The 109,604-nt window shown below is 71.2% G+C and carries 111 protein-coding genes and 2 pseudogenes (2 of these 113 running past the window's edge); 66 read left to right on the top strand and 47 right to left on the bottom strand.

Annotation, left to right across the window (positions count from 1 at the left end; translation table 11 throughout):
* Both ACQP2Y_RS42360 and ACQP2Y_RS42365 read left to right on the top strand, forming a co-directional pair.
* Positions 1-649, top strand: the end of a protein-coding gene (locus ACQP2Y_RS42360; protein WP_433721974.1) for a fumarate reductase/succinate dehydrogenase flavoprotein subunit. It extends 1,241 nt beyond the left edge of the window; only the last 649 of its 1,890 coding nucleotides appear in the window; the start codon falls outside the window, past its left edge; its stop codon occupies positions 647-649.
* Positions 649-1,683 carry a succinate dehydrogenase/fumarate reductase iron-sulfur subunit gene (locus ACQP2Y_RS42365; RefSeq protein WP_433721976.1) on the top strand — a complete coding sequence of 345 codons (1,035 nt, stop codon included), beginning with the start codon at positions 649-651 and terminating at the stop codon, positions 1,681-1,683. Before ACQP2Y_RS42360 ends, ACQP2Y_RS42365 begins: the two co-directional genes overlap by 1 nt.
* A gap of 6 nt (positions 1,684-1,689) precedes the next feature.
* Here the strand turns inward: ACQP2Y_RS42365 and ACQP2Y_RS42370 are convergent, their stop codons facing one another.
* Entirely contained in the window at positions 1,690-2,340 is a 651-nt protein-coding gene (locus ACQP2Y_RS42370; RefSeq protein WP_433721978.1) for a TetR/AcrR family transcriptional regulator, read from the bottom strand.
* A gap of 52 nt (positions 2,341-2,392) precedes the next feature.
* Between ACQP2Y_RS42370 and ACQP2Y_RS42375 the strand changes: the two genes are divergently transcribed.
* Positions 2,393-2,749 carry a cytoplasmic protein gene (locus tag ACQP2Y_RS42375; RefSeq protein WP_433721980.1) on the top strand — a complete coding sequence of 119 codons (357 nt, stop codon included), beginning with the start codon at positions 2,393-2,395 and terminating at the stop codon, positions 2,747-2,749.
* Here the strand turns inward: ACQP2Y_RS42375 and ACQP2Y_RS42380 are convergent.
* Positions 2,744-3,589, bottom strand: coding sequence for an alpha/beta fold hydrolase (locus tag ACQP2Y_RS42380; protein ID WP_433721982.1), 846 nt, complete (start codon positions 3,587-3,589; stop codon positions 2,744-2,746). The genes ACQP2Y_RS42375 and ACQP2Y_RS42380 overlap by 6 nt on opposite strands.
* 99 nt (positions 3,590-3,688) lie before the next feature.
* On the opposite strand from ACQP2Y_RS42380, the gene ACQP2Y_RS42385 reads away from it, so the two are divergent.
* The 12 genes from ACQP2Y_RS42385 (at position 3,689) to ACQP2Y_RS42440 (ending at position 15,038) form a co-directional block, all read left to right on the top strand.
* Positions 3,689-4,303 carry an alpha-ketoglutarate-dependent dioxygenase AlkB gene (locus tag ACQP2Y_RS42385; RefSeq protein WP_433732310.1) on the top strand — a complete coding sequence of 205 codons (615 nt, stop codon included), beginning with the start codon at positions 3,689-3,691 and terminating at the stop codon, positions 4,301-4,303.
* Between the two features lie 160 nt (positions 4,304-4,463).
* Positions 4,464-5,189 carry an ABC transporter ATP-binding protein gene (locus ACQP2Y_RS42390; protein ID WP_433721984.1) on the top strand — a complete coding sequence of 242 codons (726 nt, stop codon included), beginning with the start codon at positions 4,464-4,466 and terminating at the stop codon, positions 5,187-5,189.
* A gap of 55 nt (positions 5,190-5,244) precedes the next feature.
* Positions 5,245-5,961 (top strand): ABC transporter ATP-binding protein, encoded by a 717-nt coding sequence (locus ACQP2Y_RS42395; protein ID WP_433721986.1) that lies wholly within the window; start codon positions 5,245-5,247, stop codon positions 5,959-5,961.
* A 16-nt stretch (positions 5,962-5,977) separates the two neighbouring features.
* Positions 5,978-6,856: a branched-chain amino acid ABC transporter permease gene (locus ACQP2Y_RS42400; protein ID WP_360545201.1), complete on the top strand. Its 879-nt coding sequence runs from the start codon at positions 5,978-5,980 to the stop codon at positions 6,854-6,856.
* A complete protein-coding gene (locus ACQP2Y_RS42405) occupies positions 6,853-7,899 on the top strand; it encodes a branched-chain amino acid ABC transporter permease (protein WP_433721989.1) in 1,047 nt (348 codons plus the stop codon). The genes ACQP2Y_RS42400 and ACQP2Y_RS42405 overlap by 4 nt, the downstream gene beginning before the upstream one ends.
* Complete coding sequence (locus ACQP2Y_RS42410) at positions 7,896-9,170, top strand: ABC transporter substrate-binding protein (RefSeq protein WP_433721991.1); 1,275 nt, start codon at positions 7,896-7,898, stop codon at positions 9,168-9,170. The genes ACQP2Y_RS42405 and ACQP2Y_RS42410 overlap by 4 nt, the downstream gene beginning before the upstream one ends.
* Positions 9,171-9,260: 90 nt before the next feature.
* Entirely contained in the window at positions 9,261-10,016 is a 756-nt protein-coding gene (locus ACQP2Y_RS42415) for an SDR family oxidoreductase (protein ID WP_433721993.1), read from the top strand.
* Positions 10,013-10,789 carry an SDR family oxidoreductase gene (locus tag ACQP2Y_RS42420; protein WP_433721995.1) on the top strand — a complete coding sequence of 259 codons (777 nt, stop codon included), beginning with the start codon at positions 10,013-10,015 and terminating at the stop codon, positions 10,787-10,789. The genes ACQP2Y_RS42415 and ACQP2Y_RS42420 overlap by 4 nt, the downstream gene beginning before the upstream one ends.
* Complete coding sequence (locus ACQP2Y_RS42425; protein ID WP_433721997.1) at positions 10,786-11,784, top strand: phosphotransferase family protein; 999 nt, start codon at positions 10,786-10,788, stop codon at positions 11,782-11,784. The genes ACQP2Y_RS42420 and ACQP2Y_RS42425 overlap by 4 nt, the downstream gene beginning before the upstream one ends.
* Positions 11,784-12,989, top strand: coding sequence for an acyl-CoA dehydrogenase family protein (locus tag ACQP2Y_RS42430; protein ID WP_433721999.1), 1,206 nt, complete (start codon positions 11,784-11,786; stop codon positions 12,987-12,989). The genes ACQP2Y_RS42425 and ACQP2Y_RS42430 overlap by 1 nt, the downstream gene beginning before the upstream one ends.
* Positions 12,989-13,588, top strand: a complete 600-nt coding sequence (locus ACQP2Y_RS42435) for a TetR/AcrR family transcriptional regulator (protein ID WP_433722001.1) — start codon at positions 12,989-12,991, stop codon at positions 13,586-13,588. Before ACQP2Y_RS42430 ends, ACQP2Y_RS42435 begins: the two co-directional genes overlap by 1 nt.
* Positions 13,589-14,717: 1,129 nt before the next feature.
* Positions 14,718-15,038 carry a MerR family transcriptional regulator gene (locus ACQP2Y_RS42440; RefSeq protein WP_433722003.1) on the top strand — a complete coding sequence of 107 codons (321 nt, stop codon included), beginning with the start codon at positions 14,718-14,720 and terminating at the stop codon, positions 15,036-15,038.
* A gap of 765 nt (positions 15,039-15,803) precedes the next feature.
* Here ACQP2Y_RS42440 and ACQP2Y_RS42445 read toward each other — a convergent pair.
* Positions 15,804-16,004 (bottom strand): DUF397 domain-containing protein, encoded by a 201-nt coding sequence (locus ACQP2Y_RS42445; protein WP_360827176.1) that lies wholly within the window; start codon positions 16,002-16,004, stop codon positions 15,804-15,806.
* 198 nt (positions 16,005-16,202) lie between these two features.
* On the opposite strand from ACQP2Y_RS42445, the gene ACQP2Y_RS42450 reads away from it, so the two are divergent.
* Positions 16,203-17,075: a helix-turn-helix domain-containing protein gene (locus tag ACQP2Y_RS42450; protein ID WP_433722006.1), complete on the top strand. Its 873-nt coding sequence runs from the start codon at positions 16,203-16,205 to the stop codon at positions 17,073-17,075.
* 5 nt (positions 17,076-17,080) lie between these two features.
* On the opposite strand, the gene ACQP2Y_RS42455 is transcribed toward ACQP2Y_RS42450, so the two are convergent.
* Positions 17,081-17,383, bottom strand: coding sequence for a DUF6232 family protein (locus ACQP2Y_RS42455; RefSeq protein ID WP_360545222.1), 303 nt, complete (start codon positions 17,381-17,383; stop codon positions 17,081-17,083).
* 305 nt (positions 17,384-17,688) lie between these two features.
* Here ACQP2Y_RS42455 and ACQP2Y_RS42460 point away from each other — a divergent pair, with 305 nt between their 5' ends.
* Entirely contained in the window at positions 17,689-18,417 is a 729-nt protein-coding gene (locus tag ACQP2Y_RS42460) for a DUF5753 domain-containing protein (RefSeq protein ID WP_433722008.1), read from the top strand.
* Here the strand turns inward: ACQP2Y_RS42460 and ACQP2Y_RS42465 are convergent.
* From ACQP2Y_RS42465 to ACQP2Y_RS42475, 3 genes are read right to left on the bottom strand one after another with little or no spacing between them, the layout of a single operon-like run.
* Positions 18,414-19,499, bottom strand: coding sequence for an alcohol dehydrogenase catalytic domain-containing protein (locus ACQP2Y_RS42465; protein WP_433722010.1), 1,086 nt, complete (start codon positions 19,497-19,499; stop codon positions 18,414-18,416). The genes ACQP2Y_RS42460 and ACQP2Y_RS42465 overlap by 4 nt on opposite strands.
* Positions 19,496-20,896, bottom strand: coding sequence for an aldehyde dehydrogenase family protein (locus ACQP2Y_RS42470; protein ID WP_433722012.1), 1,401 nt, complete (start codon positions 20,894-20,896; stop codon positions 19,496-19,498). Before ACQP2Y_RS42470 ends, ACQP2Y_RS42465 begins: the two co-directional genes overlap by 4 nt.
* Complete coding sequence (locus ACQP2Y_RS42475; RefSeq protein WP_433722014.1) at positions 20,893-21,540, bottom strand: TetR/AcrR family transcriptional regulator; 648 nt, start codon at positions 21,538-21,540, stop codon at positions 20,893-20,895. The genes ACQP2Y_RS42470 and ACQP2Y_RS42475 overlap by 4 nt, the downstream gene beginning before the upstream one ends.
* A 54-nt stretch (positions 21,541-21,594) precedes the next feature.
* Here ACQP2Y_RS42475 and ACQP2Y_RS42480 point away from each other — a divergent pair, with 54 nt between their 5' ends.
* Together ACQP2Y_RS42480 and ACQP2Y_RS42485 are read left to right on the top strand one after the other, a co-directional pair.
* Positions 21,595-22,767 (top strand): acyl-CoA dehydrogenase family protein, encoded by a 1,173-nt coding sequence (locus ACQP2Y_RS42480; RefSeq protein WP_433722016.1) that lies wholly within the window; start codon positions 21,595-21,597, stop codon positions 22,765-22,767.
* Positions 22,764-24,299: a long-chain-fatty-acid--CoA ligase gene (locus ACQP2Y_RS42485; protein WP_433722018.1), complete on the top strand. Its 1,536-nt coding sequence runs from the start codon at positions 22,764-22,766 to the stop codon at positions 24,297-24,299. The genes ACQP2Y_RS42480 and ACQP2Y_RS42485 overlap by 4 nt, the downstream gene beginning before the upstream one ends.
* On the opposite strand, the gene ACQP2Y_RS42490 is transcribed toward ACQP2Y_RS42485, so the two are convergent.
* Positions 24,276-24,710 (bottom strand): (deoxy)nucleoside triphosphate pyrophosphohydrolase, encoded by a 435-nt coding sequence (locus ACQP2Y_RS42490; protein WP_433722020.1) that lies wholly within the window; start codon positions 24,708-24,710, stop codon positions 24,276-24,278. The genes ACQP2Y_RS42485 and ACQP2Y_RS42490 overlap by 24 nt on opposite strands.
* A 182-nt stretch (positions 24,711-24,892) precedes the next feature.
* Here ACQP2Y_RS42490 and ACQP2Y_RS42495 point away from each other — a divergent pair, with 182 nt between their 5' ends.
* The 4 genes from ACQP2Y_RS42495 to ACQP2Y_RS42510 all read left to right on the top strand — a co-directional run bounded on the left by ACQP2Y_RS42495 (position 24,893) and on the right by ACQP2Y_RS42510 (position 30,326).
* On the top strand, positions 24,893-25,204 hold the full coding sequence (locus tag ACQP2Y_RS42495) for a pterin dehydratase (protein ID WP_360545238.1): 312 nt from the start codon (positions 24,893-24,895) through the stop codon (positions 25,202-25,204).
* 10 nt (positions 25,205-25,214) lie between these two features.
* Positions 25,215-25,577, top strand: a complete 363-nt coding sequence (locus ACQP2Y_RS42500) for a PH domain-containing protein (protein WP_125812592.1) — start codon at positions 25,215-25,217, stop codon at positions 25,575-25,577.
* A 250-nt stretch (positions 25,578-25,827) separates the two neighbouring features.
* Complete coding sequence (locus tag ACQP2Y_RS42505) at positions 25,828-28,629, top strand: PQQ-dependent sugar dehydrogenase (protein ID WP_433722023.1); 2,802 nt, start codon at positions 25,828-25,830, stop codon at positions 28,627-28,629.
* On the top strand, positions 28,626-30,326 hold the full coding sequence (locus ACQP2Y_RS42510) for a ThuA domain-containing protein (RefSeq protein ID WP_433722025.1): 1,701 nt from the start codon (positions 28,626-28,628) through the stop codon (positions 30,324-30,326). The genes ACQP2Y_RS42505 and ACQP2Y_RS42510 overlap by 4 nt, the downstream gene beginning before the upstream one ends.
* Position 30,327: 1 nt before the next feature.
* Here the strand turns inward: ACQP2Y_RS42510 and ACQP2Y_RS42515 are convergent, their stop codons facing one another.
* Genes ACQP2Y_RS42515 through ACQP2Y_RS42530 form a run of 4 tightly spaced genes read right to left on the bottom strand, consistent with a single transcriptional unit; the run spans position 30,328 to position 33,648 of the window.
* Complete coding sequence (locus ACQP2Y_RS42515; RefSeq protein WP_433722027.1) at positions 30,328-31,065, bottom strand: Type 1 glutamine amidotransferase-like domain-containing protein; 738 nt, start codon at positions 31,063-31,065, stop codon at positions 30,328-30,330.
* Complete coding sequence (locus ACQP2Y_RS42520; protein WP_433722029.1) at positions 31,062-31,904, bottom strand: nucleotidyltransferase domain-containing protein; 843 nt, start codon at positions 31,902-31,904, stop codon at positions 31,062-31,064. The genes ACQP2Y_RS42515 and ACQP2Y_RS42520 overlap by 4 nt, the downstream gene beginning before the upstream one ends.
* A gap of 11 nt (positions 31,905-31,915) precedes the next feature.
* The gene (locus ACQP2Y_RS42525) at positions 31,916-32,671 is read right to left on the bottom strand and encodes a class I SAM-dependent methyltransferase (protein WP_433722031.1); all 756 of its coding nucleotides are present in this window, start codon (positions 32,669-32,671) and stop codon (positions 31,916-31,918) included.
* Between the two features lie 41 nt (positions 32,672-32,712).
* Complete coding sequence (locus tag ACQP2Y_RS42530) at positions 32,713-33,648, bottom strand: G5 domain-containing protein (protein WP_433722033.1); 936 nt, start codon at positions 33,646-33,648, stop codon at positions 32,713-32,715.
* Positions 33,649-33,891: 243 nt separating this feature from the next.
* Here ACQP2Y_RS42530 and ACQP2Y_RS42535 point away from each other — a divergent pair, with 243 nt between their 5' ends.
* Positions 33,892-34,350: a lamin tail domain-containing protein gene (locus tag ACQP2Y_RS42535; RefSeq protein WP_433722035.1), complete on the top strand. Its 459-nt coding sequence runs from the start codon at positions 33,892-33,894 to the stop codon at positions 34,348-34,350.
* A gap of 80 nt (positions 34,351-34,430) precedes the next feature.
* Here the strand turns inward: ACQP2Y_RS42535 and ACQP2Y_RS42540 are convergent, their stop codons facing one another.
* Complete coding sequence (locus ACQP2Y_RS42540; RefSeq protein WP_433722037.1) at positions 34,431-35,003, bottom strand: NADPH-dependent FMN reductase; 573 nt, start codon at positions 35,001-35,003, stop codon at positions 34,431-34,433.
* An 88-nt stretch (positions 35,004-35,091) separates the two neighbouring features.
* Between ACQP2Y_RS42540 and ACQP2Y_RS42545 the strand changes: the two genes are divergently transcribed.
* From ACQP2Y_RS42545 to ACQP2Y_RS42560, 4 genes are read left to right on the top strand one after another with little or no spacing between them, the layout of a single operon-like run.
* Positions 35,092-35,598, top strand: a complete 507-nt coding sequence (locus tag ACQP2Y_RS42545) for a MarR family winged helix-turn-helix transcriptional regulator (RefSeq protein ID WP_360545256.1) — start codon at positions 35,092-35,094, stop codon at positions 35,596-35,598.
* Positions 35,599-35,613: 15 nt separating this feature from the next.
* Positions 35,614-36,225 (top strand): DUF402 domain-containing protein, encoded by a 612-nt coding sequence (locus ACQP2Y_RS42550; RefSeq protein ID WP_433722039.1) that lies wholly within the window; start codon positions 35,614-35,616, stop codon positions 36,223-36,225.
* Positions 36,226-36,255: 30 nt separating this feature from the next.
* Entirely contained in the window at positions 36,256-36,555 is a 300-nt protein-coding gene (locus ACQP2Y_RS42555) for an ArsR/SmtB family transcription factor (protein ID WP_360821015.1), read from the top strand.
* A 3-nt stretch (positions 36,556-36,558) separates the two neighbouring features.
* A complete protein-coding gene (locus tag ACQP2Y_RS42560; protein ID WP_433722042.1) occupies positions 36,559-37,149 on the top strand; it encodes a phosphoesterase PA-phosphatase in 591 nt (196 codons plus the stop codon).
* Between the two features lie 75 nt (positions 37,150-37,224).
* Here ACQP2Y_RS42560 and ACQP2Y_RS42565 read toward each other — a convergent pair whose 3' ends face one another.
* The 3 genes from ACQP2Y_RS42565 to ACQP2Y_RS42575 form a co-directional block, all read right to left on the bottom strand.
* Positions 37,225-38,574, bottom strand: coding sequence for an MFS transporter (locus ACQP2Y_RS42565; protein ID WP_433722044.1), 1,350 nt, complete (start codon positions 38,572-38,574; stop codon positions 37,225-37,227).
* Between the two features lie 59 nt (positions 38,575-38,633).
* Entirely contained in the window at positions 38,634-40,748 is a 2,115-nt protein-coding gene (locus ACQP2Y_RS42570) for a hypothetical protein (RefSeq protein WP_433722046.1), read from the bottom strand.
* 65 nt (positions 40,749-40,813) lie between these two features.
* Positions 40,814-41,374, bottom strand: a complete 561-nt coding sequence (locus tag ACQP2Y_RS42575; RefSeq protein WP_433722048.1) for an NYN domain-containing protein — start codon at positions 41,372-41,374, stop codon at positions 40,814-40,816.
* A gap of 133 nt (positions 41,375-41,507) precedes the next feature.
* On the opposite strand from ACQP2Y_RS42575, the gene ACQP2Y_RS42580 reads away from it, so the two are divergent.
* Positions 41,508-42,089 (top strand): Uma2 family endonuclease, encoded by a 582-nt coding sequence (locus tag ACQP2Y_RS42580; protein ID WP_433722050.1) that lies wholly within the window; start codon positions 41,508-41,510, stop codon positions 42,087-42,089.
* A 35-nt stretch (positions 42,090-42,124) separates the two neighbouring features.
* On the opposite strand, the gene ychF is transcribed toward ACQP2Y_RS42580, so the two are convergent.
* The 3 genes from ychF to ACQP2Y_RS42595 form a co-directional block, all read right to left on the bottom strand.
* Positions 42,125-43,210 carry a redox-regulated ATPase YchF gene (gene ychF, locus ACQP2Y_RS42585; protein ID WP_433722052.1) on the bottom strand — a complete coding sequence of 362 codons (1,086 nt, stop codon included), beginning with the start codon at positions 43,208-43,210 and terminating at the stop codon, positions 42,125-42,127.
* Positions 43,211-43,221: 11 nt separating this feature from the next.
* Positions 43,222-44,265, bottom strand: coding sequence for a helix-turn-helix domain-containing protein (locus tag ACQP2Y_RS42590; RefSeq protein WP_433722054.1), 1,044 nt, complete (start codon positions 44,263-44,265; stop codon positions 43,222-43,224).
* A 117-nt stretch (positions 44,266-44,382) separates the two neighbouring features.
* Entirely contained in the window at positions 44,383-45,075 is a 693-nt protein-coding gene (locus ACQP2Y_RS42595) for a hypothetical protein (RefSeq protein WP_433722056.1), read from the bottom strand.
* A gap of 79 nt (positions 45,076-45,154) precedes the next feature.
* On the opposite strand from ACQP2Y_RS42595, the gene ACQP2Y_RS42600 reads away from it, so the two are divergent.
* The 12 genes from ACQP2Y_RS42600 to ACQP2Y_RS42655 all read left to right on the top strand — a co-directional run bounded on the left by ACQP2Y_RS42600 (position 45,155) and on the right by ACQP2Y_RS42655 (position 56,979).
* A complete protein-coding gene (locus ACQP2Y_RS42600) occupies positions 45,155-46,570 on the top strand; it encodes a DNA-3-methyladenine glycosylase 2 family protein (protein WP_433722058.1) in 1,416 nt (471 codons plus the stop codon).
* Positions 46,567-47,064, top strand: coding sequence for a methylated-DNA--[protein]-cysteine S-methyltransferase (locus ACQP2Y_RS42605; protein WP_433722060.1), 498 nt, complete (start codon positions 46,567-46,569; stop codon positions 47,062-47,064). The genes ACQP2Y_RS42600 and ACQP2Y_RS42605 overlap by 4 nt, the downstream gene beginning before the upstream one ends.
* A gap of 126 nt (positions 47,065-47,190) precedes the next feature.
* A complete protein-coding gene (locus ACQP2Y_RS42610; RefSeq protein WP_433722062.1) occupies positions 47,191-48,726 on the top strand; it encodes a peptide MFS transporter in 1,536 nt (511 codons plus the stop codon).
* A 48-nt stretch (positions 48,727-48,774) separates the two neighbouring features.
* Positions 48,775-49,194, top strand: coding sequence for a cupin domain-containing protein (locus ACQP2Y_RS42615; RefSeq protein WP_433722064.1), 420 nt, complete (start codon positions 48,775-48,777; stop codon positions 49,192-49,194).
* Complete coding sequence (locus ACQP2Y_RS42620) at positions 49,191-50,477, top strand: beta-ketoacyl-[acyl-carrier-protein] synthase family protein (protein ID WP_433722066.1); 1,287 nt, start codon at positions 49,191-49,193, stop codon at positions 50,475-50,477. Before ACQP2Y_RS42615 ends, ACQP2Y_RS42620 begins: the two co-directional genes overlap by 4 nt.
* Entirely contained in the window at positions 50,471-51,721 is a 1,251-nt protein-coding gene (locus tag ACQP2Y_RS42625; protein WP_433722068.1) for a ketosynthase chain-length factor, read from the top strand. Before ACQP2Y_RS42620 ends, ACQP2Y_RS42625 begins: the two co-directional genes overlap by 7 nt.
* Positions 51,722-51,746: 25 nt before the next feature.
* On the top strand, positions 51,747-52,019 hold the full coding sequence (locus tag ACQP2Y_RS42630; protein WP_433722070.1) for an acyl carrier protein: 273 nt from the start codon (positions 51,747-51,749) through the stop codon (positions 52,017-52,019).
* Entirely contained in the window at positions 52,003-53,211 is a 1,209-nt protein-coding gene (locus ACQP2Y_RS42635) for an SDR family oxidoreductase (protein ID WP_433722072.1), read from the top strand. The genes ACQP2Y_RS42630 and ACQP2Y_RS42635 overlap by 17 nt, the downstream gene beginning before the upstream one ends.
* A gap of 1 nt (position 53,212) precedes the next feature.
* The gene (locus ACQP2Y_RS42640) at positions 53,213-53,476 is read left to right on the top strand and encodes a hypothetical protein (protein WP_360825612.1); all 264 of its coding nucleotides are present in this window, start codon (positions 53,213-53,215) and stop codon (positions 53,474-53,476) included.
* The gene (locus ACQP2Y_RS42645; RefSeq protein WP_433722074.1) at positions 53,469-55,145 is read left to right on the top strand and encodes an acetyl-CoA carboxylase carboxyltransferase subunit alpha; all 1,677 of its coding nucleotides are present in this window, start codon (positions 53,469-53,471) and stop codon (positions 55,143-55,145) included. Before ACQP2Y_RS42640 ends, ACQP2Y_RS42645 begins: the two co-directional genes overlap by 8 nt.
* Positions 55,142-55,600, top strand: coding sequence for an acetyl-CoA carboxylase biotin carboxyl carrier protein (accB, locus tag ACQP2Y_RS42650; RefSeq protein WP_433722076.1), 459 nt, complete (start codon positions 55,142-55,144; stop codon positions 55,598-55,600). The genes ACQP2Y_RS42645 and accB overlap by 4 nt, the downstream gene beginning before the upstream one ends.
* Positions 55,601-55,611: 11 nt before the next feature.
* The gene (locus ACQP2Y_RS42655) at positions 55,612-56,979 is read left to right on the top strand and encodes an acetyl-CoA carboxylase biotin carboxylase subunit (RefSeq protein ID WP_433722078.1); all 1,368 of its coding nucleotides are present in this window, start codon (positions 55,612-55,614) and stop codon (positions 56,977-56,979) included.
* Positions 56,980-57,048: 69 nt separating this feature from the next.
* Here ACQP2Y_RS42655 and ACQP2Y_RS42660 read toward each other — a convergent pair whose 3' ends face one another.
* The 6 genes from ACQP2Y_RS42660 to ACQP2Y_RS42685 form a co-directional block, all read right to left on the bottom strand.
* Positions 57,049-57,735, bottom strand: coding sequence for an AfsR/SARP family transcriptional regulator (locus ACQP2Y_RS42660; RefSeq protein WP_360816205.1), 687 nt, complete (start codon positions 57,733-57,735; stop codon positions 57,049-57,051).
* A gap of 265 nt (positions 57,736-58,000) precedes the next feature.
* Entirely contained in the window at positions 58,001-58,489 is a 489-nt protein-coding gene (locus ACQP2Y_RS42665; RefSeq protein WP_433722081.1) for a hypothetical protein, read from the bottom strand.
* A 62-nt stretch (positions 58,490-58,551) separates the two neighbouring features.
* Positions 58,552-58,866 carry an antibiotic biosynthesis monooxygenase family protein gene (locus ACQP2Y_RS42670; RefSeq protein WP_433722083.1) on the bottom strand — a complete coding sequence of 105 codons (315 nt, stop codon included), beginning with the start codon at positions 58,864-58,866 and terminating at the stop codon, positions 58,552-58,554.
* Positions 58,863-59,201, bottom strand: coding sequence for an antibiotic biosynthesis monooxygenase family protein (locus ACQP2Y_RS42675; RefSeq protein WP_433722085.1), 339 nt, complete (start codon positions 59,199-59,201; stop codon positions 58,863-58,865). The genes ACQP2Y_RS42670 and ACQP2Y_RS42675 overlap by 4 nt, the downstream gene beginning before the upstream one ends.
* Entirely contained in the window at positions 59,198-59,653 is a 456-nt protein-coding gene (locus ACQP2Y_RS42680) for an anthrone oxygenase family protein (protein ID WP_433722087.1), read from the bottom strand. Before ACQP2Y_RS42680 ends, ACQP2Y_RS42675 begins: the two co-directional genes overlap by 4 nt.
* Before the next feature lies 1 nt (position 59,654).
* Positions 59,655-59,978 (bottom strand): TcmI family type II polyketide cyclase, encoded by a 324-nt coding sequence (locus ACQP2Y_RS42685; RefSeq protein WP_433722089.1) that lies wholly within the window; start codon positions 59,976-59,978, stop codon positions 59,655-59,657.
* A gap of 240 nt (positions 59,979-60,218) precedes the next feature.
* Here ACQP2Y_RS42685 and ACQP2Y_RS42690 point away from each other — a divergent pair, with 240 nt between their 5' ends.
* From ACQP2Y_RS42690 to ACQP2Y_RS42700, 3 genes are all read left to right on the top strand, one after another.
* Positions 60,219-62,405, top strand: coding sequence for an MMPL family transporter (locus tag ACQP2Y_RS42690; RefSeq protein ID WP_433722091.1), 2,187 nt, complete (start codon positions 60,219-60,221; stop codon positions 62,403-62,405).
* A gap of 40 nt (positions 62,406-62,445) precedes the next feature.
* On the top strand, positions 62,446-63,228 hold the full coding sequence (locus ACQP2Y_RS42695) for an AfsR/SARP family transcriptional regulator (RefSeq protein WP_433722093.1): 783 nt from the start codon (positions 62,446-62,448) through the stop codon (positions 63,226-63,228).
* A 69-nt stretch (positions 63,229-63,297) separates the two neighbouring features.
* Positions 63,298-64,332: a methyltransferase gene (locus ACQP2Y_RS42700; protein WP_433722095.1), complete on the top strand. Its 1,035-nt coding sequence runs from the start codon at positions 63,298-63,300 to the stop codon at positions 64,330-64,332.
* 51 nt (positions 64,333-64,383) lie between these two features.
* Here ACQP2Y_RS42700 and ACQP2Y_RS42705 read toward each other — a convergent pair whose 3' ends face one another.
* Entirely contained in the window at positions 64,384-65,574 is a 1,191-nt protein-coding gene (locus tag ACQP2Y_RS42705) for a cytochrome P450 (RefSeq protein ID WP_433722097.1), read from the bottom strand.
* Between the two features lie 195 nt (positions 65,575-65,769).
* Here ACQP2Y_RS42705 and asnB point away from each other — a divergent pair, with 195 nt between their 5' ends.
* The 4 genes from asnB to ACQP2Y_RS42725 all read left to right on the top strand — a co-directional run bounded on the left by asnB (position 65,770) and on the right by ACQP2Y_RS42725 (position 70,126).
* Positions 65,770-67,620: an asparagine synthase (glutamine-hydrolyzing) gene (gene asnB, locus ACQP2Y_RS42710; RefSeq protein ID WP_433722099.1), complete on the top strand. Its 1,851-nt coding sequence runs from the start codon at positions 65,770-65,772 to the stop codon at positions 67,618-67,620.
* Between the two features lie 142 nt (positions 67,621-67,762).
* Complete coding sequence (locus ACQP2Y_RS42715) at positions 67,763-68,143, top strand: ArsR/SmtB family transcription factor (RefSeq protein ID WP_360816173.1); 381 nt, start codon at positions 67,763-67,765, stop codon at positions 68,141-68,143.
* Positions 68,140-68,391 (top strand): hypothetical protein, encoded by a 252-nt coding sequence (locus tag ACQP2Y_RS42720; RefSeq protein ID WP_360816170.1) that lies wholly within the window; start codon positions 68,140-68,142, stop codon positions 68,389-68,391. The genes ACQP2Y_RS42715 and ACQP2Y_RS42720 overlap by 4 nt, the downstream gene beginning before the upstream one ends.
* Before the next feature lie 124 nt (positions 68,392-68,515).
* Positions 68,516-70,126 carry a glycoside hydrolase domain-containing protein gene (locus ACQP2Y_RS42725; protein ID WP_433722102.1) on the top strand — a complete coding sequence of 537 codons (1,611 nt, stop codon included), beginning with the start codon at positions 68,516-68,518 and terminating at the stop codon, positions 70,124-70,126.
* A 32-nt stretch (positions 70,127-70,158) separates the two neighbouring features.
* Here ACQP2Y_RS42725 and ACQP2Y_RS42730 read toward each other — a convergent pair whose 3' ends face one another.
* Complete coding sequence (locus ACQP2Y_RS42730) at positions 70,159-70,608, bottom strand: hypothetical protein (protein WP_433722104.1); 450 nt, start codon at positions 70,606-70,608, stop codon at positions 70,159-70,161.
* A 4-nt stretch (positions 70,609-70,612) separates the two neighbouring features.
* Positions 70,613-71,122 (bottom strand): hypothetical protein, encoded by a 510-nt coding sequence (locus ACQP2Y_RS42735; RefSeq protein ID WP_433722106.1) that lies wholly within the window; start codon positions 71,120-71,122, stop codon positions 70,613-70,615.
* 155 nt (positions 71,123-71,277) lie between these two features.
* Between ACQP2Y_RS42735 and valS the strand changes: the two genes are divergently transcribed.
* Together valS and ACQP2Y_RS42745 are read left to right on the top strand one after the other, a co-directional pair.
* A complete protein-coding gene (valS, locus tag ACQP2Y_RS42740) occupies positions 71,278-73,803 on the top strand; it encodes a valine--tRNA ligase (RefSeq protein ID WP_433722108.1) in 2,526 nt (841 codons plus the stop codon).
* A gap of 42 nt (positions 73,804-73,845) precedes the next feature.
* The gene (locus ACQP2Y_RS42745; protein WP_360545290.1) at positions 73,846-74,394 is read left to right on the top strand and encodes a hypothetical protein; all 549 of its coding nucleotides are present in this window, start codon (positions 73,846-73,848) and stop codon (positions 74,392-74,394) included.
* A 51-nt stretch (positions 74,395-74,445) separates the two neighbouring features.
* On the opposite strand, the gene ACQP2Y_RS42750 is transcribed toward ACQP2Y_RS42745, so the two are convergent.
* Positions 74,446-75,237, bottom strand: a complete 792-nt coding sequence (locus ACQP2Y_RS42750) for a hypothetical protein (RefSeq protein WP_433722110.1) — start codon at positions 75,235-75,237, stop codon at positions 74,446-74,448.
* A gap of 53 nt (positions 75,238-75,290) precedes the next feature.
* Between ACQP2Y_RS42750 and ACQP2Y_RS42755 the strand changes: the two genes are divergently transcribed.
* On the top strand, positions 75,291-76,445 hold the full coding sequence (locus ACQP2Y_RS42755) for a DNA recombination protein RmuC (RefSeq protein WP_433722112.1): 1,155 nt from the start codon (positions 75,291-75,293) through the stop codon (positions 76,443-76,445).
* On the opposite strand, the gene ACQP2Y_RS42760 is transcribed toward ACQP2Y_RS42755, so the two are convergent.
* Complete coding sequence (locus ACQP2Y_RS42760; protein ID WP_433732313.1) at positions 76,416-77,450, bottom strand: 4-hydroxy-3-methylbut-2-enyl diphosphate reductase; 1,035 nt, start codon at positions 77,448-77,450, stop codon at positions 76,416-76,418. The genes ACQP2Y_RS42755 and ACQP2Y_RS42760 overlap by 30 nt on opposite strands.
* A 102-nt stretch (positions 77,451-77,552) precedes the next feature.
* Here ACQP2Y_RS42760 and ACQP2Y_RS42765 point away from each other — a divergent pair, with 102 nt between their 5' ends.
* The 4 genes from ACQP2Y_RS42765 to ACQP2Y_RS42780 are packed head-to-tail and all read left to right on the top strand — an operon-like array spanning position 77,553 to position 80,091.
* On the top strand, positions 77,553-78,074 hold the full coding sequence (locus ACQP2Y_RS42765) for a hypothetical protein (RefSeq protein ID WP_433722114.1): 522 nt from the start codon (positions 77,553-77,555) through the stop codon (positions 78,072-78,074).
* A 51-nt stretch (positions 78,075-78,125) separates the two neighbouring features.
* Entirely contained in the window at positions 78,126-78,647 is a 522-nt protein-coding gene (locus ACQP2Y_RS42770; protein WP_433722116.1) for a hypothetical protein, read from the top strand.
* Positions 78,648-78,667: 20 nt separating this feature from the next.
* Positions 78,668-79,891 carry an exodeoxyribonuclease VII large subunit gene (gene xseA / locus ACQP2Y_RS42775; RefSeq protein WP_433722118.1) on the top strand — a complete coding sequence of 408 codons (1,224 nt, stop codon included), beginning with the start codon at positions 78,668-78,670 and terminating at the stop codon, positions 79,889-79,891.
* On the top strand, positions 79,888-80,091 hold the full coding sequence (locus tag ACQP2Y_RS42780) for an exodeoxyribonuclease VII small subunit (protein WP_433722120.1): 204 nt from the start codon (positions 79,888-79,890) through the stop codon (positions 80,089-80,091). The genes xseA and ACQP2Y_RS42780 overlap by 4 nt, the downstream gene beginning before the upstream one ends.
* Positions 80,092-80,094: 3 nt before the next feature.
* Here ACQP2Y_RS42780 and ACQP2Y_RS42785 read toward each other — a convergent pair whose 3' ends face one another.
* Positions 80,095-80,667, bottom strand: a complete 573-nt coding sequence (locus ACQP2Y_RS42785; RefSeq protein WP_433722122.1) for a DUF4245 domain-containing protein — start codon at positions 80,665-80,667, stop codon at positions 80,095-80,097.
* A 96-nt stretch (positions 80,668-80,763) separates the two neighbouring features.
* Here ACQP2Y_RS42785 and glpX point away from each other — a divergent pair, with 96 nt between their 5' ends.
* Together glpX and ACQP2Y_RS42795 are read left to right on the top strand one after the other, a co-directional pair.
* Positions 80,764-81,789, top strand: coding sequence for a class II fructose-bisphosphatase (gene glpX / locus ACQP2Y_RS42790; protein WP_360817348.1), 1,026 nt, complete (start codon positions 80,764-80,766; stop codon positions 81,787-81,789).
* 65 nt (positions 81,790-81,854) lie between these two features.
* Entirely contained in the window at positions 81,855-82,757 is a 903-nt protein-coding gene (locus tag ACQP2Y_RS42795; protein WP_433732315.1) for a DMT family transporter, read from the top strand.
* Positions 82,758-82,763: 6 nt separating this feature from the next.
* Here ACQP2Y_RS42795 and ACQP2Y_RS42800 read toward each other — a convergent pair whose 3' ends face one another.
* From ACQP2Y_RS42800 to ACQP2Y_RS42815, 4 genes are all read right to left on the bottom strand, one after another.
* Complete coding sequence (locus ACQP2Y_RS42800) at positions 82,764-83,429, bottom strand: rhomboid family intramembrane serine protease (protein ID WP_360817345.1); 666 nt, start codon at positions 83,427-83,429, stop codon at positions 82,764-82,766.
* 60 nt (positions 83,430-83,489) lie between these two features.
* Positions 83,490-84,281: a S1 family serine peptidase gene (locus tag ACQP2Y_RS42805; protein WP_433722125.1), complete on the bottom strand. Its 792-nt coding sequence runs from the start codon at positions 84,279-84,281 to the stop codon at positions 83,490-83,492.
* Between the two features lie 75 nt (positions 84,282-84,356).
* Positions 84,357-85,076 (bottom strand): lytic transglycosylase domain-containing protein, encoded by a 720-nt coding sequence (locus ACQP2Y_RS42810; protein ID WP_433722127.1) that lies wholly within the window; start codon positions 85,074-85,076, stop codon positions 84,357-84,359.
* 385 nt (positions 85,077-85,461) lie between these two features.
* A complete protein-coding gene (locus ACQP2Y_RS42815) occupies positions 85,462-86,874 on the bottom strand; it encodes a PhoH family protein (RefSeq protein WP_433722129.1) in 1,413 nt (470 codons plus the stop codon).
* A gap of 259 nt (positions 86,875-87,133) precedes the next feature.
* Between ACQP2Y_RS42815 and otsB the strand changes: the two genes are divergently transcribed.
* Complete coding sequence (gene otsB, locus ACQP2Y_RS42820) at positions 87,134-87,976, top strand: trehalose-phosphatase (RefSeq protein ID WP_433722131.1); 843 nt, start codon at positions 87,134-87,136, stop codon at positions 87,974-87,976.
* Here otsB and ACQP2Y_RS42825 read toward each other — a convergent pair.
* Positions 87,920-88,873 (bottom strand): LysR family transcriptional regulator, encoded by a 954-nt coding sequence (locus tag ACQP2Y_RS42825; RefSeq protein WP_433722133.1) that lies wholly within the window; start codon positions 88,871-88,873, stop codon positions 87,920-87,922. The genes otsB and ACQP2Y_RS42825 overlap by 57 nt on opposite strands.
* 303 nt (positions 88,874-89,176) lie before the next feature.
* Here ACQP2Y_RS42825 and ACQP2Y_RS42830 point away from each other — a divergent pair.
* Positions 89,177-89,695: pseudogene (locus ACQP2Y_RS42830) on the top strand (EamA family transporter); the annotation flags it as partial.
* Positions 89,696-89,759: 64 nt separating this feature from the next.
* Here the strand turns inward: ACQP2Y_RS42830 and ACQP2Y_RS42835 are convergent.
* From ACQP2Y_RS42835 to ACQP2Y_RS42850, 4 genes are read right to left on the bottom strand one after another with little or no spacing between them, the layout of a single operon-like run.
* Positions 89,760-90,530, bottom strand: a complete 771-nt coding sequence (locus ACQP2Y_RS42835) for an isoprenyl transferase (RefSeq protein ID WP_360545320.1) — start codon at positions 90,528-90,530, stop codon at positions 89,760-89,762.
* A gap of 31 nt (positions 90,531-90,561) precedes the next feature.
* A complete protein-coding gene (locus tag ACQP2Y_RS42840; RefSeq protein WP_433722135.1) occupies positions 90,562-91,689 on the bottom strand; it encodes an NAD(P)/FAD-dependent oxidoreductase in 1,128 nt (375 codons plus the stop codon).
* 22 nt (positions 91,690-91,711) lie between these two features.
* Positions 91,712-92,608 carry a hypothetical protein gene (locus tag ACQP2Y_RS42845; RefSeq protein WP_433722137.1) on the bottom strand — a complete coding sequence of 299 codons (897 nt, stop codon included), beginning with the start codon at positions 92,606-92,608 and terminating at the stop codon, positions 91,712-91,714.
* A 21-nt stretch (positions 92,609-92,629) separates the two neighbouring features.
* Positions 92,630-94,435, bottom strand: coding sequence for a phosphoenolpyruvate carboxykinase (GTP) (locus ACQP2Y_RS42850; protein ID WP_433722139.1), 1,806 nt, complete (start codon positions 94,433-94,435; stop codon positions 92,630-92,632).
* A gap of 308 nt (positions 94,436-94,743) precedes the next feature.
* On the opposite strand from ACQP2Y_RS42850, the gene ACQP2Y_RS42855 reads away from it, so the two are divergent.
* From ACQP2Y_RS42855 to ACQP2Y_RS42865, 3 genes are all read left to right on the top strand, one after another.
* Positions 94,744-95,538 (top strand): sigma-70 family RNA polymerase sigma factor, encoded by a 795-nt coding sequence (locus ACQP2Y_RS42855; RefSeq protein ID WP_433722141.1) that lies wholly within the window; start codon positions 94,744-94,746, stop codon positions 95,536-95,538.
* A gap of 23 nt (positions 95,539-95,561) precedes the next feature.
* Entirely contained in the window at positions 95,562-96,122 is a 561-nt protein-coding gene (locus tag ACQP2Y_RS42860; protein ID WP_433722143.1) for a GtrA family protein, read from the top strand.
* A gap of 61 nt (positions 96,123-96,183) precedes the next feature.
* Entirely contained in the window at positions 96,184-96,747 is a 564-nt protein-coding gene (locus tag ACQP2Y_RS42865) for a GtrA family protein (RefSeq protein WP_433722145.1), read from the top strand.
* A 3-nt stretch (positions 96,748-96,750) separates the two neighbouring features.
* On the opposite strand, the gene ACQP2Y_RS42870 is transcribed toward ACQP2Y_RS42865, so the two are convergent.
* Genes ACQP2Y_RS42870 through ACQP2Y_RS42880 form a run of 3 tightly spaced genes read right to left on the bottom strand, consistent with a single transcriptional unit; the run spans position 96,751 to position 100,336 of the window.
* Positions 96,751-97,308, bottom strand: coding sequence for a PH domain-containing protein (locus ACQP2Y_RS42870; RefSeq protein WP_433722147.1), 558 nt, complete (start codon positions 97,306-97,308; stop codon positions 96,751-96,753).
* 4 nt (positions 97,309-97,312) lie between these two features.
* Positions 97,313-98,176, bottom strand: a complete 864-nt coding sequence (locus ACQP2Y_RS42875) for a biotin--[acetyl-CoA-carboxylase] ligase (protein WP_433722149.1) — start codon at positions 98,174-98,176, stop codon at positions 97,313-97,315.
* Positions 98,177-98,200: 24 nt separating this feature from the next.
* Positions 98,201-100,336 carry a hypothetical protein gene (locus ACQP2Y_RS42880; protein WP_433722151.1) on the bottom strand — a complete coding sequence of 712 codons (2,136 nt, stop codon included), beginning with the start codon at positions 100,334-100,336 and terminating at the stop codon, positions 98,201-98,203.
* 802 nt (positions 100,337-101,138) lie between these two features.
* On the opposite strand from ACQP2Y_RS42880, the gene ACQP2Y_RS42885 reads away from it, so the two are divergent.
* Complete coding sequence (locus tag ACQP2Y_RS42885; RefSeq protein WP_433732317.1) at positions 101,139-102,710, top strand: acyl-CoA carboxylase subunit beta; 1,572 nt, start codon at positions 101,139-101,141, stop codon at positions 102,708-102,710.
* A gap of 4 nt (positions 102,711-102,714) precedes the next feature.
* Here the strand turns inward: ACQP2Y_RS42885 and ACQP2Y_RS42890 are convergent, their stop codons facing one another.
* The 4 genes and pseudogenes from ACQP2Y_RS42890 to ACQP2Y_RS42905 all read right to left on the bottom strand — a co-directional run.
* Positions 102,715-103,374 (bottom strand): M50 family metallopeptidase, encoded by a 660-nt coding sequence (locus ACQP2Y_RS42890; RefSeq protein ID WP_433722153.1) that lies wholly within the window; start codon positions 103,372-103,374, stop codon positions 102,715-102,717.
* A 78-nt stretch (positions 103,375-103,452) separates the two neighbouring features.
* Positions 103,453-104,193: a M50 family metallopeptidase gene (locus ACQP2Y_RS42895; RefSeq protein ID WP_360545343.1), complete on the bottom strand. Its 741-nt coding sequence runs from the start codon at positions 104,191-104,193 to the stop codon at positions 103,453-103,455.
* Positions 104,194-104,223: 30 nt separating this feature from the next.
* Positions 104,224-104,394: a hypothetical protein gene (locus tag ACQP2Y_RS42900; protein WP_433722155.1), complete on the bottom strand. Its 171-nt coding sequence runs from the start codon at positions 104,392-104,394 to the stop codon at positions 104,224-104,226.
* 3,239 nt (positions 104,395-107,633) lie between these two features.
* A pseudogene (locus ACQP2Y_RS42905) lies at positions 107,634-108,674 on the bottom strand (serine/threonine-protein kinase); the annotation flags it as partial.
* Between the two features lie 101 nt (positions 108,675-108,775).
* Between ACQP2Y_RS42905 and ACQP2Y_RS42910 the strand changes: the two are divergent.
* The 3 genes from ACQP2Y_RS42910 to ACQP2Y_RS42920 all read left to right on the top strand — a co-directional run.
* A complete protein-coding gene (locus tag ACQP2Y_RS42910) occupies positions 108,776-108,973 on the top strand; it encodes an acyl-CoA carboxylase subunit epsilon (RefSeq protein WP_433722157.1) in 198 nt (65 codons plus the stop codon).
* 119 nt (positions 108,974-109,092) lie between these two features.
* Positions 109,093-109,509, top strand: coding sequence for a hypothetical protein (locus ACQP2Y_RS42915; RefSeq protein WP_433722159.1), 417 nt, complete (start codon positions 109,093-109,095; stop codon positions 109,507-109,509).
* Positions 109,509-109,604: the 5' end (the start) of a hypothetical protein gene (locus tag ACQP2Y_RS42920; protein ID WP_433722161.1), read on the top strand. Its footprint extends 1,326 nt past the window's final position; the window shows 96 of its 1,422 coding nt (coding positions 1-96); its start codon is at positions 109,509-109,511; the stop codon falls past the right edge of the window. The genes ACQP2Y_RS42915 and ACQP2Y_RS42920 overlap by 1 nt, the downstream gene beginning before the upstream one ends.

A 109,604-nucleotide genomic window follows, 5' to 3' on the forward strand; every position in this document is an offset into this window, starting at 1 on the left:
GGGTGAGGTCTCCGGCGGCATGCACGGCTCCAACCGGCTCGGCGGCAACTCTCTCTCCGACCTGCTGGTGTTCGGCAAGCGCGCCGGTGAGCACGCAGCCGCGTACGCCGACGCGCTGGCCAAGCGGCCCAAGGTCGCCACCGGTGACGTGGAGCAGGCCTTGGACGCCGCGCTGGCCCCGCTGAGCCGGGAGAACGGCGAGAACCCGTACACGTTGCAGCAGGACCTGCAGGCCGTGATGGGCGACCTGGTCGGCATCATCCGCCGCGAGGGTGAGCTGACCGACGCGCTCAAGCGGCTCCAGGAGCTGAAGCTGCGGGTGGCCAACGTCGGCGCGGCCGGCGGGCGCAAGTACAACCCGGGCTGGCACCTGGCGCTGGATCTGCGCAACATGCTCATCGTCTCCGAGTGCACCGCGAAGGCGGCGCTGGAGCGGGAGGAGTCCCGCGGCGGGCACACCCGGGAGGACTTCCCGAAGATGAGCCCGCAGTGGCGCCTGGTCAACCTGGTCTGCTCGCTGGACGAGGCGGGCGACGTGCACCTGGAACGCAAACCGGTGCCGGCGATGCGCACGGAGCTGATCCAGCTCTTCGAACGCAGCGAGCTGAGCAAGTACATGACCGACGAAGAGCTCACGGAGGTGGAGTGATGAAGCGTCACTTTCGGGTGTGGCGGGGCGACGCGTCGGGTGGTGACCTCCAGGAGTTCGACGTCGAGGTGAACGAGGGCGAGGTCGTCCTCGACGTCATCCACCGGCTGCAGGCCACCGAGACACCGGACCTGGCCTGCCGCTGGAACTGCAAGGCCGGCAAGTGCGGGTCCTGCTCGATGGAGGTCAACGGCAAGCCCCGGCTCGGGTGCATGACGCGGATGTCCACTTTCGAAGAGGACGAGACCGTCACGATCACGCCGCTGCGGGCGTTCCCGATCATCCGGGACCTGGTCACCGACGTCTCTTTCAACTACGAGAAGGCCCGCGAGACGCCGGCGTTCGCGCCGCCGCCCGGGGTCAAGCCGGGCGACTACCGGATGCAGCAGATCGACGTGGAACGCTCGCAGGAGTTCCGCAAGTGCATCGAGTGCTTCCTGTGCCAGAACACCTGCCACGTGGTCCGCGACCACGAGGAGAACAAGCCGGCGTTCTCCGGTCCGCGCTACTTCATCCGCGCCGCCGAGCTGGACATGCACCCGCTCGACGACCGGACGGACCGGAAGAACTACTCCCAGGAGCACCAGGGCCTGGGCTACTGCAACATCACCAAGTGCTGCACCGAGGTCTGCCCGGAACACATCAAGATCACCGACAACGCGATCATCCCGATGAAGGAACGGGTCGTGGACAACCGCTACGACCCGCTCGTCTGGCTGGGCCGCAAGATTTTCCGCCGGGACCAGCTCGAGAGCACCCCGGCCCACGCCGGCGGCGGCCGCAGTAACGGCGGCTCCGGCGGCGACTCGATGGCACCGAGCAACACCGAGGGTGTCACCGGGGTGGCGTCCGGGCTCGGCCCTTCCGCCGCACGCCTGCCGGAAGGGCCGGCGGTGAACGCCGACGGCCGGCTGGACGTGGCCGAGCTGTTGTCGCACCAGGCCGGCGGACCGTCGCCGTTCGGCGACGACCAGGAATTCCCGCTGCGCGAGGACGGCATCACCTACCGGCATCCGGAGCAGGGCAAGAGCTGAGCAGCGTCACGAACGGCCCGCCTCCCCGGCGGGCCGTTCTGCTTGTCCGCCCTCGTCCGCTGCGTCGGCCAGCGCGGCCGACAACAATGCCCGCGCGGTCCAGCTCATCCGTCCGGGAATCTCCGACCGGGGCACCCCGGCGACGTCGGTGAGCCAGACGAGCGACTCGATCCCGGTGGCCGCCCTGATGGCGACGGCCAGCCGGGAGACGTCCAGGCCCGGGTGGGTGTCGCGCAGCGGGACCAGCGCGTCCTCGATCCAGCCGATGGCCCGGCCCTGGCGGAGCGCGGGCCCTTCGCCCTCGGTCGGGGCGGTCAGCGACAGCCGCAGGGCCGCGCGGAGCTGCGGCTCCCATTCGAGGACGATGCGAGCGAACTCGGCCATCGTCAGGTCGAGCCGGGCGACGGGATCTTGCGGGGCGTCCGCGGGCAGCAGTGAGTCCTGCATGGTTTCCGGATGGGCGGCCAGCACCAGGCTCCGCTGATTGGGGAAATAGCGGTACGCCGTCGTCCGCGAGATGCCGGCGGCCTCGGCGACCTCCTCCACGGTCGGCTCCGGAGCACCGCCCCGCAGCAGCTCACGGGCGGCATTCATCAGCGCTTCCCGGGTCCGGAGCTTCTGCCGTGATCGTCCGGTCGACTCATATGGTACTGGCATGCCTTGATGGTACCGTCGTCCCACGAAGCTGGACCTACTCGCGAGGTGTGCCATGAGCCACGACCCAGTCGTCACCGATCCCGACCTCTACCGCGTGGTGATGGAGAACGATCGCGTTCGCGTCCTCGCCTACGCCGACCGGCCCGGTGACCGCACCACCCCGCACCGGCACCCGGACAGCGTCATGGTGACGTTGAGCGGCTTCCGGCGTGCGCTGTCCTCCGGCGGACGCGAGGTGCAGGTCGAGCTGGAGGCGGGCGAGGTGCGCTGGCTCGCCGCTCAGGAGCATTCCGGGGCGAACATCGGCGACACCGAGTGCCGGACCATCTTCATCGAGCTCAAGGAGCCTGCGCCGGGTGACGGACAGCCACTGACCGGCGAGCAGCCGCTTGGGCCGACCTCCTCATGAGGGTGGCCCTAGAAACGCCGTGACGAGCTCCACGAACCGCTCGGGGTCGTCGAGCCACGGCTGGTGGCCCGCTCCCGGCTGCACGGCCAGGGTGGCGTCCGGGAAGAGCGCGGCGTGGTCGGCGACCGCGGGCGGCGGGCTGTTCAGGTCGACCTCGCCGGCCAGCAGCAGCACCGGTGCCGCGAAGGTCGCCAGGGCGGCCCGGGTCGCCTCCGGCGTGAACGCCCCGTCCGCCGCGAAAGCCTCGACGACAGCCAGGTTCATCCGCTTGCTCGACTCCGCGTAGTGCTGCTGCGCCGCCGCGTCCCAGCGGCCGTACCGCAGCGGGGTGAGGGCTTCCCAGTCGGCGTCCGTGGCCTGGCCCGACCCGATCGCGGCCAGGGCCACGGCGGCGGCCGGGTACCACGGTTCGTCCTTGCGGAGCTGGGCGGTCGCGCGGCGCAGCTCGGCGGACACCGGGATGCCGACGCCGATGAGGCTCGGAGTGATCAGGACCAGCTTGCTGACCGCGTCCGGGTGGCGGGCCGCGTACTGCACTGCCAGATTGGTGCCGCCGGAGTGGCCGAGCAGGTCCATCCTGCTCAGGCCGAGGTGGTCGCGCAGGGCTTCGACGTCGCCGACCTGACGGTCGCAGCGGTACGACCCGGCGTCCGCCGGGGTCGCGGACTCGCCGGTGCCCCGCAGATCGAGCAGCACCAGCCGGCGGTGCCGGTCCAGGCCACCGAGATCACCGAGGTACGCGGCGTCCGCCATCGGTCCCGGCAGGCAGACGAGCAGATCACCCTCCCCGGCCGTGCGGTACGCGAGCCTGATGCCGTCCGGCGCTGTGAAGGTGGGCATGGCGCGCAGCCTGGCAGCGCCACCCACCCTCCGGAAGCGATTTAGTACGCACGTACGAACTCGCTGTAGAGTGGCGGCGTGAGCGCTTACCAGCCGTCGATGCTCGACCTCATGGCCGGCCCGTCCGCCTCCCTGGGCCCCCTGCCCGGCCGCCTGGTCCGGCACGAGCTGACCGCCGGCGCCTGGGTCGACGTGTTCCCCGGCTGGGTGCAGGCCTCCGACGCCGTCTTCGAGACTCTGCTGGCCGAGGTCGACTGGCGCGCCGAGCGCCGCCCGATGTACGACGGCGTGGTCGACGTCCCCCGCCTCCTGCGCTGGTACGGCCGCGGCGAGACTCTCCCGCACCCACTGCTGACCCAGGCCCGCGACCAGCTCTCCGCGCACTACGAGCCGGAGCTGGGCGAGGGTTTCGTGACAGCGGGCATGTGCCTCTACCGCGACGGCCGCGACAGCGTCGCCTGGCATGGCGACACTTTGGGCCGCTCCTCGCGCGAGGACACGATGGTCGCGATCGTGTCATTCGGCTCCCCGCGCAACCTGATGCTGCGTCCCCGCGCGGGTGGCGCGGAGTCGCTGCGTTTCCCGCTGGGCCACGGCGACCTGATCGTGATGGGCGGCTCGTGCCAGCGCACCTGGGAGCACGCCATCCCGAAGACGGCGAAGCCGGTGGGTCCCCGGGTCAGCGTCCAGTTCCGCCCGATCAACGTGGCTTAGTCACAGACCGGCCACGGATCGTCGCCGACCCATCGACTTTCGGTAATGTTTCCAGGGCATTGACATGGCGTCTCAAGAACTTACACTCCAAGTGTAATAACTGCCGACCGCATGATCCTCCATCCAGGACGGTGCGGCGAACCTCAGTGCCGAGGTGACGATGACCCGACCCGCGCCCGCCACCGATCCCGATTCCCAAGGCCTCTCCCTGCACCGGATCGGCGTCCGGTTCGGCGGCCTGGTCGCTCTCGATGACGTCTCCCTGCGGGTGCCACCCGGCCGTACGGTCGGCGTCATCGGCCCCAACGGCGCGGGCAAGACCACCCTCTTCAACGTGGTCTGCGGTTTTGTCGCCCCGACCGCCGGCACCATCTCGCTCGACGGCCGCCCGCTGCGGCCCCGCCCGCACCGGCTGGCGCGGCTCGGCATCGCCCGCACGCTGCAGGGTGTCGGCCTCTTCGCCGGCCTGACGGTCCTCGAGAACGTCATGGTCGGCGCCGAACACGCGGGCCAGAGACCCGAAAGCGCGTGGGAAGCGCTCGAGCGCTGCGGTGTCGCCCCGCAGGCGCACGCACTCCCCGGCGGCCTGCCGTACGCGGTCCGCAAGCGTGTCGCTCTGGCCCGCGCCCTCGTCGCCCAGCCCCGCCTGCTGCTGCTGGACGAGCCGGCCGGCGGACTCGGCGCCGACGAGATCGCCGAGCTGGGTGAGCTGATCACCGGCCTGTCCTGCGCGGTGCTGCTGGTCGAGCACCACATGGACCTGGTGATGGCGGTCTGCGACGAGATCCTGGTGCTGGACTTCGGCAAGCCGGTCGCGCACGGGACCCCGGCCGAGATCCGCACCGACGAGGCCGTCGTGGACGCCTACCTCGGGGCTGCGGCATGACCGACTGCACCGCAGCGAAGCAAGGGCCACGAGGGCATGCCGCAGGAGGCACAGCGTGACCGCGCTGCTGGAGGCGGAGCAGCTCACCGTCGGGTACGGCGCCGCGCCGGTTCTGCACAATGTGGACCTGACGGTGGCCGCGGGTTCCATCACCGCCGTCCTCGGGGCCAACGGTGCCGGCAAGACGACGCTGCTGCGTACCCTCTCGGGTCTGCTCCGGCCGGCCACCGGCCGGGTCGTGCTCGACGGGCAGGACCTGCGCGGGGTGAAGGTCGAGCAGATGGTGCGCCGGGGCGTGGCCCACGTGCCCGAGGGCCGCGGCGTGGTCACCGAGCTGACCGTGGACGAAAACCTGCGGCTCGGCGGCCTGTGGCGCCGCGACCGGGCGGACGCCAAGCGCGCCCTGGACGAGGTGTACGAGCTGTTCGAGCCGCTCGCCCGGCGCCGCCGCTTCCCCGGCCACCAGCTCTCCGGCGGGGAGCGGCAGATGCTCGCGCTCGGCCGGGCCCTGGTCGGCCGGCCGCGCCTGCTGTTGCTGGACGAGCCGTCGCTGGGGCTGGCGCCCAAGGTGACCGCCCAGATCATGGTCCTGCTGCGCACCCTGCGGGACCGCACCGGGCTGACCGTGCTGCTCGTCGAGCAGAACGTGCGCAGTGCCCTGTCGGTCGCCGACACGGGAATCGTGATGTCGCTGGGCCGGGTCGTCGCCAACGCGGACGCCGCCACCCTGCGCGACGACGAGGACATGCGGCACGCATACCTCGGTTTCTGATCAAGACAGGAGGGCGATGGACCGGTTCGTGTTCCTCACGTTCGACGGCCTGAGCCGGGGTGCGGTGTACGCCGCGTTCGCCCTGGCCCTGGTCCTGATCTGGCGAGCCACCCGGATCGTCAACTTCGCCCAGGGCGCGATGGCGGTCGCGACGGCGTACGTCGGCTATTCGGTGTCGGCGGCGACCGGCTCGTACTGGCTCGGGTTCGTCGTGGCGGTGCTCGGCGGGCTGCTGCTGGGGGCCGCGACCGAGCGGGTGGTGATGCGCTTCGTCGACCACTCCTCGCACCTCAACGGGGTGGTCGTGGCGCTCGGCCTGGTGCTGGTCATCCAGGGTGTGCTCGGCATGATCTACGGCAACGAGTTCCGGCCCGCCGAGGCGCCGTTCAGCCGCGAGGCCTTCACCGTGGGCGGGATCGCGCTGCTGTCACGCTTCGACCTGTTCGTCTTCGGCGCCGTCCTCGTCGTGGTGGCCCTGCTGGCATTGCTGTTCACCCGTACGTCCGTGGGCCTGCGGATGCGCGCCTCGGCGTTCGCACCCGACGTGTCCCGGCTGCTCGGGGTGAACGTCGGCGGGATGCTGACGCTGGGCTGGGCGCTGGCCGCCGCGGTCGGTTCGCTGGCCGGCATGCTGGTGCTGCCGACCGAGCTGGGCCTGCACCCGAACGCCATGGACATCGTCTTCGTGTCGTCCTTCACCGCGGCGGTGGTCGGCGGCCTCGACAGCACGATCGGCGCGGTGGCCGGAGGGCTGATCGTCGGGCTGCTGCTCTCCTACGTCAGCGGCTACCTGGGCGCCACCGTGGCCCCGATCGCCGTGCTGATTCTGCTGGTCGTGGTGCTGCTGGGCCGGCCCGGCGGGCTGTTCTCCCGATCGGCGGCGAGAGCCGTATGAGCGTCACGCTGGCTCCGAAGGTGGACGCGACCACCCGCATCCGCACCGTGCCCCGCAAGCATCGCCATCTGTTGTGGACGGTGGCCGCGGCCGTGCTGATCCTGGCGCTGAGCTATGTGCTGCCGCCGTTCCGCAACTATCAGCTCGCGACCGTCGGCGCTTACCTGTGCGTCACGGCCGGGCTGACCGTCCTCACCGGGCTCAACGGGCAGCTCTCGCTCGGGCACGGCGCGCTGATGGCCACCGGTGCCTACACGGTGGCGATGGTCCAGGAGAAGCTGGCCGGCCGGGGTCAGTGGACGCTGCTGATCGCCGTACTGGCCGGGATCGCCGTGGCCACGGTGGCCGGCGGCATCGTCGGGCTGGCCGCGGCCCGGTTGCGCGGGCCCTACCTGGCCGGGCTCACGCTCGCGGTGGCCGTGGTGGTGCCGGCGATCGCCAGCACCTTCGACAAGACCTTCAACAGCGACCAGGGCCTGTCCGTGTACGTCGATCCGCCGCCGCTGGCGCTGGGCGCGACGTTCCCGTACGAGCGCTGGCAGGCGTGGCTGGCCTGGGCCGGCGCGCTGCTCACCGTGTTCCTGCTCGCGACACTGGTCCGAGGGCGGTTCGGCCGGGCGCTGCGGGCCGTACGCGATGACGAGGCCGCCGCCCGCATCGCCGGAGTGAACGTCGCCCGTACCCAGGTCCTGGCTTTTGTGGTCAGCGCGGCCTGCGCCGGCCTCGGCGGCGCGCTGTTCGCGGTGCTCGCCCAGAGCGTCTCCCCCGGCGCCTTCCCGATCTCGCTGTCGCTGTTCCTGGTGATGGCCATCGTGATCGGCGGCCTGGGCAGCCTGGCCGGCGCGGTCTGGGGCGCGGTCCTGCTGGTGGCCCTGCCCGCCCTCACCCACTCGCTCACCGAACTGATCGACGTGTCGCCCGCGGTCGCCCAGCGGCTGGAGGGAAACCTGCCGCTGGCGCTGTTCGGCGTCACGTTGATCGTCGTCATGCTCGCCGCACCCGGCGGTATCGCCTCACTACGATTCAGAAGGAGAAAGGCATGAGACGTATATGGTCCGCGCTCGCCGTGACGGCCCTGGTCGCCGCCGCCGCCGGTTGCAGCAGTGACGACGGGGGCGGAGGCAGCAGCGGGGGCGGCAGCGTTCCCGGCGTGACCGCCACCGAGATCCTGGTCGGCACGCACATGCCGCTGACCGGCCCGGCCGCGGCCGGCTATTCCAAGATCGCTCCGGCCACCAAGGCCTACTTCGACTACGTGAACGCGAGCGGCGGCGTGCACGGCCGCAAGATCACTTACAAGATCATGGACGACACCTACAACCCGGCGACGACCCAGCAGGTGGTCCGCGAGCTGGTGCTGCAGGACAAGGTCTTCGCGATCCTGAACGGGCTGGGCACCCCCACGCACACCGGCGTGCTGGACTTCCTCAAGACCAACCGGGTCCCCGACCTGTTCGTGGCCTCCGGCAGCCGCAGCTGGGACCAGCCCGACAAGTATCCGGGCACCTTCGGCTTCAACGTCGACTACACCGTCGAGGGCAAGATCCTGGCCACCCACGTCAAGGCGACCCAGGCCGGCAAGAAGGTCTGCTTCCTGGGCCAGGACGACGACTTCGGCCGGGACGCGCTGGCCGGCATCGAGAAGATCCTCGGCCCGGTGGCCGCCAAGCAGTCGTACGTGACCAGCAACCCGAACGTCGGCCCGCAGATGGGCGCGCTCAAGCAGGCCGGCTGCCAGGTCGTCATGCTGGCCACCGTGCCCGGCTTCACCGCCCTCAGCCTCGGCACCGCGGCCAAGATCGCCTTCAAGCCGCAGTTCGTGGTCTCCCAGGTCGGCGCCGACCTCGGCACCCTGAGCAAGCAGCTGGGCGCGGCGGCACCGCTGACCGAGGGCCTGATCTCGGACAACTACCTGCCGCTGAGCAACGACGAAGCCAACCCGTGGATCCAGCTCTACAAGAAGGTCAACGCGGCCCACAACGGCAACGCCGAGTTCGACAACAACATCGTCTACGGCATGTCCGTCGGCTACCTCTTCGTGCAGAGCCTGCAGGCCGCGGGCAAGGACCTGACCCGCGAGGGGCTGATCTCGGCGATCGAGAAGAACGGCTTCCAGGGACCGGGCCTCGCGCCGCTGCGCTTCTCGGCCGACGACCATTCCGGGTACGGCGGCATGCGGCTCTCGAAGGTCGAGGGCGGCAAGCAGACCTACTTCGGCGAGCCGTTGGAGACGGACGATGCGGAGGGCCCAGTGGCGCCGTACACGACACCGCCGGCCGCCCCGCCCGCGAACGGCATCCCGGCGGCCTCATAGCCTGCCTGTGGCGAAGCGGTTGCGACTCGCCGCCGACCCGTGCAGGGTTGGCGGCGAGAAAGTTACTCATTAGTAGGAGGTTCTGACCGGATGACGAAGCTCAACGGCGCCGTGGCCGTCGTGACCGGGGCCAGCCGTGGAATCGGGTTCGCCATCGCCCAGCGCTTCGTCGCCGAGGGCGCCAAGGTGTGCATCACCGGCCGCGACGCCGGCGCCCTGGAGAACGCGGCCAAGGACCTCGGCGGGCCGGACGTCGCGATCGGCGTCGCCGGCAAGGGCGACGACGCCGACCACCGGGCCGCTGTCATCGACACCGTGCTGGGCGCGTTCGGGCCGGTCACCGTGCTGGTCAACAACATCGGCATCAACCCGGCGTACGGGCCGCTGAGCTCGCTCGACCTGGGGGCGGCCCGCAAGATGATCGACGTCAACGTGCTCGGCACGCTCGGCTGGGTGCAGGAGGCGCTGCGGGGCGGGCTCGCCGAGCAGGGCGGCTCGATCGTCAACATCTCGTCCGTCTCCGGCGTACGCCCGGCCCCGGGCATCGCCTTCTACGGTGTGACCAAGGCCGCGCTGATCCACCTCACCGAGGAGCTGGCCGTGGAGCTGGCCCCGAAGATCCGGGTCAACGCGGTCGCCCCGGCCGTCATCAAGACCCGCTTCGCCACCGCCCTGTACGAGGGTCGCGAGGAGCAGGTCGCGGCCACGTACCCGCTGGGCCGGCTCGGCGTGCCCGAGGACGTGGCCGGCACGGTCGCGTTCCTCTGCTCGGCCGACGCCGCCTGGATCACCGGCCAGACCGTGGTCATCGACGGCGGCGTCACGCTGACGGGCGCGGTCCAGTGAGCCTGCGACGCGTGGTGGTCACCGGCGCCGGCAGCGGCATCGGTGCGGCTCTGGCCCGCCGGTTCGCGGCCGACGGCGCCCGGGTGATCGTGAACGACCTGGACCCGGCCGCCGCCGAGGCCGTGGCGGCCGAGATCGGTGGCGTGGCCGTCCCGGGCGACGCGGGCAGCGAGGACGACGTGCGCCGGCTCGTCGACACGGCGTGGGCCGAGCTCGGTGGCGTGGACCTGTTCTGCGCCAACGCCGGCATCCTGACCGCCGGGTCGGCCGAGGCGCCCGACGACGCCTGGCAGAAAGCCTGGCAGATCAACGTCATGTCCCACGTGTACGTGGCCCGCGCGGTGCTACCCCGCTGGCTGGAGAACGGTGGCGGGCGGCTGCTCTTCACCGTCTCCGCGGCAGGGCTGCTGACTCTGCTCGGCAGTGCGCCGTACTCGGTCACCAAGCACGCCGCGCTGGGCTTCGCCGAGTGGCTGCGCGCCACGTACGCCCACCGCGGCATCACCGTCCAGGCGCTCTGCCCGCAGGGCGTCCGCACCGACATGCTCGGCAGCGGCTCGGACAGTGCCAGCCGGGCCCAGCTTGCCGCGACCGCCATGGACCCGGCCGAGGTGGCTGCCGTGGTGGCCAAGGCTCTCGAAGGCGACAGCTTCCTGGTGCTGCCCCACCCTGAGGTCGCCGAGTACTACCAGCGCCGGGCCACCGACACCGACCGCTGGCTGGGCGGGATGAACAAGATCCAGCGCAGCTTCGACACGGCGGCCACCGCATGACCGGCCCCCGCGGACTCGACCTGGACCGGCTCCGGGCCCACCTCGGCTCCGGCCCGCTGACCGCCACGATGTTCGCCGGCGGGCGGTCCAACCTCACGTACGCGGTCACCGACGGGACCGAACGCTGGGTGCTGCGCCGTCCGCCGCTGGGGCACGTACTGCCGACCGCGCACGACATGGTCCGCGAGCACCGCGTGCTGAAGGCGTTGTCGGCGGCCGGTTTCCCGGCGCCCCGCCCCGTGCTGCTCTGCGCCGACGTGGACGTCATCGGCGCGCCGTTCTACCTGATGGAGCACGTCGACGGCACGATCTACCGCGACGTCGACGCGCTCGAGGCGATGGGCCCGGCCGCGATGCACACGCTGGTGCTCTCGCTGGTGGACACGCTCGCCGACCTGCACGCCCTGGACCCGGCCGGGATCGGGCTGGCCGACTTCGGCCGCCCCGAGGGCTTCAACGAGCGCCAGGTCCGCCGGTGGAAGAAGCAGCTCGACGCGTCCCGCAGCCGCGACGTGCCGGGCATCGAGGAGCTGCACGCCCGGCTGGCCGCGGACATCCCGGACGGCGCCGGCGCGGTGGTGCACGGCGACTACCGGCTCGACAACGTGCTGATCGGCCCGCGAATGGAGATCAACGCGGTGCTGGACTGGGAGATGTCCACGCTCGGTGATCCACTCAGCGACGTGGCTCTGATGCTGGTCTACGCGGGCCGTCCACTGCTTCTCGGTGGCCGCTCGTCGATCTCCGTACCCGGGCATCCGAGCCTCGCCGAGATGGCCGACCACTATGCCAAACGCTCCGGCCGGGACGTTTCCGACCTGCACTGGTATGTGGGCTTTGCCGCGTTCAAGCTCGCCGTCATCCTCGAGGGCGTGCACTACCGCTACGTTCAGGGCCAGACGGTGGGCGAGGGTTTCGACACGGTCGGCGCGCTCGTGGCGCCACTGGTCGCCCAAGGTCATGAGTCGCTCGACGGAACGCTGGAGGAAAACTGATGGACTTCGCGTTCGATGCCCGCACCGAGGACTACCGCAAGCGCCTGCTCGCCTTCCTCGACGAGTACGTCTACCCCGCCGAGGCCACCTTCGACGAGGAGTACGCCGGCGACTGGTCCCCGCCGCCGGTCATCGCCCGGCTGCAGGCCAAGGCCCGCGAGGCCGGCCTGTGGAACCTCTTCCTGCCCGGCGAGCACGGCGCCGGCCTGACCAACCTGCAGTACGCGCCGCTGGCCGAGCTCACCGGCCGCAGCCCGGCGATCGCCCCGCCCGCGCTCAACTGCGCCGCCCCGGACACCGGCAACATGGAGGTGCTGGCCCAGTTCGGCAGCCCGGCCCAGCAGGAACGCTGGCTGCGCCCGTTGCTCGAAGGAGCCATCCGGTCGGCCTTCGCGATGACCGAGCCCCAGGTCGCATCCTCGGACGCGACGAACATCGGCACCCGGATCACCCGCGACGGCGACGACTACGTGATCAACGGCCGCAAGTTCTACATCTCCGGCGCGATGAACCCGAACTGCCAGATCTTCATCGTGATGGGCAAGACCGACCCCGAGGCCGCCCGGCACGTGCAGCAGAGCATGATCCTGGTCCCCCGGGACACACCGGGCCTGACCGTGCAGCGCGGCATGACGGTCTTCGGCTACGACGACGGCGACCACGGCGGCCACGCCGAGATGGTTCTCGAGGATGTCCGAGTGCCGGCCGAGAACCTGATCGGCGAGGAAGGCTCCGGATTCGCCATCTCCCAGGCCCGGCTGGGCCCCGGCCGGATCCACCACTGCATGCGCCTGATCGGCATGGCCGAACGCGCCCTGGAGCTGATGTGCCGGCGCGCGCTGACCCGCACCCCGTTCGGCAAGCCCCTGGCCGAGCAGGGGGTCGTACAGGAATGGATCGCGGAATCCCGGGTCCGCATCGAGCAGGCCCGGCTGCTGGTCCTCAAAGCGGCCTGGCTGATGGACACGGTCGGCAACAAGGGCGCGCACACCGAGATCCAGGCCATCAAAATCATCGTGCCCGGCACCACCGAATGGATCATCGACAAGGCCATCCAGGCCCACGGCGCCGCGGGCGTCGGCCAGGACACCCCGCTGGCCCGCCTGTGGGCGCAGTCCCGCACCCTGCGACTCGCGGACGGCCCCGACGAGGTGCACAAGCGCTCGCTGGCGCGCCGCGAACTCAACCGCTATCGGAGCGCCTGATGCCGGCCGCCTCACCCCGCCCACCCCAGCGCATCGACGGCCGCACGGCCCGCTCGGAACGCACCCGCAACGCCATCGTGGAGGCCCACGTGGCGCTGATCCTCGAGGGAGACCTGCGCCCGACCGCGGACCGCATCGCCAAGCAGGCCGGAGTTTCGCTGCGTGCACTGTGGAGCCACTTCGCGGACATGGAGGCTCTGTTCGCGGCCAGCGGCGAGAGAATTCTGGAGCAGCGAGACGAGGCGCACCAGGCGGTGCCGACCGATCTGCCGCTGGCGGCGCGCATCGAGGCGTACTGCCAGCAGCGGGCCCGGCTCCTGGAACACATCGCCCCGGCGGCGAAGGCATCGGCGCTGAAGGAACCGTTCTCGCCGGCGCTGCAGAGCTACCGGCGCAGCCATACGGATCGGGTCCGGACCGAGCTGAAGATTCTGTTCGCCCGAGAAATCGACGGCGACGAGACGCTACTGGCAGCCCTGACGGCGACGAGCATGTGGCCGACTTGGGGCACGCTGCGGGACGCAATGGGCCTGGAGCCGGACGCGGCCCGACTCGTCCTGACCCGAGCAGTGACGGCGCTGCTCACCTCTGCTGCCTGAGCTTGGTCTATCGACGCCACCCACGACCGCCGGCCTACTGACACCCTGACGGTCGGCCCTCGGTCGCTCGCGCTGGCTGCCATCCCTGAGCGTCATCCCATGACCGGCGCTCGTGACTGCCCTCCGGCTTCCCGCAGGCTTCCCCGCTGACCTCTTGCCCTCCCCGGGCCACCCCTGCTGCCCGGACGTCCCGTTCGTCGAACCCCGCCTACTCCCGCTCCTTCGTCGACTTCCAGTGGGCCTTCCCGTGGCGTTGCCGCCAGCTCTCCCTGGCGCCTCCCGCACCTCCAGCGACCTCCCCTGCGCCTCCGGCACCTGGCACCTCCCGTCCCGCGCGCCTCCCGCACCTTCGGCGCCTGCCGCCGCTTGCCGCGCCTCTCGGGCCTCCGCTGCCCCACCTCCCGGGCCGCCACCGCCTCCCGCGCCACCCGCGCCACCCGCGCCACCCGCGCCACCCGCGCCACCCGCGCCACCCGCGCCACCCGCAGCCTCCCTGCGGTTTCCGCAGCCTGGCGCGCACCTCCTGCGGTCTCCCGGCGGCTCCTCACCCGTCGTCCCGTTCCCCGTCCCTGCCTACCGCGGCCTCCCGCCACCGGAGGGCCGGGCGACACGCGAGAAAATCTGTCCGTGAACAACTAGATTTCCTGAGCGATGGGGGCTAACGTATTGGTTGTCGAAACGAGAACGTCAAGACGCGGACGTACCCGCCCGGCCGTGAGGTCACGACGGGCGTAGCACCAGGAAGTAAGCAGTACCCACGCCTAAGCGGCGGGGTCTGCGGATCCGCCGCACGTGGCAGGGCCAAGAAGTTTGCGTGGGGCTCCACCACCGGCGGGGAAGTGCGCAGTACGCATCACGTCAGAGCAAGTGGAACGCAGAGGAAAGGGAGGGTTCACGCACCGTTGGATCGCCCGCTCCGACCGCTCTACCGGGTCGAGTGGACACCGCAGTTTCCATCGAACGAGAGGTGGTCTCCGGTCACGCTTACGCGATCCTCGCACCCGAAACCGTTACACACGGCTGGTGCGGATTAGACAAACCGACGCGACTGTCGGCAGATGGTGTTCTAAAACCCGATAACCCTGGGCCCCGGCGCGATCAGCGCCGGGGCCCTCGACATGGAGGTGACATGGCCCAACCCGACGACATGTTCGGTGACGAGGACTACCCGGCCTACACGATGGGCCGAGCCGCGGAAATCGTCGGCGTATCCCAGGACTTCCTGCGGAGGCTCGGCGACGCGAAGCTGATCGACCCGTTCCGCTCCCCTGGCGGACACCGGCGCTACTCCCGCTACCAGCTGAGGCTGGCGGCCCGCGCCAAAGAGATGGTGGACGAAGGCACGGCCCTGGAGGCGGCGTGCCGGATCATCATCCTGCAGGACCAGCTCGAAGAAGCGCTCCGGGTCAACGAGTCCCTGCGCAGAAACGAGAACAGCAACGCGGAATGACCACCCGCCGCCCCCGGCACGCGGTCCCGCCCATCACCGGGTTGGGGCCGTTCGTCATTCCCGACCCCGATTCGGCCCCACGCTCGGCACATCCCGATGGATTCCCGCTCGGCGCATCCCTGGGACAGCACCCAGGCCCGACGCAACCCCGCCCGACGACACCAGGCCAGCGGCCCCACGGCCAGCGGTCCCAGCGGCACCCAGGCTCGACGGCACCCAGACTCAGCGGAATCTGGCCGACCATCCGACATCCGAGTGGTAATCACACTCAGCGACGCCTCGGCCGGCAATCCTTACAACGACCCGGCATCCCAACGCCGCTTCGCGGCATACCCACACCGACCGGCGCCCGGTCGCCATCCTCGGGAGCCGGTCGTGGTGGGCTAGCAGCTTCCCCGGCACAGCTGGCAGGGGAAAGGTCAAGCGGCGACACGATGCTGCACGGCCTCGACCATCGCGAGCAGGCCCCTGTCGGCCGGCGAACGCGCTCGAGGACTTCGCGCGGCGTCGCCGGCAGGAGCCGCAAGCCGGCGATGGTCGCGGTGGCGGCTGCGCCCAGGGCGGGCCTCGGCCAGATGCTCGACCTCCAGCAGCGCGGCCACAGCACGTTCCGGCCAAACGCCCGAGCCGGGCCCCCGCTCGGACCGGCCGACACCGGCCCGTTGATCGCGGCGATGGTCGGCACCGGCAGGGCGAGCAGCCTGCTGGCCGCTTGCTGTCACGTCCCGCGCCGCCAGAACTCATCGGCGCGGGCCCCCGCTCACCTCAGCTCAGGTCGAACTCCTCGCCCCGCACCCCACGCAAAAAGTCCTGAAAAGTCTCCCGGCTGAACGAGAGCACAGCCCCCTGCGGATTCTTCGAATCCCGGAGCAGAATCGCCTGCGGCCCGGCACTCACCTCGACACAGTTACCGCTCGAGCTGCGCTTGCTCTTGCGCCACTGATGGACCTCGTCGGGCGTGTTCATCCGGCCTCCAGCTGTATAAGAGCGCCCGGCGGTCGAAGCACCCCAGGCTGATAAGTCTGATTTTACGTTTTTGTCCGCGTCTGACCCGGAACTAACGCGAGCAAAACTGGATGCTAGACCATGCCGGTGCAAACATCCAGTTGCAAATTGCACTAAGGTAAAGGAGATCCACGATTGCCGACGTCACCGGAGTTGATCATGACCGAGCCGGTCGGCCCAGCCATCGCGCGCCTGCGGTTGCACACCTATCTGCGTGAGCGGCGGGAGGCACAGGGGCACACCGCTTCCGCTGTCGCCCGGAAGATGCGGTGGTCGCAGAGCAAGCTCAACCGCATCGAGAACGGCGTCGTCACGATCCAGCCGATCGAGGTCAAGGCCCTCCTGGAGTTCTACGACGTCCAGGATGCGGCCGAGGTCGAGCGGCTGATGGACCTCTCCGAGATCTCCCGGGAGCGCCGGTGGTGGCGTGAGGAGAAGCTGTCGCAGGAGTTCAAGGACTTCGTCGCCTTCGAGAGTGAGGCCTCCGGCCTGTACGGCTACTTCGCCCTGTTCATCCCCGGCCTCCTGCAGACCCCCGAGTACGCCAAGGCACTCAGTTCGCCGGTGATCAAGGAGGCCGTCGCCGACTCGACGGGGATGAACCTGACCGAGGTTCGCCGCAAGCGTCAGGAGACCCTGTTCGACCGGCTCGACAGCAGCCGTCCCCCGGTGCTCAACATGGCCGTGGATGAGGCCGTGCTGCTGCGCCCGGTCGGTGGGGCCGAGGTGATGGCCGCTCAGCTCGATCATCTGCTGGCCGTCTCCAAGCGTCCGACGGTGCATCTCACTGTGGTTCCGCTTGACCTCGGCGCCCATGGTGGCCTGGGTGGCACCTTCGAGTTGCTGGAGTTCGCCGGCCGCCAGGATGACGACGTGGTCTTCATCGAGACGCCGGCGGACGATTTCCTGCTGACCGACAAGACCAAGACGGAGACCTTCCGCAAGATCATGGACGACCTGCTCTCGTCGGGGCTGTCCGGCAAGCACGCCACCGACGAGATCGGCCGGGCCCGCCGGCGCCTGAAGGTCTGAGCGGGTCACGGGAACGGGGAGCGGTTGATCTCGAGGGCCCGGATCAGCGCGCGGCGGACCCGTTCGAACTGGGCCCGGTCGCCGGTGCCGTAGAGGACCACCTCCGTGCCGTGGTGCAGGGCGCGGATCTCCCGCCAGCGCAAGCCGCGCCGGGGGTCGAGCACGACGGCGACGTCCTCCAGGTCGGGAATGCGGTAACGCTGGTGCTGCGTCTCGACGTACCAGCTGGTGACGACGATGCGGCGGTCGGCGTAGTAGACGGCCCAGCCGCATCGAGGGGCGCTCGGGGAAGTGCGGTCGATCGACATCTCGGTCCCCTTACCTCGATCCTGCCTCCGATTGTCCGCAGAAATTTCCGGTCAGCAACGGTCTGATCACAAATTTCTAACAGCTAAGCGCTATCTGCAAAATGCACCCGGGCCGGGCCGCGCCGGATCATCGCCCGGTTAGAGTCTGGGTCGAACGATGAGGGCGCCGATTCGGTCCCGTCGTTTATCGTGGGGACACACCGAGAGACCGGTCGGTGACGCACCGAGAGATCGAGGAGGAAGCGACTCCCCAATCAGCTCAGGACGACGGCGTAGTCGGACCTCACCAGTGGAAGAGGCTCGTCATGTCACAACCCACCGGACCGGCACTCGCCCGCGATCGGCTTCTGGCCCCGCTGAGCGAGCTGCGAGATTCACTGCGGCTGTCGTCTGATCACCGGGATCGGGACAGCGACTGGTGGGCGCTCCACCAGTTCACCATCGAATACCCGCGCTTCCTCGACCACGAGGCCCGGGCCGCGCAGCTCGGCGTGTGCCAGCCGCTGGTCGTGCCGGGCATCCTGCAGACCCCGGCGTACGCGCTGGCCGCGACCACTGCGATCACCGGGCGGGCGCCTGAGGATCCTGCCGCTCTGGCCCGCGTCGAGGTGCGCCTGGGACGGCAGCACGACCTGCTCGACCGGATGTGCGGGGCAGAGCCGCCGAGGCTGACCGTGGTGCTGGACGAGTTCGTCCTGCGCCGGCCGGTCGGCGGCGTCGACGTCCTGCGGACGCAGCTGGACGACCTGCTCCACCTGGGCGAGCTCGAGACGATCACGCTGGTGGTCAAGCCGGCCGACGACGGCGCGCACGCCGGTCTCGGCGGATACTTCGAGCTCCTGCGGTTCGCCGACGACAGCGCCGAGGTGCTCTTCCTGGAGTCGACCGCGACCGACTCGCTGCTCACCGGCGCGACGGCGACCAGGCCGTACAGCGACTGCCTGGACCGGCTGCTGGCCGGCACCGACGGCAACGCCGCGGCCCTGGCCACCATCAGCCGGATCCGCGACTCGCTGCCCTACAACCCGTCCTAGAAGACCACGACCGAACGGGCCCCCTCGCCACGGGCCATCCGCTCGAAGGCCGCCGGGACGCCGGAGAGCGGGATGCGGTCGGTGATCAGGTGGTCGAGCTTCAGCGCACCCGAGAGCACGTCCTGCGCCAGCGCCGGCACCTCGACGTCCGGGTCCGACGAGCCGTAGACCGAGGCCCGCAGCGTGCGGGCGCTGGAGAAGATGTCCAGCGCGCTCAGCTCCACCATGTCGTCCGCGCGGCCCATGCCCACCACTGTCACCTGGCCGCCGCGGCGGGTCGCCCGCCACGCCGCCCGGATGGTCGCCGCCCGGCCCACGCATTCGAAGGCGTGGTCCGCGCCCAGCCGATCCGTGCGCGACCGGATGTCCTTGGACAGATTCTCCGACGAGACCACGAAGTCGGTCGCCCCCGCGGCTTCCGCGAGCGCCTTCTTGGCCTCCGACACGTCCACCGCGATGACCGTCGCGGCGCCGGCGGCCCGGGCCGCCGCGACCACCGACAGACCCACCCCGCCGAGGCCGATCACCACGACCGAGTCACCCTCGGCGACCCGCGCGGTGTTGCGCACCGCTCCGGTGCCGGTCAGCACCGCGCAGCCCAGCAGGGCCGCGCTTTCCCAGGCCAGTTCATCCGGTACGGGGATGACGGCCCGCTCCGGCACCACGACCTGCTCGGCGAAGGCGCCCAGCCCCAGCGTCACGTGCACCGGCGCGCCGTCCAGCGTGCTGCCGTTCTCCAGCGCCGCCACGTTCGCCGTCGAGCACAGCCACGGCTCGCCGTGTGTGCAGAACCAGCATTCGCGGCAGGGCGGTGACCAGTTCAGCGCCACGTGACTTCCCGCGCGTACCCGGGTCACGCCGGCGCCGGCCTCCACCACCTCGCCCGCCGCTTCGTGCCCGAGGACCAGCGGATGCGGCGGGCTCAGCGTGCCGTTGACCATGGACAGGTCGGAGTGGCAGACGCCGGCCGCGCGGATGCGGATGCGGACCTGGCCGGGGCCGATCTCGGGCAGGCGCAGCTCCTCGACCGCGGGGGCCGTGCCGGCCTCCCGGACGACCAGGGCCTTGATGTAAGAGGTCACCGCTGAATCGCTTTCGTCTGCTGGAACTCGCTGAGGCCGTACGCGCCGAGCTCGCGGCCGAGGCCGGACTGCTTGTAGCCGCCGAACGGGGCCACCGGGTTGAACGAGCCGCCGTTCACGTCGACCGCGCCCGTCCGCATCCGGCGGGCCACGGCCAGCGCCCGGTCCGGTGAGCCCCACACGCCACCGGCCAGACCGTACTTCGAGTTGTTGGCGATCTCCACCGCGTGGTCGTCGTCGTCGAAACCGATGATCGACAGCACCGGGCCGAAGACCTCCTCCTGGGCCAGCTCGCTCGCCGGGTCGACGTCCGCGAAGACGGTCGGCGCGACGAAGTAGCCCTTCTCCGGGACCGGGGCGTCACCGGCCACCTGTCGCGCGTCGGCGCGGGCGATGAAGCCCCGGACCCGCTCGCGCTGCGCCGCGGACACCAGCGGCCCGAGCCGGGTGCCCTCGTCGAACGGGTCACCGGTGGTGTACGCCGAGGCGGCGGCCGCGGCGAGCTCGACCGCGGTGTCGTAGTGGCTGCGGTGCACCAGCATCCGGGTCCACGCCGTGCAGGTCTGTCCGGAGTTGAGGAAGGCGTTGCCCACGCCCACCTTGACCGCCTTGGCGAGGTCGGCGTCCTCGAGGATCACGTTGGCCGACTTGCCGCCGAGTTCCAGCGCCACCCGGGCGATCCGGTCGGCGGCGGCGTGGGTGATCGCCCGCCCGGTCGCGGTCGAGCCGGTGAACGACACCATGTCCACGTCCGGGTGCCCGGCGATCGCCGCGCCCACCACCGGCCCGGTGCCGGGCACCAGGTTGAGCACCCCCGGCGGCAGCCCGGCCTCGTCCGCGGCATCGATCAGCAGGTACGCCACCAGCGGCGTCAGCTCACTGGGCTTGAGCACCACTGTGCAGCCGGCGGCCAGCGCGGCGGCCACCTTGGCGACGACCTGGTGCAACGGGTAGTTCCACGGGGTGATCGCCCCGACCACGCCGACCGGCTCGTGCACGATCAGGGAGTTGCCGATGGTCTCCTCCGGCACCGGCTGGGCGGCCAGGTCGGCGTACCCCCGGAGGACCGTGAGCGGCAGTCCCGCCTGGACCGCCTTCGCGACCTTGAGCGGCGTGCCGAGCTCGAGCCCGACGGTGCGGGCGATGTCGCCCGCGCGGGCGGCGAGCGCCTCGTGCAGCTTGCCCAGCACCGCCCCGCGTTCGGCCATCGGCGTCCCGGCCCAGCCGGGGAAGGCGGCCCGGGCGGCCGCGACGGCCCGGTCGACGTCCTCGGCGGTGCCGGCGGGCACGTGGCCGAGGATCTCCTCGGTCGCCGGGTTCTCCACCGGGATGGTCTCGGTGCCCGCGGAAGCCGTCCAGGCCCCGTCGAGGTAGATCCTGTCGCGGGAGAGGGTCATGTCAGGCTCCCTTTCAGCGTGTCGAGCCGCGCCTTGAGCGCGTCCAGGCCGGTGAGGACGGTTTCCAGGCCGAGGGCGAACGCGCCTTCGTCGACGCTGCGCCGGTGTTCGGCCAGCAGGTGGGCGTCGCGCAGGTGCGGGTAGCGCTCGGCGTACAGCTGGGGGTCCTCGTCGAAGCCTAGGGCGAACGAGCCGAGGGCCGCACCGGTGACCAGATAACGCATCACGGCGCCGATGTGGGTGGCCCGGGCCGGCGGCCAGCCGGCCGCGATGAGCCCGCCGTAGACGGTGTCGGCCATGGCCAGCGCGGCCGGCCGGCGGCCGGGGCCGTGGGCCAGGACGGGCACGATGTTGGGGTGGGCGGAGAGCTCCGCGTGATACGAGTACGCCCAGAGCCGCAACGCCTCGCGCCAGTCGTGGTCGGCGAAGAACGAGACGTCCACCCGGGCCACCACCGCGTCGGCGACCGCGTCCAGGATCTCGGCCTTGGTCGGGAAGTGGTTGTAGAGCGAGGGCCCGGCGACGCCCAGCTCGGTGGCGAGCCGGCGCACGGAGACGGCCTCGAGTCCTTCGGCGTCGACCAGCTGGCCCGCCACCTCGACGATCCGCTCTCGGCTGAGCAGGGTGTGCCGGGGCCGGGCCATTTAACGCTCCTGAAACTCTGGACGGCACAAAACTTACACCGCTAGTTTTATCACGTGGACTTTCAACTCAGCGACGAGGAGCGGGCCGTTCGCGACACCGCCCGTCAATTCATCACCCGCGATGTCATGCCGCTGGAGCAGGAAGCTCTGCGGCGCGAGCGCAACCACCAGCCCGGACTGGAGCGCAGCGAGCTGCGCGAGTTGCAGCTCAAGGCCAAGAAGTTCGGCTTCTGGGGCCTGTCGACCCCGGAGGAGTACGGCGGCATGGACCTCCCCGCGGTCCTGCAGTCGCTGATCTGGACCGAGGTCGGCCGCACGTTCGTGCAGTTCAAGTTCGGTGGCGAGGCCGACAACATCCTGTATTACGCCAACGACGCGCAAAAAGCCGAGTATCTGGTGCCGACCATCGAGGGCGACCGGATCTCCTGCTTCGCGATCACCGAGCCGGGCGCCGGCTCGGACGCGGCCAACATCAAGCTCAGCGCCCGCCAGGACGGTGACGACTGGATTCTCAACGGCGAGAAGACGTTCATCACCAACGGCAACGACGCGGACTTCGTCATCGTCGTGGCGGTCACCGACAAGGAGAAGGGCGTGCGCGGCGGTGGCACGACCGCCTTCCTGGTCGACCGGGACATGGGCTGGCGCTCGGAGTTCATCCAGACCATGGGCGAGGGCGGCCCGGCCGCGCTGATCTTCGACAACGTCCGGGTGCCGTCGCGCAACATCCTCGGCGAGATCGGCCAGGGCTTCGAGCTGGGCATGAAGTGGATCGGCAAGGGCCGCTACCTGATCCCGTCGAACGCGGTGGGCATCGCCGAGCGGGCCCTGGGCATGGCGATCGAGTACGCCAACACCCGCGAGACCTTCGGCCGCACGATCGGCGCCAACCAGGCCATCCAGTGGATGATCGCCGACTCCGAGGTGGAGCTGGAGGCGGCCCGCTGGCTGATCCTCAAGGCCGCCTGGACCGTGGACCAGGGCTGGGACCCGCGGCACGCGTCCTCGATGGCCAAGCTGTACGGCGCCAACATGGTCAACAACGTGGTCGACCGGGTCATGCAGATCCACGGCGGCATGGGCTACACCCGCGAGCTGCCGATCGAGCGCTGGTACCGCCAGGTCCGGCTGATGCGCATCTACGAGGGCACCGACGAGATGCAGCGCCTCATCATCTCCCGTGACCTGCTGCGCGGTTACACCAAGATCGGAGGCCATCTCTCATGACCATGTTGTCGCTGGCCGCTGTGCTGGCGGAGGCCGCCCGGCGGTATCCGGAGAAGGTCGCGATCGTGGACCACGCCGAGCGGATCAGCTACCGCGACCTCTGGCAGCAGTCCCTGGCGTACGCGGCCGGGCTGCGGGAGCTGGGCATCGGGCCGGGTGACACCGTCGCCGTGCTGGTCCTCAACGTGGCCGACTTCCCCCGGGCGTACTACGGCGCGCTGGCGGTGGGGGCCCGGATCGTCCCGGTCCATCTGCTGCTCACCGCGGACGAGATGGCGTACGTCCTGCGCGACAGCCGGGCGGACCTGCTCGTGGCCCACTCGAGCCAGCTGAAGACGGCAATGGGCGCCGCGAGCATCTCCGGCACGCGGGTGGCCAGCGTCGGCCCGATGCCGCCCGGGGTGCCCGACGCCCCGCCGCGGCTGGAGGAGGTGTCGGCCGCGGTCCCGCCGCTGCCGACCTACGTGAGCCGCGAGGCCGAGGACATCGCGGTGGTGTTCTACACCAGCGGCACCACCGGGGAGCCCAAGGGCGCCCTGCTCACCCACCTCAACCTGGTCATGAACGCGACCGTCAACGTCTTCGACGCCAACGAGGTACGCGCCGACGACGTGGTCATGGGCTGCCTGCCGCTGTTCCACACCTTCGGCCAGACCGTCGGCATGAACGGCACCTTCCGGCTCGGCGGGACGCTGGTGCTGCTGGCCCGCTTCACCGGCGAGGCCGCGATCGACCTGATGGTGCGCGAGCGCGTGACCGTCTTCCACGGCGTGCCGACGATGTACATCGGCCTGCTGGAGGCGGCAGCGAAGGCCGACAAGCTGCCGGAGCTGCGGATCTGCGTCTCGGGCGGGGCATCCTTGCCGGTGGCGGTGCTGGAGCGTTTCAGCGAGATCTTCCACTCGACGGTGTTCGAGGGCTACGGGCTGTCCGAGACCTCACCCACCGCGACCACCAACCAGCCGGCGTTCGGCACCCGGGCCGGCACCATCGGCCACCCGATCTGGGGCGTCGAGGTGGAGATCGCCCGCGCGGAGGTCGACGAGCGCATCGAGCTGCTGCCCACCGGCGAGCTCGGCGAGATCGTGATCCGCGGGCACAACGTCTTCGCCGGCTACCTGAACCGGCCCGAGGCCACCGCCGAGGCGATCGTCGACGGCTGGTTCCGCAGCGGTGACCTGGGCACCAAGGACGCCGACGGGTTCATCACGATCGTCGACCGCAAGAAGGACCTGGTGATCCGGGGCGGTTTCAACGTCTACCCCCGCGAGGTGGAGGAGGCGCTGGCCCGGCACCCGGCCGTCGTGCAGGTCGCGGTCATCGGCGTGCCCGACCCGGTGCACGGCGAGGAGATCTGCGCCGTCGTGGTGCCCGATCCGGGCGGCATCACCGAGCAGGAGCTGATCGACTGGTCCCGGGAGAAGCTCGGCAAGCACAAGTACCCGCGGCAGATCCGCTTCGTGGAGGCGCTGCCGATGGGACCCAGTTTCAAGGTGCTCAAGCGCGAGCTACGCCGGACCTTCGGCGAGTAGCACCGGCAGTTCCGCGACGATCGGCCTGTCCGCCGGCAGCCAGGGCACACTGTCCAGCTCGTCGGCGGACAGCCAGCGCATCGCCGTGTGTTCGAGGGCGCGCGGCTCGTCGCCGTTCAGCAGCGTCACCGTGAAGACGCGCAGGACGGCGCGGCCGTGCGCCAGCGGCACGTCCGGCCCCACCCGGGCCCCGACGGCCACCCGTACGCCCAGCTCCTCCGCGCACTCGCGGGCCAGCGCCTGAGCGTCGGTCTCCCCGGGCTCGACCTTGCCGCCCGGGAACTCCCAGCGCCCGGCGACCTCCGGCGGCGCGGAGCGCTCACAGGCGAGCACCCGGCCGTCCTGCACGATCACTGCCGCGACAATCACCCTCGGTGACGGACGGCCGTTGACGTGGCGTTCATGGGACATGAGCCAAGAGCGTGCCACAAAACTTGACCGATCAGGTTGAACGATGCGTCCCGATCGTCACGAGAACACGGATATGTGGGCGTGGACATAGTTGACGGGGAAGACAAGACTGTGGGCACCGACCATGACGACACGGCGACAGTTTGGCCACAAGCCGGCAACGACGCCAGGGAGGTGCGGCCATGCGGGGCAGGAAACTACGGGGTACCCGCTCCGACTACTTGAGTGACGCGCTCGCGGTGCTGGGCGGGTGGACCCAGGACGGGGTCCAGCTCAAGCGCATCCTCGCCTGTGACGACAGCCAGCATGCCGCTCTGACGGAGCGGATCAAGGTCGCCGCCGACACGTTGCGCCTTCGGCCCAGCATCCGGCGCATGGACGGTCACACCCAGATCCTGCTCGGCGCGTCCGACGGCGAGACCATCACCGACGGTGAGGTCACTCTCGCGGCCCGGATCGAGGACGCGTACCGCACAGTGGTCGGGCCTCAGTAACCTCGGAATCATGACGGCGCCGATTTACGACAGCAAGGGCCAGCTCCAGCAGATCGAGAGCGGCCTGCTCGAGGGTGAACAGATCATCGCGGTGTACGACGCCGTCGGCGCCGGCACCGGCTTCATCGGGCTCACCACCCGTCGCGTGATCATCCAGGACAAGTCCTTCGTCGGGAAGCGCTTCGCGATCACCAGCATCCCGTACTCCAAGGTGAGCAGCGTGAGCGTGGTGAGCAACAAGAGCTGGGCCGGGCAGTTCTTCTCGACCGGCACCATCGCGATCAGCGTGGGCACGCACACCTACGAGGTCGAGTTCCGCGGCTCGGAGAAGACCCAGCACGTGCACAACGTGATCCTGCACTACGCGTCCTGACGCGTTCTTTCGTCATCGTGATGCGTCGCCCACGTCGGGCGGCGCATCTTTTTGTTGTAATCGACGAAAGTCCATGCCGCTGCGTCAAAAGTATGGACAGTCGAGCGAGAAGTTACTAACGTTTGCTTACTGTTACATGCTGGTAACACGCGACGTGGTCATTCCCCGGGCCGCGCCGCCGTTGCCCACACCTGGCAATTCCCCTACGTCAGGAAAGGGACGGTCACCCATGTCCCCAAGATATCGACGCATGCCCAGACTTCGATACGCGGCCGGAGCGGCCCTGCTCGTCGCCGCCAGTCTGGTCGCCACCGCCGCGCCGGCCGCGGCCCATGACATCAACCCCGCCGACTTCCAGCAGGTCACGCTGGCCAAGGGCGTCGCCGAGGTGGGCGAGCCGATGGCCATCGCGGTGCTGCCCGACTCCTCGGTGCTGCACACCGCCCGCAACGGCACCTTGCGGCGTACCGACAAGAACGGCACCACCACTGTGGTCGGCACCCTCGCGGTGTACGGCCACGACGAGGAAGGGCTGCAGGGTGTCGGGGTCGACCCGGGCTTCGCCACCAACCGGCAGATCTACCTGTACTACGCGCCCCCGCTGAGCACCCCCACCGGGGACGCCCCGGCCAGCGGCTCGGACTTCTCCGCTTGGAACGGCGTCAACCGGCTCTCCCGCTACACGCTCAACGCCGACTTCGCGCTCAACACCGCCAGCAAAGTCGACGTGCTCGACGTGCCGGCGAGCCGGGGCCTGTGCTGCCACGTCGGCGGGGACATCGACTTCGACGCGGCCGGCAACCTCTATCTGTCCACCGGGGACGACTCCAACCCGTTCGAGTCCGCCGGCTACTCGCCGCTGGACGAGCGCACCGACCGCAACCCCGGATACGACGCGCAGCGCAGCGCCGGCAACACCAACGACCTGCGCGGCAAGGTGCTGCGGATCAAGGTGAACGCGAACGGGACGTACAGCGTCCCGGCGGGCAACCTGTTCGCACCGGGCACGGCGAACACGCGTCCCGAGATCTACGCGATGGGCTTCCGCAACCCGTTCCGGATGAGTGTGGACAAGGCCACCGGCGTCGTCTACCTGGGTGACTACGGCCCGGACGCCGGCTCCTCCGACCCCAACCGCGGGCCCAGCGGCCAGGTCGAGTTCAACCGGATCACCAGCCCGGGCAACTACGGCTGGCCGTACTGCACCGGCAGCAACACCAGCGCCGAGACCTACAACGAGTGGAACTTCGCCAACGGCACCACCGGCGCCAAGTACGACTGCGCCGGCGGGCCGACGAACAACTCGTTCCGCAACACCGGCCAGAGCAAGCTGCCGCCGGCCCGGGCGGCCTGGATCCGGTACGCGGGCGACGCCGGCACCCCGCCCGAGTTCGGCGGCGGCTCCGAGTCCCCGATGGCCGGCCCGGTCTACCGCTACAACGCGAACCTCAACTCCCCCACCAAGTTCCCCGCCGCGCTGGACGGCCACTTCTTCGCCGGTGAGCTCGGCCGCGGCTGGATCAAGCCGATCCATGTGGGCACCGACGGCTCGGTGGGCGAGATCTCGACCTTCCCCTGGGTCGGCAAGCAGGTGATGGACATGGCATTCGGCCCCGAGGGCTCGCTGTACGTCCTGGACTACGGCACCGGCTACTTCAACGGTGACGTCAACTCGGCGCTGTACCGCTTCGACTACCTGGCCGGCTCGAACCGGGCGCCGACCGCGGTGGCCGCCGCGAACCGGACCTCCGGGCAGGCGCCGCTGGCCGTGACGTTCTCCTCGGCCGGGTCGTCCGATCCGGAGGGTGGCGCGCTGACGTACTCGTGGAACTTCGGTGACGGCACCACGTCCACCGCGGCCAACCCGACCAAGACGTACACGGCCAACGGGACTTACCAGGTGACGCTCACCGTGCGGGACCCCGAGGGGCTGACCGGCACGGCCAACGTGACCATCGGGGTCGGCAACACCGCCCCCACGGTGACGATCAACAACCCGCCCAACGGCACGCTTTTCTCGTACGGCGACAGCATCCCGTTCTCGATCACGGTCACCGACCCGGAGGACAGCTCGATCAACTGCGCGAACGTCAAGCTGACCTACGTGCTGGGCCACGACAGCCACGGTCACCAGATCACCTCGCAGAACGGCTGCACCGGCACCATCACCATCCCGGTCGACGGTGAGCACGATTCGGCGGCGAACATCTTCGCGGTCTTCGACGCCGAGTACACCGACGCCGGCGGCCTGACCACGCACACCCAGCACACGCTGCAGCCGCGGCACCGGCAGGCCGAGCACTTCAAGACCTCGTCCGGGGTGGACAAGTTCACCAAGACGCCGGCCGAGGGCGGGCAGACCGTCGGCAACATCAACAACGGGGACTGGATCGCGTTCGAGCCGTACCGGCTCAGCGGGGTCACCTCCTTCACCGCCCGGGCCTCCTCCGGCGGGGTGGGCGGCACGCTGCAACTGCGGACCGGCTCGGCCACCGGCCCGATCGTCGGCTCGGCCACCGTGCCGGTGACCGGCGGCTGGGAGACGTTCGTCAACGTCACCGGTACGGTCTCCGGCGCGCCGAACACCACCGGCCCGCTGTACCTGACCTTCGCGGGTGGCGCGGGCTCCCTGTTCGACCTGGACGCGTTCACGCTGAACGGATCCGCGGCCCGCGTCGGCCCGATCGTCGGGCTGGCCAGCAAGTGCCTCGACGTGGCCGGCGGCGCCACCGCCGACGGTACGAAGATCCAGCTCTACACCTGCAACGGCAGCGCGGCGCAGACCTGGACCGTGGCCGCCGGCAGCACGGTCAAGGCCCTCGGCAAGTGCCTCGACGTGGCCGGAGGCGCCACCGTCAACGGCACCAAGGCGCAGCTCTACACCTGCAACGGCAGCGCCGCGCAGAACTGGGCCGCGAACGCCGACGGCAGCCTGCGCAACCCGCAGTCGGGCAGATGCCTCGACGTCAGTCAGAACAGCTCGGCCGACGGGCAGCAGATCCACATCTGGGACTGCCTGGGCGCCGCCAACCAGAAGTGGGTGTTGCCATGATCGGCAAAGTGCTCGGTGCCCTGCTGTTGATCCCGGCCTCGGTCGCGATCGCCTCCCCGGCGGCCGCCGCCGCGGACGACCCCTACGACGTGCTGGTCTTCTCCCGGACGGCGGGCTTCCGGCACGACGCCATCCCGGCCGGCATCCAGACCATCCGGGACCTGGGCGCGGCCAACGGTTTCTCGGTCACCGCGACCGAGGACCCGGCGGCGTTCACCACGGCCGGGCTGGCCGGCTACGAGGCCGTCGTCTTCCTCAACACCACCGGTGACGTGCTCAACGCCACCCAGCAGACCGCCTTCGAGGGCTACATCCGCGGCGGTGGCGGCTACGTCGGCGTGCATGCCGCGGCCGACACCGAGTACGACTGGCCGTTCTACGGTCAGCTGGTCGGCGCGTACTTCGCCTCGCACCCGGCGATCCAGCCGGCCGCCGTGGTGGTCGAGGACCGCGCCCACTCGGCGACCGCGCACCTGCCGCAGCGCTGGAACCGCACCGACGAGTGGTACAACTACCGCACCAACGCCCGGTCCACGGCACACGTGCTGGCCAGTCTGGACGAGAGCTCGTACTCGGGCGGTGGCATGGGCGCCGACCACCCCCACGTGTGGTGCAAGACCTACGAGGGCGGCCGGTCCTTCTACACCGGCGGCGGCCACACCATCGAGTCGTACGCGGACCCGGCCTTCCGGGCCCACCTGCTCGGCGGCATCCGGTACGCGGCCGAGGCGAGCAACGCCGACTGCCGCCCGGAGACGGGTTACACGCCGCTCTACAACGGCTCCACCGCCGGCTGGTCGCAGGCCGGTCCGGGCGCCTTCACCAACAGCGACGCCACGCTCACCTCGACCGGCGGTATGGGCCTGTTCTGGTACAGCCAGAAGCAGTTCACCAACTACTCGCTGAAGCTGGACTGGAAGCTGGCCGGCGACGACAACACGGGCGTCTTCATCGGCTTCCCGCCGTCGACCGACCCGTGGTCAGCGGTGAACAACGGCTACGAGGTGCAGATCGACGCGACCGACGCCGCCGACCGCACCACCGGCGCTGTCTACACGTTCAAGTCGGCGGATCTGGCGGCCCGCGACGCCGCGCTCAACCCGCCGGGCGAGTGGAACACCTACGAGCTGCTGATCGAGGGCGAGCGGCTGCAGGTCTTCCTGAACGGCACGAAGATCAACGACTTCACCAACACCGACCCGGTGCGCTCGCTGGCCGGACACATCGGACTGCAGAACCACGGTGACGGTGACGACGCCGCCTTCCGCAACGTACGGATCAAGGAGCTCGGCGGCACTCAGCCGCCGCCCGCCGGCACCGGCCCGATCGTCGGCCTCGCCAACAAGTGCCTGGACGTGGCCGGCGCCGGCACCGCCGACGGCACCAAGATCCAGCTCTACACCTGCAACAACAGCAACGCGCAGAAGTGGACGGTGACCGCCAACGGTCCGGTCAAGGCGCTGGGCAAGTGCCTCGACGTGGCCGGTGGCGCCACCGCCAACGGCACCAAGGCCCAGCTCTGGACCTGCAACGGCTCGGGCGCACAGGTCTGGTCGGCCCAGCCGGACCAGAGCCTGCGCAACCCGCAGTCGGGCCGGTGCCTCGACGTCAGCCAGAACAGCTCGGCCGACGGCCAGCAGATCCACATCTGGGACTGCCTCGGTGCGGCCAACCAGAAGTGGAAGCTCCCTCAGTAGTTCAGTAGTCCAGCACGCGGGTGGGCAGCGGCGTCTCGGTCACCGAGCCGTCCGCTGCCCGCTTGAGCTCGTACCCCTGGGGTCCTTGCTTGTCGGCCACAACCTCGGTCAGCTGGGTGCCGCGGTAGACCAGCCCGGCCCCGTCGTCGGTCGCGTAGCCGTCGCCCAGCGTGCCGTCGCCGATGAGCTTGTGCATCATCGGCCGGCGCTGCTCCTCGGCGTCGTAGTGCACCCCGTTGCTGTACGGCAGCCAGCCCAGCCCGTCGGTGAACGCCCGCAGGTCGGGCCCGAAGCTGTCGATGCTGCCGCCCTGGTGCCAGCAGATCGAACCGGCCGAGACACCGCCGAGCACCACCCCGGCCTGCCACGCCTCGTGCAGGATCTCCTCGATCCCGTGCACCCGCCACACCGCCACGAGGTTGGCCACGCTGCCGCCGTTGACCCAGATCACGTCCTGGTCGAGCAGGTGGGCGCGGATGTCGTCGTGGTTGGGCATCGGGAACAGCTGCAGGTGCGAGGCCCGGTAGCGGGTCTTGGCGAAGGCGGCGTAGGTGGCCCCGATCCAGTTGTCGGGGTCACCGACGGCCTGGTGCAGGAAGCAGAACTTGGCGGTGTCCCCCGCGTTCGCCAGGTCGGCGGCGAAACGGTGGACGGGGCCGGGACGCATGTCGAAGGTGCCGTACCGGCCGCGGGCGAATCCGGCGCTCGTGGCGAGGATGGTGGGTTGATCGGCGGTCATCGCGTCATCATGGCGCACGCGTCGGCCGTCTCCAGAACGAGGTCGGCGGCCGCGTCGAGAGCCGCGGTCAGATGCACCGGGTCGCCGGCCACCGCGGTGAAGACGGCGTCGACCTGCTCGCGGAACCTCGGCGGGGCGCCGGGCAGGGCGGCGGCCGCGGCGACGGCGCCCTTCTCGTTGACGAGCCAGCGGCCGGCAGCACCGTGCAGGGCGTGCGTGCAGACGCCGACCAGGCGGAACAGGCAGCCGGCCACGTAGGCGGCGTCACCGCGGGTGACCGCCTTGCGGCCCAGCCCGACCAGGAAGTCGGCCTCCCAGAGCCCGGCCACCAGCGCGTCGCGCAACGCCGGCGGGTAGATCGACATCCGGGCACGCAGGGCGGTCAGCTCACCCTTCGGGTCGGCCAGGACCACACCGAGAGCGACCTCACCCGCGTACGCGAAGTCGGGCACGCCCAGCGGATGGCCGGCCTGGGCGTGGAACGCGTACCGGCCCTGCTCCGCGTCGGCCCAGGCGCCGGTGACCCGGTCGAGGTCGCGGTAGATCCAGTCGACGGCCGCGCCGTCCACGGTGAGCCACCCGCCGCCGTCCACCCACGGCCCCCAGCCGCCGACCGGCGTGACCTGCGCGGCCGGCCCGCCGAAGGTCCGGGCCAGCTCGCCGAGCACCGCCACGTCGAGCGGCCGGTGGTAGTAGACCCCCAGGTCGGTGTCGGAATCCGGGGTGTGGGTGCCGCGGGCCCGGCTCCCGCCCAGCAGCACCGCGGTCACGCCCGGCACCTCGGTCAGCCGGGCCGCCAGCTCACCGAGCCGCTCGTCACTCAACGCCACGCCGCTCATCCTCGCCTACCTCAGCCCGGTTTGCGCGCCTCGATCAGGACCCGCCGGGCGTACGAGACGAACGGGCCGCCGGCCTGGATCCGATCGTGCACGGCGCGCAGCTGCGGCAGGTACTCCTCGACGCTGAAGCCGGGCACCGTCCAGACGACCTTGCGTAAGAAGTAGGTCACCGCGGCCACGTCGAAGTACTCCGCCCGTAGGGTCTCCGCCCGTACGTCGAGCACGGTCAGGCCCGCGGCCCGGGCGGCCGCCGCCAGCTTCTCCGGGTGCCGCGGGTCGGGCGGCGGCAGCGGGCCGAGCATGGCCTCGGACAGCTCCCGGTTGGTGCCCGCGCCGATCTGCTGGGACAGGAAGGTGCCGCCGGGCCGCAGCACGCGGGCAACCTCGTCCCACAGCGTCCCGACCGGGTGCCGGCTCACCACCAGATCGAACACTGCGTCGCGGAACGGCAAGGTGGGCGCGTCGGCGGCTTCCACCACCAGCGCGCCGAGGGGCCGCAGATCGCGGGCGGCGACCGGCAGGTTCGGACGCCAGGAGTCGGTCGCCACCAGCAGAGCGGGCGGTTCAGGCACGGTGGCGAGGACCTCCCCGCCACCGGTCTGCACGTCCAGCGCCGCATCGACGCGCGCCATCCGGTCGGCGACCAGCCGGGCGTAGCCCCAGGACGGGCGCTGCTCGGTGGCCCGCCCGTCGAACCAGGAGAAGTCCCAGCCGTCCACCGGTACGGCCGCCGCCTCGGCGATCAGCTCCTCGAACGTCGCACCCATCGGGGCAGTGTCCGTCGCCACGCCCGGCCCCGGCCAACGATTTACTTCTGCTCAGCCTCGGCCTTGGCGGTCTTGCTGTCCTCGTCCGGGCAGGGCAGTGTGAGCTCCAGCTCGTCGATGTCCGAGGGATCGAGCAGGCTCAGGTCACCGTCGATGATGCTCTCCTGCCGGGCGTCGGACTGGTCGCCGTGGGTGCAGATCGCCCCGCGGCCCATCCGTACGCACGAGCCCAGCAGACGGCATTCCCGGTGGCCCTGCCCCCGGTCGTGCCGGCCGCGCCCGCCGCTGTGCTGGCTGCCCCCGCCGCGTCCCCGGTTGCCGAAGGCCACCACCCGGTCCTGCGGCTCGCGGGTCACCGTCGAGTCGAGCAGGCGCCGGCTCGTCTCCCGGTCCCCGGTGTAGGTGACCTCGTAGCGCAGCAGCCGCTCGCCGGGCACCCCGGGCGTCTCGATCTCCCGGGTGCCGGGCGGCAGCGACGGGTCCCGGACCAGCGTGGTCCGGAACGGGATGGCCTCCGTCTCGGAGACCACCTCGGTGCGGACCTCCGGTGCGGCAGGTGCTCCCCCAGCGGCAGGCTCGGCAGGCGCGGCGCCGGCCGCGCCGGCCGCGGGAGCGACGGCGCCGCCACCCGTACGGCCACGGTCGGCCGAGGTGGGACGGCGTGGCGAGCGGGTCGCCGTGCGGTCCGCCTCACCCGGCGCCGACCGGGTCTCGTCGGCCTCCCGTTCGGCCTGGGCATGGCCGAGGACCCCGTCACCGAGGCCGGTCGCACCCGCCTGGGACGGGAGCGGCACCTCGGCCGCGGGCAGGTCGACGACCGGGGCCTCCCGCCCCACGGCCGTCACGACACGCGTGTCTTCGCTGGTCAAGGCGGCGATCCCGCCTGCGGTGCCGGCCACGAGGGCGAGCACCCCGAGCCCGGCAGTGGCCATCCGTACCCCGAATGGCAGCCGCGCCCAGAGGGACTTACGCGGCATTTCGAGTAGATGCTGCCAGGAATCACTAGATGTCTGGTTTAGCACCAAAGCATTGTGCTGCCGCGGCGCCGCCGGACCAGCGTCACAGCCGCACCCGAAAGGATGACGCCGAAGCGCCCGACGGCTATCCGACACCGCCGAGAGGTGATCGATTTCGGTCCGCCGCGCCGCACTCGGTGTGCACCGCACTGCCGCGCAACCGGCCGACAATGCTCCCGACCCGCCCAAAAACCTGGAGGTACGGTGCGCAGAACGGTCAGCATCCTGGCAGCGGCAGCGGTGGCTCTCGCCGGCACGCTCACGATCGGTGGCCCGGCCTCGGCCGCCACGCCCAGCCTGCGCTTCCACGGCGCCCAGTACGACTCGCCGGGCAAGGACACCCGCAGCAACGCCAGCCTCAACGCCGAGTGGATCTCGCTGGTCAACACCGGCAGCAAGGCGGTCAACCTCAAGGGCTACACCATCCGCGACGCGTCGCGGCACACGTACACCTTCGGCAGCACGACGATCGCGGCCAAGGGGGGCCGGATCTGGGTGAAGACCGGCAAGGGCACGAAGTCGGGCCGCAACGTCTTCTGGGGCAGCGGCAACTACGTCTGGAACAACACCGGCGACACCGCGACCCTGCGCAACGCCTCGGGCAAGTCGCTCGACACCTGCTCCTGGAAGTCCAAGGCGAACCGCACCTGGGTCGCCTGCTGATCGTCGCGCCACGCGAGAGCGGGCCGCCGGGGTGCTCTGCTCACCCCGGCGGCCCGCCGTATCTGTGCTGCCGGATCGGGTCAGGCGGCGACAGCGGCCTGGCGCAGCGGCGCGAGGGCGGTGCTCCAGGCCACGACCTGGTCCAGCACGGTGGTCAGCGCGCCGGCCTGGTGGGCGCCCGGGGTGAACTGGCTGTAGTTGACGAAGTCGGTGGCCAGCGACAGGGTGACCGCCGCCCGGACGTCCGCCATCATCAGCTCGCCGGCGATGAGGCGCAGCGACTCCACGGCGCGGGCGCCGCCGACCGAGCCGTAGCCGACGAAGCCGACGGCCTTGTTGTTCCACTCGGCGAAGAGGAAGTCGATGGCGTTCTTGAGCACGCCGGAGGTGGCGTGGTTGTACTCCGGGGTGACGATCACGAAGCCGTCGAAGGACGCGATCTTGGCCGCCCACTCGAGGGTGTGCGCCTGGCTGTACTGCGCCATCGAGGGCGGTACCGGCTCGTCGAGGTGCGGGAGCTTGTAGTCGAGCAGGTCGACCAGCTCGAACTCCGCATCGGTGCGCTGCGACGCCAGGTCCAGGACCCATTTGGCGACAGCCTCGCCGTTCCGGCCGGGGCGGGTGCTGCCGAGAATGATTCCGATCTTGGTCATGACCAGTGCTCCGTTGCTCGATCTATTGTTTGCTTCGTCAAGCAAATAGGTCTGGGCGGCGTGGTGTCAAGGTCGTAGGATCTTTGTCATGTCCGCCACCCCTCTCGCCGGGCCCGCCGCGGTGGTGCCGCTGAGCCCCGCGGAGGAGGCGGTGATCCGGGCGCTGGGCCGGCTCATCCTGGTCATGCCCCGCGAGCTGGACGCGGACCTCCAGGCGGAGCAGCGCATGTCGCTGAGCGAATACGCGGTCCTGCGGCACCTCTCGGAATCCGAGCACGGCCGGATGCGGATGAACGAGCTCGCCGCCGCCTGCGACATGTCGATGAGCGGGATGACCCGGCTGGCCGCCAAGCTGGAAGCCCAGGGTCACCTGCGCCGGATCCGCTGCGAGAACGACGCCCGCGGACTGAACGCGGTGCTCACCGACGACGGCCTGGCCCGGCTCCGCGAGGCGTGGCCCACCCACCTGCGCAGTGTCCGGCGCCACATCGTGGATCACCTGGAAGGGTTGGATCTGTGCCGGCTCGCGACGGCCCTCGAGGCGATGGCGGGCGGTGCCGGGAACGCGTGTCAGAGTTCCCCGCATGACGACTGACACCCGCCCGGCCGCATGACGTTCCACCCCGGAGAAACTGTCGTCCGGCGCTTCCTGCACTCCGATCGACGCATCGCCGCCGTCCAGGCCGCCCGGGTGGTCAGCGACGACGACCGAGGGCTGCTCCTGTTCGTCGACATCGGCGCCGAGTCGATGCGGCGGACAGATCTGACCGGCGCGCCGACCCGGCACCTGCCCGTGGCCGACGAGCTGGCGATGCCGACCATGCTGTCGCCCGTACGCCGGGAGACCTTCCGGTCGCTGCTGCTCCTGCCGCCCGGCGCGCCGCACTCCGTCTCGTGGAGCTGGCTGGCCGACGGCACCTTCGCGGGCTGGTACGCCAACCTCGAGACCCCCGCGCGCCGCTGGGCCGGTGGCGTCGACTCGCACGATCAGACGCTGGACGTCCTGGTCAGCGCCGACCACTCGTGGTTCTTCAAGGACGATGAGGACCTGAGCTCGCTGGACCCCGCGGAGGCGGCGGCCGTCCGCGCGGAGGGAGAACGACTGGGCAAGCTGGCCGAGACCGCGACGTTCCCGTTCGACGGCACCTGGCTCGGCTTCACGCCCCCGCCGCAGTGGACGCCGGCCACCCTGCCGCCCTGGTGGGACGTCGCCACACCGTGACGCATGCCGTTATGGGTATACGATCGGCCGATGGCACGAGCGGCGACGACGACGGACGCGTTCAACGCGGTGGCCGAGCCCCGGCGGCGGGAGATCCTCGACCTGCTGGCCGACGGTGAGCTCGGGGTCAACGATCTGGTCGAGCTGCTCGGCCTGGCCCAGCCGCAGGTCTCCAAGCACCTGCGGGTGCTGCGCGAGGTCGACCTGGTGCACGTCCGCGACCAGGGCCGCCGACGGCTCTACCGGCTGAACCCGGAGCCCCTCAAGCCGATCCAGGAGTGGCTGAGCCAGTACGACTTCCTGCTCGATCTCCTCGCCCCGGCTGCCTGACCGGTGACCGTCTCCACCGCCGACCGGACCGCCCGGATCGCCTCCGAGGTCCTCGCCCCCGCCGTCCTGGTCGCGGGCCTGCTGCTCGTGGTCGGCTGGCACGCCGGTGAGCAGCCCGGCGTCTCCCGCTGGTGGGGCCTGCCGGGCGCCCTGTTCGCAGCCGGCATCCCGCTGGCCTACGTGCTGCGCGGCGTACGGCAGGGCCGGCTGACCAGCCACCACATCCCGGAACGGGAGCACCGCCGGGTCCCGCTGCTGTTCGGCATCGCCTCGGTGGCGGCCGGTCTGCTGGTGCTGGTGCTGCTCGGCGCCCCGCGCGAGGTGCTGGCCCTGCTGGCGGCGGGCGGCGTGGGCCTGGTCGTGTTCACGGCGGTGACCCACTGGTGGAAGATGTCGATCCACGCGGGCGTGGCGGCGGGCACGGCGACGACGCTGACGGTGGTCTACGGCCCGCTCGCGCTGCTCAGCGTGCCGCTGGTGCTGCTGGCCGGCTGGGCGCGGGTGCGTCTCTCCGCCCACACCGGCGCCCAGGTGATCGCCGGCGCCCTGGTCGGCGCGATGATCGCCGGCACGGTCTTCCCGGCCCTGCGCTGACGGTCACCGGCTCGCCGCGACCGGGCCCCCGGCAGCACGGTCACCGGCTCGCCGCGACCGGACCCGACAGCGCGGTCACCGGCTCGCCGCGACCCGGAGCCCGATCAGGACGGTCACGCCGCCGAGCAGCGTGGTGAAGACGAACGGCCCGGTGAACGGGGCCAGCGCGAAGAGCAGGCCGGAGAAAGCCAGGGCCACGCTGCCACCCACCGCGTCCGTGATGCTCTTGGCCGCCGTGTTGAAGCCCTCCTCGCCCGGGGCCGACAACGCCAGCACGAGCGTGCTGATCCGCGGGTACAGCGTGCCCATGCCCGCGCCCGCCGCGAACCAGCCGATCGCCGCCACCGCGGGGTGCAGAGTCAACACCACGGTGGCGAGCTCCAGGGCCGCCCCTGCTGCCAGCAGCGTGGCGCCGGCGCGGATCGCCGTACCCGGGTCGAGCCGGTCGCCCAGCCGGCCCTGCACCGCCGACGCCAGCGCCCACGCGATCGCGCCCGCGGTCAGCGTGACGCCGGACAGCCAGGTCGGCAGGCCGTAGCGGTCGTGCAGCAGCAGCGGCAGATAGACCTCGGTGCCGAAGAAGACCCCGCCGGCCACGCCGCAGAGCACCACCGTCGCCGGCAGACCGGCGCGGATCCGGAACGTGCCCGGCGGCACCAGGTGGCGCAGCGCGAAGCCGATCACCACCACGGCGATCGGGGCCAGCAGCCAGGCCGCCGCCCGGTCCAGCTCACCCAGCGAACTGAGCGCCACCACGGCGACCGCGACCACAGCCGCCTCGACAACCCGGCGTGCGTCCGCCGCCGACGCCGGTACCCGGTCGGCCGGCGCGCGGTCCCGGCCGCGTACGGCAGGCAGCATCAACCCACCCGCCACAGCGACCAGCGCGACCACCCCGAGAAACACCCAGTGCCAGCTCAGGGTGTCGGCGACGAAACCGGCGACGAACGGCCCGACCATCGACGGCAGCACCCAGGCGGACGCGAAGGCACCGAAGATCTTGATGTGCAGCGGGGTGGGATAGACCAGCGCGACGAGGACGTACAGCGCCACGGTCATCCCGCCCGCGCCGAGGCCCTGCAGGAAACGCGCCGCCACGAACACCGGCATCGACGTGGCTGTGCCCGCGACGGCCAGCCCGGCCGCGAATACGGCGATCGCGGTGAACAGCGGGACCGCCGGCCCGCGCCGGTCGGCCCACGAGCCGATCGCGACCATGCCCACCACGCCGGCAGCCAGCGTCGACGAGAAGGCGAGGGCGTACAGGCCGCGCCCGCTCAGGTCGGTGGTCACGATCGGCATGATCGTGGTGACCGCCAGGGACTCGAACGCGGCCAGGAAGACCAGGCTCCACGCCCCGACCGTGGTCAGGGCGTACGGCCGCCCCAGGATGCCGGCCCGGGTGATCTCGCTGTCGACGCTCACCGGACGAACCTAGAACCTCATCCCGGGTTGAGGTCAAAGTTCGCGTCAGGTGGCGCCGGTCACCGCACGTCGACGTAGTCGCTCCCGCCGGTCGTCGCGGTGGAGGCCGCGTCGCCCGGGTACGTCCAGCGGAACGAGCCGTCCGCCGCCGCCTTCACCGTGGTCTTGAGCTTGCCGCTGGTGTCGGTCTTGGCGGTCTTGACCGCCGTCCAGGTGGTCGTGCCCTTCTTCGAGTACTGCAGGGTGACCGTGCGGGAGCCGTACCCCTGGTAGGTCCAGCTCTCCCAGCCGGCGCGGGTCAGCGTGCCCGTCACGGTGATGGTCCGGCCCTTGGTGACCGGCTCCGGCGTCGCGTCGATCACCAGCTTGCTGACCCGCTTCACGCCGACAGTGCCGGCGGCGTGCCGGTCGGTGAAGCCGTCGCCGCCGGACGCGCGGGCCCAGGCAGCAACGGTCCAGGCGCCGGACAATGCGTTGCGGGCCGCGTCGACCTTGACGTCCATGGTGAACCGGGCCGTGCAGACCGACGAGGTGTTGCTGATCTTGTCGCAGTCGGCCGGGCCGGACGCCAGCACCACACCGTCCGGCGCGGAGTAGCCACCGTGGTAGAGGTAGGCGTCACCGGCGGCGATGCCGGCCGGATCCGTCGCGGTGAAGGCGACGGTGAAGACCCTGGTCCCAGACACGCCGAAGGTCAGATCGGCACCGTCGTTGACCACGACATTCGTGATCTTCGTGGCGCCGCTGGTCTCGTCGGCCGGGGCGGCCGGACCGGCGAAGGCGCGGATCACCGTACGCCGCAGCCGGCCGTCCTGGTCGCCGGTCGCGGTGACCCGCAGCGACACGAAGGCCGCCGAGGCCGGCACGGTGAGCGAGGCGTCGTCGAGCTCGGTCCACTCGGCGCCGTCGTTCGTCGAATACTCCACCTTGTCCACGGTGGCCGCGCCGCCACGAGCGGACGCCGAGGTGGTGATCTCCACGGCGCCGGCCGCACGGTTGCGCGCGTCCAGGCCGGAGACGTCGACGCCGAGGTCGATCAGCGGCAGCGGCCCGTCCTCGGACGCCCGGAAGTCCCACTCACTGCGGATCTTCGTGGAGAGCTGCGACCACGCGACCCGCCGGGTGAAGGTCTGGTCGTAGTGGTGGACGGCGCCGTCGGCGGTCAGCTTGCCGGTGACCGTGGCCCGGACGTCCGAGCCGGGGCTGCCGGCCGCGTCGGCGTACGAGGCCGGCTCGTTCATCCGCAGCTCGCCGTCCTCGCGGACCGAGGAACCGGGTCCACGTGGCATAAAGGGCCCGGCCCCCACGGTCGTGCCGGCCGAACTCCCGGCGGGCAACGCGCGGTCGGGCAGCACCAGGGTGCTGTCCCCGGCGCCGAGGGTGAGCTTGCGGTGCAACGTCGGGCCGGGCGTGACGTACTCGGTGACCGTGCCCGGCAACTGCACCGGCGACTCCAGATAGGACCCGCTCCACTTGTCCTTGAGCGCGGACCCCAGCGCGGCGTTCGTGTTGACACCCTGCGCGCGCAGCGTGGTGACGGTCTTCGCGAGCTGGGCGGTGGTCACCTTGGCGATCGGCGCGGCGGGCACGCTGGGCCAGGACCGCTGCAGGTCATACCGGTACGGGCTGGGCACGGCGGCCGACGAACCGGCCTTGGTCTGGAGCTCGTGCAGACGCAGGGTCACCCCGGTCACGGCGTACGGCGTCACATAGGTCTTGGCCGGACCGCCGCTGGTGAAGCCGACCTTGTCCTGGGGGCCGACCTCCAGCCAGTACGCCGCCGTGGACCGCGTGGCGGTGGCGTCGTCGGTGAGGAAGCCGGTCTCCTTGGCACCGGACTCGGCGAACGAGACCGAGAGTGCGGCGTTGGTGACCGTGAACGTGCGGACCAGCAGGTAGTTGCGCTGGCGGAAGTAGCCGTACCGCGCGACGGCGAAATAGTCGCCCGGGGGCAGCTGGGCGGTGCCGTTCGGGCTGTCACCGTCACCCTGCACGACGTGGTACTGCCAGGTGCTGCGGTCCCAGACGTACATGAACTTGCCGGAGACGGCGGTGCTCGCGGTAATGGCGAACTTCACCTGATACGTCGCCGCGGCGCTCGCGGCCGGCGGTGCCAGAGTCAGACCCAGGGCGACCACCAGGGCGGCCGCGGCGGTGCGCAAGATTCTCACCATCGGGCCACATTAGAGCCACGGCCCGCCGCCCGGGGTCCCCTTATCGGCCACACAGTCCTGTTCGGCTACAGGAACGCCTCGGGGTCGAAGGCGTCCAGTTCGATGATGCGCACCCGAGGCAGCACGCTGGTGAAGCAGCCGGCGTCGAACTCCAGGTCGAACAGGGTCAGGCCACTGTCGACCAGACCGGCGAAGCCGCCGTTGAAGAACTCGGGAAACCCGATCACCCCGACCCGGCGGTCGTCGCCCAGCAGGCGGGTGATGTGCGGCAGGAAGTCACCGTCGTGACTGGCCAGCAGCACGTCGCCGGATCGCCGGCCGATCGCGTCCAGGGTGCGCTGGATGCCGATGTCCACGACCTTCTGATGCGGCGCACCGGACAGCGGCACGGGCCGGTAGCCCATCGACTGCAGAGCCCGGATGAACGGGGTGGGCAACACCCCGGACGACGCGTTCAGGAAGAAGAGGGCCGTGACCGGCTGACCCCACTGATCCTCGGCGAACTGCCGCAGCCGCTCCCACCGCGGCCGCTCCTCGGAGTTGGGCCGGCGCTCGAGGATCTGCTGCCCCAGCGTCGAATCGATGTTCTCACCATCGATGATCAGGTAAGTGACAGCGTCGGCCATGATGGCAACCTCAGATGTTGGAGCGGAAATACCGCAGTTTAGATCCTCGACGAAGCGCAAGCGCCCCGAACCGTGGAGGGACAACCCGAAGCAGCGCGCCGGATCCATCGTTACGGAGTGCTACGGTGACGGCATGACTGCGGTGCCCGAGTGGATGCGGCCGCCCCGTCCCGAGGGTTGGTACGCCGAGGACCTCGACCGGCTTGCCGAAGCACCACGCCACACCGAACTGATCGATGGAGCGCTCGTCTTCATGATGTCTCCCCAGCGGGTGTGGCACGCCCGAGTGGTCACTGCACTGGTGAACTCCCTGACGAGTCAGGCGCCGGCAGGTATCGAGGTCGACCGGGAGATCACCATCCGACTCGACAGATGGAACCGTCCGGAGCCCGATCTCCTGGCCACAGCGGCAGCTTACGATCCGTCCCGCACGTATTACACGCCCGAAGAGACCGTTCTGGTCGTTGAGGTGGTCTCACCCGAGTCGGCGCACCGCGACCGCAACGTCAAGTTGCGTAAGTACGCGGAGGCCGGCATCGCGAGCTACTGGCGTATCGAGGACGAAGACGGATCACCGGTGGTCCACGCCTACGAACTCGATGCGCCCACCCGGTCGTACGTACCGACCGGGATCCACCGGCACAAGTTGCGGACGACGACGCCGTTCCCGATCGAGCTCGATCTGGACGGGTTGGTGCCCGGCCGCAAGAGCTGATCGGGCACCGACTCCATCAGAGGTGAACCGGATCACTACACATTGAAGCGGAACTCGACGACGTCGCCGTCCTTCATGATGTAGTCCTTGCCTTCCATGCGGACCTTGCCCGCCGCCTTGGCCGCGGCCATCGAGCCCGCCGCCATCAGGTCGTCGTAGCTGACGATCTCGGCCTTGATGAAGCCGCGCTGGAAGTCGGAGTGGATCACGCCCGCTGCTTCCGGAGCGGTGGCGCCGACCGGGATCACCCAGGCGCGGGCCTCCTTCGGGCCGGCCGTCAGGTACGTCTGCAGGCCCAGAGTGTTGAAGCCGACCCGGATGAGCTGGTTGAGACCCGGCTCGGTCTGGCCGGTCGACTCGAGCAGCTCCATCGCCTCGTCCTCGGGCAGGTCGATGAGCTCCGACTCGATCTTCGCGTCCATGAACACTGCCTCGGCCGGGGCCACCAGCGCGCGCATCTCGTCCAGGAACGCCGCGTTGCCCAGCTCGGCCTCGTCGACGTTGAAGACGTACAGGAAAGGCTTGGTGGTCAACAGGTGCAGCTCGGCGAGCAGCTCCAGCTCGATGCCCGCGGCCTTGGCCCCCGTGTACAGGGTCGTGCCCCCGTCGAGCAGCTTGAAGGCCGCCTCGGCGGCCGCGACGGTCGGCAGCCGGTCCTTCTTGAGCTTGGCTTCCTTCTGCAGGCGCGGCAGCGCCTTCTCGACCGTCTGGAGGTCGGCCAGGATCAGCTCGGTGTTGATCGTCTCGATGTCGTCGGCCGGCGCCACCTTGCCGTCGACGTGCAGCACGTTCGGGTCGGAGAACGCGCGGACCACCTGGCAGATCGCCGAGGCGTCGCGGATGTTGGCCAGGAAGGCGTTGCCCCGGCCCTGGCCCTTCGACGCGCCCCGGACCAGCCCGGCGATGTCGACGAACGAGACCGGCGCGGGCAGGATCTTCTCCGAGCTGAAGATCTCGGCGAGCTTGCCCAGCCGCTCGTCGGGCAGCCCGACCACGCCGACGTTGGGCTCGATCGTCGCGAACGGGTAGTTCGCGGCGAGCACGTCGTTCTTGGTCAGGGCGTTGAACAGAGTGCTCTTGCCGACGTTGGGCAGGCCGACGATCCCGATGGTAAGGCTCACAACAGGCCAGTCTACGGGGCGCGCCATTCGTGCAGGACGGTCCCGTCCTGCGTCCAGTCCGGGGTGATGACCTCGCCGGCGACGACGGTGACCCGGGCCAGGATGCTGTACGTGTCCCCGGGCCCGTACCGGCGCTGGAGGTGGCTGCGGTTGCGGTCCCGGAAGCGCGGGTCGGTCAGCGTGCGGACGGCGGCGTACGTGCCCCGGCCGTAGGCACCGTTGCAGATGGTGACCGATCGCATGCGGTTGAACGGGTTCGGCGCCCGGCAGAAGTGCGCGACGTCCTCGACGAGCCGCTGGTCCGGCGCCGTGCCTTCCAGCTTCGAGCGGAACGTCGCCGAGCGCCCGCCCTCGTCGACCACCCGGAATCCGGCGGCGTCCCGGTCCGGGATGACCGGGAGGCTCAGGGCCTGCATCACCCGGCGGGTCATCGGGTTGCCCTCGACGCCGCCCAGCAGCACGAGGTGATTGGTGACGTCGCTCTGGTCGAGCTCGTCGGCGAGCTTGCGGTGCACCGGCACGCCGGGGTTGGCGGCGCAGACGTGACCGTAGAGCTCCATCAGGGCGTCGAGGTCGGAGTAGGCGTACAGCTCGACGTAATCGGGGCTTTCCGGGGAGATGTGCGCCCGCAGCCGGGCGCAGACCAGGGTGATCGGCGACCGGTCGGCGAAGTGCCACAGGCCCTCCCACGGCGACCGGGTCGTCAGCTCGTCGCTGCCCGGCTGCGCCGCCGAGGTGGCCGAGGTGGCGGCCGAGCGCAGCTCCAGCAGCTCGCGGCGGAGTTGCTCGAAGCGGTCCAGCTCCTCGCCGTGGAGCTCCTCCAGGGCCGGCAGCCGGCCTTCGGTGCGCGCGCGGGGACCGGCGAACAACCGGGCATAGGCGGCCAACCAGTCCTCGGACGGGACCGCTTTGCCCTTCTCCCAGGAGGAGATCAACGGGACGCTCTTGTGGAAGGCGCGGGCGACCACTCCCTGGGTGACCGGTTGGCCGTTGAAGCCCGCCTCCCGCAGGCCACGCAGGCGGTCGCCGAGGCGCCGCTTCCCGCCGTCCATCATCGCCGGCCCTTCAGCCCCACTTCAGTTTTCCACTGAACGTGCGCACCGCGGTGGGTGCTACGGGCGGCGATTACCCCTGAAAGCCGCAATCATGCTTCAGCAAACGCTGAAGTCCGGCTACCGGCTGGTCAGCCCCAGCGGGTTGTCGGCCATCGTCCGGAGCTGGGTCACCATGGTCCGGGCGTCGCCGTCCGGGTTGCCGGCCAGCGCCTCGGCCAGGGCCCGCAGCTGCGGAGCGGGCAGCTGCGCCATACCCACCCCGTGCAGCGGGATCGTGACGCTCGGGCCGCCCGCCGGATCCGAGGCGATCAGCGTCGGCGCCTGCATCACCGACTCGCGGCTCGTGCCCCGGTTGCGGCGGTAAGCGGTCGCGCCCCCGGTGATCGTCGCCGTCGCCAGGTCGACCGTGCGGCTGCGCAGCGCCGTGCGCACCGTCACCCGGGTGCCCTCCAGCCAGGCCGCCGTGCGCAGGGCGCTGAGCGCCAGGTAGAGCCCGACCAGCGTGAACGGGATGCCGAGCAGGCCGATCAGCCGCTGCGGGCCGAAGCCGTCGCCGCCGTTGAACCAGCTGCCGTCCGAGATGCACTCACGGACCGACGGGGGCAGCATCTCCGGCGGGATGCCCGAAACCTCCGACGCGCTCGGGCAGGAGTCGTCGGCGCCGAACGCGCGGCCCAGCCAGCCGTCCACCACGAACGGCAGCAGGGCGAACGCCGCACCGGCGGCCGCGAAGATCAGGCCGAACGCGACGCCGAAGGCCTTCTGTGCCGGTGGGGAGCCGATCGACAGCCGCAGTCGCTCAGTGATCACGGCCCGAAGCATACGGGCCGCACGGTCATGTCCGAATCCCGCCAGCCGAGCGCCCGGTACGGGGAGCAGACTCAGGTCCATGGAGTTGGACTTCGAACGGTGTTACCGGGCCGTCGACAGCCGTGACCAGCGGTTCGACGGCTGGTTCTACACCGCGGTCCGGACCACCGGGATCTACTGCCGGCCGTCCTGTCCGGCGGTCACACCGAGACGCGAGAACGTCACCTTCTATCCCAGCGCCGCGGCCGCACAGCGGGGCGGCTTCCGGGCCTGCCGCCGGTGCCGGCCCGACGCCGCCCCCGGCTCCCCCGAGTGGGACCTGCGGGCCGACCTGGTCGGCCGGGCCATGCGGCTCATCGCCGACGGGGTCGTCGACCGCGAGGGCGTGCCCGGCCTGGCGAGCCGGCTCGGCTACACCGAGCGGCACCTCAACCGGCTGCTCACCGCCGAGCTCGGCGCCGGGCCGCTGGCCCTGGCCCGGGCCCAGCGCGCGCAGACCGCGCGCATCCTGATCGAGACCACCGATCTGGGCCTGGCCGACATCGCGTTCGCCGCGGGCTTCGGCAGCGTGCGGCAGTTCAACGACACCATCCTCGAGGTGTACGCGCGGTCGCCGAGCGCGCTGCGGGAACGCCGGACCGCCCGGCAGCCCGAGGCGGGCACGATCAGCCTGCGGCTGGCGTTCCGGGCACCCCTGCACGCGGGCGCGTTGCTCGGGTTCCTGGCGACCCGGGCCCTGCCGGGCATCGAGGAGTGCGACGTCACGACGTACCGGCGGGGGTTGAATCTGCCGCACGGGAGCGCGACCGTCGCGCTCACGCCGGGCGACCGGTGGGTCTCCGCGACGCTGCGGCTCGCGGACGTCCGCGACCTCGCGCCCGCGGTCGCCCGCTGCCGGCGGCTGTTCGACCTGGACGCGGATCCGGTCGCCGTCGACGGCATGCTGGGTGCCGATCCCGCGCTGGCGGCGGCGGTGCGGGCCGAGCCGGGGGTACGGGTCCCGCGCGCGGTCGACGGCTTCGAGCTGGCGGTACGCGCGATCGTGGGCCAGCAGGTCTCGGTCGCCGGTGCCCGCCTGACGCTGAGCCGCATGCTGCCCCCGACCGCCGCCGGTGAGCTGCGCGGCTTCCCGGACGCGGCGACCGTGGCCGAGCTGGACGACACCGCGTTCCGGATGCCCGCCGCCCGCCGGCAGACCATCCGCGCGCTCGCCCAAGCTGTCGCCGACGGAAAGCTCGACCTGGAGCCCGGCGCCGACCGCGAGGAGTCCGTCGCCCGGCTGCTCGAACTGCCCGGCGTCGGCGCCTGGACCGCCGGTTACGTGGCCATGCGGGCCATCGGCGACCCCGACGTCTTCCTGCCCACAGACGTGGCGGTCCGGCGCGGCGCGCGAGCGCTCGGCCTGCCCGACTCCCCCAAGGCGCTGGCCGCGCACGCCGAACGCTGGCGGCCCTGGCGCTCGTACGCCCTGATGAGACTCTGGAGAGCAGCATGATGCAGTACTCGACCCTCGACACCCCGGCCGGACCGTTCACCTACGTCGTCAGCTCCGCCGGGGCCGTACGCGCCAGCGGGTTCACCACCGACGTGCAGGCTCTGCTCGCCCTCGTCCATCCGGCGCTGCTGGAAGAGGTGCGACCCGTCGCCGACGCCGGCGGGATCGGCGCCGCAGTCCGGTCCTATCTGGACGGTGACCTCGGGGCGCTGGACGCCGTACCGGTGGAGCAGCGGACCGGTGGGCCGTTCATGACCCACGCCTGGCAGGTGATGCGGGAGATCAAGCCGGGCTCGCCGCTGACCTACCGGGGCTACGCCGAGCTGGCCGGGCGGCCCACCGCGATCCGGGCGGCCGCGGCGGCATGTGCGCGCAATGCCGCCGCGTTGTTCGTGCCCTGCCACCGGGTGGTCGGCACGGACGGGACGCTGCGCGGTTACCGCTGGGGCCTGGACGTGAAGACCTGGCTGCTGGCCCACGAGAGCCACGGCTGACCCGGCGGGGGCGGTGCCCGGCGATCGGCTCCAGCGGAGCTTGAGCCGCCGTCGAGCGGGGCTGGCCACGCTGCGCACGGCGGCCGCCGGCGGGCGGTGCGCCTGCCGCGCGCCGAGGAGGCCACCGTGCTGCCGCCGACCGTCCACGAGCAAGCTGCCGAGCCCGACCTGGGATCGGGGCCGCTGTGGCACCGCCCCCGCTGGTTCACCACGTTGTTCCTGACCGACCTGTGGGAGCGCTTCAGCTTCTACGGGATGATGGGCATCCTCTACCTGTTCGCCGTCGCACCACGGGACACCGGCGGGCTGGCGCAGTCCCCGGCCACGGCGACCGCGGTGGTCGGGGCGTACCTCTCGGTGGTCTTCCTGGCGTCGGTCCCGGGTGGCTGGCTGGGCGATCGGGTGCTCGGCACCCGGCGCGCCACCCTGTACGGAGCCGTGCTGATCATGCTCGGCCACACCACGATGGCATTCCCGGCCCGCTGGCCCGTTTTCGCCGGCATGGCCCTCATCGCGGCCGGCACCGGGCTGCTGAAGCCCAACCTCGCGGCGCTGCTCGGCGGGATGTACCCGCGGTCCGCGCGGGGCCCGCGCGACGCCGCGTTCGCGCTCTTCTACATGAGCATTCAGGTGAGCGCGATCGCCGGGCCGCTGGTCACCGGCCTGCTCGGCGAGAAGATCGACTGGCACCTCGGTTTCGCCGCCGCGGCGGTCGGGATGCTCTTCGGCATCCTGCAGTACGTACGCGGCGCGGTGCACTTCGGCGACGTCGGACTGCGTCCCGAGCGCCCGGCCACTTCCGCCGAGCTGCGCCGCGTGTTGGTGCTCGGCGGGACCGGCGGCGCCGTGCTCCTGCTGGGCTTCGGCGCGGACGCGCTGGCCGGCACCTTCCGCATCGGGCACGTCCTGGCGGTCACCGGCCTGCTGTCCGTCGTCGCCCCGATCATCGCCTTCACTCTGCTGTTGCGGCACCGGGCCATCCGTACCGTCGACCGGGTCCGGGTCGGCGCCTACGTCTGGGTGTTCCTGTCGTCCGCGGTGTTCTGGATGCTGTACGTCCAGACCGGGACCGTGCTGGCCGGATTCGCCGACGTCTCGACCGACCGCGGCGTCGCCGGGTTCACCGTGCCCGCGAGCTGGTTCCAGTCCGTCGTCCCGTTCTTCGTCCTGGTGTTCGCGCCGGTGGCCGCCCGGTTCTGGCTGCGCGCCGGCGATCGGGCGAGCGGACCGGTGAAGCTGTCGCTGGGCCTGGCCTGCGTCGGGCTCAGCATGGTGGTCATGGCCGCGGCCGCTGCCGCGGCGGCGGGCGGGGTCCGGGTGTCACCGCTGTGGCTGGTGGCGGCGCTCGCCGTGCACGCCGTCGGCGAGGTGACCTTCGCCCCCGTCGGGATCAGCATGACCACCGGCGCCGCGCCGCCCGCCTTCATGAGCCAGATGGTCGCGTTGTTCTGGCTCTCCGCCGCGCTGGGCGCGGGCGTGGGCGGGCACGCCGTCGACCTCTCCGGTGGCGACTCCCCGGCTCCCGGCTTCTTCCTGGCACTGGGCCTGCCGGCGTTCCTGGCCGCCGCCGCCCTGCTCGCCTTCGCCCGCCCGCTGAAGCGCCGCCTCCAGGCCGGGAGCACTTCCCACCGAGCCTTCACCGCGCCTCGATCCCGTCTCTAGGAGCCGATGACACCGTCCGGTGGGTAACCGCATCGAAGGGAGACAGCCGTGCAGAACGTGCGGGCCGAAAAGGTCACCGCCGACGCCGTGCCGGCGAATCGCCGGCGCGGAGGCGACATCCGGGTGGTCCTGAGCCCCCGGACGGTCGGCGCCACCTCCGGGTTCATGGGGACCGTCACGCTGCAGCCGGGTGAGTTCGTCGCCGAGCACTACCACCCGCACTCGGAGGAGTTCCTCTACGTGGTGTCCGGTGACCTCGTTCTGAGGCTCGACGGTCAACCCCTGCCGCTGAGCGCCGGCGAAGGCACGATGGTGGCGATCGGCGTGCGGCACCGCCTGGAGAACACCGGCGACACCACCGCCTTCCTGGTCTTCCACCTCAGCCCGCTGGCACCGCGGCCCGAACTGGGGCACGTCGACACCGAGCCGCTGCCCGGCGCCGCCGAGCCGGCACCGACCGTCGGATGAGCACGGTGGAGCCGGGCAACCGGCGGGCCGTCATCACCGGAATCGGCGTGATGGCCCCCGGCGGCACCGACGTCAAGGCGTTCTGGCAACTGCTCACGGCGGGCCGGACCGCCACCCGGGACATCACGCTGTTCGACGCCACCGGGTTCCGCTCCCGGATCGCCGCCGAATGCGACTTCGATCCGGCCGCCGAGGGACTGTCACCGCAGGAGATCCGGCGGATGGACCGCGCCGCCCAGTTCGCCGTCGTCTGCGCCCGGCAGGCGATCCGCGACAGCGGCCTGGAACCGGACCCGGACCGGGCCGAACGCACCGGGGTCAGCATCGGCAGCGCGGTCGGCTGCACGATGGGCCTGGAACAGGAGTACGTCGTCCTCAGCGACGGCGGCCGGAACTGGCTGGTGGACAGCTCCTACGGCGTCCCGCACCTGTACGGCTACATGGTCCCCAGCACGCTGGCGGTCGAAGTGGCCCGCGACAGCGGCGCCGAGGGCCCGGTCTCGCTGACCTCCACCGGCTGCACGTCCGGCCTCGACGCGGTCGGGTACGCGGCCCGCCTCATCGAGGAGGGCCGCACCGACGTGATGATCGCCGGTGCCACCGACGCGCCGATCTCGCCCATCACGGTGGCCTGCTTCGACGCCATCAAGGCGACCTCGCCGAACAACGCCGACCCCGGGCACGCCTCCCGCCCCTTCGACGACACCCGGGACGGCTTTGTGCTCGGTGAGGGCGCCGCGGTGTTCGTGCTGGAGGAACGCGAGCACGCGGCCCGGCGGGGGGCGAAGGTGTACGCCGAGGTGCTCGGCTTCGCCGGACGTGGCAACGCGCACCACATGACCGGCCTCAAGCCCGACGGCCGGGAGATGGCCGAGGCCATCCGGCACGCCATGCGCCAGGCGGCGATCGGGCCGGGCGACATCGACTACATCAACGCGCACGGGTCCGGCACCCGCCAGAACGACGTGCACGAGACCGCCGCGTTCAAGGCGGCTCTGGGCGAGCGGGCGTACCAGGTCCCGGTCAGCTCGATCAAGTCCATGGTCGGGCACTCGCTGGGGGCGATCGGCTCGATCGAGATCGCGGCCAGTGCGCTGGCGATCGAACACGACACCGTGCCGCCCACCGCCAACCTGCACCGTCGCGATCCCGACTGCGACCTCGACTACGTGCCGGTCGAGGCCCGCGCCCACCGCACCGACGTGGTGCTGACCGTGGGCAGCGGGTTCGGCGGGTTCCAGACCGCGATGGTGCTCGGCGCCCCGGGGCGGGACCGATGCTGACCGCGACGGGCACGGCACCCGAACGGGCCGTGGTCACCGGCCTCGGGATCGTCGCGCCGAACGGGCTCGGCAGCGCCGACTACTGGGCCGCGACCCTGCGCGGGCAGAGCGGGATCGCCCGGCTGAGCCGCTTCGACCCGTCGTCGTACCCGACCACCCTGGGCGGAGAGATCTCCGGCTTCGCCACCCGCGGCACGGTCCCGGGACGGCTCGTGCCCCAGACCGACCGCTGGACCCACTTCGGCCTGTACGCGACCGAACTGGCGCTGACGGACGCCGGCGTCGACCCGGCCGAACTCGACGAGTACGACATGGCCGTGGTCACCGCCAGTTCCTCCGGTGGCACGGAGTTCGGGCAGCGCGAGATCCAGGCGCTGTGGTCGCACGGGCCGGACCACGTCGGCGCGTACCAGTCGATCGCCTGGTTCTACGCCGCGACCACGGGACAGATCTCGATCCGGCACGGCATGCGCGGACCCTGCGGGGTGCTGGCCGCCGAACAGGCCGGTGGGCTGGACGCGCTGGCGCACGCCCGACGGCTGCTCGGCGACGGGCCACGGTTGGTGGTCAGCGGCGGCACGGATGCGTCGCTGTGCCCGTACGGGCTGGTCGCCCAGCAGGCCGGCGGGCGGCTGAGCCCGGTCACCGACCCGGCCCGGGCGTACCTGCCGTTCGACCGGGACGCGACCGGCTATGTGCCCGGTGAGGGCGGCGCCATCATGATCGTCGAGGCGCACACCGCCGCGGCGGCCCGGGGCGCCCGGATCTACGGCGAGGTCGCCGGGCACGCCGCCACCTTCGATCCGGGACCACGCTCGGGGCGTCCACCGGCTCTGCGCCGTGCCGTCGAGCTGGCGTTGCGCGACGCGGCCATCCCGGCCGAGGCCGTCGACGTGGTGTTCGCGGACGGCGCCGGCGTGCCCGAGCTCGACCGCGTCGAGGCCGAGGCGATCGAAGCGGTCTTCGGGCCGTACGGCGTACCCGTGACTGTCCCGAAAACGCTCACCGGCCGGCTGTACGCGGGCGGGGGCTCACTGGACGCGGCCACCGCGCTGCTCTGCCTGCGCGACGGCGTGATCCCGCCGACCGCCGGAGTCGACCGGATCGCCGCGGACTACCGGCTCGACCTGGTGACCGGCGCGCCCCGGACCGCACCCGTGCGTACCGCTCTGGTGCTGGCCCGCGGCTACGGCGGCTTCAACTCCGCTCTGGTGCTGCGCGCACCCGGCAGCACCACCGACTGACAGCTCCACCGACGAGGGGAAGGTCATGGCACAGCTCACCATGGACGACGTCCGCCAGATCCTGCTGGCCAGCGCGGGCGACGACGACACCGATCTGCACGGCGCCATCGACGAGGTCGCGTTCGGCGACCTCGGTTACGACTCGCTGGCGCTGCTCGAGGTGCAGTCCCAGTTGCAGCGGCGGTATCCGGTGAAACTGCCGGACGGCTGGCCCGCACCGGGCACCACACCGGCCGAGCTGCTCCGGCACGTCAACGGCCTGCTGCCGGTGGAGGTGTCCGGTGCCGGAACGCACTGACAACACGATCGTCATCGCGGCGCCGCTGGACCTGGTCTGGCGGATGACCAACGACCTCGGATCCTGGCCGTCGCTGTTCAGCGAGTACGCCGCCGTGGAGGTCCTCGAGGAGCAGGCGGGGACGGTCCGCTTCCGGCTCACCATGCACCCGGACGAGCAGGGCAACACGTGGAGCTGGGTCTCCGAGCGCACCCCGGACGTCTCGACGCGGACGGTGACCGCCCGGCGGATCGAGACCGGCTGGTTCGAGCACATGGACATCAGATGGGAGTACCGCGAGGTCCCCGGCGGCGTCGAGATGCGCTGGATCCAGTCCTTCACGATGCGGCCGGACTCCCCTGTCGACGACGCCGCGATGACCGACCGGCTCAACCGCAACACCGCCGTCCAGATGACCCGCATCAAGGGTCTCGTCGAACAGGCCGCGCTGACCGCGGCCGGCAAGGAGAACACGATGGGTCTGTCCCTCGCCGGCCAGAACGTGCTCGTCACCGGCGGCACCCGCGGCATCGGCCGGGTCACGGCGCTGGCCCTGGCCCGGGCCGGCGCCAATGTCGCGGTCTGCCACCGCACCCCGGGTGAGGCCGCCGACACCCTGGCACTCCAGCTCAAGGAGCTCGGTGACGACAACCACGTCATCGTGGCGGACGTCGCCGACGAGGCGCAGGTGCGGCGGCTGCTCGGCGAGGTCGGTGACCGCCTGGGATCGCTGTCGGGCGTGGTCGCGAACGCGGGGGCGATCAGCCACATCCCGTTCGACGAGATGCCGCTGGCCGAGTGGAAGCGGGTCATCGACACCAACCTGACCGGGGCGTTCCTGGTGGTGCAGGCCGCTCTGCCGCTGCTGACGGAGAAGTCGTCGGTGGTGCTGATCGGCTCGAAGGTCGCCCAGGTCGGGCTCGCGCAGCGGACCCACTACACGGCGTCGAAGGCGGCGCTGGTGGGCTTCGCCCGCTCGCTGTGCAAGGAACTGGGCCCGCGCGGCGTACGGGTCAACGTGCTCGCGCCGGGCGTCATCGAGACCGAGGAGTCGGCGAAGCTGCCGGCGGAACGGCGCAAGGCCTACGAGTCGATCACCGCGCTGCGCCGGCTGGGCGACGCCGAGGAGGTCGCCGGTGTCGCGGCGTTCCTGCTCAGCGACCTGTCCAGCTACGTCACCGGCGAGACGATCAACGTGGACGGAGGGATCTGAGATGGCCGGTCGGGTCCGCGCGGGTTGCCGCGCGGCCGGCCGGGCCCTGTGGCTCGGCCTGATCGCCTACGGACGCGCCACGGCGCTGTGCGGGCTGCCACCGGACGACGACCGGGCCGCCGCGGGGGCCGCCCGCTGGGTGGCCGGCCCGGCGCCCGGGCAGGCCACCGCCTTCGCCGCCTACAGCCCGCAGGAGCAGGCGCTCTTCCGGCAACTCGACGACATCAGACCGCAACGGTACGCCGGGAGGCCTCTCGATGACTGACGCGATGACCAGAGCGGTGCCACGGACCGCACCGCCGCCCCCGACCGCCGACTGGGTGCGCTGCGACGGCTGCCACGGCCTCGTCTACGGCCCCCGGTACGCCCGGGACCTCAACGTCTGCCCGCTGTGCGGCCGGCACGGTCCGGTCACCGCTCACGAACGGCTGGAGCAGCTGCTCGATCCGGGCTCGCGGGCGGACATCCCGACCGTACGGACCGATCCCGACCCGCTGGGGTTCACCGACACCCGGCCGTACCCGCAGCGCCTGGCGCTGGCCCGGGCCGCGACCGGTCTGACCGACGCCGTCATCGCCGCCCACGGCACCATCGAGGGCCGGCCGCTGGTGATCATCGCGATGGACTTCCGTTTCCTGGGTGGCAGCCTGGGCGTCGCGGTGGGGGCGACGATCGTGCGGGCGGCCGACGAGGCTCTCGCCGCCCGGGTGCCGTTCGTGATGGTCACCGCCTCGGGCGGCGCGCGCATGCAGGAAGGCGTGCTGGCGCTGATGCAGATGGCCCGCACCGCGCAGGCGCTGGCCGAGCTCGACGAGGCCGGACTGCTGACCGTCACGGTGGTCGCGGATCCGACCTACGGCGGGGTGGCCGCCTCGTACGCGTCGCTCGCCGACGTCGTCCTGGCCGAGCCGCAGGCCCGGCTGGGGTTCGCCGGTCCGCGGGTCATCGCCCAGACCATCGGCGCCGAGCTGCCGCCGGGGTTCCAGCGGGCGGATTTCCTGCTCGCGCACGGTCTGGTGGACCGGATCGTGCCGCGGGCCGGCCTGCGGTCGATCCTGGGCCATCTGCTGGTGGTCAACGACCGGCCGGGCGAACCCGTGGAGCCACAACCGGTGCCGGCCGGGGACGACCGCCCGGCCAGTGAGCAGGCCTGGGAGGTGGTCCGGCTGGCGCGCCACCCGGACCGGCCCACCACCTCGGACTACGTCGAGGACCTGTGCACCGGCTTCGTCGAGCTGCACGGCGACCGTACGGGCGCGGACTGCCCGGCGATCCTGGGCGGGATCGCCGTGTTCGGCTCCCGCCCGGTGGTCGTGATCGGCCACCAGAAAGGGCACACCACCCGGGAGCTGGTCGCCCGCGACTTCGGCATGGCGCGCCCGTCGGGTCAGCGCAAGGCGGCCCGCCTGCTGCGCCTGGCCGCCAAGCTCGGCCTGCCGGTGATCACCTTCATCGACACCCCGGGCGCCCATCCCGGGGTGGACGCCGAGGAGGGCGGCCAGGCCGGATCGATCGCGGAGAACATCCGGCTGATGGCCCGGCTGCCGGTGCCGACCGTCGCGGTGATCACCGGTGAGGGCGGCAGCGGCGGGGCCCTGGCGCTGGCCGTCGCAGACCGGGTGCTGGCCTGCGCCAACGCCGTGTACTCGGTGATCAGTCCGGAGGGTTGCGCGGCGATCCTCTGGAAGGAGCCGGCGGCAACACCGCAGGCGGCCGAGGCGCTGCGGCTGCGCGCGCCCGACCTGCTCGCGCTGGGCGTCATCGACGGCATCGTCGCCGAACCGGCGGGCGGGGCGCACACCGATCCCGCGGCCGCGGCTCAGCTGCTGGGCGCGGCCCTGGCCCAGGCGCTCGACGAGGTGACCGGCGCGTCACCGGCAGAGCGGATGAACCGGCGGCGCGGCCGGATCCGGAACTCGGGAGGCGGAACATGACAGACGGCACCGGCGAAACCCTGGACCAGCTGTGCCGCCAGGTCGAACGGCTGGTCGCGAGCGTCCCCGGACCCCTCGACCGGGTACGCGCACAGGTCGGCGAGGCGGTCCTCGAACTGCAGTGGGCGCGGCCGGGCACGGTGGCCGTGTCGGCCACTGCCTCGGTGGTCGCGACACCCGTCGCGGCGGTCGCCGAGACAGCCGACGGCCACCTGCTGCGGGCACCCCTGGTCGGCACGTTCTTCCGCGCCGGCGAGCCCGGGGCGAAGCCGTTCATCGAGGTGGGCGACTTCGTGGAAACCGGCCAGCAGGTCGGCATCCTGGAGGCGATGAAGCTGATGAACCCGATCGAGGCGGACTGCTCCGGCCGGGTCCTGGAGATCCTGCCGGACGACGGCGAGGGGGTCGAGTACGACCAGCCGCTGGTGCTGATCGACCCCATCGGCCCGGAGTGAGAGGCGCTGCGATGTTCGGCAAGATACTCATCGCCAACCGCGGCGAGATCGCCCTGCGGGTCGCCCGGACCTGCCGGGAGATGGGCATCAAGACCGTCGCCGTCTATTCGACCGCCGACCGCGACTCGGCCGTGGTCCGGGCGGCCGACCAGGCGATCCACATCGGACCGGCGGCGGCCAAGCACAGCTACCTGAACGCGCCGGCCGTCATCGAGGCGGCCCTGCAGGCCGGGGCCGAGGCGATCCACCCGGGCTACGGGTTCCTCTCCGAGGACGCCGACTTCGCCGAGATCTGCCGGCGCAACGGCCTGGTGTTCATCGGTCCGCCACCGGAGGTCCTGCACCGGATGGCGGACAAGGCGTCGGCCCGCACGATGATGCAGGAGGCCGGGCTGCCCGTCCTGCCCGGCGGCCGGATCTCGCGGCCCACGGCGCAGGACGTCCGGGCTCTGGCCGACGAGGTGGGCTATCCACTGATCATCAAGGCGTCGGCCGGGGGCGGCGGGCGCGGGATGGCGGTGGTCCGCCACCCGGGTGAGCTGCTGGCGGCGTACCGGAGCACCCGGGCGACGGCGATGGCGATCTTCGGCGACGGCGGCCTCTACATCGAGCGCTACATCAAGGGCGCCCGGCACATCGAGGTTCAGGTCCTGTGCGACGACCACGGCAACACCGTCGCCCTGGGCGATCGGGACTGCTCGGTGCAGCGCCGGCATCAGAAGCTGCTGGAGGAGGCTCCCGCCGGCGGTCTGCCCGACGGGATGGCGCAGGAGATGGCGGACAGCGCGGTACGCGGCGCCCGGGCCACCGGCTTCCGGGGCGCCGGCACCTTCGAGTTCCTGGTCGACGCCGATCGCCGCTTCACCTTCATGGAGATCAACTGCCGGATCCAGGTCGAGCACCCGGTGACCGAGGCGATCACCGGCCTGGACATCGTCCGCGAGCAGCTGCGGGTGGCCGCGGGACTCCCGCTGGACCTGGACGCGCTCAGCATGCCGCGGCGCGGGGTTGCCCTGGAGGCCCGGTTGAACGCCGAGGACCCCGACCGGGGCTTCGCCCCGACGGCCGGCCTGCTCACCGAGTTCGTCCCGGCCGGCGGCCCGTTCACCCGGGTGGACTCGCACGCGTATCCCGGCTACCGGGTGGCCCCGGACTACGACTCGCTGCTGGCCAAGGTGGTCGTGTGGGCGCCGGACCGGGAGCAGGCGATCGCCCGGCTGGACCGGGCGCTGGCGGAGTTCCGGGTGGACGGCCCGGGCGTCCGGACGACCGGCAACTTTCTGCGGCAGGTCCTGCGCGATCCGCGTTTCCAGGCCGCCCGGCACACCACCGCACTGGTCGCGGAGATCCTCGCCGAGCGCACCGACACCGCCACCTGACGATCCGGACCACGACGGGTGCGCCCGGCTGCACCATCGCGGCACAGCCGGGCGCACCCGTCACACGGGTCAGACCGAGTCGTCGGTCAGCACCTGCTGGTAGACGTCCCGGACCCCGGCCGACGGCTCGAGCCCCAGACTGTCCCGCAGAGTGACGCGCAACTGCTGGTACACACCCATCGCCTCGCCCCGGCGCCCGGAGCGGTGCAGGGCGATCATCAGCTCCGCGTGCAGCCACTCGTGCAGTTCGTTGGCAGCGACCAGCGACTTGAGCTCTCCGATGAGCTGCCGGTGCATCCCGACCGCCAGATCCGCCTTGATGCGCAGCTCCAGCGCGTCCATCCGTTGTTCCTCGAGCCACTGCGCGTACGCACTCAGGGACGGCCCGGTCGGCACGTCGCCCAGTGGCGCCCCCCGCCACAGGAACAACGCGTCGTGCAACAGACCGGAGGCCCGGTCGGCGTCCCCCGCCGCCAGGGCGGTGCGCCCCTGCCGGAGCAGGGTCTCGAACTGGGCGTGGTCCAGATTGTTCGGTGGGACCATGAGCGCGTATCCGGACGGCCGGGTGATGAGCAGGTCCCGGGCGTCGCCCGGCGGCACGACCGCACCGAATATCTTGCGCAGTTGGTAGATGTAGGTCTGCAGGGTGGTCAGCGCGCTGGCCGGTGGTTGTTCCTGCCACAACTCCTCGATGAGCTGCGTGGCGCTGGCGGTGCGGTTCGCGTGCAGGATCAGCAGCGCCGCAACCTGGCGCAACTTCGGCGCCTTCGGCGTGACTATCGTGTGTGCATATTCGATCTCGATAGGTCCTAAAATCCGGAAAAACACAACCTTTCTCCCCCGCCGTTTTCGTCTCCGGTTTCGCATCGCCCCCGTCGCCGCTGCGGCGACAGGGTGTTCATCCTGAACAATTGCTGAGCCGGTGGCGATCCGGTCACCGGCTCACCAGAGTGCACCCGCACCGATCAGTATCAGGGTTACCCGCGAGTTCATGAAGGCATTGACGGCGACTACTTCCCCATCAGTCCAAGCCGTATCGCCGCGCGGTGACGACCGGGTGGAAAACCACTGTCGGATTCCCGGTCAAATCGAATCCCTCCGCCACGCCCTCGGCCACAAATGCATCGGCCGAGGTAAATCGAGCGTCCAGTTTGACCCGGAGTTCGCCCTCCAACTGTCCGCTAGTCGATAGTAGGTATTCGCGGAATCCGTACCGGAAACGATTCCGTCCGGTCCGGCTCCAGGCGCCGATGCCGATGGCGCCGGCGTTGCTGCCGTTGAGCAGGATCCCGTCGGCCGTGAAGGCGTAGAGCGACAGGTCGCTCCACTGACCGGGGATCGTCACCTCGGCGCTCCACGGCCCCAGCGGCGACAACGCCGGCTCGGCCCGGCTGCGGTCCGCAGCCACCGCCGGAGTCGCTGCCACGGCGCCCGCGCCGAGCACACCGGCCAGGCCGGCGAAGGAAAGTGAGGCGCCCCGCAGGATCTCGCGCCGTTGCACGTTCGTCATTTCTTCTCCCTGTATCGAGCGATGGTCCGGATCGAGCGGCGATCCGGTCGTGGGAACGGGAATCAGTGATGTGTCGCGACGACCTCGTAACAGCCGTGCCGCGGCGGCGCCGCGTGTTCCTGGAATGGCCGCAACGGCGCTGTCGCGGCCCGGTGCCCGGCAGTGCGTTCCCACCGCTGGAAATCCGCCAGGCTGGCCCACTCACTGAGCACCACCAGCCGGTCCGGTTCGTCGCGGCACCGCAGCAGCTCGTTGCCCAGCAGGCCGGCGGTGCCGGCCAGCTCACTGCTGACCCGGTGGTACGCGTCGGCGATCAACTCGCTGCCGGCCCCGGTGCCGGCAGCGAGAAAGAGCAGGGCGCGCACCCGGGTGCTCATCGGGCACCGGCCCGGCCCGGAAAGCCGTGCAGGACCTGCATGGTCGCCATGGAGCCGCCCGACCGGAACGGATGCAACTGCCGGCGGTGGGCGACGTGCGCGTCACTCAATTCGAATCGGCGGAACTGCGGCTCGTCCACCCAGTCACTGATGATGTAGTAGACGGAGCTTTCATCGGTGGCTCGCATGAGCCATTGGCCGAGGTTGGCCGGGTGCTCGGTTATCACATTTCCGACGGCCAGCCAGGCCTTCTCGAAATCGGCTTCCAGCCCCGGGCGGACATGCATTTTCAGGAGAATCCGAAAGGCTTCTTCCGACATGGTGACCTCATTCATCGCAGGAGGGTCGCCGCCAGCACGTTGAGCGCGAACGCCAGCACGGCGGCGGCGGTACGGATGGTGTTCCAACGGGCCCACCGCCGGCGGGGGTCGATGTCCGACCATTCGCCGGGCAGGTGCGCCGGGTCCAGCGCGATGGCCCATCGCTTGATCGGTACGTTGCGCCCGGCCGAGATCGCGATGACGGCGAGGATCAGCAGCGCCGACGCGGCGAACAGCGGCCGTACGGCGGCCGGCCCGACCACCACCAGCGCGACGTCGCACGCCAGGGTCGCGAGCATGCACAGCGGCTGGAAGGGCTCGTACCGGTTGGCCAGAAAGCGGTGTGTCTCCAGGTAGCGCTCGGGTGGCAGGCTCAGCAGCAACGGCACCCCACCGAGCACAGTGCCCATGAGCACGCCCGCCGCCAGGCCGTTGGCCAGCAGTGCGGCCGCGATCAGCACCGCCACTTCAGCTTCCGGACTGCCACTGGTAGAAGGTCGTGGCCATCGCGTCCTTCGGTTCTTTCCAGTCCGGGTCGAACGGCGTCATGTGCTTGCCGAGCTTGGTGTTGACGTCGGCGTACAACGGGTGGCCGCGGGTCGCGTACAGCCGGTCGCCGATGTCGTCGGCGGCCTCGACCAGGTGGAAGTACAGGCCGTGGAAACGGAACAGCGTGCGGCGTGACACTCCGATCAGGTGGGGCAGTTCACCGGCGTCCGACTCGGCGAAGATCCCGGCCACCGCGTCGGCGTCGGCCGGATCCATCCGAGCCACGATCAGGGTCTGGTGCATGGTCGCTCTCTCCCCGCTCACGCGCCCGCCGCGAATCGCGGGCTCCCGGCTGCGACCGTGTCATCGCTCGATCGATGCCCACTCAAGGGCCGCTAGAGCCGACGTATACGGATCGGTCGCTGTTTCACCACCGGCGGTGATGCGTTGACAGACCGTCCTGACACCTGTCAGAGTTTTCTTACACGTGACGGGTGATGCTGCCGATAGCGCCCGGGCGCCGCTCGACGAGGGGGTTTGCCGATGTCCAGGTTTGCCGACGGGGTGCTGCGCTTCAAGGTGCCCGTTCTGCTGTTCTGGCTGGCCGCACTGGTGGCCGGCATCTTTGCGGCGGGGCAGGCCACCGACCGCCTCTCCCGGGACTTCTCGTTCCCCGGCGCCCGCGGCTACGAGGCCAACGTGTCGATCCTGCGGGAGTACGGCAACGGCGGCTCGGGGAGTCCGCTGGTGACCGTCGTGACGCTGCCAGGAGACACCACAGTCGACGATCCCGCTGTACGGGACGGGCTGCGCGAGGCGTACGCGAAGTTGGACGCGAGCGGGCAACTGCGCTCGGTGGCGTACCCGGTCACCGACGACCGGCGGCTGATCTCCCCGGACGGCCGTACGCTGCTCGGCCTGGTCTTCAAGCCCTTCTACGGCGAGCGTTCCGCGGGGCCGGACCTGGTCCCGACGGTCACCGGGGCACTCACCGCCGGCCTGCCCGCCGGCACCACCGTGCAGGTCACCGGGATCGACGCGCTCAGCGCGCAGGCCGCGGACTCCGAGGTCAGCACCGGCGTCCTGGTGGAGACCATGATCGGGGCGATCGGCGCGCTGGTGGTGCTCATCTTCGTCTTCCGCTCCTTCCTCGCGCTGCTGCCGCTGCTGCTCGCCGCCGTCTCGATCCTCACCACCTTCCTGCTGGTCTGGGGCCTGACCGGGATCACCCAGGTCAACTTCCTGGTGCAGTATCTGATCGCCCTGATCGGACTCGGCGTGGCGATCGACTACGCCCTGCTGATCGTGAACCGCTGGCGGGAGGAACGCGGCAACGGCCTGGACAGCCGGGAGGCCACCGTCCGCGCGATGTCGACCGCCGGTTCCGCGGTGCTGTTCAGTGCCACCGCGGTCGGGTTCGGCCTGCTGGTGCTCATCTTCCTGCCGGTGCCGTTCCTGCGCAGCGTCGGGTACGGCGGGCTGCTGATCCCGGTGGTCAGCGCGCTGGTGAACCTCACGCTGCTGCCGGTCCTGCTGGCCACCGTCGGCGAGCGCCTGGACTGGCCGCGGCGGGCCGCCCGGCACACCCGCAGCCGGCTCTGGGCAGGCTGGGCCGCGCTCGTCTACCGCAGGCGGTGGCTCGCCACGTTCATCGCGCTGGCGCTGCTCGTACCGCTGTGCGTCGCCGCCTTCGGCACCCGGATCGGCAGCCCGCCCGCCGACGCCCTGACCCCGTCCGGGCCCGCCTACCAGGGGCTCGTCCAGCTGCGGTCGGCGGATCTGCCGGACGGCTCGCTGACGCCGATCGAGATCCGCACCGGCTCACCCGCCGAGGCACAGCGCGTCGCCGACCGGGTCGCCGCCCTGCCCGGCATCCGGACCGCCACGGCCCCGACCGGGCCGGCCTGGACCCGGCCCGGCTCGGCCCTGGTGACCGTCATCCCCGATGCGGAGACCAGTACGGCCACCGGCAAGCGGACCGTCGAACGGGTCCGCGGCGTGGTGGACGCGGAGTTCCCGGCCGCGCAGGTCGGCGGCACCGGCGCCCAGGAGATCGACGCCACCTCGTCGCTCTACCGGTACTTCCCGCTCATGCTGGCGGTGATCGCCCTGATCACCTTCCTGGTGCTGATCCGCGCCTTCCGGTCGGTGCTGCTGGCCCTGCAGGCCATCCTGCTGAACCTGCTGTCCCTGGCCGCGGCGTACGGCGCCCTGGTGCTCATCTGGCAGGAGGGCTACGGCTCCCAGCTCTGGGACTCGCCCGCGACCGGTTCGATCACCATGTGGGTACCACTGATGACCTTCGCGTTCCTGTTCGGACTGTCGATGGACTACGAGGTCTTCCTGCTGACCCGCATCCGCGAGGAGTACGACCGGACCGGCGACGGGCGCACTGCCGTGGTCGAGGGGCTGAGCCGGATCGGCCGGCTGGTCACCAGCGCCGCGCTGATCCTGTTCCTGGCCTTCGCCTCGATGGCGATCCTGCCGGACGTGAACATCAAGATCATGGCCTCCGGCCTGGGCATCGGCATCCTGCTCGACGCGACCCTGCTGCGCGCCCTGCTGGTGCCGGCGCTGATCTCGCTCTCCGGCCGGCACACCTGGTGGGTGCCGAGGTGGCTGGAACGCGCCTTGCTGATCCGGCCCCGCCCCGCCCCGCCGGCCACGGCGGCACCAGCCGGGACCGTCCCGCGCGGCGACCATCTCGCGGAGGAACTGACCACCCGCTGAACCGCCCGGGACACGTCCACGACGAACGGAAGGTGTCATCGTGCGGTTCAACCTGCTCGGTCCGCTCGAGGTGCTCGACGATCAGGGACGCCCGGTGCCGCTGGCGCCGAAACCGGGTCAGCTGCTCGCCCTGCTGCTCATCGACGCGGGCCGGGTGATTCCCACGGAGGCACTGATCGGCGAGCTCTGGGGTGACACCGTGCCCGCCTCGGCCCGGACCATCGTGCAGACCTACGTCTACCAACTCCGCAAGTCCCTGGGTGGCGGGTCGCACGCCGGTCCGCGGTTGCGCACCAGCCAGTCCGGCTATCTGGTCCGGATCGACGACGACATCCTCGATCTGCACGAGTTCGACCGTCTCACCACCTCCGGGCAACGGCTGCTCTCCCGCGGCGACGCCCTCAGCGCGACCGCCGAGCTGAGGGCGGCCCTGGAGCTGTGGCGCGGGCCGGTGTTGAGCGGCGTCAGCGCCGGCCCGGTCCTGAGCCGGCATCGGTTGCGGCTGGAGGAGAACCGCTTCAACGCGATCGAGATGCGGATCGAGGCCGACCTGCAGCTCGGCCGGCACCACGAGCTGATCGGCGAGCTGAAGAGCCTGACCGCCACGGAGTCGCACAACGAGCTTCTGCACGCCCAGCTGATCCGGGCGCTGCGCCGCGCCGGGCGCCGGGGCGAGGCACTCGCGGTGTACCAACGGCTGGAACGCGGCCTGGCCGAGACGTTCGAGATCCTGCCGTCGGCCGCCCTGCGCCGGCTGCACGCCGATCTGCTCCAGGCGGACCTGGGTGGATCCACCACCGAACCTCAAGCCGCCGTCGAGTGACCACGGACAGGATGCCGGTCATCGACATCGGGGTGCCCTGCCCCGCGAGACCACGAGGAGGACCGTCCGATGGAGACAAGGACAGCGCCGACACCAGCAGTGCGGCCGCTGCTGGAGCTGAGCACGGCGTTCTGGCGGGCGAAGGTGGTGCTGACCGGCGTCGAGCTGGGACTGTTCACCGCGCTCGCCGACGGCCCGGCCGGCACAGCGCAGATCTGCGAACGGCTCGGGCTCAACGGGCGCGCAGTCGAGGAATATCTCGACTCGCTCACCTCCCTGGGCATGCTCGAGCGCACGGCCGAGGGCTACCGCAACAGCGCGGCCGCGGATGCGTATCTGGTCGAGGGCCGGCCCGGCTACCTCGGCGGCTGGATGCGGATGACCAGCAGCCGGCTGTACGAGGCGTGGAGCCGGCTGCCGGACGGCCTGCGCACGGGTGAGCCTCAGCTGACCGGGCCGATGAGCGACAACTTCTTCCCGAACCTCTACCAGGATCTCGACGCACTGCGCCGGTTCATCTCCGGCATGGACTCGCTGACCAACCTGATCGGCCCGGACCTGGCCGGCGCGTTCGACTGGAGTGCCACCGAGACGTTCATCGACATCGGCGGGGCCCGCGGCAACCTGGCGTCCGTGCTCGCCCAGGCGCACCCGCACCTGCGCGGCGGGGTCTTCGACCTGCCGCACCTGAAGCCGTTGTTCGAGGAGCTGACCAGCGAACGCGGGGTGGCCGACCGGCTGCAGTTCCACTCCGGCGATTTCTTCGCCGACCCGCTGCCCGAGGCCGACGTGCTGGTGTTCGGCCACATCCTGCACGACTGGAACGACGAACAGCGGCGGAGCCTGCTGGACCGGGCCTTCCAGTCCGTCCGGCCCGGTGGTGCGGTCCTGATCTACGACAGGATGATCGACGATGCCGCCGGCGCCCGCACCCTGAGCCTGCTGGGCAGCGTGAACCTGCTGCTGGTGACGCCGGGCGGCTCGGAGTACCGGGTCTCGGACTGCCGTGACTGGCTGCATGCCGCGGGGTTCGACCGGACCGCGTCGGTGCCGCTGCTCGAGGACACCGAGACCGTGGTGATCGGGCGCAAGCCGGTCGCCTGACCACGAACGACGGGGCCCGGTCGCGACGCGACCGGGCCCCGGGCCGTCCGGCTACCAGCGCACCGGCAGGGCGGCGGGACGGCTGAACGCCATCCCGCCGATCCAGCGCAGCTCGGCGTGCGGGTCCAGGTGGACGTCCGGGAACCGGGCCAGCAGACGGGTGATCGCCACCGCGAGTTCCATCCGGCCCAGCTGGGCGCCGATGCAGTGGTGCACGCCGTGCCCGAACGCCAGGTGCGGATTGTGCTGCCGCGTCACGTCGAGCTGCTCGGGGCAGGCGAAGATCTCCTCGTCCCGGTTCGCCGACTGCGCCGAGGCCAGCACCGCCTCCCCGGCCCGGACCGTCACCCCGGCGATCTCGACGTCCTCGGTCGCGACCCGCAGCGCGCTGGCCCCGCTGCCCGCGGTGGAGAACCGCAGCAGTTCCTCGACCGCGGGTTCGATCAGGGCCGGGTCGTCGCGCAGGACGGCCAGCTGGTCCGGACGGCTCATCAGGTGCAGCAGGGCATGGATCAGTTCGCCCGCGGTCGCGTGATATCCGGCCACCAGCAGCGTGTGCCCGAACGCCAGCAGCTCCTCGTGGCTGAGCCGGTCGTCGTCCTCCGCCGCCCGGATGAGCACCGTCAGCAGATCGTCGGCGGGCTGCTCACGGCGGGCCACGATCAGCTCGGACAGGTAGGCGTTGAGGTTGCGGCGCGCCGCGAGCACGTCGGCCGGCGCGTGGGCGGTGATGCTGAGCATCACGTCCGTCCAGTCCCGGAACTTCTCGGTGTCCTCGTACGGGACGCCGAGCAGCTCGCAGATCACCCGGATGGGCAGCGGCAGGGCCAGACCGGCGACGAGATCACCCGGCTGTCCCGTCGCCTCCAGCTCGTCCAGCAGGCTGTCGGTGAGCTCCTCGACACCTTTGCGCATGGCCGCGATCCGGCGGGCGCCGAACGCGGGCGTGACCAGCCGGCGTACCCGGGTGTGCTCGGGCGGATCCATCGAGAAGATCGACTTGGAGTTCGCCGCCACCGGCAGGATGCGAGGTGCGCCCTCGACGGTCGTCGCCGCCTTGCTGAGCCGGGGATCGGCGAGCGCGGCCCGGGCGTCCGCATAGCGGGTCACCAGCCAGGCCTGATGGCCGCTGGGCAGTTCGATCCGCGCCGCGGGGCACTCGGTGCGCAGCCGCGCCAGCTCCGGCGCGGGCTCGAGCGGATCCGGGCCACGCAGGGGGAAACGCAGGATGGGCTCGGCCATGATCTGTCCCTTCACACGACGGCATTCGGCCCAGCGTGCGGTGCCGCACTCGACGGCTCCTCGGACGGCGCTCGAACCAGACGCGGCCGGAACCGCTCCAGCCGGTGTCGAGTGCTCCTCGACCACGCCTCGACGGCGTCGGCAGAGCATCTGGCCGCAGAGGAAGTTGATGACGAGTGGGAGAAGAGGTGTCGGATGGCCGGCATTGTCGGATGGCTGGACTTCGACCGGGACCTGTCGAACCGCCGCGACGTGGTGCGCGCGATGGCCGGCGCCGTCGCCAACCGTGGCCCGGACGGCGAGTCGGTCTGGGCAAGCGGTCCCGTGGCGCTGGGGCATCGGCGGATCGCCGGTGAGGACCCGGAGGGCCAGCAGCCGTACTGCGTCAGCGAGGACGGCCGTCCGGTCGTCGCGATCACGTTCGACGGCGAGTTGTTCAACGCCACGGCCCTGCGCGGGCAGCTGCTGGCCCGCGGGTGCGTGCTGCGCGGCGGCGGTACCGCGGAGCTGGTGGCGCAGGCGTACCTGATCTTCGGCGACCGGGTGGCCGAGCAGCTGGACGGCATCTTCGCCTTCGCGTTGTGGGACGCCCGGCAGGAGCGGCTGCTGCTGGTCCGCGACCAGATCGGGATCAAGCCGCTGTACTACCAGATGGTCGGCGGCGGGGTCGTGTTCGGCTCCGAGCCGAAGGCGATCTTCGCCCATCCGCTGACGCCGGCCGCGGTCGACGAGGACGGTCTGCGCGAGGTCATCGGCTTCGCCGGCACCCCGGGCCACGCGGTCTTCCGCAACATGCACAAGGTGCCGGGCGGCAGTGTGACGACCGTGCACCGCCGGGGTGTCACCACCCGGGCCTTCTGGCAGCTGGAGGCCCGCGAGCACACCGAGGACCTGGACGGCACCGTCGACCGGGTGCACGGCCTGCTGGAGGAGGCGATCGCCAAGCGCCTGACCGACGACCCGTCACTGGCCATCATGCTGTCCGGAGGCCTGGACTCGAGCCTGGTCACGGCCCTGGCCACCCGCATCGCCCGGGAGCGGGGCAACGGTCAGCTCCGCACCATCTCGGTGGACTTCGCCACGCACGCGCGCAACGCCGAACGCGCCGACGGCAACGCGGACGCCAGCTTCGCCGCCGTGGTCGCCGAGCACCTCGGCACCGACCACACCGACATCGAGCTCGACCGCGACGAGCTGTGGGACCCGGTCACCCGGGACGCCGCGATGCGGGCGATGCCGGACGTGCCGCTGCCGGTGGGCGAGATGAGCAACTCGATCCACATGTTCTTCGAGGCGGTCGGCCGGCGCGCGGACATCACCATGATGGGCGAGTGGTCGGACACGATCTTCGGCGAGTTCCTGCACATCGACAAGCCGGAGGTGGTGGCGGCCGAGACGCTGCCGTGGGTGGCCGCGGGCCAGTACTTCGTGCGCAACTCCGGCATCGGCACCGGCCTGTTCGACACCGACCTGCTCAAGCGGCTGGACATCCCGGGCTACTGCGCCGACCAGTACCGCACCCAGCTGGCCAAGGTGCCGCACGTGGCCGGCGCCGACCCGCAGGAACGCCGAATGCGCGAGATCTGCTACCTGTACCTGCAGGGGTGGATGGAGATGGGGCTCGCGCAGGACGACGGGCTCACCGCCAACAACGGGCTGCGCCTGCGCGTGCCGTTCGTCGAGCCGGAGCTCGTGCAGTACGCGTTCAACATGCCGTGGTCACTCAAGACCCACGGCGGGCGGTCGAAGAGCATCCTGCGCCGGCTGGGCCGGCAGGTGCTGCCGGACGAGATCCTGGACCGGCCGAAGAACCCCTTCCCGAGTACGCCGGACGTCCGGCACGCCGAGGCCCTGCGGGACGCTCTGCAGGAGGTGCTGGCCGACCGGGAAGCGCCGATCGCGCCGTACCTGAACCGGGAGGCCGCAACCGCCCAGCTCGCCGACCTGGACCGGCTGGCCGGTGGCTGGCAGGGCCGCGCCGACATCGAGATGATGCTGCAGACCAACGCCTGGCTGGCCCGGTACGGCATCCGTGTCCTGCTCTGAACCTTGCTCCCCCGCTGCTGCCGCGGGCCGGGTGCGACCGGGTCACCGATCGCACCGGGCCCGCGGCGGTGGGGCGCGCGCATGGCTCGCGGAGTGTCGGCGGCCCTATACTCTCGGTTGGTCGACCGAACGGGCGAGGTGAGTGGAGCGAAGCGATGGCACAGGCCGTCCGCTGGACGCGTCCGGTGAGCGTGATCTGTCCGGCGAGCAGTTGCTGAACGTGCTGGCTGCCCTGGCGAACCCGCACCGGCTGCGGATCATCGCCGCCCTCAACGAGGGCCGCAACTACGTCAGCGAACTGGCCCGCGTCCTGGGCATGAGCCGTCCGCTGCTCCACATGCACCTGCAACGCCTGGAAGCAGTCGGCCTCGTCACGGGGTCACTGGAGCTCTCCGACGACGGCAAGGCGATGCGTTTCTACGACGTCGCGCCGTTCCTGCTGCGGCTGGATCCCGCGCGGGTCGCCGAGGCGGCCAAGACGCTCGACGATCCCAAGGACAGCACGGGAAAGGAACAGGCGTGACGGACACCGTCGGAACAGTGGCACAGCTGGCCGGACTGGTGGTGGTCGCCGGCATCTTCGCGATCCTGCTGCTCATCATCCACCAGACGTTCGTGTCGCGGCGCAACCGCGAGGACCAGACCCGCGACGAGCGGTACCGCACGGCGCTCGCCGAGGCGACCGCCGCCCAGCAACGCACCGAGGAACGCCTGGGCGACGTGAGCGCCCGGCTCGCCGAAGTGGAGAAGCTGCTGCGCGACGTCGGGTGAGCCCGGCGTTCCACTGATGGAGCTGACTGTTCGACTTCGAAGATCGTCTGTTCGGCCGTACCCGTTGCCTTGATCCTTTGATTGGGTCGGACGTCCCCTGTCGTCCGGCCCGGAAAAGGTCTTCATGCGCACAATCGCGCCGCTGCACCGCAAGCGAGTCGTCCGGGCCGCCTTCGGTGTCGCGGTGATCCTGCTCTCGACGCTGACCCTGGCGCAGGCGGACGCGACGATGAGTGCCAGCGCGGCGGCGACCGTGCAGCCCGGCACCTTCTCCGGCAAGGCCTTCGACGCCTGCACGGCGCCGTCCAGCGCGAACATGGCGGCGTGGCGCAAAGCCTCGCCGTACCGCGGGATCGGCATCTACATCGGCGGCAACAACCGCGGCTGCACCCAGAAGAACCTCACCGCCGGCTGGGTACGCGCCCAGGTCGCGGCCGGCTGGCACCTGATCCCGCTGTACGTCGGCCCGCAGGCGTCCTGCACGACGACCAAGAAGAAGAACCTGATCAGCAACACGAAAGCGGCCGCGCAGGGAGCCACCGCCGCGCAGGACGCCGTGGTGCAGGCCCGCGCGCTCGGCCTGGCCGCGCAGAGCGTGCTGATCTACGACATGGAGGCGTACCGGACGGACGACGCCGCCTGCCGCAAGGGTGTGCTGGCCTTCATGAGCGCCTGGACGGCCAAGCTGCACGACCTGGGCTACCTGTCCGGCTTCTACAGCAGCATGGGCTCCGGCGTGGCCGACCAGGTCGCCAACTACGCCGCCCCCGGCTACGTACGCTCCGACTACCTCGACTTCGCCCGCTGGGACAAGGCCGCCACCCTGACCGACGCGGGCCTGCCCGCCACCCACTGGTCCCCGCGCCGCCGGATGAAGCAGTACCAGGGGGACCACAAGGAGTCCTGGGGCGGCGTCACCATCAACATCGACAGCAACCTGGTCGACTTCGCCCCGCTGCCCGCCGCGAAACTGGCCGACCACAACGGCAACGGCTGGTCCGACGTGCTGGCCCGCACGTCCAGCACAGGGAATCTGTTCCTCTACCCGGGCAACGGCACGTACGCCGACGAGAAGACCCGCAAGAAACTCGGCAGCGGCTGGAAGGCGATGAACTCGATCGTCCGGATCGGCGACCTCAACCGCGACGGCTATCCCGACGTGGTGGCCCGGGTGGCCTCCAACGGCTACCTGTACTTCTATCCGGGCCGCAGCAGCGGCAGCCTCGGCACGCGCAAACTGCTGTCGAAGGACTTCAAGAGGATGCGCGAGATCACCGCGATCGGCGACCTGAACAAGGACGGCTACCCGGACCTGGTGGCGGCCCAGACCAGCAACCACAACCTGTACCTCTACCCGGGGGTGAAGGGCACGAAGCTGGCCGCTCGCAAACTGGTCGCCAAGGGCGGCTGGGACCAGCGCAACGAACTGACCGGCGTGGGCGACTTCAACCGCGACGGCCACCCGGATCTGATGGTCCGCCAGGGCAAGGCCGGCCAGCTGTTCCTGTACCCGGGCCGCAAGGGGACGCTGGCCGCGCGGAAGCAGCTCGGGACGGGGTGGAACAACAAGCGGGATCTGCTCGGGGTGGGCGACTTCGACCGGGACGGGTATATGGATCTGGTGGCGGTGCTCAAGACGCCGGGAAGCTTGATGCTTTACCGGGGTACGGGGAGTGGGCTGCGGCCGGGCCTACGGGTGGCGACCGGCTACAAGGGACGGTCACCGCTCTTCTGAGTGTGCCAGTGGTTCATAGGTGCTTGAGCCTCTCAGCGGCGGTGCGACGGATGCGTTTGGTGCGGCCCGCCCGGCTGAGCCAGGAGGCCACGTCGCGCTCCGGGGGGGGATTCGGCGAGACGTAGCTGGAGCCAGTCGGACCATTCCTGTTCGATTCCCTCCCGTAGCGAAGGGGCCAGCGGCCGGGTCTCCAGCACCTGCAGTTCGGCCGCCCGGCGGGCAGCGAACTGCCGCTGTATGTCGCCGGTCAGCCCGTCGACCCACCGCTGTCGGTCGGCCTGTGGCACCACCTCGAGCTTCCTCAGCACGACGCTCAGCGCGACGTTGGGGTCCGGCTCGAGGCCGACAGCCTCAAGCAGCAGGTCGGCGCAGTCGTCGGCGTCCACCGCCGGCGCATAGACCCGCCACCGATCGTGCTCGTCCCGCACGTCGGCCACCGTGACACCGACCCGCGCCGCAAGGGATACCAGCAGCTCTTCCACGTACCTACCGCCGGTCCATGAAATTTCGGATGGCGCTCGCGGCAGCCGGGTTTGGAAGCGCGATGATGCCGATCGAGTCCTGCCAGGTGGTGCCACCGATCAGCACGCCCTCATCGAGCGACAGCATCACGAAACCCGGCCGGCCCGGCGGGCCGCCGAGGACTCCGTTGTCGACGCCCGCACCCACCACGTTCCACTGCTGCTCCAGCCGTACCCGCGCCCAGTGCGGTCTTGCCGGATCCTCGTCATCCACGGGACCGACGGAGACGAGGAATGCGCGATCCTCGTCGAGCAAGCCGTACTCGACCGCGAGTTCCCACCAGGCTTCGTTCGCCTTGTCCACAAGATCGGGCTCGTCGAAGTCGAAAGTGCGGTCGACTCTGCCGTCCTCGGGAAGGCAGGCCGCCAGCATCCACGCCGCACTGGCCGACAACGTAGGCAGAGGCCAGCTGAAGTCGAGCATGGCGATGCCCGCAGTCCGAAGTGACGCCTCAACGGCGTGCTCATCGAACATCAGATTCCCCGCCGTTCAACCGGACGCCAGCCTTCATGATCATCAATGCCGCGAGCGCACCCTAGGATCCCTTCCGGGAGGTGTCAACAGACGCCTGTCTCCCCTGCTCGCGGATACCGCTCGTCCTACGGCCGGCACGGCCCTACGCTGGCCGCATGACGGAGCCTGCAAGCGGCCGGATGCCCGACCGCCCGACCCTCGACGGACTGGAAGACAAGTGGGCCTCCCACTGGGAGGCCGAGGGGACCTACCGGTTCGACCGGTCGGTAGCCGAGCGGGCCAACGTGTACGCGATCGACACCCCGCCGCCGACCGTTTCCGGTGAGTTGCACATGGGGCACGTCTTCTCCTACACGCACACCGACACTGTTGCGCGGTTCCAGCGGATGCGGGGCAAGGCCGTCTTCTATCCGATGGGCTGGGACGACAACGGGCTGCCGACCGAGCGCCGGGTGCAGAACGTCTACGGCGTCTACTGCGACCCTTCGCTGCCGTACGACCCGCAGTGGCAGCCGCCCGCCGCGCCGCCCAAGCAGCCGCTGCCCGTTTCCCGGCGTAACTTCGTTGAGCTGTGCGGCCGGTTGACCGTCGAGGACGAGAAGGTCTTCGAGGCGTTGTGGCGGCGGCTCGGGTTGTCCGTCGACTGGGCGCTGACGTACACGACCATCGGTGCGCGGGCGCAGGCCGTCTCGCAGCGGGCGTTCCTTGACAACCTGGCCCGTGGCGAGGCGTACACGTCGGAGGCGCCGACGTTGTGGGACGTCGGGTTCCGTACCGCTGTCGCGCAGGCCGAGATCGAGGACCGGGAGCGGCCCGGGGCGTACCACCGGTTGCGTTTTCACGGCCCGGACGGGCCGGTCGAGGTCGACACGACCCGCCCGGAGCTGCTGCCCGCCTGCGTCGCGCTGGTCTGCCCGCCGGAGCATCCGCTGGCCGGGACCACCGTGCGCACGCCGCTGTTCGACGTCGAGGTGCCGGTGCGGGCCCATCCGCTGGCCGAGGCCGGCAAGGGCACCGGCATCGCGATGGTCTGCACCTTCGGCGACCTGACCGACGTCATCTGGTGGCGGGACCTGCAGCTGGAGACCCGGGTGGTGCTCGGCCGCGACGGCCGTTTCCTGGCCGATCGGCCGCCGGGCGTCCCGGCCGCGGCGTACGCGCAGTTCGCCGGGCTCACCGTCAACGCCGCCCGGCGCGAGGTGGTCCGGCTGCTCACCGAGACGGGTGATCTGCTGGGCGAGCCGCGGCCGATCACCCATCCGGTCAAGTTCTACGAGCGGGGCGACTCGCCGCTGGAGATCGTCACCAGCCGGCAGTGGTTCATCCGCAACGGCGGGCGCGACGCTCAGCTGCGGGAGGAGCTGGTGGCCCGCGGCGACGAGCTGACCTGGATCCCGCCGCACATGCGGCACCGCTACGACCACTGGGTCAACGGCCTGACCGGGGACTGGCTGGTCAGCCGGCAGCGGTTCTTCGGCGTGCCTGTGCCCATCTGGTACCGGCTCGACAACGCTGGCGAGCCGGACCACGACAAGCTTCTCATACCGGATGTTTCTGCGCTGCCGGTCGACCCTTCCTCGGAGTGTCCGCCGGGCTTCACCGAGGAGCAGCGCGACGTCCCCGGTGGCTTCACCGCCGACCCGGACGTCATGGACACCTGGGCCACCTCGTCCCTGACCCCGCAGATCGTCGGCGGCTGGGGAAGCGACGAGGACCTCTTCCGACGCGTTTTCCCGATGGATCTGCGGCCGCAGGGTCAGGAAATCATCCGGACCTGGCTGTTCTATTCGATCGTCCGGTCGCATGCCGCGCACGGCACGCTGCCGTGGCGGACCGCCGTGCTCTCCGGCTGGATCCTCGACCCCGACCGCAAGAAGATGTCCAAGTCCAAGGGCAACGTCGTGACGCCGATGGACCTGCTGGTGCAGAACGGCGCCGACGCGGTGCGCTACTGGGCCGCCAACGGGCGTCCCGGCGCCGACCTGGCGTTCGACCCGGCGCAGATCAAGGTCGGCCGGCGGCTCGCCACCAAACTGCTCAACGCGTCCAAGTTCGCGCTCGGGCTGGGTGCGGCGGACGCGCTGCGGCGGCCGGTCACCGCGGACCTGGACCGGGCGGTGCTCGCCCGGCTGGCCGAGGTCGTGCAGGCGGCCACGGCGGCGTTCGACGCGTACGACCACACGACCGCGTTGCAGGTGAGCGAGGCGTTTTTCTGGACGTTCTGCGACGACTACATCGAGCTGGTCAAGGACCGGGCGTACGCCGAGGGGCCGGGTGGCGACTCGGCCCGGGCCACGCTGGCGGCCGGGCTCTCCGTGCTGCTGCGGCTGTTCGCGCCGTTCCTGCCGTACGCGACCGAGGAGATCTGGTCGTGGTGGCGCTACGGCTCGGTGCACACCTCGACGTGGCCGACGACGTACGAGCTGACCCGGGTCGCGCCCGACGGCGATGCCACCCTGCTCGACCTGGCCGGGGACGCCCTGCGTCAGGTCCGCCGGGCCAAGTCGGACCGCAAGCTGTCGATGAAGGCGGACGTGCCGCTCGCCGAGGCCCTGGGCCCGGCGGAGGTGCTGGACCGGCTCGCGCTGGTCGAGGACGACCTCAAGGCCGCGGGCCGGATCGCCAAGCTCGACCTGCTGCCCGGCCGGACGACGGAACTGGTGATCGCCAGCGCTTTCTGAAGCTGGCACCGGGGGCGCCACCGACACGGCAGCATAGGGGTCATGTCGATCCCGCCCGACGAGGTCGCGCCGCCGGCCGACGACGCCGTGCTCTTCCGGTCGTCGCCGTGGCGCACGTTCGCGCTGCTGGCCGGCACCCTGCTGGTCGCCTACGTCGTCGTGTCCCCGCTGGTCGCGCTCATCCTGGGCGCCCCGGACGACCCGTGGTGGTCCACGCTCGCGCAGGGCGCGGTGATCGCCGTCCTGGTCGCCGGGGCCTACTCGCTGTCGGCCCGTTCCGCGCTCAGCACCTGGGTGCGCGCGTCCTCGGGCGGCCTGGAGCTGGCCGCCCAGGGCAGCGACCCGGTGCTGCTGGCCTGGCCGGACATCGACCACGTGGTGGTACGCCGGGACGGCCTGCGCACGGTGCTGGACGTGACCCCGGTCGACCTGGACCGGGTGCACCCGGTGTCGGAGGAGGACGAGGGCTGGCCGGCGATCCGCGACGACGACGCCGATCCGCAGGGCCGGCCGGCCTTCACCGCCGACCTGACCCAGGTGTGGCCGGGCCCGCGGGCGCTGCGCCGGGAGCTGGCCCGCCGCATGCACTGAGCGCGGTCACCGCCTGCGGTGACCGCGCTCAGAACTCAGACGCCGCCGCGCTCAGAAGTCGCCGCCGCCGAAGTCCCCGCCGCCGCCGAAGTCGCCGCCACCCCAGTCGCCGCCACCGCCACCGAAGTCGCCGGCCTGGGTGGAGTCGCCACCGAAGTCGCCACCGCCGTCCCCGCCCGCGTCACCGCCGGCCGCGTCCTGGAAGCCGTCCTGGTAGCCGTCGCCGTAGCCCATGTCGCCGAAGCCCGGCGAGAGCAGCGCGTCGAAGATCAGCATGCCGCCGAGCACACCCGCGCCCGCACCCAGTGCCGTCTTCCAGACCGGCGTCGAATACCAGCCCGACGGGACCGGCCGGCCCTGCACCCGGCCGCCCGGGTAGTAGTACGGGGTGTCCGGACCCGGCTGCGGGCCCGCCTTGTACGGGTATCCCTGAACGTTGACCTCGCGCTCGCGGGTGAGCTGACCGGCGCCCTGCGCACTGGCCAGCGGCGGCAGGTCCGGACCGGGGTCGATGCCCATGGCCAGCCGGGCCGCGCGCACGTACGCCAGTCCCTCCAGGGCCGACTCGCGGGCCAGCTCGAACTGGCGCACGGACCTGGCCTGCTGCAACTGCCCACCGGCGGCGTTGTAGCGCTCGCTCGCGTCGGCCAGCGCCTGCTGGGCCGCCGGGTCGTCGCCGTGCAGGTTCATCACCTGGCCGCCGAGCCGCTCGTACCAGCGCTGGGCCTCGGCGCGGGCGTCCTCGAGCCGGCTCTGCTCGCGAGTCGCGCCGCTGCGCCGGGTGAGTGTGACGACGATCAGGACAACGGCAATGATGAGAACCAGAAGCAGCAACACCTTCATGTCTCGACGGTACCCTCGCCGATCTCGTCGCACCCCTCTGGCAAGCTCCGAGGGTGACCTTCTCGACGCTCGCCGTGGTGCTCATCTGTCTGGGGGTCGGCGCCGCACTCGGCTGGTCGGCCGCCCGGCTGCGCGCCGCCACCGACATCGCCCGGCTCGAGGCCACCCTGCAGGCCGGCCGGGACGGTGAGGGCCGGCTGGAGCAGTCCCTGCGGTCACTGTCCTACGAGGCGACGGCGCAGTCCCAGGAGGCGGTGGCCCGCGCGGTGGCGCCGCTGCACGAGACGCTGCGCCGCTACGAGCAGCGGGTGACCGAGCTGGAGCGCGACCGCGTGGACGCGTACGCCGAGCTCCGGGAGCAGGTCCGCTCGATGGGCGCAGTCTCCGGCGAGCTCCGCACCGAGACGAAACAGCTGGTCGCGGCGTTGCGCGCGCCGCAGGTCCGGGGCCGCTGGGGCGAGCATCAGCTGCGCCGCATCGTCGAGGCGGCCGGCATGCTCGACCACTGCGACTTCAGCGAGCAGGTCACCGGGGCCACCGACCACCAGGGCGTACGCCCCGACATGCTGGTGCGGCTGCACGGTGGACGTTCGGTGGTGGTCGACGCGAAGGCGCCCTTCGACTCGTACCTGTCCGCCATGGAGGCCCGCGACGAGCGCACCCGCGACTCCCACCTCGACCAGCACGCCCGGGTGCTGCGCGGGCACGTGGACGCGCTGTCGGCCAAGGCGTACTGGACGGCCTTCGACCAGACGCCGGATTTTGTGGTGCTCTTCGTGCCGGCCGACCCGTTCCTGGACGCGGCCCTGCAGCGCGACGCCTCCTTGATGGAGCACGCGTTCAGCCGCAACGTGGTGCTGGCGACCCCGGCGACCCTGATCGCGCTGCTGCGCACGGTGGCCTACTCGTGGCGGCAGGAGGCGCTGGCCCGCAACGCGCTCGAGGTGCACAGCCTGGCCCGCGAGCTCTACGGCCGGCTCTCCACCCTCGGCGATCACGTGGGCAAGCTGGGCAGCTCGCTCAGCGGCGCCGTGACCGCCTACAACCGGGCGGTCGGGTCGTTGGAGTCCCGGGTGCTGGTCAGCGCGCGCAAGCTGGCCGAGATGGGCGTCTCGGACGAGGAGCTGGCCGTGCCGGCGCAGGTCGAGCTGACCCCGCGCCAGCCGCAGGCACCCGAGCTATTCGACGACAGCCGTGGCCTTTTTTAGGGCGGCCGCCGCCTTCATGTCGCGGCGCAGCTCCTGCGGCAGCGAGAAGGTCAGCCGTTCCTCGGCGGTGGTGAATTCGGTGACCTCGCCGAAGCCCCGGTCGGCCAGGTGCGCGAGCACCTCCATGACCAGGTCGTCGGGCACGCTGGCGCCCGAGCTGACCCCGACGGTGGTCGCGCCGGCCAGCCACTCGTCCTGGATCTCGGCGGCGTAGTCGACCAGGTGACCGGCCCGCGCGCCGGCGCCGAGCGCCACCTCGACCAGGCGCACCGAGTTCGACGAGTTGGTCGAGCCGACCACGATCACCACGTCGCACTCCGGGGCGATCTCCTTGATCACGTGCTGGCGGTTCGACGTGGCGTAGCAGATGTCGTCGCTGGGTGGCGACTGCAGCAGCGGCAGCCGGGTCTTGAGCCGGGCGACGGTCTCCATCGTCTCGTCCACCGACAGCGTGGTCTGGGAGAGCCAGACGACCTTGGCCGGGTCCCGGACCACGACGTTCTCCACGTCGTCCGGCCCGTCGACGAGCTGGATGTGCGCCGGGGCCTCGCCCGCGGTGCCGACGACCTCTTCGTGCCCCTCGTGCCCGATGAGCAGGATGTCGTAGTCGTCGGCGGCGAACCGCTTGGCCTCGTGGTGCACCTTGGTGACCAGCGGGCAGGTCGCGTCGATCGCCTTGAGGTTGCGCTCGCGGGCCTGCTCGTGCACCTCTGGCGCGACGCCGTGGGCGGAGAAGACGACGGTCGACCCCTCGGGGACCTCCTCGTTCTCCTCCACGAAGATCGCACCGCGGCTCTCCAGCGTGGTGACGACGTGCTTGTTGTGCACGATCTGCTTGCGCACGTAGACCGGGGCGCCGTAGAGCTTGAGCGCCTCCTCGACGGTCTGCACGGCGCGGTCGACACCGGCGCAGTAACCCCGCGGCTTGGCGAGGAGCACGCGCTTGCGTCCTGGGCTGATCGGGTCGGCAGTCACCCGGCCATGGTACGTGCCCCCGGCCGTCATCAGCAGGCGTGCGACGGGCGCCACAGCCTGGCGACCGGCCCGGCCGGCGCCGCCACGGCCTGAGCCAGGGGTGATCACGCGCCCGCGCGGCATACTCGTGCGGTGGATGCGACAAGCAAGACGATGCGGGACCGGGCCGGTGCCGCCGTACGGGGCGTGCTCGGCGCGGTGAGCCTCGTCGGCGGCCTGACCTGGATCCTGCTCAACCTGGGCGCGCCGAGGCCGGTGACCGACATGATCGTCGGCGTGGTGCTGGCGATCGGCGGCCTGGTGCTGCTCATGCCGCACCGCGTACCCCTGCCCGGCCGGACCACCGCGGCGGCGACGATCGGGGCCGCGGTGGCGGGCACCCTGGGTGGCTGCCTCGCCGACAGCATCCAGCTCGGCGGCATGTACGTGTACCTGGCCAGCCGCGGGTGGCCGTCCGCCTGGATCGCGCGGGCGGGCTCGGGCGGCGACCCGGCGACCGCCCGGCAGGTGGCCGAGCAGTCGCGCTGGCAGCTCGACGCGGTCAACCTCGCCGCCGACCTGTACTTCTGGGCGTTCGTGGGACTGCTGCTGGTGACCGCCGCCGGGCTGGCCCGCCGGCCCGCGCGGACCCCGGAACCCGCCCTCGCCCCATGATCGACAGCCGTTTCCGCACGTAGCACGATCGCCGGGCGCGATACTCGGGCCATGAGCGCCGTGGGCAACGCCGGTGCGTCCACCGGCCGGCCGGTGGCGCACGATGAGGCGCCCGGAATGTGGAGCTCGTTCGGCGGTGGCCTGCGGCTGCTGGTCGGCTGGTTCAGCGTGGCCATCGCGATCCTCAACGTGCTGGTCGACATGGATCATGCGCCGGACCGGGCGTACCTGCTGTTCCACGCCATGCTGCTGGTCGGCGGGTCGCTGCTGATCTCGCTCGGCTGGAGCGCCGCCGGCACCGGACCGGCGGGCTGCTCGGCCGGCGCGGCGCTGCTGGCCGGCGGGATGCTGTTCAGCGCGCTGCCGGTCATCGACGCGGTGTGCTGCATGACGACCTTCTCGGTCCGCCACGGCTACCCGTTCACCTTCCTGGCCCGCAACGACGGCGGCGGCTGGCACGTCGACAGTCAGCACCTGCTGGCCGATCTGCTGTTCTGGGCGTACGCGGGCCTTGTCCTGCTGGTCCTGCTGGCGCTGGCGCGCCGCGCCACCCGGCACCGCGCCGGGGGGTGAACCGCCCGTAGGCTGGCCCGGTGAGTCAGCCCGAGCAGCCCGCGAAGTCGAGCGCCGAGGAGCCCTGGCCGGTCCGGGTGGTCAGCCAGAAGATCGGCGCCTGGGTCGCCAAGCTGGGCTGGGTGTGGGTCGACGGCCAGGTCGCGCAGATCAGCCGCCGGCCCGGCGCCAGCGTGGTGTTCCTGACCCTGCGGGACCCGTCCGCCGACCTGAGCCTGACCGTCACCGCCCACCGCGACGTGCTCGACGCCGGTGCGCCCGAGCTCGCCGAGGGTGCCCGGGTCACGCTGCACGCCAAGCCCGAGTTCTATCCGGCCCGCGGCTCGCTGAGCCTGCGCGCCGACGAGATCCGCCAGGTCGGCCTGGGTGAGCTGCTCGCCCGGCTGGAACGGCTGAAGAAGCTGCTCGGCGCCGAGGGCCTGTTCGCCCGGGAGCGCAAGCGCCGGCTGCCGTTCCTGCCGCAGCGGGTCGGCCTGATCACCGGGCGGGCCTCCGCGGCGGAACGCGACGTGCTGATGAACACCCGGCGGCGCTGGCCGTCCGTGGACTTCCGGGTGATCAACGTGCCGGTCCAGGGGCCGACCGCGGTGCCGCAGATCATCGACGCGCTCAAGGTGCTGGACAACGACGACACGGTCGACGTGATCGTGCTGGCCCGCGGCGGGGGCAGCGTCGAGGACCTGCTGCCCTTCTCCGACGAGGCGCTGTGCCGGGCGGTGTTCGGCTGCCGTACGCCGGTGGTCAGCGCGATCGGGCACGAGACGGACGCGCCGCTGATCGACTACGTGGCCGACGTGCGCGCGTCCACCCCGACCGACGCGGCCAAGCGGATCGTGCCGGACCTGGGCGAGGAGACGGCGCTGATCGAGCAGGCCCGCCGCCGCCTCGACCGCGCGGTGATCACGCTGGTCGACCGCGAGACGCACCGGCTGGAGTCCTGGCGGTCCCGGCCGGTGCTGGCCCGCCCCGAGGTCCTGGTGGACCAGCGGGCCGCCGACGTGACCGGCCTGCGGGACCGGGCCACGCGGAGCCTGGACCAGCGGCTGCGCCGCGCCGACGACGACCTGCGGCACACTTTGGCCCGGCTGCGGGCCCTGTCGCCGCGGGCGACGCTGGAACGCGGGTACGCGATCGTGCAACGGGCCGACGGCCATGTGGTCCGCTCGGCCGGCGAGGTGGAGACGGGAGACGTTCTCCGGGTACGGCTGGCCGACGGCGAGCTTCGAGCGGGAGTGCAGGAATGACGGACGAGAAACTCACTTACGAGCAGGCCCGTACCGAGCTGGCGACAGTGGTGGAACGGCTGGAGCAGGGCGGCAGCTCGCTCGAGGAGTCACTGGCGCTGTGGGAGCGCGGCGAGAAGCTGGCGGACGTCTGCCAGCGCTGGCTCGACGGCGCCCGCGAGCGGATCGAGGCCGCTCGCGCCGCCCGGTCCGACAGCTGACGGTCAGCGCAGCGACGAGGCGAAGCTCTCCAGGCTCTTCGACTCCGCCTGGCCCACCACGATGATCGTGCGGCCCTTCTCCAGCAGGAGCAACGCGTTCTCGCCCTTGCGGGCCTCGTAGCGCTGCCAGGTGCGGGCCCCGTCGCTGTAGGTGCTGACCCCCTTGGGGTTCGCGCCCAGCTCGACCGGGAGCAGCTTCTCCGTCGGGATGCTGCTCTCGACGAGCAGGAGCGGGTCGTCGTCCGGGTCGACGTAGCCCAGCCGCAGCGTGGCGCCGTCGGTGTCGCGCTTGAAGGTCGCGCTGACCGTGTGCCAATCGTCGCCCAGCCCCTGCGGCACGGCCACCGGGAAGACGGCGGCGCTGCGGGCCTGCTGGATCGTCGACTCCGCGTTCTCGACGCTGACCGGCTTGTCGCCGTCCAGCACGACGCGGTAGAAGAGCAGCAGCAGCACGATCGGCAGCAGCAGAATGCCCAGCGACAGCGCCATGTCGCGCGGGGAACGGCCACCGCGCTTGCCGACGGTCACGGGGTCGGCGGCTGCTTCGGGCACGGGTGCTGCGTCAGGGGTGGCCACCTCACCATTGTTAACCATGTCGCGGACACGGGACTTGGCGCATATCCGCGTGTGAGGATCTGTGCACCACACCCGCACCGTCGCGAGGAGGCCCCCATGCCCGTAGCGCAGAACCCGCAGGATCTCGACCGCAACATCGCCCTCGATCTGGTCCGCGTCACCGAGGCCGCCGCCATGGCCGCCGGCCGCTGGGTCGGCCGGGGCGACAAGGAGGGCGGCGACGGCGCCGCCGTCGACGCCATGCGCAAGCTGATCAACTCGATCCAGATGCGCGGCGTCGTCGTGATCGGCGAGGGCGAGAAGGACAACGCCCCGATGCTGTTCAACGGCGAGGAGGTCGGCGACGGCACCGGGCCGGAGGTGGACGTGGCGGTCGACCCGGTCGACGGCACGACGCTGATGAGCAAGGGGATGCCGGGCGCGGTCGCGGTGCTGGCCGTCGCCGAGCGGGGCGCGATGTTCGATCCGAGCGCCGTGTTCTACATGGAGAAGATCGCCGTCGGGCCGGACTGTGCCGATGTCATCGACATCAACGCGGGCGCGACCGAAAATCTGCGCCGCATCGCCAAGGCGAAGCGCTCCAGCGTCTCCGACGTGACCGTCTGCATCCTCGACCGGCCGCGGCACCAGAAGCTGGTCGAGGAGGTCCGCGCGGCCGGGGCGAACATCAAGTTCATCTCCGACGGCGACATCGCCGGCGCCATCTCGGCGGCGCGCACCGAGTCGGACGTCGACGTGCTGATGGGCATCGGCGGCACGCCCGAGGGCATCACCGCGGCCTGCGCGCTGAAGTGCCTCGGCGGCGAGATCCAGGCGAAACTGTGGCCGCTGGACGACTCCGAGCGGGAGAAGGCCCTGGCCGGCGGGCACGACCTGGACCGGGTGCTGACCACCGACGACCTGGTCACCGGCGACAACTGCTTCTTCGTGGCCACCGGCGTGACCAGCGGCGACCTGCTCAAGGGCGTCCGCTACCGGGCCGGCGGCGCGCACACCCAGTCGATCGTGATGCGGTCCAAGAGTGGCACGATCCGGGTCATCGACTCGTACCACCGGCTGGAGAAGCTCGCGCTGTACTCGGCGGTGGACTTCGACGGGCACCTGCCGACGGTGCGCGAGTGACCCAGACCTCGGCTGCCCCACCCGCGGTCTCGACCGCGCGGCGGGCCGGTGGGGCGGGTCTCGCGATGGTCGCGGGGACCGCCCTGGCCGTGCAGTCGAGGATCAACGGCGAGCTCGCGGTACGCCTGGCCGACCCGATCGGCGCCGCGACCATCTCGTTCGGCTCCGGCCTGCTGGTGCTGGCGGTGCTCGTGCCGCTGCTACCGGCGGGCCGGGCCGGGCTGGGTCACCTGCGCGTCGCCCTGCGCGAGGGACGGATCCGGCCCTGGCAGTGCGTGGGCGGGATGTGCGGCGGTTTCCTGGTCGCGACCCAGGGCCTGACCGTGCCGACGCTCGGCGTGGCCGTCTTCATCGTCGCCCTGGTCGCCGGCCAGTCGTCGAGCAGCCTGCTGGTGGACCGGGCCGGCGCCGGGCCGGCCGGGCCGCAGCCGGTGACCACCCCACGGCTGGCCGGGGCGGTGCTGACCGTCTGCGCGGTGCTGCTGGCGGTCGGCGACCGGATCGGGCATCCCAGCGCCCTGGCGCTGGCGGTGCTGCCGCTGGTGGCGGGCCTGGGCATCGCCTGGCAGCAGGCCGTGAACGGCCACGTCCGGGCCGTCTCCGGCAGCGCGCTGGTCGCGGGCCTGGTCAACTTCATCATGGGTACGGCGGTGCTGCTGATCGCGTTCGCGGTGTCGGTGGCCGTGCGCGGCTTCCCCAGCCGGGTGCCCGACGGTCCGTGGTGGCTCTACGCCGGCGGCACCCTCGGCATCGTCTTCATCGCACTGGGCGCCGCGGTGGTCCGCTACACGGGCGTGCTGCTGCTCGGCCTGGGCATGATCGCCGGCCAGGTCACCGGCGCGCTGCTGCTGGACGAGGTGGTCCCGGGTGACGCCGGACGCCCGGGATGGAACACAGTCCTCGGCGCGGCCCTGACTCTGGCCGCGGTGGCCGTGGCAGTCCTGCCGACCCGGCGCAGCCGAGCCTGACCCGGCTCAGATGTCGGTGAGGGTCGTGCTGCCCGGGTCGTAGAGGGCGGGCGCGGGCCGCGGCCGCTTCCGACGGAAGATGATCGCCGCGACCACGCCGCTGAGCAGGCCGAGCAGGTGGCCCTGCCAGGAGATCGGCTGGTCGGTCGGGAGCACGTTGTAGAGCTGGTACCAGTACAGCAGCCCGATGAATGCGGCCACGCCCAGATTCCACCAGCTGCGTTCCACGAAGCCGCGGGCCACCAGCAGTCCCAGGTAGCCGAAGACGACGCCGCTGGCGCCGACCACGACGCTTCTCGGATCGCCGATGATCCAGACCCCGAAGCCGCTGACCAGCACGATCACCAGCGTCGACCAGAGGAAGCGGCGGGTGCCGCCGGCCAGGGCGAAGGTGCCGACCAGGATCAGCGGGATGCTGTTGCCGTACAGGTGGTCCCAGCCGGCGTGCAGGAACGGACTGAAGATGATCCCGTCCAGGCCGTCGATGCGGCGCGGGATGATGCCGCCCGCCACGTCGAGCCGGCCCGCGCCGAGGCCGACGTCGATCGCCTCGATCAGGAACAGCACCGGGATGACCGCGCACATCGCCACGAAGGCACGGCCGATGGAGGCGAAGAACGCCTCCGTGCCGAATCGCGCCGCCTGATCCTCGCGCTCGCCGGGGTAGCTCATCCCCCGATGGTTGCCGATGGGCGCCAGCGACGCCAACTCGGTGTGGCGGATCGGACGCGCTCAGCTCAGCTTGCGGGTCGCCGCCTGGATGTCGTCGTGGAACTTCGACACCTGTGTGTAGACGCCCGGGTAGTTCCGCCGGGCACAGCCGAGACCGAAGCTGACGATGCCGACCTGCACCCAGCGGTGGTCGGCGCTCTGGTGGACCATCGGGCCGCCGGAGTCGCCCTGGCAGGTGTCGACCCCTTGGCCGGCGGCGCAGATCGCCTCGTCCTTGACGAGCTCGACCCCGACCTTGCGGTACGCCTTGGCGCACTGCTTGTCGCCGACCGGGGAGACGGTGGCGTAGCGCAGCTTGTGCTGCTGGCGCATCGAGGCCTCGCTGGTCTGGCCCCAGCCGAGGATGGTCATCGGGCCGGTCTCGGCGAGGCCGCCGCGGCCGAGTTCCAGCACCGGGAGGTCGAGCTTTCGGTCCAGCTTGACCAGCGCCCAGTCGTCACCGCGCGTCTCGTCGCGGAAGCCGTCGGCCCGGACGACGGCGACCGAGCGGGCGTTGATCGCGGCGCCGGACTTGAGGTCGGTGGTCCCGGCGATCACGCCGATGGTGTCGTCCTTGCCGGTGCCGGTCACGCAGTGGCCGGCGGTGAGCACCACACCGGGCGCGGTGAGCACGCCGCCGCAGCCCATCGACAGGCGCACCATCCAGGGGAAGCGTCCGGCCGGTGCCAGGTTGCCGCCGACGACCTCGCGGACCGGCTCGCTGTGGTCGGCGGCCCGGGCGGCTATCTGACTGCCGGACAGCACGAGGGCGAGCACCCCGACCACGAACCCCGATGCGACTTTCCGGACCATCTGGTCATTTGATCACGGCCCGTGACGGCAAAAGGGGTACGCGCCGAAGCGCGTACCCCTTTTGTCACGCTGGGATCAGTACCAGCCCGTGTTCTGCGAGTGCGACCACGCATTGCACGGGGTGTTGTAGCGGCCCTCGATGTAGCCGAGGCCCCACTTGATCTGGGTGGCCGGGTTGGTCTTCCAGTCCGACCCCTCCGAGCCCATCTTCGAGCCGGGCAGGGCCTGCGGGATGCCGAACGCGCCCGAGCTGGGGTTCGAGGCCTTGTGGTTCCAGCCGCTTTCTTTCTTCCACAGCTTGTCCAGGCACGGGAACTGATCGATCTTGAAGCCCGCGCTGAGCATCAGGGCGCAGCCGGTGGCCCGGTTGCCGCTGTACTCGTCGCAGGAGGACGGGATGTCGCCGGTGTAGGGCACCGTGCCGCCGGAGCTGGAGCTGGACGACGACTCGGCCTTCTTGGCCTCCGCCGCCTTCTTCTCCGCCGCCTTCTTCTCGATCAGCTTCTTCTCGGCCGTGCGGGCCTTCGCGGCTGCCGCCTTGGCTTCCGTGGCCGCCTTGGTGGCTGCCTCGTCCTCGGCCTGCCGCTGGTAGGCGCGAGCCGCCGCGTGCTGACCGTGCCGCTCCTTGAGGAGCTGCATCTCGGCCACATCGACCTGGGCGACAACGCCGGCCTGGGGGGCGCCCTGCGCCTGGACTTCCTGGTCCTTGCCGAGGTAGACCCCGCCGATCACGCCTGCCACGAGCAGACCCACCGAGGCCACACGGATTCCGACCCGGCTCCAGAGCCGATTCACGAAGTATCCCTTCGTCGGGGGCAATGACGCGGCCGGAATTCACCGGGACGAATCCCGGCGATGCTTCCCGCCGCGAGCTTCGCCGACCCCTCGGGCCGTGCGACCCGGCGACTTCCGCCGGTCACGGTGACCCGCCAAGTCGATCTCCGACCGGCCGGGGCACGCGAGTGATGCTCGCCAGCCACCATGGCGCACGGTGAAGTGGATGTGAAATGACGACGCGCACCTGTGAAATGAATCACAGGGCGTTTAGGCGTTATTCCGGGCAAAAGCCCGCCATTTCCAGCACTTTCGAGGTAGCCATTGCCTCACTTTATGTAGTTGTCCTCATTCGCAGCGTGAGGCGGGAACCCCACGGATTCCCGCCTCAGCCGATTGCGGAGCGTTACTGCGGAATGTCCTCGAGCAGATCGGTGACGACCTCTGCGATCGGCGAACGCTCGGACCTCGTGAGGGTGACATGGGCGAAGATGGGATGACCCTTCAGCGCCTCGATCACCGCCGTGACGCCGTCGTGCCGGCCCACCCGCAGGTTGTCGCGCTGGGCGACGTCGTGGGTGAGGACCACCCGCGAGCCCTGCCCGATCCGGGACAGCACCGTCAGCAGCACGTTGCGTTCCAGCGACTGGGCCTCGTCGACGATCACGAACGAGTCGTGCAGGCTGCGGCCACGGATGTGGGTCAGCGGCAGCACCTCGAGCAGACCCCGGGCCATGACCTCCTCGATCACGTTGCCGTGCACCACCGCCCCGAGGGTGTCGAAGACCGCCTGGGCCCAGGGCGACATCTTCTCGGACTCACTGCCGGGCAGATAGCCGAGCTCCTGGCCGCCCACGGCGTACAGGGGGCGGAAGACGACGACCTTCTTGTGGCGGTTGCGCTCCATCGTCGCCTCGAGGCCCGCGCACAGCGCCAGGGCCGACTTGCCGGTGCCGGCCCGGCCGCCCAGCGAGACGATCCCGATCGACTCGTCGAGCAGCAGGTCCAGGGCGATCCGCTGCTCCGCCGAGCGGCCGCGCAGCCCGAACGCCTCCCGGTCACCGCGGACCAGCCGTACGGTCTTGTCCGGGTTGACCCGGCCCAGCGCCGAACCACGCGCGGAGTGGATCACCAGGCCGGTGTGGCAGGGCAGGGCGTCCGCGTCCTCGAGTTCGAGCTCCTCACCCGCGTACAGCTGGGCGACCTGGTCCTCGCTCAGCTTGAGGTCGGCCATGCCCACCCAGGTCGGGTCGCTGGCCTGGCCGTGCCGGTACTCGTCGGCCGTCAGGCCGACCGACGCGGCCTTGACCCGCAGCGGCATGTCCTTGCTGACCAGCGTGACTTCGCGGCCCTCCGCGGCCAGCCCGAGCGCCACCGACAGGATCCGGGTGTCGTTCGAGTCGTTGCGGAAGCCCTGCGGCAGCACGCTCTGGTCGGCGTGGTTGAGCTCGACCCGCAGCGTGCCGCCCTCGTCGTTGCAGAGCACGGGCTGGTCCAGGCGGCCGAACTTGATCCGCAGCTCGTCGAGCATGCGCAGCGCCTGCCGGGCGAACCAACCGAGCTCCGGATGGTGCCGCTTGCCCTCCAGCTCGGAGATCACCACGAGCGGAATGATCACCTCGTGGTCGGTGAACCGGCGGAACGCCGCCGGGTCGGACAGCAGGACCGAGGTGTCCAGCACGAAGACCCGGCCGGCTGGGGCGGGCTCCGCGTCGGCGTGCCGATCGCGGGACGACCTGCGTCCCGTGCCGGTACGGCTGCTGGAGACGGTGGCGGCCGGGTCTTGCGAAGCCCCGGCGTCAGTACGGCGAGATGTCACAGGCCTGCTCCAGCGGGCGTGCAACCCGGTCCGCCCGCGGTCCGCCACGTCCGGCGCCCGTGCCTGGCACGGAGCCGGGATGCGGGGCCCCGTGGCGCTCTTGTCGCAGGTCCGGGCCGACCGGTTGGCCCGGGATGACCCCGTGCCATGACAAGAACGCTAGCGGTCAACTGCCACCGGCGGTAGTACCCGCTTGATCCGCCAATTCGGAGCGTCACGCCGACGTGCGATGGGCCGCACGGCAGGTAGGCTGGGACTTGTGCCTGAGTCCGAGCTGCACCCTGAGTCCGAACCGCACCGGGCGCGTCCCACGCACCCGCTGAGCGCCGCTGAGGCCTGGCAGTTCACTGCCTCACGGGCCTCGGAGACGACTCTCTTCTTCGACTTCGACGGGGTGCTGTCACCCGTCACGGACGATCCCGACGCCTCCCAGCCCGTGCCGTCGGTGCTGGGCGTGCTGGAGGAGCTGGCCGGCGCGGTGGGCCGGGTGGCCATCGTCTCGGCCCGTCCGGTCAGCTTCCTGCGCTCGCGTTTCGAGTCGCTGGCCCACGTCGACCTCTACGGGCTCTACGGCCTGGAGGTGTGGCACGACGGCGCGGTCGTCACCGAGCCGGCCGCGCTGCCCTGGGTCCCCGCGATGGCCGAGCTGGCCGAGCGGGCCAAGGCCGAGCTGCCCGACCCGATCCTGGTCGAATACAAGCGCCTGTCGGTGGCCCTGCACTACCGCACCGCGCCGCAGCTGGCCCAGACGGTCGAGCGCTGGGGTCACGAGCAGGCCGAGCGCCTGGGCCTGCGGATCCAGGGCGGCCGGATGGTCGTCGAGCTGAAGCCGCCGGTCGACCAGGACAAGGGCATGGTGATCGGCGAAGGCGTGCTGGACGCCCGCTGCGCCTGGTATTTCGGCGATGACATGTCCGACATCAAGGCGTTCGACGCGCTGCGCGCCCGCGAGGCGGTCGACCCGGACTTCTTCGGCATGTGCGTGGCGGTGGCCAACCCGGAGACCGGCGCTGAGGTGTCCAGCGCGGCCGACCTGACCCTGGAGTCACCCGAGGCCGTCGCCGGCTTCCTCGCCGACGCCCTGCACGCCTTCCGCCGCTGAGCCGGCCGCGCGCTGAGGCGTCGCGCTGGCTGGGGCCGCCGCTGACCAGCCGTAGGCGGTGCGGGCCAGAGCCAGCACCTCGCCCAGCTGGGCCGGCGGGTCGTCGCGCCACCAGGCCAGCCGCACCGAGATGCGGGGTGCGTGGCGCAGCACCCGGTAGGCGACGCCGGGCCGCGGATACTGGTGCGCCGTCGCCTCGGCGGTGACCCCCACCGCCTGCCCGGCCGCGATCAATGTCAGCCATTCGTCAACCGCGGGCGTCTCCCGGACCGAGCCCGGCCGGGAGTCCGCCGGCCACAGGTCCAGCGTCGTCGTGCCCGTACGGGTGTCCATCGCGACGGTGGAACGCGACAGGTCCTCGATCCGCAGGGACCGGCGGCGGGCCAGGGAGCTGTCCGTGGCCACCGCGGCGTAACGGGACTCGCGGCCGATCTCGGCGGTGGCGAAGCGGGGGTCGTCGAGCGGGCGGCGGATGACGGCGAGGTCGGCCGTACCGTCGCTCAGGCCCGCGGTCGGGTCGTTGACCTGCACGAACACCAGCGGTACGCGGGGATGCGCCGCCGCCCAGGCCTTCTGCAACCGCCGGGTGTGCCGGCCCAGCGCCGCCCAGGCGTAGCCGACCCGGACCTCGGTGTGCGCGTCCGTGACGATGCGCTGGAGGTGGGCGATCTCGTCGAGGATGCGCCGGGCCTGGGCGACGATCCGGGTGCCGGTCGGGGTGAGGGCTACGTGCCGGGTGGTCCGCTGGAGCACCCGGGCGCCGAGGGCCTGTTCCAGGGCGGCGACCGAACGGGAGACAGCCGCCTGGGAGACCCCGAGGGCCGTGGCCGCGTCGGTGAACGTACCGGCGTCGACCACCGCGACCAGGGCCCGGAGCTGACGCACCCGCACATCCATACGGCCAGCGTATAGATCCGGCGGGCCGGTCATTTCCGTTCCCGCGCGCCGCCGCGAAGCCTGGACCGCATGAGATCTTCGCGGTTCGGTGGCCTGGGCACCATGCTCGCCGGCGCGGTCAGCAACCAGGCCGGCGCCGCGGTGGGGGCCCACGCGTTCGCCACCGCCGGGCCGGCCGGGGTCGTCGCGGTACGCCAGCTCGTGGCCGCCGCGGCCCTGCTGGCGGTGGCCCGGCCTGACCTGCGCCGCTTCACCTGGCCGCAGTGGTGGCCGACGCTGCTGCTGGCCGGCACGTTCGCGGTGATGAACCTGAGCCTCTACACGGCGATCGACCGGATCGGTCTCGGCCTGGCCGTCACGCTGGAGGTGCTGGGCCCGCTGACGGTGGCGCTGGCCGGCTCGCGGACCCGCTTCGACCTGGCCTGTGCCCTCGCGGCCGGGGCCGGCGTCTACGTCCTCGTTCGGCCCGGGCCGGCCAGCGACTTCGCCGGGATCGGCTGCGCGCTGCTGGCGGCGGCCGGCTGGGCCGCGTACATCCTGCTCAACCGGGTGCTGGGGGCGCGGGTGCCGGGGATCCAGGCGACCGCGGCGGCGACCACGGTGTCCGCGCTGGGCTATCTGCCGGTGGCTGTGATGCTTGTCGCACAGGGGCGTTTCGGTGTCACCGGGCTGGCCTACGCCGGGTGTGCGGGGCTGCTCAGCTCACTGCCGTACGCGCTCGATCTGATCGCCCTGCGCCGGATCCCGGCGCGCTTGTTCGGGATGTTCATGAGCGTGCACCCGGTGCTCGCCGCCCTGGCCGGGCTGGTGCTGCTCGGTCAGGCGCTGCGCCCGCACGAGTGGGCGGGCATCACGATCGTGATCGCCGTGCTGGCGGTGAGCAGTCTCAGGCACCGTAGCGGCGCTGGCGGCCCGCGTACGAGCGCAGGGCCCGTAGGAAGTCCGTCCGGCGGAAGTCCGGCCAGTTGGCGTCGTGGAAGTAGAACTCCGAGTGCGCCGACTGCCACAGCAGGAATCCGGACAGCCGCTGCTCCCCGCTCGTGCGGATGACCAGGTCGGGGTCGGGCTGGCCCTTGGTGTAGAGGTGCTCGGCGATGTGCTCGACGTCGAGGATCTCGGCCAGCTCCTCCAGCGTGCGACCGGCCGCGGACTGCTCGTAGAGCAGCGAGCGCACCGCGTCCGTGATCTCCCGGCGTCCGCCGTAGCCGACCGCGAGGTTGACCTCGACGCCCTCGACGCGGTCCCGGGTGCGTTCCTGCGCGGCCTTGAGCACGGTCGCCGTCGGGGCGGGCAGCACGTCGAGCGCGCCGACGATGCGCAGCCGCCACGGGTTGCCGTCCTCGGCCAGCTCGGTGGCCAGATCCTCGATGATCTTGACCAGCGGGTCCAGCTCGGCGGCGGGCCGCTGCAGGTTGTCGGTGGCCAGCAGATAGAGCGTCACGTGCTTGATCCCGGCCTGGTCGCACCAGCCGAGCAGCTCCTTGATCCGGACCGCGCCCACCCGGTGCCCGTCGTTCGGATCGACGTAGCCCATCTCGCGGGCCCAGCGACGGTTGCCGTCGCACATCACCCCGACATGCTGCGGCACCGGCCGGCCGGCGAGCTTGCCGGCGAGCCGTCGTTCGTACAGCGAATAGACCAGGGACCGCAGACTCATCCCGGCCAGCCTATCGAGAGCGCGCCGCGGCTCAAGAGGCCGCGTCACGCTTGTGCAGCATCGCGGCCCCGATGCGTCCGATCGTGCGAAGGTCGAAAACCCCGTCACCCAGGCCCAGGTCCACCATCCGGTGGAAAACCGCACCATCTCGGCGGGCGGCCCGGACCGCGGCGTCGACCACGGAGGGCCGTCGGGTCAGCAGCGCGGCGAAGCCCGAGTGCCGCAGATGCCGGCCGAGCCGGTCACCGAAGGCCGCGGCGTAACGCGCGGCGGCCCGCTGCGGACCGGCCGCGGCGGCCGCCCCGGCCAGCGCGCCGGAGAGCACGGCATAGAAGATGCCCTCGCCGGTGAACGGGTTGATCAGCGACAGCGCGTCGCCGGCCAGCAGCACCGGGCCGCGGCCCGGCGGCGGCCGGCGGGTGGACAACGGCAGGTGGTGGGCCCGCAAGCCGGTCGGCGGGCCGCCGGGCAGCAGCTCCGCGAGCCGGTTCACCAGGTACGCCTTCGTGAGCGGCGTCCCCCGCAGAGTCTCCCCGTAGCCGACATTGGCGCTGCCGTCCCCGATCGGAAACGACCAGGCGTACGCGGGCCAGCGCGCACTCGTCGTCCGGATGAGCTGCTCGGTGCCGACCGCCGGGGCGTAACCGCGGATCGCGATGGCCAGGTGCCCGTCCGGGTTGACCGGGTGACCGAGCGCACGCCGTACCACCGAACCGGCGCCGTCCGCGCCGATCACCACCCGGGCCCGGATCCGGTCATCGAGGGTGACGCCGTCCCGGTCGGGCCGGATGCTGCGCACGGCGTGCCGGCGCAGCTCGGCGCCCTGCGCAACGGCCGCACGCACCAGCCGCTCGTCGAACACCTTGCGCGGCACGGTGTGGGCCGGGCGCGGCAGGGTACGGGCCACCTCGCCGCCACCGGGTGCGACCAGGCGCAGGCGTTTCACCGCCGGATATCCGTCGGTCACGCCGGTGACGCCGAGCTCGGCGAGCACGTCCACGGCGTCGGCGGCGATGCCGTCACCGCACGGTTTGTCGCGGGGGAAGTCGGCCTTGTCCAGCAGCAGCACCGACGCGCCGGCCCGGCGGGCGGCCAGCGCCGCGGCGGCCCCGGCGGGTCCGGCCCCGACCACCGCGACATCGACGTGCTCAAGGCTCATCCGCCCGGACCCGTCCGGGCGGTCATGCCGGTGCCGCCGCGGCGGCGGAGTCGGTGGTGGCGGCCGTGCGGCCGGCCCGCCACACCGCGTAGCAGGCCAGCACCGCGGCGGCGACCAGCGGCGCCCCGTCGCGGATCAGTCCGTCCGTGCCGAGCAGCAGGTAGCAGAGCGGCAGATCGATCACGAGCACGCCCACGCTGACCCAGACCATCAGCTGCCGGGCCCAGGCCTTGCCGCGTTGCAGGAAGAAGGTGGTGAGCAGCACCGCGTAGCTCGCGCCGATGCCGACGAAGATCCAGAAGACCACCGCCAGGATGTACTCCGGCCGGCGGCCCAGCTCGCCGACCGAGATCACCGCCGGCACCAGGATCAGTGGGCTGTAGGTGAACGCGGCGACCCGCGCGGTGATCACCCAGGCCGCCACCGGTGGGCGGCGCGGCGCGGACTCGCGCCATTCCAGGCCCTTGCGGGTGGCCACCAGCTTGGCCGGATAGCGGACCAGGTGGCCGCGCACGGTCGGGTGCCGGTAGAGCAGCACGACGACGGTGAGGCAGAGCGTGGTCAGCACGCCGAACCCGACGAGGCCGGTCAGCGGCGGCACGCCGTCGCGCGGCACGATCAGGCGGCCGACGGCGAAGATGGTGGTGACGGCCAGGATCAGCCCCAGCGGCCGGGAGACCGCGCGACTGCGCCGCACGTGCCAGATCAGGATCAACCAGCCGAGGGTACGCAGCAGCGCCCAGCCGGTGCGGACCGCGAGCCCGAAACCCTGCTCGGGCGCGTACCAGAAATTGAGCAGCTCGACCCCGGCGGTCGCCGCCGCCGTCGCGACCAGCAGCCAGGTCAGCGCCCGGACCGCGGGCGGCCGGATGTCGAGGGTCGTCACGAGCTGAAAGTACCCAGGCCGCGCCCGCCTCATTCCCGAGGCGGGCGCGGGGTGTCAGCCGGCGTTCAGGCGGGACTTCAAGGCGTCCAGTTCGGACCACAGGACGGCGGGGAGTTTGTCGCCGAACTTGGCGAACCACTCCTCCACCTGCGGGATCTCGGCCAGCCACTCGTCGGTGTCGACGCGCAGCACCGCCTCCAGGTCGGCCCGGCTGATGTCCAGGCCGCTGACGTCGAGGGCGTCCGGGGTCGGCACCTGCCCGATCGGGGTCTCCACCGCCTCGCCGGTGCCGTCCAGGCGCTCGACGATCCACTTCAGGACCCGGGAATTCTCCCCGAAGCCGGGCCAGAGGAAGCCGCCGTCGGCGTCGCGGCGGAACCAGTTGACGTAGAAGATCTTCGGCAGCTTCTCGGCGTCGCCGGAAGCGGCCTTGCCCATCTCGATCCAGTGATTGAAGTAGTCACCGGCGTGGTAGCCGATGAACGGCAGCATCGCCATCGGGTCCCGGCGCACCACGCCGACCTGGCCGACTGCGGCGGCCGTGGTCTCCGACGACAGCGTCGCGCCGAAGTAGACGCCGTGCACCCAGTCGCGGGCCTCGGTGACCAGCGGCACGGTGGTCTTGCGCCGGCCGCCGAACAGGATCGCGTCGATCGGTACGCCGCGCGGGTCGTCGTACTCCGGGGCGAGGATCGGGCACTGGTTGATGGGCGTGCAGAAGCGGCTGTTCGGGTGGCTGGACGGCGTGCCGGACTCCGGTGTCCAGTCGTTGCCCTTCCAGTCGATCAGGTGCGCGGGCGGCTCGCCCATGCCCTCCCACCAGATGTCGCCGTCGTCGGTGCGGGCCACGTTGGTGAAGACCGAGTTGCCCCGGGCGAGGGTGCGCATCGCGTTCGGGTTGGTGTGCTCGTCGGTGCCGGGGGCGACGCCGAACAGGCCGTACTCCGGGTTGGTGGCCCACAGCCGGCCGTCCTCGCCGAAGCGCATCCAGGCGATGTCGTCGCCGACGGTCTCGACCTTCCAGCCCGGCAGGGTCGGCTCCAGCATGGCCAGGTTGGTCTTGCCGCAGGCCGACGGGAAGGCGCCGGCGATGTAGCGGACCTGCCCGGCGGGCGAGGTCAGCTTCATGATCAGCATGTGCTCGGCCAGCCAGCCCTCGTCGCGGGCGGCGACGCTGGCGATCCGCAACGCGAAGCACTTCTTGCCGAGCAGCGAGTTGCCGCCGTACCCGGAGCCGAACGACCAGATCTCGCGGGTCTCCGGGAAGTGCGAGATGTACTTGGTCTCGTTGCACGGCCACGGCACGTCGGCCTCACCCTCGGCCAGCGGCTTGCCGACCGAGTGCAGGGCCGGCACGAAGTCCGCGTCGTCGCCCATCGCCTCGAGCACCGTGGCGCCCATCCGGGTCATGATCCGCATGGACGTGACCACGTACGCGCTGTCGGTGATCTCGACACCGAACATCGGGTTGGGCGAGTCGAGCGGTCCCATGCAGAACGGGACGACGTACATCGTGCGTCCGCGCATGCAGCCGCGGTACAGCTGCGTCATCGTCGCTTTCATCTCGGCGGGCGCGGTCCAGTTGTTGGTCGGACCGGCGTCGGCCGGGTCGACGGAGCAGATGAACGTGCGTTCCTCGACCCGCGCGACATCCCCGGGATCGGTACGGGCCCAGAACGAGTTCGGCCGCTTGCCGGGGTCGAGGCGGACGAGCGAACCGGCGTCGACGAGCGCGTCGGTGAGCCGGGCCCACTCGGTGTCCGAGCCGTCGCACCAGACGACACGGTCCGGCGTGGTCAGGGCGGCAACCTCGTCCACCCAGGTCAGGAGCTTGGTGTGAGCAGTGGGGGGCACTGACATGTGATTCCCTTCGGTCGGCACTGACCTGTGACGAAGCAGGCCGGAGAACCGGCCGCTGTCACGGGAGTCACATCAGCCTAAGCCGAGGGAACGTTCAGTTCATCGGTCAATCCTGTGGACAACCGCACAAACTTCGGCGACGGTGCGCGATCACGACCGATTCTTCGCCGCTTGGTGCACAAGCGAGCATCCGGGCGTCCGGCAGCCGCTCCCGGCCCGACAGCCGCCCGCTTTCACAAAACGGACGAAACGTCCTAAGCTTGCCGCTACTCGGGCTTTCCTCCCACTCCCGGCTACAGGAGGCAGGAATGACGATCCCGGCCGGCGACGGCGACGCCGACACAGCCCTGCTCGCCGCCGTCCGCGCGGGCGACACCGCCGCGTACGGGGTCCTGTACCAGCGCCACCGGGCCGCCGCCCGGGCGCTGGCGTACGGCCTCGTGCACGACCCCGCCGACGCCGACGACCTGGTCGCCGAGACGTTCGCGAAGGTGTTCGCCAGCCTGCGGGCCGGACGGGGGCCACTGGTGGCGTTCCGCGCGTACCTGCACACGACCCTGCGGCACGTCTGCTACCACCGGGCCCGGCGGGACCGGCGGCTGGAGTTCACCGACGACCTGACCCGGTACGACGAGGGCGAGCCGTTCCTGGACCCCGCCCTCGACCGGCTGGAACGCACCTACGCCGCGCGGGCCTTCGAGGCGCTGCCGGACCGCTGGCGCGACGTGCTGTGGCGTACGGAGGTCGAGGGGGCCAGCCCGGCCGAGGTCGCCCCGCAGCTCGGCCTCACCCCGAACGCCGTCGCCGTGCTCGCCCACCGGGCCCGGGAAGGACTGCGCCGGCTCTACCTGCAGCAGCACGTGGCCGACGCCGATCCGCTCGAGTGCCGGTGGACCGGGGACCGGCTCGGCGGGCACGTCCGGGGCCGGATCGCTCCGCGGGTGGCCGTCCGGCTGGAGGCCCACCTGGCCTACTGCGCGGGCTGCCGAGGCCGGCGCGCCGAGATCACGGAGATCAACCAGCGGGGTCACCGTCCGTACAAGCAGCGGGACCACGCTGCGGTGGAAGGGTTAAGAGTCGCTCACGAAAACGGCGGACAGTGACAGGCGCCGGTACTCTCGGGTCCGTGCCTGCCGCATTCCTGCCCGCGCTGCGGGCACGCTTCGGGGCACTCGTGCGCGAGCTGAGCAAGTTCGGCACGGTCGGCGGCATCGCCTTCGCGATCGACTTCGCCATCTTCAACGTGCTGCTGCACCAGGGCTTCGAGTCGCTGCTGGCCAAGACCATCTCCACCGTGCTGGCCACCTCCGTGGCCTTCGCCGGCAACCGGTACTGGACCTGGCGGCACCGCGAGCACACCAACATGGCCCGCCAGTACACCCTGTTCTTCCTGCTCAACGCGGTCGGCCTGGGCATCGGGCTGACCTGCCTGGCGATCAGCCACTACGGCCTGGGCGCGTTCTGGCCCGAGTTCCAGACCCCGCTGGCGGACAACATCTCCGGCCAGTTCGTGGGCACCGCCGTGGGCACGCTGTTCCGCTTCTGGTCGTACCGCCGCTTCGTGTTCGGCGACACCGTGGTCCCGGATCCGACGCCCGTGCCGCCGGTGGAGGTCCCGGCCGGGGAGTCCACCGCCACGCCGCCGTCCGCGCCGCCGCCCGCCCCGCGCGCTGTCCCGCGAATGTGACGTCGGAGTCACCGCACGTCCGGCTCCGTTGTCCGCGCCCTTCCCCCCGTAAGGTTGGCCAATGCCTTCAGCTCGTCCGCTGGCGGAACGCCTGCGCAATCTCGCCCCCGAGGCGCTCGCCTTCGGTGCGATCGGCGCCGCCAACACGCTGCTCTACATGGCGATCACGTGGGCCCTGCTGCCCATCGGGGCCGTCAAGGCGAGCGTCGTCGCCACGATCGTCACGACCACGCTGGCGTACGTGGCCAACAGGTACTGGACCTACCGCAAGCACACCCGCAGCGCACTGCGCCGGGAGTACACGCTGTTCTTCGGCTTCAACCTGGTCGGGATGATCATCCAGTCCGGCGCGGTGACCATCGGCAAGTACGGCTTCGGCCTCACCGAGGAGCACGACGAGCTGCTGTTCATGGGGGTCACCCTGCTCGGCATCGCGGTCGCCACGGTGTTCCGCTTCTGGGCGTACAGGACGTTCGTCTTCCTCAAGCCGCCCGTCGACGGCCACGAGGCCGTGGTGACCGAGCTCGACGTGGTGGCCGGCCTAGCCGAGCTCAGCGCCGAGGCCGACGGCAGCCTGGACGAGGAACTGGCCAAGGAGATCGACGCCCAGCGGCGAGCCGTCTGACGCTCACCGCCGGCGGTCCCGCCCCCGCACGGGCTCCGGTTCCGGCTGCTCGTCGTCCTCGTCGTCGCCGTGCAGCTCCCGGTCCGTCTCGATGAGCTGGTAGAGCAGCGTCTGCACCTGCTGCACGTGCGGCACCGCGACGAGCACCACGCTCTGGTCCCCGATCGAGTCGATCCGCAACGTCCCGCTGCCCAGCATCCGGTCCAGCAGCGACTGGCTCATCACGTGATCGTTGACCCGGTTCAGCGGCAGGTCACGGCGCTCGCGGGCGATCACGCCGTCCTGCAGCAGGATCCGTTCGTCGGTGAAGACGTAGTGGGTCCCGCGCCAGACCAGCAGCGGCCACACCCCGCGGGTCACCGCCATGAACAGGGCCACGGCACCGACCAGGCAGACCCCGATCAGGCCGCCGGTCGTCGGCGGCAACATGATCCAGACCCCGAGCACGGCGGCCAGGGCCACCAGCAGGACCAGGATCGGGCGTACGGCCGCCCGCGCGTGCGGATGCAGATGGAGGACAACCTCTTCCTCGTCGGTCAGCACCTCGTCCGGGAAAGCCACGGGCTCAGCGTACGTGCAGCACGTCCCCCGCCGAGACGCGCCGCTCGCCGTCAGCCGTACGGACCACGAGCTGGCCGTCACCGTCCACCGTGGTCGCCGTACCGGTGAACTCCTGGCTGTTGGGCAGCAGCACCCGCACGTCCCGCCCGATCGTCGAACAATCCCGCTGGTACGCCGCGAGCAGCCCGCACATCTCGGCGTCGCCACCGGCTTCGCGCCAGCCGCCGTACCACCGGGCGACGCCGCGCAGCAGCGCCCGCAGCAGCGGATCCCGGTCGGTGGCCGTGGCCCCGGCAATGCGCAGCGAGGTGGCCGGCAGCCCGGTGGTCTCGGGCAGCTCCTCGGCCCGGGTGGTGACGTTGAGACCGATGCCGACGACGACCGCGTCACCGGAAACCTCGGCCAGAATGCCGGCCGCCTTGGACTCCCCGGGCCCGGCGTTGAGCAGCAGATCGTTCGGCCACTTCAGCGCGGCGTCGACCTCGGCCAGCCGCTGCACCGTCTCCCGCAGAGCCACCCCGGCCAGCAACGGCAACCAGCCCCAGGTGCGCTGCGGCGCCGGAGCCCACCCCCGCTCGGCGTCGGCGATCCCGGGCCGCAACAGGAAACTCAACGTCAGCCCGGCCCGCGGCGGCGACACCCACTGCCGGTCCCGACGGCCACGCCCGGCAACCTGCCGCTCGGCCACCACCACCAGCCCCTCGGCGGCGCCGGCCTGCCCGGCGGCCGCGGCATCGGCGTTGGTGGACCCGGTCTCGGCCCGGATATCCAGCCGCTGCCAGAACCCGCCGGGCACGATGAGCGCCCGCTGCAGTGCCCGCTCACCCAGCGGCGGCCGGTCCAGATCCGTATAGGGCGAGGAAGCCATCAACCCAGCCTAGACCCGCCCTGATCAGCTCGGTTCGGCTGCGTGCCGGCTGACGTAGACGGTGCTCCGCGGCTCCGGCTGACCGGCCCCGGGACGCGGGCGGGGCCGGGGACGGGCCCGCGGCTGATCCGGCCGGGCCGGCTCCATCGGGGGCAGCGCCTGGGTGGCCTCGGCCCCGGCCGCACGCCGGCGACGCACCATGACGGCGGGGCGGCGCGATCTGCGGGTGTCGTCAGGTGCTTCCTCCGGGGACCAGGTGAGGTCCGGCATGGCGGCTTCGGGCAGGTCGGGGACGGTCCAGATGGGGCCTTCCAGGCTTTCCTCGCGGGCTGCGTAGGGGCCGCTCTGGTCGGTGGCCGGGCCGCGGCGGACCGGTACGCGGTTGGGGCCGGCGGTGTTGGTGGCTCTGGCGCGCTGCGGTTGGTCGGCGGGCCGGTCGTTGTAGGCGGCGGGGGGTGGCCAGGCGCCTGGGGCCGGGTGGTTCGCCCGTGGGGCGTGGGACTCGGTCAGCGGTCCGGCGTCCTGGGGGGCGTCGGCCTGAGGGGCGCTGGCCTGGGGTGCGCTGGCCAGGGGTGCGCTGGCCTGGGGTGCGCTGTCCCTGTCTCGGCGGCCGCGGGTGTTCCGGCGGTCCCTGCGGCTTGCTGCGTCCCGTCGGTCGTCCCGGGCTCCTTCGTGCTCGGCGCCGCCGGTCGGGGCGTCCTGCACGGGGCTTTCGGCCAGGCGGCGGGCCGCCTGAGCGGCCCGGCTGTAGCTGGGCCGGGCGGGCTCGTCCTCGTGGACGTAGGGGTTGGGGGCGAGCGTGAGCCCGTCCGTGCCGAGGAACACGCGGTCGTCGGCGGCGGGCACCGGCTCGTCGAAGCGCCTGCGACCGGTCACCTCCGGCGCCGGGGCGATCGCCTCGTTGCCGAACCGGCCGGCCGGGAGGTTCGCTTCCCTGTCGAACCGGCTGTTCGGTGGGTTGGCGTCGCTACCGAGCCAGGCAGCCGGGGAGTCAACCTCGGTACCGAACCGGGCAGCCGGGGAGTTCGCTTCGCTCTCGAAGCGACCGTTCGGGGCGACGGAGCCCGCCGTGCCGGTCAGGCCCGGAGCGCCGGCTCCCGCCGGATCGGCGCCACCCGCCAGGTCGGCTGCCCCGGCCAGGCCGACTCCACCTGCCAGATCGTCTACCTCGGCCAGGTCATCAACGCTCGCCAGGTCGACGCCCTCCACCAGATCGCCGTCCCTCAGCGGGTGGGCGACTGCGTCCGAGAACGCCGCACTGCCTTCGGCGGTTCCTGCCGAGCGAGCAGTCCCGTTCGTGTGAGCAGCCCCGACCGCGTGCGCGGCGGCGTCCGGCATCGCGTCCTCGATCGGCAGGTCAGCCACCGACCGGAGCCCCGCCGGCCCGTCGCGATCGACCGCCGTCCGGAACGCCGGACCGGTCTCGCCACCCCGGTGGGACCAGGAGCGCGGCAGCTCGATCCGGTCGTCCGGGCGGGCCGGCGGCCACTGCAGCACCGGCCGGGTCGGTTCCGTCTCGATCTCCACCGGCACGTCGAACCCGGACGACGGCGGGTAAGGCGGCACCTCAGGAAGCCGTTCCACCGGGGTCGGCCAGCCGTACTCGGCCTCGTAGGAGCCCACCGGTGCGGGCGTCCAGTACTCCCCCGCGACGGGCTCGTCCGGGTACTCGGGCCGGACCCAGCCCTCGACCCGGTCGCCGTAACGCCGGTCGGCGCGTTCGGCCCAGTCCGTTCCGACGGTTTCCTCGGGGACCGGGACGAAGCCGGTCTCGTCAGCGTCCTCCAGGGCCACGTCGGCGAACAGTCCGGAGAACGTGCCGGTGCCTTCAGCGCCCGCCAGCGAGTCGAAGGGGCCGGACAGTTCAGCGTCTGATTGCAGTCCGAGCAGGCCGAGACCCGGCAGGTCGAGCGCGTGGGACTGTTCGGCCGGGTCGATGACGTCGGCGGCCCGGTCGAGGTCCTGGTCGATGTCCAGTTCCGGGTCGCCTTCCTGGTCGGCGGGTTCGCCCGGATCGTCGGCCCGGCTCAACGTCGCCAGCCGCAGATCGGTCGGGGCGGCACCGACCGGGGCCGGGACGCCTTCCTCGTCGAGGTCCACGAGCCGGCGGAACACGGACCGGTCCGGGCCCTCCGCGTCATCGGCCGGCGCTGTCCCCACTCCGGAGACCTCGGCGTCGACGTCCGGCGCAGGAGTACCCGATGTCGGCCACAAGCGCCGCGAACCCGGGCCGGTGCGCCCGGACCGGCCCGGACCGGCAGGATCGGCATGACTGCGTGGGGCGGGAGCAGCCGACTCGGCGGCACCGGTTTCGGCCCGACGACCCCCTCGCGGGGCGGGCACGACCGCATCCAGTCCCGCGCCGTCCTCGCTGGAAGAAGCCGGCGCCCTGCGGGTCTTGGCGGAGGATTCGGCCCGCCCACGGCGCCGCTTACGGCTCGGAGCTCCCTCATCCCGGCCCGAACCTGACGACGCACCGCCCGAACCTGACGAAGCCCCGCTCGCACCTGACGAAGCCCCGCCCGCTCTTGACGACACAACGCCCGCACCTGACGACGTACCGCCCGCTCTCGACGACGTACCGCCCGCTCTTGACGACGTACCGCCCGCACCTGGCGACGTACCGTCAACGCCTGGGGAATCCCCGCGGCGGTGGGTGTCGCCGTGCTCGGCGACGCGCTGGTCTTTGCGGCTGCTGCGGAACAGGGCGGCGCGGAAGACGATGAGCGTGGTGATGCCACCGACGATCAACGCCACGCCGACGGGGGTCATCCATGTCGTCACGGGGGTTGTAACGAATGGGGCATTGAGTGCGAAACGTGCTTTCCGTCGTACCCCCGCGTACGGGCACCGCGTGGCGCGTGCCGGAGCCTGGATACGATCTCTCCGGCGTGAATGCCGCCTGGCCGGCGGGCATGCGTGGGTGAGCGGAGGACGGGGCATCGTGACGGCGCAGCAGGACGTGACGCAGCAGGATGACATCCACACGACGGCCGGCAAACTCGCCGACCTCGAACGGCGCACCGACGAGGCCGTGCACGCCGGTTCGGCCCGCGCGGTGGAGAAGCAGCACGCCCGTGGCAAGAAGACCGCCCGGGAACGCATCGAGATGCTGCTCGACGCGGGTTCCTTCGTGGAGCTCGACGGCCTGGCCCGGCACCGGTCCACCGCCTTCGGCCTGGAGAAGAACCGCCCGTACGGCGACGGCGTGGTCACCGGGCACGGCACGGTCGACGGCCGCCAGGTGTGCGTGTTCTCGCAGGACTTCACCGTGTTCGGCGGCTCGCTGGGCGAGGTCTTCGGCGAGAAGATCGTCAAGGTGCTCGACCTGGCCATGAAGATCGGCTGCCCGATCATCGGCATCAACGACTCCGGCGGCGCGCGGATCCAGGAGGGCGTCGTCGCGCTCGGCCTGTACGCCGACATCTTCTTCCGCAACGTGCGGGCCAGCGGGGTCATCCCGCAGATCTCGCTGATCATGGGCCCGTGCGCGGGCGGCGCGGTCTACTCGCCCGCGATCACCGACTTCACCGTCATGGTCGACCAGACCTCGCACATGTTCATCACCGGCCCGGACGTCATCCGTACGGTGACCGGCGAGGACGTCGGCATGGAGGAGCTGGGCGGCGCCCGCACGCACAACTCCCGCAGCGGCAACGCGCATTATCTGGCCAGCGACGAGGACGACGCGATCGACTACGTGCGCGCGCTGCTGTCGTACCTGCCCAGTAACAACCTGGACGAACCGACCACCTTCGACCTGCCCGCTTCGCTGGACGTCTCGGACGCGGACCGCGGCCTGGACCAGCTCATCCCGGACTCGGCGAACCAGCCCTACGACATCAAGCGCGTGGTGGAGACGGTCGTCGACGACTTCCTCGAGGTCCAGCCGCTCTACGCGCAGAACATCGTGATCGGCTTCGGCCGGGTCGAGGGCCGGCCGGTCGGCGTGGTGGCGAACCAGCCGATGCACTTCGCCGGCACGCTGGACATCGCGGCGTCCGAGAAGGCGGCGCGCTTCGTGCGCACCTGCGACGCCTTCAACATCCCGGTGCTGACCTTCGTGGACGTGCCCGGCTTCCTGCCGGGCACCGGCCAGGAGTGGGACGGCATCATCCGGCGCGGGGCCAAGCTGATCTACGCGTACGCGGAAGCGACCGTCCCCAAGGTCACGGTGATCACCCGCAAGGCGTACGGCGGCGCGTACGACGTGATGGGCTCGAAGCACCTCGGCGCGGACATGAACTTCGCCTGGCCCACGGCGCAGATCGCGGTGATGGGTGCCCAGGGCGCGGTCAACATCCTCTACCGGAGCGAGCTGGCCGGCGCGGAGGACCCGGCGGCGCTGCGGACCGAGCTGATCAAGGAGTACGAGGACACGCTGGCGAACCCGTACATCGCGGCGGAGCGCGGTTACGTGGACGCGGTGATCGCGCCGTCCGCGACCCGGGCGCAGGTCACGCTGGCGCTGCGGACGTTGCGGACCAAGCGGGAGACCCTGCCGCCGAAGAAGCACGGCAACATCCCGCTCTGACGGTTCAGGTGGCGTGCCGCAGCAGCATCGCCCCGCCGTAGACGAGCGCACCCAGCGACAGCAGCCAGAAGAGGAACAGCCAGACCACGTCCCCGATCAGGGTCTGTCCCTGCAGTTGTGCGGCGTCGTTCCCGTTGTCGCCGCTGTGGATCGTCCAGAAAAGCTCAGGCACCTGCCGGGCGCCGCCCATCAGCAGGAACCACACCCAGACGTGGGCGAACACCAGCTGGACCGGCTCCGTCGAGCGCATCGCGACGACCCAGAGGATCGCGCCCACGAACAGGATGACGAACACCCCGAACAGATTCCGCACCATGATCAGCACGGCGGCCAGGAAGGCCAGGCTGAGCAGCAGGACGGCGCGTGGGTCGAAGTCGCGCACCAGCAGCTGCACACCGGCGAAGCCGATGATCGACGGGCCCAGGTAGCCCGCCACCAGCGAGACGAACTTCGACACGGCGTTCTCACGGCCGGGCAGCATCTCACCGCCGCCCGCGTGGAAGATCTTCACGTGCTTGACGGCGGTGCCGAACATCCAGCCGAACACCGCGTGACCGCCCTCGTGGGCAATCGTGATCGCGTTGGTGGTGTACCTCCACAGGGGCACGGCGGCGACGAACGCCACCACACCGGTGGACCAGGCCATACCCAGCGAGCCAGCCATCTCAGCAAGCTATCCGGGCACTCCCGTGACCCACATCACCAAGTGGTACTCAAAGTGTTCCCGTTCGGCTACTCCAAGTCAGGGCGTGTTGCTGACGGCGGGCAGCCATTGGCCGGCCAGCATGAAACCACCGATCACCAGCGCAGCCACGTCCACAGCCAGGAAAACTCCCACCCAGAACAGCGCGGGCACATGCGTGACCCCGGCGAGCTGGTCGGCGTCCGACTCCGGCATTCGGCCGCGGCTGCGGAGCTTCTGCAGCTCGAAGACCGGGCGTACGCCGCCGATCAGCAGGAACCACACTCCGACGTACGCGAAGGCGGCCTGGACCTGCGGGGTCGCGTACCAGGAAACGGCGAAGACGATCGCCCCGGTGACCAGCACGGAGACCGCGCCGAACACGTTCCGGATGTTGATCAGCATGAGCAGCAGCAGGACCACCGCGACCCACAGCAGCAGGGTGATCCGGTTGCCGCCGAGCAGCCAGGCACCGCCCAGCCCGACCAGCGACGGCGCGATGTAGCCGGCCAGCAGGGTGAACATCATGCCGGGCCCGGTCGGGCGGCCGGCCGAGAGGGTGAGCCCGGACGTGTCGAACTCCAGCCGGATGCCGCGCAGTTTGCGGCCCGTCAGGAGCGCGACCAGTGCGTGGCCACCCTCGTGGGCGATGGTGATGGCGTTGCGGGCGATCCGCCACAGCGGCCGGAAGGCGACCACGGCCAGCGCGATCACCGCCGTCACGAGGACGAGCAGGCCGGGCGGGTCCGGCTGGGCACCGAGCAGGGTGTCCCAGAGGTCACTTACCGAGTCGATCGACACAGCCCGCGAGCGTAGTCGATCAGTGCATGACTAGGCGCGGCGGCGCAGCACGGATTCCTGCTGAGGGACGGCGCGCCGCTGCAGCATGAGGCCACCGGCAATCGCTCCGGCGACGATCATCGCGCCGGCCAGCACCATCATCACGACCAGCGCACCGGCGGTCGCCACGACAAGCGCGACGTCGGCGATCGCGACGAGCATCCACAAAGCGATCGTGGGCCTACTGCCGTGTCGTCGAATCATCTTGCACCTCCATCCGTGGTGACCGATGAATACCCATTCACCCGTCACTCACACCTGGAGGCCTACCGGTTGGCCTTGAACCCCTGGTAGATGACCTGAAGATCCTTCTGCGAAGCAGCCCAGTCCTCCGGCGACGTGTACCAGGAGATGCTGTAGGCCTGCTTGCCCGGCGTGGTGATGAAACCCCGCTTGATCGCATGCTGCGGGTTGCCACTCACCGTGGTGTAGGTGAACTCCCAGTCGGCGGCCTCGCCGAGATACTTGAGCCCCTCGAGCCGGATCCGCTGGTAGTTCTTGTACTTCGTCCCCCGCCGATCCGCCTCCTGCTGCTTCCAGTCGGCGACGGGATCGGACTTGGGCTGCTCGGAGTGGTCGATGATGAGCAGCCGGTTGTTCTTGGTGATGTACATCTCGGTGCCATCAGCCCGGATCGAGGCGCCCTCCGGCACCGGCACCGAATAGCCGTCACCGTTGTACATCTTCCAGCCCTTCGGGGGCTTACCGGTCGACGCGGGCTTACTGGCAGCCGGCGAAGGCTTGGCACTCGGCGTGACGGGCGCGGTGGTCGTCGGCACGGGCGCAGCGCCGGCCGGAGAGCCGGACGCGCTGGACGGCTTGCCGGACGCAACCGGGGCAACCCCGCCCTTACGGCCGTTGTCCTGCGCCTGATCCTTCTCGTCACCAAAAGCCCGAGGCACAAGAACAACAAGCGCCAGCAGTACGGCGACCAGCACACCAATGGCGATCACGGTCTGGCGACGGGTGAGCGTGGTGCCGAAGACGGTGATGCCGCGACCGCCGGAGGAGGGGGCGCGGACGGTCATCGGCTGCCAGGCCGGGCGGGTCGGCTGACCAAAGCCGGGGGCGCCGGAGACCGGTACGGCTGCCTTGGCGGCCGCGCCGGTGCGGGCAGCCGGGATGGCGGTGGTCTTGGTAGGGGTGCCGGTCGGCTTGATGACCCGGGTACGGCCGGCGTCGGCGTCGCCCTTGGCGGGGGCGGGCGTCTTGGCCTTCGGAGTCGTGGTTGTCGCCTTGGCCGGCTTCGTAACAGCCGCTGCCTTGGCCTCCTCTGAGGCCTCGGTCGCGGCGGGCTGGTCGCTCGCGGTGTCATCGCCCGGCGTGATCGCGTCATCCACGGATGCCGTGGCACTCGGGGTGCTGACGGTCTTCGGGTCAGCATCAGTGCTGGTCGGCGTTGCCTTGTCGGTCTCGGGCGCCTGGTCGGCTTTGCCCGCCTCGCCGGGGGAACTCTGGGCTGCTGTCGCAACGCTCGGCTTGATCGCTGCCGCCGTGCGGCCCTTGCCCTTCTTGCGGGACGCCTTCGTGCTCGAACCAGCACCCGGGCGTGTGGCGCCGGCGCCTGTCCGACCGGCGGGCGTTTCGTCAGCTGGCTTCTTGGTTGTCTCGGTTTCAGCGTTGCTGACGGCGGCGCTCGTCTCGGTCACGTCGCCTGCTTCGGCGACGACGACCTCGGGTGTAGCGCTCCCAGTCTTGGCAGCTTGGCTTCCGGCCTCGGATGCGTCTGTCACGGCCTGCGCAGCTTCGCTGCCCGTCTTGGGCGCGCTGGTCCCCGCCTCGGCTGCGGCGCTTTCCTCTACCGGCGCGTCGCCGGTCTGGATGGCCTCCGGCGCACCAGGTGCATCGCTAGCGCCGCTGATCCCGGGGTCGGGCGTGTCCGAGGGGGCCTCGGTCGTATCGGCGGCGGCCTTCGGGGCTGCCGCCGTCGCCTCGGTCGCGATCACATCGGAAACAGCCTTGGCTTCCGCGGCGTCGGAGGCTGCTGTCGCGGCCGTTGCCGTGCTTGCCTCGGTCGCCGACTTCTGCGGCTCGTTGGCGTCGGTGCTGGCGGTAGCGGCGTGCTCCACCTCCGTGGCCGCGCTGCCAGCTTCCGCCGTGCCGGCAGTCTTGCTGGTCTCACCCTTGGCGATCGCGGCGTCGGCGCTTGCATCTGCCGACTCGGCTGCCTTCTCAGCCACGTCACCCGATGCCGCGGCGGCCGTCGGTGTTGCGCTTGTGGACGACTTCGCAGCGTCGGGGTCGGCGGACACCTCGGTGGCAGATGTGCCGGGGCGCGGACCGAACGGCATGCGCGCGCCGGACTTTTTCTTCGCTGTGGTCGCGGTCGCGGCGGCAGCTTCGCCGGCCGACGTGCCACCTTCCTGCGTCGCCTTGTCACGCGTCGCGCTACCCGAGGTCGCCTCATCCCGCATGGCATCGCCTGGCGTCGCGGCATCCTGCGTCGCGCTACCCGACGTCGCCTCGTCCTGCGTGGCGTTGCCGGGCGTCACGGCGTCCCGTGTCGCGCTATCCGAGGTCGCGGCATCGCCTGGCGTCACGCCATCCCGCGTCACGCCTCCCGAGGTCGCGGCATCGCCTGGCGTCACGCCATCCCGCGTCGCGCCACCCGAGGTCGCGGCATCCCGCGTGGCCTCGCCCGGCGTCGCTGCGTCACGCGTCGCGCTGCCCGAGGTCGCGGCATCCGGCGTGGCCTCGCCCGGCGTCGCTGCGTCACGCGTCGCGCTGCCCGAGGTCGCGGCGTCACGCGTGGTGTTGGCTGGGGTCTTGGTGTCGGGGCGTTCGGCAGTGGGTGCGGCGGCGCTTGCTGAGGCCGGGGTTGCGGCCGGCTGGGACGGCTTCTCCGCTGGGCGGGGAGCTGCGGGCTTGACCGGTGTCGTCACTCGGGCGGTGGCCGTTGTGCGGGGTGGCGGCGTGGCGCCCGGTGGAGTTGTGGAGCGGGGGTCGGCCACGGCGGCGCCTGCGGCGGCTGCTCGCGGGGTTGCCGGGGGTGACTTCGGGGGCTGGGTGGTCGGCCTGCGGGACTCCGGCGCGGTGGGCGGCGGGGTGGTGGTTTGGCCCGGTGGGGTTGCTGCGCGCTTGCGGTGGGCTGCCACCTCGTCGGCCGTGATTGAGCCGAATGCGGAGCCTGACCCGCGCATCGTCGCGTCCAGGGCTGGACGGCGCGAAGCCGCTGCATCCGCTCCTGGGGGCGGGGACGATGGTGTGCCCGTACCGAATCGGTTTTCGATCTTGGTGGCATCCAGCTCGGGTGACTTCGGGGCGTCGACCCGCGTCGGGGTTTCCGCTGGTGGGCGGCCTACCGAGGCCTTGCCCGGCACGAAGATCGGCCCGCGGCCGGGCGCGCCCGGTGCCGTCGGCGGGCGGCCCGGATTGACCGGCGGGCCTGGCGGAGTGTCCTGCGCGCGGGCCGGGATGATCGGTGGCCGCGCGGGGCTGACCGGCGGGCGGGCCGGGGTGATCGGCGGACGGGCGGGAGTGACCGGCGGGCGCGGGCCGGGGACGACCGGCGCGGAGGCCGAGACACCTGGCACGACCGGCGGTGTGAGGCCCGCGGACGGACGTTCGCGGCCGACGCCGGGGCGGCGCATCGTCGGGCTCATCGGGAAGCTCAGCTTCGACCGGCGGCCGGTCGCCCGCAGCAGCAACCGCTCCGCTTCCTCGGCGTTGATGCGGTGGGCCGGATCTTTGCGCAGCAGGCCGTTGAGCACCGGCTTGAGCGGCCCGGCGTTGCGGGCCGGCGGCGGATTCTCGGTGGCCAGCGCGGCCAGCGTGGCGATCGCGGACGGCCGCGCGAACGGTGAGGCGCCTTCGACGGCCGCGTAGAGCGTCGCGCCGAGTGACCACAGGTCGGCGCCGGGGCCTGCGGTGCCGTCGCGGGCGCGTTCCGGGGCGATGTAGGCCGGGGAGCCCAGCACCAGGCCGGTGCGGGTCACGTTCGGGTCGCCGGGGACCGTCGCGAGCCCGAAGTCGGTGAGGACGACGCGGCCGTCCTCGCTGATCAGCACGTTGCCGGGCTTCACGTCGCGGTGCACGACGCCGGCGCGGTGCGCGGCGCGCAGGGCGTTGAGGACGCCGAGGCCGATCTCCGCGGCGCGGACCGGGGCGAAAGGCCCGTCCGCGGCGAGAATGTCCTGCAAGGACCGCGACGGGACGTACTCCATGACGATCCACGGATCGGCATCGGTACGCAGCACGTCGAAGACGCGGACCACGTTGATGTTGTTGAGCCGGGCGATGGCGCGCGCTTCCCGCAGCGAACGCTCGCGCATCTCCTGCCGCTCCTCGGGGGTCAGCCCCGGTGGCGGCACGAGTTCCTTGATGGCGACCTCGCGGTGCAGGACGACGTCGGTCGCCCGCCAGACACGACCCATCCCGCCCTGACCGAGCGGCGCAACGAGCCGGTAACGGTCAGCGACAATGAGCGGAGGGGAAGTAGACATCACGCAGAAAATACCCGGTCATGTCGAGCCGCAGCGAATCGATCAGCCGAGTGTGGGACGCGTGTCACCGAGAACCTCCCGCAAGGCCTTAAGCTTGATCAATGGATGAGGAACCGCTGGTCAGCGTCGTGCGTGGCACACCGACCCCGGAAGAGCTGGCGGCGCTGGCGTGCGTCCTGGCCGGCCGGGCCGTGAGCGGTGCTTCACGTTCACGCACGCCGGCCCCGACCCCGTGGACAAGAAGTGCCCGCCCGGCCGCGGTCCGGCCGTCCTGGCGATCCTCGGCGCAACCCCGCTAGACATCGACGGGTCTCGGTAACGTTGCGACTGTCCATAGCCCTGGGTAGGGGCTGCAGCAACAAGCGGTGACAGACTACTCTCGCGGAAGATTTCGCACTCTCGGGGGAGGGCCTGGACCATGATCGCAGACGACGGACCACCGCCGCTGATCGGCAGTGAAAGCTCGATCGAGACGGACATCCGCGCGATGGAAGAGTTCGCCGCGACGCTCGCCAACGAGGTCCAAACGGGATACGACCCGCAGCTGCAGAAGGTCATCCCGGCCATGCTGACCAAGCTGCCGACCCCGAACTCCGACTTTCCCGAGTTTGCAAGCTTCATGGAGCTGCACCACGAGGTCCAGCAGCAGACCTTCTCGAACACCTTCAACTTCCGCGACGGCACCCACCACTTCGCGGTGGTCGCGCAGTCGATCAGCAAGGAGTACGCCTCCAGCGACGCCTTCGCCGAGGCGAAGGTCCGCGACGTCAACGACGGCTTCGCAGCGGCGAGCGACCCGCTGAGGAGCGAGACCGGAACAGGGGAGAACGGCTGATGCTGATCGCTGACGGGGGCGGCGGCTATGGCGGCACCCACTGGGCGTCCAAGGAAGTCCCGGCCATGTGGGCGGCCATCGCCAACCAGGACACC

The organism is Actinoplanes sp. CA-051413, from assembly GCF_050955795.1.
In the GTDB taxonomy this organism is placed as follows: domain Bacteria; phylum Actinomycetota; class Actinomycetes; order Mycobacteriales; family Micromonosporaceae; genus Actinoplanes.

Excerpts from the sequence above, each read along its gene's own strand:
- ACQP2Y_RS42550 (WP_433722039.1), top strand. The coding sequence starts at position 35,614 with ATGACGTTCCACCCCGGAGAAACTGTCGTCCGGCGCTTCCTGCACTCC.
- ACQP2Y_RS42590 (WP_433722054.1), bottom strand. The coding sequence starts at position 44,265 with ATGATGGACGGCGGGAAGCGGCGCCTCGGCGACCGCCTGCGTGGCCTG.
- ACQP2Y_RS42640 (WP_360825612.1), top strand. The coding sequence starts at position 53,213 with ATGGCCGGTCGGGTCCGCGCGGGTTGCCGCGCGGCCGGCCGGGCCCTG.
- ACQP2Y_RS42805 (WP_433722125.1), bottom strand. The coding sequence starts at position 84,281 with ATGGTCCGGAAAGTCGCATCGGGGTTCGTGGTCGGGGTGCTCGCCCTC.
- ACQP2Y_RS42800 (WP_360817345.1), bottom strand. The coding sequence starts at position 83,429 with ATGAGCTACCCCGGCGAGCGCGAGGATCAGGCGGCGCGATTCGGCACG.
- ACQP2Y_RS42840 (WP_433722135.1), bottom strand. The coding sequence starts at position 91,689 with ATGAGCCTTGAGCACGTCGATGTCGCGGTGGTCGGGGCCGGACCCGCC.
- ACQP2Y_RS42425 (WP_433721997.1), top strand. The coding sequence starts at position 10,786 with ATGACCGGCCCCCGCGGACTCGACCTGGACCGGCTCCGGGCCCACCTC.
- ACQP2Y_RS42670 (WP_433722083.1), bottom strand. The coding sequence starts at position 58,866 with ATGAGCACCCGGGTGCGCGCCCTGCTCTTTCTCGCTGCCGGCACCGGG.
- ACQP2Y_RS42505 (WP_433722023.1), top strand. The coding sequence starts at position 25,828 with ATGCCCAGACTTCGATACGCGGCCGGAGCGGCCCTGCTCGTCGCCGCC.
- ACQP2Y_RS42665 (WP_433722081.1), bottom strand. The coding sequence starts at position 58,489 with ATGACGAACGTGCAACGGCGCGAGATCCTGCGGGGCGCCTCACTTTCC.
- ACQP2Y_RS42770 (WP_433722116.1), top strand. The coding sequence starts at position 78,126 with ATGAGCGCCGTGGGCAACGCCGGTGCGTCCACCGGCCGGCCGGTGGCG.
- ACQP2Y_RS42690 (WP_433722091.1), top strand. The coding sequence starts at position 60,219 with ATGTCCAGGTTTGCCGACGGGGTGCTGCGCTTCAAGGTGCCCGTTCTG.
- ACQP2Y_RS42625 (WP_433722068.1), top strand. The coding sequence starts at position 50,471 with ATGCTGACCGCGACGGGCACGGCACCCGAACGGGCCGTGGTCACCGGC.
- ACQP2Y_RS42685 (WP_433722089.1), bottom strand. The coding sequence starts at position 59,978 with ATGCACCAGACCCTGATCGTGGCTCGGATGGATCCGGCCGACGCCGAC.
- ACQP2Y_RS42430 (WP_433721999.1), top strand. The coding sequence starts at position 11,784 with ATGGACTTCGCGTTCGATGCCCGCACCGAGGACTACCGCAAGCGCCTG.
- ACQP2Y_RS42415 (WP_433721993.1), top strand. The coding sequence starts at position 9,261 with ATGACGAAGCTCAACGGCGCCGTGGCCGTCGTGACCGGGGCCAGCCGT.
- ACQP2Y_RS42455 (WP_360545222.1), bottom strand. The coding sequence starts at position 17,383 with ATGTCGATCGACCGCACTTCCCCGAGCGCCCCTCGATGCGGCTGGGCC.
- ACQP2Y_RS42365 (WP_433721976.1), top strand. The coding sequence starts at position 649 with ATGAAGCGTCACTTTCGGGTGTGGCGGGGCGACGCGTCGGGTGGTGAC.
- ACQP2Y_RS42875 (WP_433722149.1), bottom strand. The coding sequence starts at position 98,176 with ATGGCTTCCTCGCCCTATACGGATCTGGACCGGCCGCCGCTGGGTGAG.
- ACQP2Y_RS42605 (WP_433722060.1), top strand. The coding sequence starts at position 46,567 with ATGATGCAGTACTCGACCCTCGACACCCCGGCCGGACCGTTCACCTAC.
- ACQP2Y_RS42525 (WP_433722031.1), bottom strand. The coding sequence starts at position 32,671 with ATGGGTGCGACGTTCGAGGAGCTGATCGCCGAGGCGGCGGCCGTACCG.
- ACQP2Y_RS42510 (WP_433722025.1), top strand. The coding sequence starts at position 28,626 with ATGATCGGCAAAGTGCTCGGTGCCCTGCTGTTGATCCCGGCCTCGGTC.
- ACQP2Y_RS42645 (WP_433722074.1), top strand. The coding sequence starts at position 53,469 with ATGACTGACGCGATGACCAGAGCGGTGCCACGGACCGCACCGCCGCCC.
- ACQP2Y_RS42780 (WP_433722120.1), top strand. The coding sequence starts at position 79,888 with ATGACGGACGAGAAACTCACTTACGAGCAGGCCCGTACCGAGCTGGCG.
- ACQP2Y_RS42370 (WP_433721978.1), bottom strand. The coding sequence starts at position 2,340 with ATGCCAGTACCATATGAGTCGACCGGACGATCACGGCAGAAGCTCCGG.
- ACQP2Y_RS42725 (WP_433722102.1), top strand. The coding sequence starts at position 68,516 with ATGCGCACAATCGCGCCGCTGCACCGCAAGCGAGTCGTCCGGGCCGCC.
- ACQP2Y_RS42450 (WP_433722006.1), top strand. The coding sequence starts at position 16,203 with ATGACCGAGCCGGTCGGCCCAGCCATCGCGCGCCTGCGGTTGCACACC.
- ACQP2Y_RS42825 (WP_433722133.1), bottom strand. The coding sequence starts at position 88,873 with ATGGATGTGCGGGTGCGTCAGCTCCGGGCCCTGGTCGCGGTGGTCGAC.
- ACQP2Y_RS42865 (WP_433722145.1), top strand. The coding sequence starts at position 96,184 with ATGCCTTCAGCTCGTCCGCTGGCGGAACGCCTGCGCAATCTCGCCCCC.
- ACQP2Y_RS42675 (WP_433722085.1), bottom strand. The coding sequence starts at position 59,201 with ATGAATGAGGTCACCATGTCGGAAGAAGCCTTTCGGATTCTCCTGAAA.
- ACQP2Y_RS42850 (WP_433722139.1), bottom strand. The coding sequence starts at position 94,435 with ATGTCAGTGCCCCCCACTGCTCACACCAAGCTCCTGACCTGGGTGGAC.
- ACQP2Y_RS42735 (WP_433722106.1), bottom strand. The coding sequence starts at position 71,122 with ATGTTCGATGAGCACGCCGTTGAGGCGTCACTTCGGACTGCGGGCATC.
- ACQP2Y_RS42545 (WP_360545256.1), top strand. The coding sequence starts at position 35,092 with ATGTCCGCCACCCCTCTCGCCGGGCCCGCCGCGGTGGTGCCGCTGAGC.
- ACQP2Y_RS42760 (WP_433732313.1), bottom strand. The coding sequence starts at position 77,450 with ATGACGGCCGGGGGCACGTACCATGGCCGGGTGACTGCCGACCCGATC.
- accB (WP_433722076.1), top strand. The coding sequence starts at position 55,142 with ATGACAGACGGCACCGGCGAAACCCTGGACCAGCTGTGCCGCCAGGTC.
- ACQP2Y_RS42795 (WP_433732315.1), top strand. The coding sequence starts at position 81,855 with ATGGTCGCGGGGACCGCCCTGGCCGTGCAGTCGAGGATCAACGGCGAG.
- ACQP2Y_RS42495 (WP_360545238.1), top strand. The coding sequence starts at position 24,893 with ATGCGGGGCAGGAAACTACGGGGTACCCGCTCCGACTACTTGAGTGAC.
- ACQP2Y_RS42855 (WP_433722141.1), top strand. The coding sequence starts at position 94,744 with ATGACGATCCCGGCCGGCGACGGCGACGCCGACACAGCCCTGCTCGCC.
- ACQP2Y_RS42515 (WP_433722027.1), bottom strand. The coding sequence starts at position 31,065 with ATGACCGCCGATCAACCCACCATCCTCGCCACGAGCGCCGGATTCGCC.
- valS (WP_433722108.1), top strand. The coding sequence starts at position 71,278 with ATGACGGAGCCTGCAAGCGGCCGGATGCCCGACCGCCCGACCCTCGAC.
- ACQP2Y_RS42745 (WP_360545290.1), top strand. The coding sequence starts at position 73,846 with ATGTCGATCCCGCCCGACGAGGTCGCGCCGCCGGCCGACGACGCCGTG.
- ACQP2Y_RS42575 (WP_433722048.1), bottom strand. The coding sequence starts at position 41,374 with ATGGCCGACGCTGTCACTTACCTGATCATCGATGGTGAGAACATCGAT.
- asnB (WP_433722099.1), top strand. The coding sequence starts at position 65,770 with ATGGCCGGCATTGTCGGATGGCTGGACTTCGACCGGGACCTGTCGAAC.
- ACQP2Y_RS42405 (WP_433721989.1), top strand. The coding sequence starts at position 6,853 with ATGAGCGTCACGCTGGCTCCGAAGGTGGACGCGACCACCCGCATCCGC.
- ACQP2Y_RS42900 (WP_433722155.1), bottom strand. The coding sequence starts at position 104,394 with ATGCTCGTCGCGATCGCCGACGTCGCGCTTGTCGTGGCGACCGCCGGT.
- ACQP2Y_RS42390 (WP_433721984.1), top strand. The coding sequence starts at position 4,464 with ATGACCCGACCCGCGCCCGCCACCGATCCCGATTCCCAAGGCCTCTCC.
- ACQP2Y_RS42915 (WP_433722159.1), top strand. The coding sequence starts at position 109,093 with ATGATCGCAGACGACGGACCACCGCCGCTGATCGGCAGTGAAAGCTCG.
- ACQP2Y_RS42530 (WP_433722033.1), bottom strand. The coding sequence starts at position 33,648 with ATGCCGCGTAAGTCCCTCTGGGCGCGGCTGCCATTCGGGGTACGGATG.
- ACQP2Y_RS42380 (WP_433721982.1), bottom strand. The coding sequence starts at position 3,589 with ATGCCCACCTTCACAGCGCCGGACGGCATCAGGCTCGCGTACCGCACG.
- ACQP2Y_RS42620 (WP_433722066.1), top strand. The coding sequence starts at position 49,191 with ATGAGCACGGTGGAGCCGGGCAACCGGCGGGCCGTCATCACCGGAATC.
- ACQP2Y_RS42750 (WP_433722110.1), bottom strand. The coding sequence starts at position 75,237 with ATGAAGGTGTTGCTGCTTCTGGTTCTCATCATTGCCGTTGTCCTGATC.
- ACQP2Y_RS42375 (WP_433721980.1), top strand. The coding sequence starts at position 2,393 with ATGAGCCACGACCCAGTCGTCACCGATCCCGACCTCTACCGCGTGGTG.
- ACQP2Y_RS42540 (WP_433722037.1), bottom strand. The coding sequence starts at position 35,003 with ATGACCAAGATCGGAATCATTCTCGGCAGCACCCGCCCCGGCCGGAAC.
- ACQP2Y_RS42520 (WP_433722029.1), bottom strand. The coding sequence starts at position 31,904 with ATGAGCGGCGTGGCGTTGAGTGACGAGCGGCTCGGTGAGCTGGCGGCC.
- ACQP2Y_RS42705 (WP_433722097.1), bottom strand. The coding sequence starts at position 65,574 with ATGGCCGAGCCCATCCTGCGTTTCCCCCTGCGTGGCCCGGATCCGCTC.
- ACQP2Y_RS42490 (WP_433722020.1), bottom strand. The coding sequence starts at position 24,710 with ATGTCCCATGAACGCCACGTCAACGGCCGTCCGTCACCGAGGGTGATT.
- ACQP2Y_RS42600 (WP_433722058.1), top strand. The coding sequence starts at position 45,155 with ATGGAGTTGGACTTCGAACGGTGTTACCGGGCCGTCGACAGCCGTGAC.
- ACQP2Y_RS42500 (WP_125812592.1), top strand. The coding sequence starts at position 25,215 with ATGACGGCGCCGATTTACGACAGCAAGGGCCAGCTCCAGCAGATCGAG.
- ACQP2Y_RS42845 (WP_433722137.1), bottom strand. The coding sequence starts at position 92,608 with ATGAGGCGGGCGCGGCCTGGGTACTTTCAGCTCGTGACGACCCTCGAC.
- ACQP2Y_RS42460 (WP_433722008.1), top strand. The coding sequence starts at position 17,689 with ATGTCACAACCCACCGGACCGGCACTCGCCCGCGATCGGCTTCTGGCC.
- ACQP2Y_RS42485 (WP_433722018.1), top strand. The coding sequence starts at position 22,764 with ATGACCATGTTGTCGCTGGCCGCTGTGCTGGCGGAGGCCGCCCGGCGG.
- ACQP2Y_RS42570 (WP_433722046.1), bottom strand. The coding sequence starts at position 40,748 with ATGGTGAGAATCTTGCGCACCGCCGCGGCCGCCCTGGTGGTCGCCCTG.
- ACQP2Y_RS42470 (WP_433722012.1), bottom strand. The coding sequence starts at position 20,896 with ATGACCCTCTCCCGCGACAGGATCTACCTCGACGGGGCCTGGACGGCT.
- ACQP2Y_RS42385 (WP_433732310.1), top strand. The coding sequence starts at position 3,689 with ATGCTCGACCTCATGGCCGGCCCGTCCGCCTCCCTGGGCCCCCTGCCC.
- ACQP2Y_RS42555 (WP_360821015.1), top strand. The coding sequence starts at position 36,256 with ATGGCACGAGCGGCGACGACGACGGACGCGTTCAACGCGGTGGCCGAG.
- ACQP2Y_RS42580 (WP_433722050.1), top strand. The coding sequence starts at position 41,508 with ATGACTGCGGTGCCCGAGTGGATGCGGCCGCCCCGTCCCGAGGGTTGG.
- ACQP2Y_RS42410 (WP_433721991.1), top strand. The coding sequence starts at position 7,896 with ATGAGACGTATATGGTCCGCGCTCGCCGTGACGGCCCTGGTCGCCGCC.
- ACQP2Y_RS42890 (WP_433722153.1), bottom strand. The coding sequence starts at position 103,374 with ATGGCTGGCTCGCTGGGTATGGCCTGGTCCACCGGTGTGGTGGCGTTC.
- ACQP2Y_RS42655 (WP_433722078.1), top strand. The coding sequence starts at position 55,612 with ATGTTCGGCAAGATACTCATCGCCAACCGCGGCGAGATCGCCCTGCGG.
- ACQP2Y_RS42400 (WP_360545201.1), top strand. The coding sequence starts at position 5,978 with ATGGACCGGTTCGTGTTCCTCACGTTCGACGGCCTGAGCCGGGGTGCG.
- ACQP2Y_RS42435 (WP_433722001.1), top strand. The coding sequence starts at position 12,989 with ATGCCGGCCGCCTCACCCCGCCCACCCCAGCGCATCGACGGCCGCACG.
- ACQP2Y_RS42440 (WP_433722003.1), top strand. The coding sequence starts at position 14,718 with ATGGCCCAACCCGACGACATGTTCGGTGACGAGGACTACCCGGCCTAC.
- glpX (WP_360817348.1), top strand. The coding sequence starts at position 80,764 with ATGCCCGTAGCGCAGAACCCGCAGGATCTCGACCGCAACATCGCCCTC.
- ACQP2Y_RS42835 (WP_360545320.1), bottom strand. The coding sequence starts at position 90,530 with ATGAGTCTGCGGTCCCTGGTCTATTCGCTGTACGAACGACGGCTCGCC.
- ACQP2Y_RS42445 (WP_360827176.1), bottom strand. The coding sequence starts at position 16,004 with ATGAACACGCCCGACGAGGTCCATCAGTGGCGCAAGAGCAAGCGCAGC.
- ACQP2Y_RS42475 (WP_433722014.1), bottom strand. The coding sequence starts at position 21,540 with ATGGCCCGGCCCCGGCACACCCTGCTCAGCCGAGAGCGGATCGTCGAG.
- ACQP2Y_RS42630 (WP_433722070.1), top strand. The coding sequence starts at position 51,747 with ATGGCACAGCTCACCATGGACGACGTCCGCCAGATCCTGCTGGCCAGC.
- ACQP2Y_RS42910 (WP_433722157.1), top strand. The coding sequence starts at position 108,776 with ATGGATGAGGAACCGCTGGTCAGCGTCGTGCGTGGCACACCGACCCCG.
- ACQP2Y_RS42700 (WP_433722095.1), top strand. The coding sequence starts at position 63,298 with ATGGAGACAAGGACAGCGCCGACACCAGCAGTGCGGCCGCTGCTGGAG.